This window comes from Blautia sp. 1001283B150304_161114_C9 (assembly GCF_015668165.1).
Lineage (GTDB): Bacteria > Bacillota > Clostridia > Lachnospirales > Lachnospiraceae > Blautia_A > Blautia_A wexlerae.
In genome coordinates this window covers 87,113-178,379 of the sequence record NZ_JADPGO010000003.1, presented here as the reverse complement: position 1 = coordinate 178,379, position 91,267 = coordinate 87,113, and the positions used below count along the sequence as shown (strand labels likewise).

Here is a 91,267-nt window from a genome sequence, read left to right as displayed (position 1 = left end):
AAGAAAACCGATGGCTTTGACTGTTATTAGTCTACACCATCGGTTTTCTCATGTCCAGCTAACCTCTGAACAGTAACAATTTCATAATATTTTTCTTCCTGTTCACTTCGCTCCAAGCAACATAACAAAGTGACGGGAAACCCCGCCACTTTTATGTCCGTTCATTTTCGTATATTTTTTTGATTTTTTCCGCTACCTGCTGCAGTTTCTGGGCACGGTGACCAAAGATTCTCAACGCCAGATCTCCGGTTGTGAGACGGGTAACTCCGCCATCTATTTCTGAATCTTCGTCAAGGATCTGCCAGATTTTTTCCTGAAGTTCCAGATTGATTGTTGAATCTGCCGGTTTTACACTTCCGGATTCCTGACTGCAATTTTCACCATCTCTGCTGCAGATCTTAGAAAGAAACAGGTTTGCCATATGTGTGTAACCCTCGTACATTCCGATTCCTTCCATGGGCATTTTGTCCGGTTCGTAGCGGGTGTTGTCGCGATAGATGAGTTTGTTCCCTCTGTACAGCAGGACTTTTGAGGAGAATCTGCGGTACTGAAAACGTTCGTCATGAGCGTTTCGACCACAGGAGATGATCTCCAGCAGGAATAAACGGGAGGTTTCGTCTCCCAGATGGATGGTCATCTTGCTGTCAAAGGCTGACTGTGCAAAAGGAATAACCGGCTGGGGATAATAGTATAATGTGGCGTTTTTGTCTACCTGTACTTCGATGGTTCGGGTGGCTGAGCCTTCGTCCATTTTGTGGATTTTCTCAAAGGACTGGGACAGGACTTCCAGATCTGCGCCTTCCTTTACATGATAGGAAAATTCCTGGGAATCGCCTGCCATAATTCCTGCGGAAGCACAGAGCGGCATGATCTGGATCCCACCGTTTTCTTTTTCGAAAGGCATCATGATCTTGTATGGTGCTGTAAAAGACAGATCTTCCAGAATAGTCCTTCCGTCTTTTAAGGCTGCGCAGGCGCTGATGCGGGATATTTTTCCGAATTTGTTATCCATAGGCATTTTCCTTTACATTCCTTCCAGGAGTACGTTTTTCTTGATCCACTCTACTACTTTATCTACATTCTCATCTCCGCGGATATTTGTAAACTGGAATGGTCTGTCACCACGCATTTTTTGGGAGTCTCTTTCCATTACTTCCAAACTTGCACCTACATATGGAGCCAGGTCTATCTTATTAATTACAAGAAGATCAGAACGCGTGATTCCAGGACCGCCTTTACGCGGAATCTTATCTCCTTCTGCTACATCAATAACGAAGATGGTTGCATCTACCAGCTCCGGACTGAATGTTGCAGACAGGTTATCTCCGCCGCTTTCAATGAAAAGAAGTTCAATATCAGGGAAGCGTTCCATCATCTCATCTACTGCTTCCAGATTCATGGAAGCATCTTCACGGATGGCTGTGTGAGGGCATCCGCCTGTCTCTACACCAATAATTCTTTCTACAGGAAGAACGCTGTTCTTTGCAAGGAACTGGGCATCTTCTTTTGTGTAGATATCATTTGTGATGACACCAATACTGTAATCCTTTGCCATCTTTCTTGACAGTGCTTCAATAAGTGCTGTTTTTCCGGAACCTACCGGTCCGGCAACTCCGATTTTTACATATGACATAACCGATTTCCTCTTTTCTACTTTACTTGTTGATAGCTTCTTATAATCTGTTTACTGATTTTCCACATATTATTTTTGAAGATTTGATGTTATACACATGATTCTGTTTCTATCCACGCCTGAACCTGAAAAACATTCTACCAAAGTCAAACTATGACATATATAGTCTGGAATACAGCTTCTCATGCTGGATTCCTCTGATATCAAATCCGGGTGCAGAGAGACATAAGTCCTCTTCACTTCTGTTCATGATATCCTTTAATATCTCATCAAATTCTCCATAGCATCCGCTCAGAAGCTGCTGCCCGGATGTCTGGCTGAGCGGAATTGTTTTTACGCAGTTGGTAACGATTGCAGATGTCTGTGCGTATAGATAATGCGTCAGCGCTTCTTCCAGAGGAATCTGCATTTCCGCACAAAAAACTCCGTAAATACAGCAATGGTTCACTGCTTTTCCCTTTCTTGCATCCAGATATTCTCTGAAAATCCCGGTTTCACTGATAGAAAGCCCCAGCTTTTCAATGGTCTTTGCGAAACGGGAACCCATTTTTCTGGCAGCTTCTCTCTGTTCCATAGGAATTCTGGATGCTTCCAGAAGTTCTTCCAGGTACAGAAGTTCCTGCAGGTCTTTTTTCTCTGCAGCTTCGTATGCAAGTCTGGCTGCCAGAAGTTCTGTATATGCAAGATTCCATTTGATTTTGTGAGTGATGTACTCTCTGGCTGTGTCTGCATTGTGGACGATTCCACGCTGAATATAAGTCTCAAGTCCCTGGGAGTGGGAATATCCTCCGATAGGGAACAGCGCATCATTTACCTGTAGAAGATAGAACTTTTTTTTTGACATGAAGAACCTCCATAATTAACATTGATTGGAGTCAAGCGGATATTCGCAATCCGCTTCGCTACTTGCTCATAACATTCCTTATAGTCATATTTAATGATGATGATTATGAATACTTGCAGAAATTCTCTTGTCAAAGTCCAGCTTCAGCACTTCTTTCTCCGCCTGAACTCCATGGATTTTCTGAAGCATAACAAGCATTGGCTCGTTATAGATCGTGATAAACGTATCATTCTCTCCCCAGAAAAGCGGTGCGTGTCTGTTTCCGATTTCATAGCAGACCTTTGCAGACATTTTCTCATGTCCGGGAGTCAGAGAAACACGGATAACTTCGCATGGCGGTGTATTTACCACTACAATCTTCTCATTATCTGCGTAGATCACATCATCCTGATACAGACCTCTGGCGAGAATGGAATCGTCCATGCGGATTCCCACTTCTGTTCCTTTGTCTGTTATTTTTTTATGTATTTTCTTAAATGCTTCGTGCCATTCAATATCTACATATTCTATTGTTTTTCCTGTAGTATCAAAATCATGAAGCTTTCCCAAAACCTGTTCACACAGCATTATTTTCGACCTCCTGAATCTTACCAAATCTGAAGCAACATCATAACTCCAGGAACCCATGCAGTTACGATTCCTTCAAATACCTGAAGATATGGAACGAATTTTCCCAGTTTTTTTCCGCAGATATCTTCTACGAAAGCAGTTCCCCAGAGAATTGCCCACAGATACCAGATTGCTGCCCAGCGCAGATCCGGTGTGATTCCCAGTGCAGTGCTTCCTGTAAATCCCTCGATTGTACCGAAGATCACCGCATTGATGGCTACAAAAGTAGAAAACCATGCAAATGGGATCGGGCTTGCTTTCAGGAATTTACTCAGGGCTACGAAAAGATAGGTAAAGCAGAACAGCAGTCCTGTTCCTGCTGCATAATAATTGCCCTGCACCAGATTGACAAAGTTAATAAATAAAGAAAGACCACCTGTAAAGATGTTCATAATGGCGGTTGATTTTCCGTCTACATTGTATAAAGAACACATACCGTTGTTGATCAGCACGATTCCTACGAATAAAAGACAAACTCCTAACATAATATTCTCTCCTCTCCTGCTTCTTCAGTATATTTTTCTGTTAAATCTGACAGGACTGTCATTATATTGTTTGGTAAGTTCTTATAAAAGTTCTCACAAAACTCCATAAATAACAGTCCTGCGAATATCATTTTTATGATCAGATAACCAGAATGTAATGGTTTAAAGTTGTTTAGAACAGACTGTAAAGCTGTGTCAGCGGAAGTTTCTCTGCCGGTTTGGAAGTGATTTCTTCGCCGTCAACAGTAACCTTATATGTCTCCGGATCCACGGTCAGTTCCGGTGTTCTGTCGTTAAATACCATATCTTTTTTGCTGATATTTCTGCATCCCTTTACAGGTACTACAGTTTTCTCAAGACCGTATTTCTCTTTTACATTCTCATCCATGGCAGCCTGGGATACAAAGGTCAGGCAGGCTTCGTTCTTAGCTTTTCCATGAGCTGCAAACATTGGCTGATAGAGAACCGGCTGTGTAGTCGGAATGGATGCATTTGCATCGCCCATCTTAGATGCAATGATCATACCGCCTTTGATGATAATATCCGGTTTTGCACCAAAAAATACAGGATTCCAGAGAACGAGGTCTGCGAATTTACCTTCTTCCACAGAGCCCACATACTGGGAAATACCGTGTGTGATCGCCGGGTTGATGGTATATTTGGAGATATAACGTTTTACACGGAAGTTGTCATTGTCATGTCCTGCATCTTCCGGAAGTGCACCTCTCTCATCTTTCATCTTACTTGCTGTCTGCCAGGTACGTGTGATAACCTCACCTACACGTCCCATAGCCTGAGAGTCAGAGCTCATCATACTGAAGATACCCATATCATGAAGAACATCCTCTGCTGCGATTGTCTCCGGACGGATTCGGGAATCTGCAAATGCAACATCTTCCGGAATTCTCTTGTCAAGGTGATGGCAGACCATCAGCATATCCAGATGCTCATCCAGAGTGTTTACTGTATATGGCATTGTAGGGTTTGTGGAGGATGGCAGTACGTTCGGAGCTGCTGCTGCGCGGATGATATCCGGTGCATGTCCACCGCCTGCACCCTCTGTATGATAAGTATGGATAGTTCTGCCGCCGATGGCTGCAAGTGTATCTTCCACGCATCCACCTTCATTTAATGTATCTGTATGGATGGCAACCTGTACATCATATTCATCTGCCACATTCAGACAGTGATTGATAACTGCAGGTGTTGCACCCCAGTCTTCGTGGATCTTCAGTCCCATAGCTCCGGCTTTTACCTGCTCAATGAGAGGAGCTTCGTCTGAGCAGTTACCTTTTCCAAGGAAGCCTAAGTTCATCGGATATTCCTCGGCTGCCTTTAACATCATTCTCAAATTCCATGGTCCTGGTGTACAGGTAGTTGCGTTTGTACCGTCTGCAGGGCCTGTACCACCTCCGATCATAGTAGTTACACCACTGTATAATGCACAATCGATCTGCTGTGGGCTGATGAAATGGATATGGGTATCAATTCCACCTGCAGTTACAATCATTCCTTCTCCTGCAAGTGCTTCTGTAGATGCGCCGACTGTCATTCCAGGTGTAACACCATCCATGATGTCCGGGTTTCCGGCTTTACCGATTCCTGCGATCTTGCCGTCTTTGATACCGATATCTGCTTTTACGATTCCTGTAGAGTCTACGATTAATGCATTTGTAATTACCAGATCCAGATCTCCGTCTTTACTGCAGGTTTTTACAGATTGTCCCATACCGTCACGGATTGTCTTGCCGCCGCCGAACTTTACTTCGTCTCCATAAGTTGTATAATCTTTTTCTACTTCAATCACAAGGCTTGTATCTGCCAGACGTACCTTATCTCCTGTAGTCGGGCCATACATTGCCGCATATTTGCTTCCGGAAATTTTTGTACTCATTGTTGTCCCTCCTTACAGAAATCCTTTTAATTTCGCAGTTTCCATGGATGCTGCTTTTGTATCGTCAGTTGCCTGTGCGCGAGTAAGGTCATTCAGTCCGAATACTCTCTGTCTGCCACCCATTTCTGTAAGCTGAACCTCTTTTTCTTCACCCGGCTCAAATCTTACAGATGTTCCTGAAGGAATGTCCAGATGATATCCATAGGCTTTTTCCCTGTCAAAAGAAAGGCATTTATTTACTTCAAAGAAGTGAAAATGAGAACCGACCTGAACCGGTCTGTCGCCTTTGTTTGCCACTGTTACTGTCACTGTTTTCTTGCCTTCATTAAGTGTGATCTCACGATCTGCGGCCATAATTTCACCGATCTTCATGCTCATTCTCCTCCTTACTGAATTGGATTATGTACTGTTACAAGCTTGGTTCCATCCGGGAATGTTGCCTCTACCTGAACTTCACCGATCATATCAGCAACACCGTCCATTACGTCATCCTTTGTAAGAATCTTGGTTCCAAGCTGCATCAGCTCTACTACTGTTTTACCATCTCTTGCAAGCTCCAGGAGTTCAGAACTGATATACGCAAGTGCCTCCACGTAATTCAGTTTCAGACCTCTTTCCTTTCTCTCTTTTGCAAGATTTCCTGCCATATGAAGCATTAATTTTTCCTGTTCTTTGGGATTCAGCCTCATGATATTCCTCCTCTCGAATTGTGCGGATTATAATATGCAAAAATCTGTTACTGTTCACTCCGTTCTCAGTAACGTAGCCAAAACACCTCGCGGGATAGTGGTGTGTGAACAGTAACAAAAATCTTCGTAGTACGCAAAAAAGAGCAGTCAATGGGATTCTTTCTCAGACCCCATTGTCTGCTCTTTGCACGAAAATTTTTATATAGGGGATTATAACTTGTGTTTCTTTAATGGTCAAGATGTTTTTTGTGAACTTTTTGTTTCTTCTTCTATTTCCATTATTCTGCTACAAGTCTGACCAATTTTCCAGATATCTTTGTTTAATTCTCCCCTTGACGCTAAGCGCCCCCAAAGGTGTATCATAGTTTTGTGTTAAAGGAGGTAAACTATTATGTTTGAGACATTAGGAGAAAAGGCTGAAGAAAAAGCAATGGTGCAATTCCTTGAACGCTTTACGGACTATCCATTTCTTGTAAAGTTCAAGAATTCCGAATATCCGATCGGAGAGGGAGAACCCACATTTACAGTAAATTTTAAGAAAACAATTCCTCTGGCCGAGCTGCTCAAAAGCACTTCCCTGGCATTAGGCGAGGCTTATATGCGGGGAGATCTGGATATTGAAGGAAATCTTTACGAGGCACTGGATCATTTTCTGGGACAGATGAGCAAATTTTCTACCAATGAATCTGCTCTGAAAAAGATTATGTTCAGTTCTACATCCAAAAAAAATCAAGAAAAGGAAGTCACCAGCCACTATGATATCGGAAATGATTTTTATAAATTATGGCTGGACGAAACCATGAGTTATTCCTGTGGCTACTTCATTCATGACGATGACTCTTTATATCAGGCACAGGTGAATAAAGTAGATTATATTCTGAAAAAATTACACCTGGAAGAAGGTATGAGTCTTCTTGATATCGGCTGCGGATGGGGTTTTCTGCTGATTGAGGCTGCCAAAAAATACAAAGTACATGGTACAGGAATCACTTTAAGCCACGAACAATATACAGAATTCCAAAAGCGCATCAAAGATCAGGGCCTGGAAGATTATCTTACAGTGGAACTGATGGATTACCGTGATCTGCCGAAACATAACTATCAGTTTGACCGGGTAGTCAGTGTGGGAATGCTGGAACATGTTGGCCGTGACAATTATCAGCTCTTCCTTGACTGTGTAGAGAAAGTTCTGAAACCGGGCGGATTATTCCTGCTTCATTTTATCAGTGCACTGAAAGAACATCCGGGTGATCCATGGATCAAGAAATATATCTTTCCAGGCGGAACCGTTCCCAGTCTGAGAGAAATCCTGAATCATATGGCAGAGGACAATTTCCACACTCTGGACATTGAAAATCTGCGTCTGCATTACAATAAAACTCTGCTCCACTGGGAAAAGAATTTCCGTGAGAATATAGAAAAGGAAAAGACCATGTTTGATGAATCCTTCCTGCGTATGTGGGAACTTTACCTGTCAGCATGTGCTGCAACCTTCCATAACGGAATTATTGATCTGCACCAGATTCTGATGACTAAAGGAATCAATAATGATCTGCCAATGACACGCTGGTATTAAAATAACTGCCTGGATTTTTGTTTTTGAAATCCAGGCAGTATATATTATGATATTCCAGTACAGACCAGTAATCCATAGCAAGGGTTCTAAGCTGAATTTCTACCAGTTCCTTCTGTCTGCTCCTCTTCCTTTTTCCTCGGAACCGGCTTCTCACTCTGCTTATCCTGTTTTTTATTCTTTGATTTCTTTTTATTCATGATAGCCTGCACTTTCTGAAAATATTTGTATTTTTTATAATATATCATCTGCAGAGTATTTACATCAAAATCTATGTAATATGCAGGCAAAAGTTACTGGTAAATAAAGCCCGGTATTTACTCACTATTTTAAGTTTTAAGTATCAAGATTTATTCTATTTACATGATTTTTGCCAGAAATTCTTTCGTTCTCTTATTTTCGAATCCGACGTTTTCAGTGAACAGTAATGAATCATCACAAAATTCATACAAAACGACACAGGATTCCATTGCTTCGCTGCATATCTACATGCTACACTAGAGTGTATCTGAAAAATCATTCCCGCAATCTGCACGCCCCACTTTGCGGTATATTTTGTCCGAATTCGGTTGTCGTAGTCCACTACGACGCCCTCATCCGAACAAAATCTCCCACAAATTGTGACGCACATCTTGCGTAAAGCATTTTTCAGACACGCTCTAGATTACATATCTTATGGGCATTTCGCCCGCAAACAGAAGGATTCAGGCCAGAAGGCCGGGAGGTTTTTATAATGATTATTTACGTTGATGCATCCGTGATCCAGACCGGAAACGGAACAAAAGAAAATCCATTCAAAACTATTCAGGAGGCCGCTGCAAAGGCACTTCCGGGAGATGAAGTCATCGTTGCACCGGGATTATACCGTGAAGCTGTTAATCCGATTCATGCTGGAACGGCAGACAAGCGTATCACCTACCGTTCTGCAATAAAAGGACAGGCGCACATTACAGGAAGTGAATCTGTCAAAGACTGGGAAAATGTAGAAGGCACTGTATGGAAAGCAGTCATTCCGAACGGAATCTTCGGTGACTATAACCCATTTACTACCCTGGTATCCGGAGATTGGTTTATCGCTACATTTATTGCTCATACAGGAGATGTATATCTGAATGAGAAATCCATGTATGAGGTAACCACTCTGGATAAAGTTAAAAATCCACAGAAAAGTACTATCTCATGGGATCCTGATTTCTCTGTATATACATGGTACGCGGAACAGGATGAAGCCAATAATCAGACAATTATTTATGCAAACTTCCAAGAAAAAGATCCTAATAAAGAAAATGTTGAGATCAGTGTAAGAAGAAACTGCTTCTATCCGGGAAGTGAAGGAATCGGATATATCACTCTCTCCGGTTTCCGTATCAGTCAGGCTGCTACTCAGTGGGCTCCCCCTACTGCTTATCAGGAGGGAATGGTCGGTCCTCACTGGTCCAAAGGATGGATCATCGAAGACTGTGAAATCTATGAATCCAAATGCAGCGGTATTTCTCTTGGTAAATATCTGCAGCCTGAAAATGATAACAAATGGTTAAAGTGGAAATACAAAGACGGAACTCAGACAGAACGCGACTGCATCTGCCAGGCTTCCTATGAAGGATGGGATAAAGAACACATCGGTTCCCATATTGTGCGCAGATGTGAGATCCATGACTGCGGTCAGACAGGTATTGTAGGACATCTTGGAGGCGTATTCTCTGTTATTGAAGACAACCATATTCATCACATTAACAACAAGCAGAATCTGGCAGGAGCAGAGATCGGCGGTATCAAAATGCATGCTGCTATCGATGTTATTTTCCGCCGCAACCATATCCACAACTGCACCCGTGGTCTGTGGCTTGACTGGCAGGCACAGGGAACCCGCGTTACAGGAAATCTCTTCCATGACAATGCTCTTCCTAATGACTTCGAGGCAGGGGATGACGCTGTCACAAGCGTAGGAGAAGATATCTTCGTTGAGGTTTCCCATGGTCCGACATTAATCGACCACAATATCCTGCTGTCTGACCGTGCACTGAAAATTGCAACCCAGGGTGTTGCCCTTGTACATAACCTGATCTGCGGCGGCTTCGTTTCTGTTGGTATCGGTACAGACAACGGTGCACCTGATATTCCATCTCCGAGATATACTCCATATCACACCAAACACGGAACTCAGGTTGCAGGATTTATGACCATCCTTCATGGAGATGACAGATTCTACAACAACATCTTCGTTCAGAAACCGATCCGTCCTTGTATGCAGGATCTGGCTGATCTTATGGGTAACAATGGAAATATGTGGGATGACTGCAATGTGATCACAGGAACTTTCAAATTTAACGGATATCCAACCTTTGATGAATGGAACAGACAGTTCGAAGGTTACTGCGGAATGGGTTCTGAGACAACAGGCAACTGCTATTATGATCATCTTCCTGTATGGGCATCCGGCAATCTCTATTTCAATGGAGCACGTGCATGGGAAAAAGAAACAGATGCAGTCACAGATACAGAACACACTGTAGATATCTCTGTTGAAGAGAAAGAAGATGGCTGGTATCTGAAGACCAACCTGTATGATATCATCAAAGAAGAAAACGACGGTATCATCTCAACTGAAACACTTGGTATGGCATTCGAACCGGAGCAGAAATACGAAAATCCTGACGGAAGCCCGATTATCTTTAATCAGGATTTCTTTGGAAATCACAGAGATGTCAAAACTGTCGCAGGACCATTTACGGATAAAAAAGCATCTGAGCAGAAGCTCTTTTAACCTGATATCCATATAGTCAATAGCTTTACCATATATAAACCATACATAAAAACAGCTATGAAGAGTACAAATATTTTTATCTGCTGCTCTTGCATAGCTGTTTTCTTATTTTGTCATACTTTTATTAGATGCAAGCATTCTTGTAGACTTTCGGATGCACCACAGGCATGTCGGAAAAATATAGCAGGTTGCTGTGATCCAGGCAGTCTGGTCTGCAAAGCAGATGGCTGTGAAGCCAAAAGTTCCTACAAATCCAAGACAGACAACTGTTCTGGCGATCATTTCTGTTACGCCGGAGAAAACGGCTCTGCCTGAATATCCAAGTCCCTGAGTTACCATACGGGCGACATTGAGAATACCAAGACTCCAGTAGAAAAATCCCATACATCTGAGGTATTTGGCAGAGGCATCCAGAACTGCCACCGCACTCTTTCCAACAAACAGCATAGAAAGTGTACGCCCTGCAAAAATCAGTAAAATTCCTGCCGCAATACCATATCCTACTCCCACTGTAATACCACAACGCAATCCTTTCTTAATCCTATCAGACTGTCCTGCTCCAAGATTTTGGCTGCAGAATACAGAAGCAGAGGTTGCGATAGCATCAAATGGACACATGGTAAACTGCTTGATCTTCATTGCTGCAGTAAAAGCTGATACATATGTACTTCCAAGCCCGTTGTTCGCAGACTGCATAACCATACTTCCGATAGCTGTGATGGAGAACTGAAGTCCCGTAGGCATTCCCATTGCCAGAAGTTCCTTTACTGCATCCCCTTTTATTGTCCTGTTTTCTTTCTTGAGCCACAGAAGTTTCATTTTGCGGATAATAAAAATAAGGCACAAGATTCCACTGATTGCCTGTGCGGAAATGGTTGCAATGGCAGCTCCGGCACATCCAAGTTTCAGCACTACGATACAGAATAAATCCAGAAAAATGTTCAGAACAGCAGATAACGCCAGAAATATAAACGGTGTCCTGCTGTCTCCCACTGACCTCAAAATACTGGACAGATAGTTATATAAAATCGTAAAGGGAATCCCCAGGAAAATGATTAGCAGATAACTATATGCATTGTCATAAATGTCCTCCGGTACTGATAAAATATGTAATATCTGAGGACATAAAACACTGCATAATGATGTCAAGATCACTGCGATTCCTGCACATAACACAGCTCCATTAAAAATATAATCCCGCATTTTTTCTATTTTCTCTGCACCGAAATATTTAGCTACAGGAACACCAAAGCCAGTACAGCTTCCCATGCAGAATCCCAATACCAGAAACTGAATACTGCTGCTGGCTCCTACACTTGCCAGTGCTTTTGCGCCAAGAATCTGGCCTACGATCGCAGCATCAATAATATTATAAGTCTGTTGCAGCAAGTTTCCTAATAATAAAGGAAACGCGAACTGTAACATCAGTTTCAGCGGATTGCCCTTTATCATAGATGTAGTCATTTCTATTTATCCCTCATTTTCATTCTTCACATGGAGTTCTCTTGGCAAAGTCATGCTTCCATAAGCTCCCGGCTCGGAACTTGATCCAGTTCCCATAGATATGCTGCAGTTCTTTTATTTCTGTTTTGTTTTCTTTTACCTTCTTCAGGCTCACACTGCCTTTTTTTCCGGCTTCTGGTTTTACAAATAATTCCAGACATTCATAGTTTCCTGTGTACATATGTAAAAATCCCCTTTCTGAATTTTGTCTCCGATTCACTATATATCTATAGTACTGACCTTCTGCCGACATAATCTTACTATATCATAGCAAAATCACGAGGAGTTTCAATAAAATATTTTGACATTTTTTTATACTATTTTATCCTGTATGATCCCATATAAAAAGGATGCCGGGAGCAAATCCGACATCCTTTTTACTGTTAACTTATGTTTATTTATAGTAGTCCTCATAAATAATACATTTGAGAGAATCACTATAGAAATGATGCAATTTATCTGTTATCCTGCTACTATTATTCGCCTCTGTGTTTACCCTGAGACAGATCCTGTTATCATATTAAATACAACCCGTCAATTTCAGATGGAATATGTGAAAGCAGTAGATGAGATTCGACAGCAAAACAGGATTCTGAGAATACATTAAGAAAAAACATCTGGATAGAGCAATGTAAGGATTATATTTTTAAACATTTACATGAAAAAATCTGTATTAGGGATATTGCAGAATATCTGCATCTGAATGCGAACTATCTGTCTGAACTGTTTAAAAAATATAAAACATTACACTGACAGATTTTATTTTAAAAGAAAAGGTAAAGCTTGCCAGAAATCTCCTTTCCTATTCTCCATATTCCTATATTGAAATTGCAACTTATCTTGGCTTTTCATCCCAAATCCACCTTGAAAAAGTATTTAAAAAATATACAGGTATGACAATGCGTCAGTATGTAAAAAATACAAACGGAACTTTGGCTGAAAATGGATCAAGGCTATGCATGTGTGATGTGCATAGCCTCGTTATAACTATACGAGAGTATTATAAATTTTCCCAGTTCTCTTTGATTACTGTGCTTTTTTCTTTTAAAATCATGAAATTTTTTACAATTTATAATAATGCAATCAAGACAGTTCCGCAGACTGCGAAAGACAAGGAATTCCCCGAAACACATTTTCTGCAAAATCCATAACTGCTTCATTTTCTCTGCATGTATCCAGTATTATATTATCCAATGATGCCTCATCAACATGTACTGCTTCAATCGGAAGTTTAACCAGTTCATCCATACTTAACAATGCTCCAACCTGCGCATCAAAGCAGGATTGATTTTCTTCACTTTCTTTTTTATCAGTTTTTGTAGTTACCACAATATGATTGTTTGCAATGTAATTTTCTCTTCCGGAAACCAAACGAATGATTATCGGTTTTACGCCTGCCGGTTTCAGATATTGCTGTTCAATCGTCTCCGAAATGTGATTAGCAATCAGTGAATTGCTACTTCCCTGAATATGAATCAGGCCAAAATCATCCTCTAATCCATTATCATATTCCAGCATCGGAGGCCATGGTTCATGATCTCTGAGAAAATGATTGGAAGATATGAGATTTTCTCTACAATTTTCCATTATCAGCATTCCCGGATAAAAAGAATGAAATCTGTTTGCAGTTACTGATGATCTAAGAACACCCTTAAGATGTACTATACTTTTTCCTCTTGGAAAAATGTTATTGGAAGTAATCAGAAGTCCTCCAAAATTTTCGGCAAAAATTGTATAACCTCTATAACCAGCCCCCATAAGATTATCTGTTATTTTAGATGCCTGTCCGGCTCCACGAAGTTCTACACAATTTCCACATTCTGCTATAAAATTATCATGAACAGATAATGCATCAGAATTGTAAAGAGTCACTCCATGCTCCAGATAAATAATACCCATGCCTGTAATTCTGAAAGAATCCTGTGCACTGGCTACATAAATTCCTGTTTTTCCATTTAAATATGTATTCTCTGGATCTCCATTTCCGTCATCTACAAAATGGAGTCCATCAATACAGAAATTTTCAAACTCCACGGAACTGATTCTCGGATCTCCCTCTCGTTCCACCAGAAAAGCAGCACCGGATCTTTCATCCCCCTTTAATGGTTCCAAATCTACCAGAATCCTGCTACCGCCCGGCCAGATGTCATGAAGATCCTTCCACTGTTCTTTTGGCACATTATATCGGATACTTGAAGACACAAATCCATGTCCTGATCCTTGGATTTTCAAGTAACTGATGTCAATTTTCACCTGCGTTTTTAAATGATAATCTCCAGACGGAATATAAATTACTGCTCCCGGTTTTCCTCCATCATTTACATTTGTATCCTTCTGTCTGTTCTTGATGTCTGCAATGATACTGTTGATCACTTCTCCGATATCCGTATATGGGTTACCTACCGGCCAGTCAGTGACATCATAATAATTATTACGTTTCATTTCAATACTCCTCCTGCTTTCAGTTCATGTCAAGCGGATATTCGCAATCCGCTCCGCTACTTGATTCAGTTAAAACACTCCTGCAATCCATATGCTTCATAGTCTCTGATTACCGCTCTTCCACCAAACGCAGATATACTTATTGCATCCTGATCATTTCCTGCAAAAATATTATTGGAATGATTATTTCTGTATTGATCTGTAAATATCTCCAGAGAACTCTGATCTGAAAAGATATGTACATCCAGACTTTTTTCGCTGACCTTAAGTACACTTCTGGATGTTCCTACACTCCATCCATCTGCACAGCTTCTGTCTACCAGCAATTCACCATTTTTCAGATCAAAAATACAACGAGATTCTTTTTCTTTTCCGCATCTGAGCTTCAGTTCTACCCTGTCTGCATCAGTTTCTTCAAGATCCAATGTAAATTTCATCTCAAAGCTGATTCCATCTCCTGCTTTTAACTGCTGAGGTGTTTCTGTAATCTGTATTTCCCGTTGCGTAAATTTGTTTTCACGGATTTTTTCCATTTCCTCTACAGGAACAAACGCCAGCGTTCCATCCTTGCACATCCGAACTTCACGAATCACATTAAAAAATCCGCACCAGCCCTCCTGATAAGTAGGTCCCCAGTCCTTAAAGAGAGGCATCCATTCCCATTCATTCGCCCAGGCAACAATCAGACGTCTTCCATCAGGAGCAACCATGGACTGTGGCGCATAAAAATCAAATCCCCAATCCATTTCACCACTGATATGCCAGTCAAATTTTCCTGTTTTGTAATCAAAATCTCCTGTCAGGTATACTGATGTATGATCTCCTGAGCCCATTGGCGAAAAAGTGAGAACATATTTATCGCCAAGCTGATAAAAATCCGGACATTCCCACATGAATCCCCATTCTCCACGGCTTTCTGCCAGCACGTTTAAAAAATTCCAATGATAAAGATCTGCAGATTCATATATCAATGCTAATCCTCTGTTATTACGACTGGCCCCTACAACCATATAATATTTATTTTCATGCTTCCATACCTTTGGATCGCGGAATGAATCCGGCTGAATACCTTCCGGTGCATCAAAGAGAGGATTTCCGTCATACTTTTCAAAATTTATTCCATCTTCACTTATAGCAAGACACTGGCTTTGCTCACTTCCGTTTCCATGATTTGCAGTTGCCGTATAAAATACATATAACTTACCTTCGTGTTCGATTGCACTGCCGGAAAAACATCCACCTTTTTGATAATCATCATACTCTTCACTGGGTGCCAATGCCAGAGGCAAATATTCCCAATGAACTAAATCTTTGCTGACTGCATGTCCCCAATGCATACAATCCCAAAATCCATTATATGGATTAGTCTGATAAAACACATGATACTGTCCGTTAAAAAAGATCAGTCCGTTAGGATCATTCATCCACCCGCTCTGGGGCATAAAATGATAATGCTGACGCATTTTTCCATTTTGAACAATCATCTTTTTACTGTCAATTTCTTTTTGCGCGTTTTCTATTCTTTGTCTCATTAATATTTTATTCACTGGCTTTCTCCATTCTTATTATCCTTTTACAGCTCCTGCTGTCATTCCCTGAACAATGTATCTCTGTGCAAACATTGATAAAATCATTACCGGGAAGCTAAATAAAAATGCTCCTGCACACATCGGTCCAAGGTCAAGATTATACGCTGACAGGAAACCGGCAAGACCTACTGTAAATGTTTTAGCATTCATACTGGTCAGCAACAGAGAAATAAGAAAATCATTCCATGCCAAGAACAATGTAAATATAAAGGCAGTTGCAAGTCCCGGCTTACAAATCGGCAAAATAACCTTTCTGAATGTCTGAAGGCTGGAAGCGCCATCTACATATGCAGCCTCATCCAAAGTAGACGGTACTCCCTCATAAAAACTAAGCATTGTCCACATTACAAAAGGCATGTTTACTGCCGCATAAACAATAATCAATGCAATTCTGGTATCATACAATCCCATATTACAAATAATCTCATAAATAGGTACTGCAATACTGGATGTAGGAATCATTTTCAGACATAAAATCAATACCACCAGCCCTACTGACAGCTTCGCTCCAGATCTCTGAATAGCATATGCAGCCAGTGAACCCAAGATAACTGCAATAATTGTACTGCAAACTGCTGTAATCAAACTGTTCAGCAGATACCCACCCGCGTTCATTCTTACAAATAATTGAGTGAAATTTTCAACCGAAAAGCTTTTTGGAAGAAAAGATGGTGGAACAGCAATTACCTCTGATCCGGGTTTAAACGAACAACAAATTACATAAATATATGGAAGCAGCCAGAATATTGTAATAATTATAGAAATAATAACTGCTATTTTTAGTTTGATACTATTACCTTTCTTCATTTTGGTCTCCTTATTGAATCCTTTTTACTACTGTTTTTCTTTGACAGCTTTTACTTTTTCTTTGGATTCCATAAACTCTGCATAAATACTAATGTAAACACTACAAGAACTATGATAAAGATAACAGCCATTGCACTGGCATATCCTGTATTATTATACTTTACAAGTGTCTTATAAATAATAATACTAATTGTCTCCGATGAACTGTTAGGTCCACCTTCTGTCATTGCCCAGATAATGTCAAAAGTCTTTGCCGCATCTATAATTCTCACTGACAATGCTGTCAACAGAACCGGTTTAATTCCCGGTATTTTTATGTAAAAAATTTCCTGCAGCTTACTTGCTCCATCCATTCTTGCTGCTTCTGACACGCTGGTATCCAATCCCTGAAGGCCAGCCAGAATCATCAGCATCATAAACGGTGTAGTCAGCCATATATCTGCAATACAACAGGCGATCAATGACCATCGGGAATCTGCAAGCCACAAAATTTCACTTGGACTGGATAAGATCCCTATTCTGGTCAGAAACTCATTGACAATACCAAAGTTTGAACTCATCATCAATTTCCAGATAAGACCTGCAACCAGCGGTGCGATCATAAGTGGTGTCATCATTAATGAACGTACTATTTTACTGCCCTTATAATCAAGTTCAAATAATAATGCAAAAATAAATCCCAAAACTGTTTCCACAGATACCGCAATCAAAATATAAATCAATGTATTTTTCAGCTGCTTCAAAAAACCGCCAGCTGTAAATGCTTTAATATAATTATCAAATCCAATAAAAGTTCTGGCTCCTGTAATTCCAACCTTAAAGAAACTGTCAAATACCATTTTAAAAATAGGATAAATCAAAAAGGCACCCATGAAAATCGCGCCAGGAAGAAAAAACAGCAATAGTGTTTTTTTTGATATCAATTTCATAATATTTCCCGCTTTCTTATAAAAATCAAGGGCGATTTACTCCCTGCATCATACATCATAGATTAGTAAATTCATAGTTAGTGTGTTCGATGTCCAGGTAAAATCACCCTTGATTTAATTACATTTTTTATTATTTGGTAGATGTCTGCAATCTGCTTTTTCTTTATTACTTTGTCACTTTACTTCCCAATTGCCTCAATCTCTTCTTTTGCAGATTCAAGGGTTTCTTTCACATCTGCTCCACCAAGACAGGATTCTACAACACCTGTAAGAACCTCCTCTACCTGTGACCAGGTTGAAATCATAGGTCTTGGCTGAGACTGTTTTTCATTCAATGTGTCAAGAACTGCTGTTGTATGCTCATTACCAGCCTCTTTTCCAGCTTCCTCATAAACAGAAGTTCTGCCGGCAATTTTAAGGGTTCCGTTCATATAATCTGCATTATGATCGTACATATATTCTACATATTTCAGTGCCATGTCTTTATTCTCAGAATTTTTCATTACACATTCATACCATGGACCTGTGGTTGCTCCTGCTCCTGCACTGCCGGCAATCATTGGTGCACATCCCACCTTATCTGCTCCAAGTGCCTCAACAGCTGCAGGATACTGATGGCTCCAGTTTAACTGCATTGCGACTTTACCATTATTGAAAAGTTCCTGAGACTCTGTAGAAGCAGTAGCCAGAGAATCTGATGGCGTACAATCTTCATTTGCCATTTCAACCATAAAATCAAGCGCATCCACATATGGCTGATCTGTAATATTTACATTTCCATCCTTGTCATATACTAATCCATCTGCACCGGCCTGGCAGGCAAAATCAAGGAAGGAACAAACTGCGTCAGAACCACTTCCAAAAACTGTTGTTCCGTACATATCGTCTGTTTTCATTTCTTTTGCCAGTGCTTTATATTCATCCCAGGTCTTTGGCACTTTATCTTCCGGAATCAGATCTTTTCTGTAAATAAGGATCTTAGCGTTTACCCACATCGGATATCCCAGAAGATTACCATCTACTGTTCCGCTTTCTTCCAGCGTTGGAAGGAAATCACTGGTATCTGCATCTGTAATTGGTTCGATTGCATCAGCAAAAGCTGCCAGCCATACAAAATCCATGCATGAAACATCATGAGCAGCCTGTCCTGCTTTAATTTCGGTAGAAAGCTTATCATACATACCAGTATAGGCAACAGCATCAACAACAACCTTACAGCCTGTTTCTTTCTCAAAATCAGCTGCTGTATTATTGGCAAGTGCTTCTGCAGGTGAACCACTTTCTACAAGAACTGTAATACTGCTTCCATCGTCTTTTTTCTCACCTGCAAAACAGGGAACTGCCATTCCTGTAAGCATACTTCCAATCACAGTTGCTGTAATTAATGAATTAACAATCTTTTTTCTCATTTTTAATCTCCTATTCTTAAAGATTCTAAATTCCATGATATTAAATATCATGCCGTTCCATTTACATACTGCTTCAACCGCTTTAGATATTCTCCGGAGTAATCTAATTTTACGGGTTAACATTGTGAAAACAAATTTTGTTTTACAATGTGGAACGCGTTCCATATTGTTTAAAAACATCTTTGTTTTCTTCGTCTTGTTAATTTCATTATAACCTTTTTGTAATTTTTGTCAATCCGATTATGTTTTTTTTATTTTTTTCATAAATTATGCCCAAATATTTTGTGTTTATCTTTGTTTTTTATCCTTTTTTTTGTAATAAATGCACAACACATGTATGACGTCTGTTTATACTGTTGTTCCGCCTTTACGGAATTCAGGTATTAAAATACTTTTTTTATTTTTCACTTTTTTTCCATTAATTAGCTCACAAAGGCTTTTTACAGATTCCTCTGCCATTCTGTCAATGGGCTGAACAATTGTACTTATTTGCGGTTCTACCAATTCTGTAATATACGTTCCATCATAAGAAACTATTTTTACCTCTTCCGGGATTTTTTTGTGTTGCCTGAGCAATCCATTCATGCATTCAATAGCCAGTCGGTCTACACCAAACACACCATCAAATTTCAGATTTTTTTCCATAACTTCTTCTGCAACCTGATGATAATACTGAATATCCAAACGCCGCCAGTCCAGATCATAACAATAGGTTTCTATTCCCTGCTCATCCATAATTTTTTGAAATTCTGCATGACGATCATGATATAAAGACTCTTTTTCTGCTGTACTTCTGAAATGAAGTATTCTTTTGCAGCCATTACGCAGCAACACTTCTGCTGCCAGGCGTCCACCCATTTTATGGTCCACAGCTACTACCGGAATTTCTTCTCCCAGATATCTGTCAAGCGCAACAATCGGCTTATGAATTTTAGAATACTCACTTTCATCCAAAGAAGACATTCCCGCAATTATCCCATCTACAATATGTCTGTTCAGCAAATCCAGATATTCAGCTTCAGCCTTTACATCTTTCAATGTGTTGCATAACATAATTTTGAAGCCGGCTTTGCGCAGTTCCCCTTCTACACAATCAACAAACTCAGCAAAAAAAGGATTGGATACATTCGGTACAAGTACCGCAATTATACCACTTTTTTTATAATACAGATTTCTGGCAAGTTCATTCGGTGTATAATTCAATTCCTTCATAGCAGCTTCTATTTTGGCCCTCGTATCCAGAGAAACATATCCACTGTCATTAAGCATTCTTGAAACTGTTCCCACACCTACTCCTGCCATTTTTGCAACATCTTTAATCCCTGCCATTTTTTCCACACTTTCATATTATGATATTAAATTCCCAAGTTTAAAATTTGTTCGAGCGTACACGATGAGATATTTAAACTTAGAACTTGTCAAACATTAAGAAACAACGATTCAAGTAATGAATCAGCAAATTCCAAATATTTAGGATTTCATGACTTCACTTAGAAGATACCTGAAATTCATCATCTAGAGATATACCTTCTGCAAATAAATTATTTTTAATATTATCAGACCCAAAAAATCCAATACAAATACTCCAACAAATATAAATAATATACTACTAATGAGTAGTGTATTATATTTACTATATTCATTCAAGTATTTATAAAAAATTCTTATTCATTCCTGCCAAAATTCACTATTACACCTTACGTAACTAATCGGAATTCCTAGAATGTGTTTGAAAAATGCTTTCCACAAGATGTGCGTCACAATTTATGGGAGATTTTGTTCGAATAAGGGCGTCGTAGCGGGTTACGGAAACCAAATTCGGACAAAATATATCGCAAAGTGGGGCGTGCAGATTATGGGAATGATTTTTCAAACACGCTCTAGCAATTATCTTATGGCTTTTATCATGACAAATTTTACAAAATTTTTCATAAAATATCCCAACATTTATACCATCATGTTTTTTATAAAATAAGATGTACCTGGCAAGAGACAGTCAAAACCAATTGTCTCCTGTCAGGTAATTATAGCAGTCCTGGTATAGAATTTTCCCAATATGCTACTCTGCTCAATGCCTTAAGACTTCTTATGCCATTCCATTCACAGTCTTATACTTATACAGCATCTCTGCATGATTCTGCTCCTCAATCTGTATATCAGCCAACAGCTTGCGTACACCACTATCGCCAAAGGCAAATACATCATCATTGTATGTTCCTGACACCAGCTTCTCTGTACCAATACAGTCTGTTGCAAGAAACGCATCGTGTTGTTTATCTTCCGGTGAACTCATGGCTGTATAGACTGCTTTTGGCTGATAGTCTTTGCCTGATCTGTCATTGCAGTTACATTCAGGCACACTTCCGGAAAGAATCATTGACAAAGACTCATAATGCTTCTGTTCTTCCTGCTGGATATTCCGGAAAAGATTTTTAAGCTCCGGGTCCCTGGCCTGTTCTGCGTATTTTCCATACTTTTCCACACAGCTTTTCTCTTGTGTCTGAAGGTCTTCAATCACTGAACGTTCCTTTTCTTTTAAAATCATAGTCTGTTGTCTCCTTTTTTAAGAAATACTGTATTTTGTTACATGAAAATAGTATGGATAAAAAATGCTTTTTTATTCTCTGTATCATGACTTATGACAATTTCAGAGAATATTTTGTTCCAGCACCACTGTATCAGAGTGAATTTCTGTTTACTTTATGATATACTTATATGCACGATAAAACTTTTAAACTTAGAACTCGATAAACAATAAGCATAAAAATAGCGATTTGCATAGGAAATCTACTGATTTCTAAGAATACATAGGAAAATTTATAATGAAACGAATTGATTTTGAAAACGGAACTGTGACCAACAATATATTAAGCGCTGCACTTCCCATGCTGGTAGCGCAGATATTGAATCTTTTATACAACATTGTGGACCGTATCTATATCGCCAGGATCCATGATATAGGAACAACTGCACTTGGCGCTGTGGGCTTATGCTTTCCGATCATCATGATCATTACTGCTTTCAGTAATCTCTTTGGTTCCGGAGGTGCACCAATTTTCTCTATCAACCGCGGAAAAGGAGATTCCAGGACTGCTGACATGATCATGAATACTGCTTTCACCATGTTATGTGGAAGTGCTGCTGTGCTGATGCTGATCGGATTTCTTTTTGCCCGCCCCTTACTGACTCTGTTTGGTGCTTCAGATGATGCTCTGGTTTATGCGTATCCCTATCTGATGATTTACCTTCTGGGTACTCTCCCTTCCATGATAGCAACAGGAATGAATCCTTTTATCAATGCACAGGGATATGCCATTATCGGTATGCTGTCAGTAACAGTCGGTGCAGTGGCAAATATTATTCTTGATCCGATTTTTATTTTTGTTCTGGATATGGGGATTAAGGGTGCAGCGATTGCTACTGTCATCTCTCAGATTCTCTCTGCCTTGCTTGTATTTTATTTTCTTCATGGAAAATCAGAATTGAAGGTAAGATGGATTCATATAAATGAGATTTCTGAGTGCACCAGACATGCCAGGGATATCATCAGTCTGGGGTCTGCTGGATTTATCATGCAGCTGACTAACAGCCTGGTAAGTATCTGCTGCAATAATGTTCTTTCCGTGACAGGCGGTGATATTTATATCTCTGTCATGACTATTATATCCAGTGTTCGCCAGATGGTGGAGACGCCTATCCATGCGATCAATGAGGGAACCTCTCCTGTTCTCAGCTACAATTACGGAGCCAGACGTCCTGACAGGGTAAAGAAAGCAGGGGTTGTTCTGATCATTATGGTTCTGATCTATACAGGTATCATGTGGAGCGTCATTCTCATTGCCCCTGAATTTCTGATTGGAATCTTCAGTTCAGATAAATTGTTATTGAAGGATGCCGTTCCTGCGCTGAAGCTTTACTTTGCAGCCTTTATTTTTATGGATCTGCAGTATATTGGTCAGACTGTATTTAAATCATTAAATAAAAAAAAGCAGGCGATTTTTTTCTCCCTGCTTCGTAAAGTATTTATTGTGGTTCCGCTGACTTATTTCCTGCCCTATGGATTACATATGGGCACAGATGGCGTGTTTATGGCTGAACCGGTATCCAATGTGATCGGTGGTTCTCTGTGTTTTATTACCATGCTGATTACCATATTGCCTGAATTAAACAAAATGGGAACTACATATTTCCCAGAATAATATTAATCAGGTTCTTATCCAACATGATCGTGCGATTCCATGGGTTAAGGATGATTCCCTCAATCTCATTTACCTGTAATGCTGAATTGAAAAGCTGATCTATGTCTGTCAGAAAAGTGGATTGTACGCTTCCGCCGCCTTTCAGTTCTTCCTCAAAGCCGGTAAATGCTGCCCACCAGACTTTTCCATCTCCGGTTTTCACTGTGCCGATCCGGAGCTGGTTGTCTCCTGTGGGCGGTTCTACTGAAAGGATAAACTGGCCGTTTTCTCTCATTCGTCTACGGATTACAGTCAGTGTATGTGCCAGCATTTCCTGAGTGGCTTCCTGCTGCAGAGCAGCGATTGCCTGCTCTATTTTTTCATTTCCCTGAAGACCTTTATCCTGATTTACATTCTTATTATCGCTCATATTCATATTAATATCTCTTTTATGCCTTTCATCGTTTTATTTCCAGTGTATTTTCTAAATTTTTCAGCTTTTTGATGGCTTTCTCAGGATCTCATGCGGTGCCTCTATCTCATTTGCCAGCGTATGTTCTGTCAGCTCTGATAACAGTTTCAGCTTCTTATTGAGCAGAGGCCGCATACAGTTCGGAACATGTTCCTGGTGTGCTCTGTGGATTGCCACACATTCCTTGCAGTTTCCGTGATAACGACAGGCTTTCTGGCAGGAACAGTGATCCTTCTCCTTGTATTCTTCACGAAATTCTGCCGCGAATTCCTCCTGCAGACGCAGCCCCTCTGCACGGTTTCCTTTATGAAACTCAGCCATTGCGTCTAATTCCTTCTGATTTCCTTCAATCTTCATATGTTGAATTTCCTTTCCCAGCCTTCATTACGGATTTTCTGCTTTACTTAATATCTCTTTTTGCGTTCTCTGCTCTTGTTCTTAATTTTTAATCCTGTTTATATTTCACAGCAGTTCCATATGCAATAACTTCTGCTGCCCCTGACATTACCTGGGAGGAGCCGTATTTTACACCGATCACAGCATCTGCATTCATCTCTTTAGCTTCATCCACCATTCGCTTGGTGGCAATCTGTCTTGCCTCATTGAGCATTTCCGTATAGCCTGTGATCTCTCCGCCTACCAGAGTCTTCATCCCTGCCATAAAATCTTTTCCTACATTTTTTGTCTGTACAACTGTTCCCTTTACAATTCCCAGTGCCTCAAACTCTACACCCGGAATATATTCAATACTTAGAAGCTTCATCCTCTTCTCCTCCTTCAATCTCTTTCATGCGTCCTGCAAGTGCTGCCAGAATTCCTCCGATGATCACAACCGGTATGGCGATCAGAAATATCAGCAGTCCGGTCGGTATGGGATCTTGTGTATTTGCCCACAGCATAAGCCCTATGGTAAATCCCATAAGCAAGATCATAACTACTGCTCCAATGATCGCTCCTGTCCTTCTTTTCTTACGGATATCTGTTTTCTTTATATCCATAAACCTTGCACCCTCTTTCTCCATCTGCTCGATTTCTTCCAGACAGTTCTCGGCATTCAAGGTATCCAGAGACTGATGCTCTGCGATCAGGCGCTGGCACATTTCCTGCATTTTCACAAGGCCCTCCCTGCGGCGTTCCAGTTCTCCCAGGTGCTGTTCCAGACAGACCTGCAGGCTTTTCCTTTTTTCAAAAAGAGCTCTCATCTCTTCTATGGAAATATCCATCTTCCGGAATAATTTGATTTCCTGAAGTCTGGCAATGTCTGCCCTATGATATTCCCGGTATCCGTTCTCTGCACGCTCCACATTCAGGAGGCCCTGCTCTTCATAAAAACGGATATTCTTTCTGGTGATGCCTACCAGCTCTTCCACCTGTTTGATCTTCATACTGCTACCTCTTGCTTTCCTGACAGCAGATATAGCTGATCCGCTGCTCTACTGCCCTGTCTGTGCTTCCTTTATACTGCTTCCACAAGGAGGAAGGTCAAGTATTTTTTGAAAGAAATTGAAAAAAATATAGCTTCCGGCAGGGGGAATCTTTTAAGCTCCTGTACGGTCTGAACCTCTCATAATTGTGATCAGAGAGCTGAGCAGCAATAACATGGGATAAAATAATTTCGGCATGATCTGAAATGCAGAAATCTCACCACCCAGCTCATTCACTGCTGAGATTGCAACCAGCATCTGTGCACCATATGGAATCACTCCCTGAAAAACACAGGAAAAAGTATCCAGTATGGAAGCTGTCTTTCTCGGTGTAATCCCATACTCTTCTGCCATTTCCTTTGCGATAGGGTTTGCCATTACGATCGCCACTGTATTATTGGCAGTGGCAATATCCATAGTTCCTACCAGAAGTCCCATTCCAAGCTGTCCGCCTTTCTTTCCGCGGAAAATTTTATGGATCCAGCCAAGAAGTGCATCGAATCCACCATACTCACGTATCAGCGCACACATGGCAGCTACCAGAATCGCCACCATACAGGTCTCAAACATTCCGGATACACCGGATCCCATATTTTTCAGGATCTCTACAGGTGTGGTATGTCCTCCGATCAGCATAATAAATGCTCCGGATACGATTCCTGTCAGCAATACCACAAACACGTTGATTCCAACAATTCCTCCGATCAATACCAGCACATACGGTATTACCTGAGTCAGATGATAGGGCTGGATCACACGGCCCTGGATTTCTGTCTGAAATGACAGGATCAGGATTAAGATCAGTGTGGCAACGGCTGCCGGAAGAGCGATCCAGAAGTTCTCCCTGAATTTGTCTTTCATCTCACATCCCTGACCATTACATGCAGCAATCGTCGTATCTGAAATAAAAGAAAGATTGTCCCCAAACATGGCTCCTCCCATAACAGAAGCCACACAAAATGCCAGATCAAATCCTGATGCTGTGGAAACTGCTGCTGCAATCGGTGTCAGAAGGGTAATGGTTCCCACAGAGGTTCCCATAGCCACAGACACAAAACAGGCAACTATAAACAGCACAGACACTGAAAATCTGGCAGGTATCAGACTCAGCATACAATATGCAACACTCTCAGCACTGCTTCTTCCCACAACTCCTACAAAAGATCCGGCTGCAAGGAAGATCAGAAGCATAGTGATGATATTTTTGTCCCCCACTCCCTGTGCCATGATTTCCAGTTTCTTATCAAAATCCAGTGCTCTGTTCTGCAGACAGGCAACCAGGATTGCAGCAAGAAATGCTACTACAATAGGCACATTATAAAATCCCATGGGGATTTCCATCACATACTCAAACAAAATGCCCAGTCCAAGGTATAATACAAGAAATACACCAATTGGAAGCAGGGCAATTCCTTTTCCTTTTTTCATCTTTTATCCTCTTTCTACCATAATCTCTTTATGGTTAGGTTATATAATTACCTTGCTATTTTATCATACCCACAGCTTTCCTGCCATAATATTTCTCACAGTTTTGGCTGATAGCGCATATCCGATACATTGTAAACCGTCACAAAAGCCTTTGGATCTTCATGATTGATGTAAGCCATCAGCTTCTGATATTCTGTTTTGTCTACTATCGTGATGATCTCATTGCGTTTCTTCATATTATAGGCACCTGTCGCTTCATAGATCGTCGCTCCGCTGTGCAGATCTTCGATAATGAATTTACGCAGTTCTTCCTCTTTCTGAGTGATGACGCAGACACGACGTTTAATATTATGGTCAAAGATAAAGTGATCCAGAACTATTCCATTAAAGTATGTTCCCAGAATACTCAGCACCACTGTTTTCTTATCATATACAAGCGCTGCGGAAAGAGCCACACACATACCGGAAAGAGACATTGCTTTTCCCAGTTCCATGTGGAGATATTTGTTCATGATCTTTGCCACAATATCCAGTCCGCCAGAGGATGCATTTCTGTTAAAAAGAATGCTCAGTCCTACGCTGACCACCAGGATATAGCACAGCACATCCAGCTCCTGACTGTTGGTCATAGAGCCAAAATCCGGAAATACTTTCTCAAATAATCCGAGAAATAAAGGCAAAACGATGCTGGTGTAAACCGTTTTTACGCCAAATTCGCGTCCGCAGGTGATGAAGCCAATGATCAGAAGTACCACATTCAAAATCATGGTGATTGCAGACAATGATAAAGGTACAAAGTTTGATAACACGATACCAAGACCGGAGATACTGCTTACAGAGGTATGGCTCGGCACCAGGAAGAAATAAACTGCTGCCGCAATGATCGCTACCGCACCTGTCAGGATCAGCGCTTCCTTTATGATATCTGCATAATTTAGTTGTTTTTTCATAGTTAGGTTTCCTGTCTTTCTTTCCATATTCTTGTTCTATTGTAACATATGGGAAGAGAATGTCCATCAGCAATTACAAAAAGAGGCTGCCTTCCATGACAACCCCTTTGTAAATCCTTATAACCTATAGGACTGCTATAAAATTCGCTTTCATATTTTAGATCGTGTTTGAAAAATACTCTAATATTTTATCCTAACGGCTCTATATGTTCTTCAGATAAATAAGCCTTCTGTTCTTCCTCCGGAGCTTCCCAGATTGTTGTTGTAGTTCCATCCTTATCTACATATACTTCTTTTATCTCATCTTTCTTCAAAATATCATGAATATGATCATATGGATAAAAAATACAGCTTACATATTTTTCCCACAAACTCTGTTCAAAATGGATAGTCATTACGCCTGTTTCCCTGTCTAAGGATGTTCTCCAGCGATAATTTCCTTTTATATTTGTTCTATATGTTACTTCATCTTTATTATCCTCAATAATAGTTATCCCTGCATCTTTGTAGCTGATATATGTGACATGTTTATTCATGAACGTGAACACTGCCACAAAGCAAATTACGGTTGCTGCTATGGAAAGCAGGATTGTTTTTATCTTTCTTTTCTTTAAAAATTTCCTGAAGCTTTTCAAGTCATTTGCTTCATTGCTGTTTTCTTTTGTCTGTGCAGAGATTTTCATATCATTTTCAAGGTCTGCCTTTGTCTCATGATATACCCGCTGGCAGATTTCGCAGTTTTGCAGATGTTCTTCTACAAGTTCTTTTGTGTCATCACTTACCACATCATCAATGTATAATGGCAGAATATCCTGGATCACGTTGCAGTTTATTTTTTCCATATTACTTTTCCTCCTGACTTATCTGTGCTCTTATCATCTGGCGTGCACGATGGCAGGTTACTCTTGCCCACCCTGCACTTTTCTGATAGCATTTTCCGATCTGCTCAAAGGAGAGCTCACCATATATCCGCAGGTGAAATACTTCCCTGTAGGGTTCCGGTATCAGTTCTGCATAGCGTTTGAGATTCCGAACTGTCTCATCCTGCACGATCTGATCCAGTACGGCCGGGGATGTATCCTGCATGGAATCCTGCATTATTTCTGAAAATTCTTCGCCTACATAGATTTTATTTCGTCTGCAATAGCGGAAATATGTATTCTTCGCAATTACAAATAGCCATGCGCGGATATCCTTCCGGCCATCAAATTTCTCAATATTATTCATTGCCTTCAGGAATGTTTCCTGGGTGATCTCCTCTGCCAGACTTTCATTTTCGGAAAGTGCCCGGATATAGAGAAAGACATCATGGAAATACTTCCGGTAGATTGTTTCGATTTCTGATTTCTCCATTCCTGCTCCTTGTATTTTTTATTATCCTACTGCATCTTTCGGGATTTTTAATAGCCCGGTCTTCTTCCATTGAATGTCTGAACATGGTCCTGATTTTGTTTCATCTGCATTGAATATTCCAAAATATCGTTTCATGATGATCCTCCTGTCTGCTGTATCATTATTTTATCTGATGTCTTTCTATATAATTAAGTCACAGACAGAAGAAACGTTACAAAAAATAAAAAAGAATCCCCTGCAGTTTGCTTTTCGCAGTCTCTGCAAAGGACTTACCTGATTTAGTTAAAACAACAGCTCCATCTGATCCCCCACTTCAATTCTCGCAGTGACAAGTTCATCCGGTTCTTTCCCTCTTTTGTGTTCGGCTTTCAGGTACTGGGTACCGCCTCTCAGACTTGTAGCGATCAGATTCAGCACATATATATTGTCAAAACGATTATAGATGGACTCGCCACCTGAGTTTCTGGAAACCTCTTTCCATGTAATCGGATATTCCCTCTGGGCTTCGATATCATCCATGGTACAGTTCTCTTCCCGCAGAGACTGCTCCATAATATAAAGCATTACTACAAAAATAAGATTCATCTGTTCATCAAATTTCAGAAAGCCAAACTGTTTCCAAGATGTCTTCTGAATACTGTTTTGGATAAGAACACCGTACAGGCCTACATTTTTCATTCGTTTTGGAAAGTTTTTCAGAAATTCGTATTGCAAAGCTGCTTCCCTTGATTAAATATGGTTTTTACCCTATTGTTTCTATAGTATAAATTTGCGTAACTGCACAAATCCTGTATCAGAAATCTGTAGTATTTAAAATTTCCTGAGGAACATATTTATCCGCTTCTATATATCCCCTCCAAGGGATCGGCTACAGTGTATTCAGCCGATTATCTGCAGTATAGCCTTCAGAAGATCTCCCTGAAGATAATAGGTCGTCTCAAAATGAAGGTATGATAACGATACTTTATCCCACAACAGTAAGATCTTTGGCGGGAATTCTTCATCTCCATCCCAGAACTGAAGCAACACAGAGAACTCCGGAAGAACCGGCATTTCAAATGTCAGATCTGCCCCTGCCAGACGTTTCGTCTGCTTTCCTCCCAGACAGATACAGGCCTGCTTTACCTCTTCCACTTTGCCGGAAAATGCTCTTGCATACTTTTCCACAAAGGGATCTGTTGACGGACTGCTCCCGGCAGTTACAAACCTGCCCACAGGCTGCCACTGCCCGGTAAGAGGAGACAGTATCTCCTGCCCGGAACAGCAGAGAAAATCATAGATTGTCATAACAACTGTATATTCTCTGCAGTCCGTCCATTCTTCGCCTGTGGCATATTCAATAGCACCGTTTCTGCGATTGATCCGATATTCTGTTCCAATATATTTCAAATACAGATATTCTTCATCGTGTTTTAAACCATATTTCTTTATCAGCTTATCCTGATCATATTTTAAAAACAACTCTCTTCCTATATATACCTGTTTTTCATAATTATCCATAATATACTTTATTCCATTTCTTATTTTAATCGAATCAAGTAAGTCCCCTGCGGAGGTTGCGAAAAGCAATTATTCGTTATACCAGACATAAATACAGGAAATATGCAACATAACACAACAACATAACCACACCACAGGGTTTTCTTAATTCTTTATGTCTGAATGTACCAATCCAGAGTATTGCTCCACACAGAACTGCAATTACAGTATCAATAATAAATTTGCTCTCAAACGGCACAGTACAGATGAGTGCTGTTGTACCGATAACAAACAAAATATTAAAAATATTGCTTCCGACTATATTTCCAATGGCAATTCCTGTATTTCCTCTTCTGGCAGCTGTTACTGATGTGACAAGTTCCGGAAGAGATGTTCCCAGTGCAACAATTGTCAGCCCGATAAATCTCTCACTCATGCCAAAATAACGGGCAATCTCCGTTGCTCCGCTGACTGCAAAATCACTGCCCTTTACGACCAGAATTCCACCGATCACCATCAGGAGCATACATTTCCATACCGGATTATCCTTTGCTTCTGCTTCTTCCTGATTGCTCCCTTTCTTTGCCATCACAAACAGATATCCCAGATATATCAGAAACAGTATCCAGAAAATCACACCTTCAATAAAAGTCACCTCTGAACCTGTGATACCAAAGATCAGCAAAACAATTGTTATCACTGTCATAAACGGAATTTCGTAAAGAAGCGTGGATTTTTGAATCGCTACATTCGTAATTACTGCTGTGATTCCCAGGATGATCAGAATATTCAGGATATTACTTCCGACTACATTTCCAATGGTAATACCTGCATTCTTATTTATTGCAGCAGTAATACTGACTGCTGCCTCCGGCATGCTGGTTCCCATTGCTACAATGGTTAATCCAATGATCAACTGTGGAATTCCCAGCTTTTTCGCAATACTGGCTGCACCCTCTACAAACCAGTCTGCACCTTTCACCAGAAACAAAAAACCTGCCAGCAAAATAATAACCTGTAAAAACATCATTTCTACCTCTCTTTCTTTTATTACGTACTCTCAAAATCAAATATAAAAAGATTCCGGAATACATTTATTTTGCAGTAGGTATAAAAAAAGAGACTCCTACTGCATTCACAGTAAAAGTCTCGCAATTTCATCACTTTCCGAGTTATATGTTTCAATAACTGTCCTGACGAAGAAGTGAACCGAATCTACTCGGCAAGCTACTCCCTTTTTACAGATATATTCTAACAAACTGGCTCTTAAAAATCAATTATTTTTTATCATAAGATTCTCCATAATCCATAATATGTTACTGTTCACACACCACTATCCCGCGAGGTGTTTTGGCATGAATATGCCAAAATCCCGAGACATACAAGCCAAAATTCTATTGCCGCAGGCAATCTGGAATGAATTTTGGCTACGTTACTGAGAACGGAGTGAACAGTAATGTAGCCTCTCCTCTGTGTCAGAATCTGCATCAGAAATCTGCAGTATTTAAAATTTTCTGAGGGATATATCTGTCCTTATCCAGAACAGCTTCCATTTTTTTTTGACCATTATTTCATCAAAACAGGAGAAAAATTGTGTACTGATATTTCTATTCTGATGCTCCTTTGTCTCCGGAAGTTCAGTTATCTGTTCTGCTTTTCCAAGCATAGCCTGATATGCCGGCACAAAAGGAAGGATTTTCCATCTGCTGCGAAATTTTTCTGCCAGATTTTCGTATATACCGATGCCCTCATAATCCAGATCCCCGAAATAATAAATTGTATTCTTCGGATGTTTCATATAGGGTTCCGCACACAGATCAAAATCCTGAAAAGAACGGATAATGCCCTTTCCTGCACCATAAATCAGGGTTCCGATTTCTGCACCAAAAATTTCCGTATGTCCATTCAGCAGGTAATTGCGCATACTGAAAAAAGGATCTTTATTTTCCAGAATCAGGAAGCAGCTTATCTTACAGTAAGATATTCCACTGCAAAAATCGCCAGCACGCCTACCAGCACACTAAGTAATACATAACACAGAGCTATTCCCATATGTCCGTCCCGGATCAAATCCGAAGATTCCAGTGCAAAGGTTGAGAATGTGGTAAATCCACCGCAGACTCCCACCTTCAGAAACAAAATCATCCTTGGCGGAACAGACAATTTCGCCGCCAGTACTGTGATTGCTCCGATCACAATACATCCAATCACATTGATACAAAAGGTTTTTACCGGAAAAATCATGGTTTCTCCTGTGGGAATCAGCCCGATCAGGTACCGCAATACTGCTCCTGCAAAACCACCCAGCCCTACTGCCAAACAATTCATCATTTTATCTCTCCAAAATCATCCGCTTCGCTACGCGGCTCTATACCGAATAACTGCTTCGCAGTTTATTCGGTTAATATAAATTTACTTGCTTATCTACGAGTTTTTCCCCTTCATACTGCAATTTTAAAGAAAAAAATCGCTCATCTCCTGAAAGAAGCAAATCCAGAAAAACTCTGTCACCTTCCCATGTGGGAAGTGTCGGCACAACAGCTTTATCTATCCAGTAAAGTTCTCCTTCATTGCATTCTGTTAATTCACCGATATATTCGTTGGCTGTAAATACACACATAAGCTCCGGTTCACATTTATCGCTTATAAATGTAACCAGACCTCGAAGTTTATATGACGTCAGAGTTAATCCTGTTTCTTCTTTTACCTCACGCAAAAGACATTCCTCCGGGGATTCCTGGCCCTCTGCATGTCCGCCAACTCCAATCCACTTTCCCTCATTTATATCATTATGCTTTTTTACCCTGTGAAGCATCAGATATTTGCCATTATTTTCTATATAGCATAAAGTCGTTATTGTCATTCTTACACTTCCCTAAACAAAATTACCATACCAAATGTTCTGAGTACCGGGCAACGACACATCCCTGTTGCCAGACAAAACAAACTACTGCAGTGCGGCACGCTTTACCTGGGTCAGTGCCTTCGACACCGCAGGTACTGAAATGATGATTACCGTGATAATGCCCTCTGCCAGCAGATAGCTATAATTGTATAAGATCGGATATACGGCTGTCAGAGATTTCGGGAAATTGTCCGGCATATAGCTCATCCAATAAAGATAACCGCCCAGAGAATGAAAAGCTCCTCTGGCAATTACAGCTATTATGTATCCTTTCAGAAGTCCATGACTCTGTTTTGCAAATAATCCTGCCAGGCCAAGTGCTGCAAATGCAAGTATGTAATCACAGCATACCTGAAAAAATGAAAGTATATAAGGCTCCTGGATAAACTGCAGGATTCCGTAAGCAAACCCAGCCATAATACCTGTTCCAACCCCATACCAGTTTGCGATCAGAACAATAAAAAGCATACTGCAAAGAGTGACGCTTCCTCCCCACGGCAGTTTGAAGATTTTCAGATAAGACGTAATAAAAGCAAGTGCAATAGCTACGGCACAGAATACCAATTGTCTTGTGGTAAGCTTTTTCTTGTCTGAACTCTTCCCTGCAAAATAAATCGCCAGGAAAAACAAAATGATTCCGGCAATAACTGTAATCACATATCCGGCAGTTGTAAGTCCGCCATCAGCAGTTACCATAAAACCAAACATGAAATGACCTCCCTCTTGTTATTGATTTTTGTGTAATTGATTTTATCTGTTGTTCAGATACTAATTTATTATAAGGATTTTATCATTCTTCGTCAATTATTCGTCGCTTACGTTTTCAATTTATTCGCTATTCTTTACAGCCTTATTTTAATCTTCTGTTCAACAGAAAAACCCCGGAAACCTTACGGTTCCGGGGTATCTTACGTTTGGACACAATGTGCCTTGCGGTACTCAATTTATTTTATATAGACCGCAGTGCTAACCTCGATTTCGCTTCGCTACATCTCGGTCTGGGCGTTCGCCCTATAAATTCTCCGACTAATGTCCTTGTGTGAGCAAACTCCCACCGGACATTACTCTGAGAATTTGCACTGCTCATTGCTTGTCGAATATTATTCGATAACTGTAGCAACACGTCCTGATCCAACAGTACGTCCACCTTCACGTTTGTGAGGTTCTTAAAATTCCATTATTTTCTGTGATTTCCGTGTCCATATTTTCTTGTGTTGTGGATTTTCCAGGCTATATTCCTATTCTCTTCATTTTTTAGTATCAAAATGGTATCACAGCCAGATTTTCATGAGCTGTCAACTTTCCGGTTGCAGATTCCTATCCTGACTGTTATAATCAAAACATGGGTGCTATCATAACGGTAGGCGGTTAGTCCTTCAGCAGAGGGACTGTGACCCTCTGATTACATAGAAACTCGAAAGAGAATCCACTGGAAAGGAGGGCTAAGCCAATGAGTATTGTGGACTTTATTGCAGTCGTGAGCTTCGGTATCACCTGCTTTTGTGCCGGATACACATTCGGCAAAGATAATAACAAAACACAAAAATAACCGCCCCAGCCTCGCAAACTGAACGGTTATTTTTAATCAATTAAGTATGTGGACTAACCGTCTATCGGTAGCACTCTTTTTCTATAATCATATTAGCACGCATGTGTGAAAATGTCAAAAATTTTCTTCATTCTTGGTTATTAATCTCCTTGATCAACTGTACTGCCTTCTCTGCATCATCGGTTTTCACAAATATATCCACACCATATATTCCAAATCCTGGTGCCCCATGCATTGCAACATTCGCACCTGCTTCCTGAGAAAAAGCTACTATTCCATTTTGCTTTAACATTTCTACAAGTTGTTCTGTCTCTACTATATTCTGTGCATTATAAATTTTTGTCCATTCTGCCTTAGATAGAGAAGTTTCCTTTTTCTCCTGAACATTTGACGAATTCTGGTTTCTTTTTCGATTAATAAATGCCAAGAGCCTAAGAATAATAAATGCCACAATAATAATACCAATCAGAAATCCCAATGCTAATCGTGTTACCTGTGTTTCTGTAGCTCCCATTCTAAATAAACATATGCCATAGATGACTGTAAAAATTCCTGCACATATCACACTGGTGAGAAAATCTCGCCATATAGTAGCACTTTTTGGCAAACATTTATCCCATATTCCATTATACACCATAATAGAGGCGTACAGGATTCCTCCTACCAAAGCAGTTGCTGTCTCTCCTAAAACCAAGCGAATATCCACAGTTAATAACATCTGAATAATAATCGCTAACACACTAATCACAAACATTGATGCAAATGCAAGATTTCCAGCCTTTAATGCTTTTTGTTTCACCCATCCTTCATACACCGCAACTTTGTCCAGTGTTTCTTTCATCTCTTTATTCATAGTCTGGCTCCTTTCTCCATCCAGGAGCTCTCTCATCTCAACATCGTAATATTCAGCAAGTTGAACAAGTATACTGAGATCTGGCATATTTATTCCTGTTTCCCATCTGGAAACTGTTCTTGCAGATACCTCAAACTTCTCGGCAAGCTGCTCTTGCGTAAGATTCTTTTCTTTACGACATTGCTTTAAAAAAGCTCCAATCTTTTTTGTGTCCATGTCTCTACCTCTCTTCCACTTACAGCTTACCAATATGTACCCAAATTACCACGACATAAAACGAGAATCCGCTAATTTTCAACCGGACATCGTATGTCTAAAACAAATAAACGGTATTTTCACCCCAAAAGCATTCTATTCCTCTATAAATTAACCTTCTCTTTTATGTCTATCCATAAGCAGCAGAATAAACATAACAAACCATATCACCCATGCAATTAAACAACCGATTCCTATATGCCAAATATCTATAATCATCCCAGCAATAAAAGGAATTGACATAAACATCATTCTCTTCCCATATGCCTTACACATAGCATTTTCATCATATTTTTTTCGTTCTTCTGCTGATTTCATATTATAACCAGACAAGAATTTGGATGCTTGTCCTTTTGACCTATAAAACCATATTCCAAATAAAAGCATAATCACTGCCATTGCAAAGTCAAAAATAATATAGAACATATAATGCTTCCTTTCAGTCGATTCCACAAACTTGAAGTTATTGATCTTCTGAATCCAATCCAAGTTCTTTCAACTCTTTTTCGTTTTGGATATCTTCATCAGTTTTCTTTCCAGTGATAGCACTGTAGGCTTCTTTGATTCCATTCTTCACTGCCCATTTGATAACGAAATACAGTGCAATCAAAATAACAATTGCGGTTCCACCGCTTATACCTAATTCATTCCACATAATTCAATCCTCCAACTTCCGATTTTCATTTCCGCCAATTGGAAATTAGCTATTTTTTCATTCCTTGCTTTGTAAAATGTTTATGCAACAAAAATTCTGTCGGAATAATTGTAAGCACCATAATTCCTAATTGTAAAAACACCAAATAAACAGAAATCATTTCAAAGTTTGTATCATCTTTCGTTAAAATCAAAATAAAAATCGATAGTATCACCAGGATGATTCCTAAAACAAAGTTTATCCAGCCCCAACACCTGTGTGCATATCTCCATGTTTCATCATTCATCCTTGACATAGTAGTTCGATATCCCGAACTCCCCTGCCGATCTTTAGGAGGCTTATCTTTCCACGTATATCCCAATATAATCATAGATAACGGTACTAAAAGTGAACACGCAGATAAAAATATAAACATTACAGAGATCTCCTCTCAACTTCTGATTAATTTGCTCTAAAGACTAAAGTTGTCATCAAATAAACCCTACCCATATTCCAACCGCTATAAGTATCATGCCTAGTATTCTTCCAATAAATCTCGCCTTTTTATTTCCAAATAAAGCAGTTGTTTCTGAAGTAGTAAATGGAAGCAAAACAACAGTGACCCCCATTACTATAATTCCACTTCCAATCATGCAATTGCGGCTTGACACAACACCATAAAACATAGCTAAAAACCCTAAAATAATGCCCGAAATGAAATACTTAATTTTATGTCTATCTTTTTCAATTATCTTTCTATAGCTGTTTTCGCACTCACTGCTACAAAATTCCAAATTACTATCTAATTCTTTGCCACAATATCTACATTTTTTCATAGTAACTTCCTCGATAATTTTCAAAATTTTATCCAAAAGCTCTCGATTTGTCTTTACTTTATTCTACCATAGTTCATTTTAAAATACTATTCCAATACACACAAAACAGAAAAAAGCGATCCTTTTCGACCGCCTATTTCCACCTACATATATATCGTATTTTTCACTACAATTTCTTCTGCACTGGATTTTATATTAATCATTAATCTAACCCACTTCATCTGATCCTGTGCCTTTAATTCTTCCGTCGCACCCTGTTTTTTCACCATCTGTTCCATAAGTATTTCCACCTGCTTTCTGGCTTCCTGATCAATCTGATTCAGGTGTTCCGTCAGCTTTCCAGTCAATAGCAAGTATTGATATTTTGCTGATCTGTGTTCCTTCAGGAACTGTTTTCGCAACATTCCATATTTTCCATATATCGGTTCTTCTTCATTCAACAGCAAAGATTTCATCAAATATCCATATTTTAATATAGAATTATTTTTCATAATTTTTATGTTTCCAGGCAACAGAAAAACCCCGGAAACCTTGCGGTTCCGGGGTATCTTACGTTTGGACACAATGTACCTTACGGTACTCAATATATATAATTTAAGATGTTATGCTAAAATTATTCGATAACTGTAGCAACACGTCCTGATCCAACAGTACGTCCACCTTCACGATATCAGACCGATGTATTGCAGTGTGCAAATGGTGATTTTTCGTGTGATTCGTGGGGGAAAATCCGGATTTTCCGCTGTGTCCGTATGGTTTTGGGGGATTTTGTTATCATGGTGTTATCACACCTTGCTATTCGTAAGACCAAATATTTGCTATCTCATAATTTTTTATTTTCCTGGCCTTTTCAACACATTGTTTTAATTCGTCTGTTTCTCCTGTTCCAGTTGTCTTAACACTTTTATAATACTGATGTAATGCCTCCACACAATTATATAAGCCATCCAAATAATACCTCTCACCTTGATCTGCTAAATTTTCATATATATCTATACATTTATTGATAGATAAGGCAATATATCTCTGTGCTTTCTCCGTAGCGAAAAAAGGTTGCCTGAGCAAAGGTGTCAAATGAATCCATAACGTTTTTGAATACTCTATATCTAAATATTTTATTGAACTGAAAAATTTTTCAAATGATACATCTTGATTGTAATTTTCTTTCATAAATACCAAACACTGTATTCCCGTAAATACACTTGAATAAAGTTTTTTATTTTTCGTTAATATAATATTCTCAAACGTATCAACACATTCTTCAAGTTTATTTTTCTCGGTCATCTCTACTATATCAATTGCAATGGTACTAATTTTGCAATCTGATAACGCTATCTTAATTCTTTCAATCAATGGATATATTTCTGTAATCAACTGATTTTGTATGGACTCACAATAAACAAGCGCAACAAGTTCTCCAATTACTAAGAACTTATTTTCACAATCTTCTTTTTCTCCCATAAAATCATGTTCTAATAAGCTTTTTTCATGCATTATGAAATCATATGAACGAGTCAAAATAGTATTTGCAAGTTCTTTATTTAAAATCACCTTATTACATTTTCTCTGAGAAATCTCCGATGTTGAATAAAAGAAACTAAAATAATCTCTGACACTTCCATATGAATTATTTATTTCACGTCCTGTTGGTGTTACACTTTCTACATATTCTGTATTCATCAAATATGTATAATATAATTTTGAAAATTCAACTGACGCTGGATGCGGTAATTCCTCCCAAATAAATGGATAATATAATTCTGTCATCGGTAAAGTGTCTTTGTCATTCTTCCAAAAGACTGTTACGATATCGTCTCGATATTTCTCTAACGGTTTATTATTCCACAATACTAACAGACAAGCCAATCCATTATCTCTTTCAGATATATTTTCACTTGAGCTCAAGCGAAGTGCTTTTTCATAAAATACTTCTACATCTTCTTCGCATATTTCAAAAGATAAATTATTAAAATAACTAGCTAAATGATATTGTGCATCAAACTCAGAAAAAATAATATTCTGACAAGCCATTGCAATATTTCCATTAAATCTAGTGGAAATTATCTGCAGGATCTTTTTTATATCCCTAACTATAAACGAATCTTCCTTCTGACTGAATCTACTTAATATTTTCAAAAAAACAATTACATTTGCGTCTTCTGTAAACACCACTAAACGCGATAGTATACTTAAGATATTCTTCATAGACACAAAATATTGTTTTCTATCATAGCTATCTTCTTCTGAATACATTTTTACAATTTCAACCAATTTATCAAAAAGATATTGTTTTTCTGAATCATCTATATTTAAAAGCATTTTTCGTGTAAAAATCTGATTGATGATTTTTTCTTGATTAGTTCTAATAGCCAAGGACAGTTTCCAATAAACATATTCGCTTGAGTGCATTATCTCATCATATACCCGCGGAAGTAGTCTTGCTTGATCTAAAAACATCGGCAAACACAATTTATCTATTCCAAGGATAAAGACAAACGAATTTTTGTAGCAAGCAGTTTCTCCTGAATAAAACACCGTAACACTTTTATTGGAATTAAGACTAAACGGCACTATTCTTTCTTCTTTTTTTCTATCTTTTTCAAAAAAATCTTGCTTCAATTTTTCCCTTTGCTCAACAATAATCCGCCTTGTATTATATGAATTATCATAATACTTATTGTCAGAATATTTCTCCGTAATTTCCCAATTCCCAATTCTGTAACATAAGTTTAAATATCCCAAATATGAAGCATATATTTCATCTGACAATTTCATCTGTGCTAATTCTGCCGAACATTCACTTAATATCTTGTCTGCAATATCATTTTTTGACAATTGTTTATATAACGCTGCCTTTTTTACCTTATACTCAAATGATGGAGTTTCTATTTCCTCAATTAGCGTCTTTGCTTCCTCATAATCAAATAGCGAAATATAATTTTTCATTTTTTCAATAAGGAACTCATTTTTATAGTATGGAATTTTATTACAATATATTTCACATCTTTCCATACAAGCATCATATAACTCTTTTTTGCCATCAATTCTATACATTTCTGCCAAATACAATAATACTTCACATAATGTTTCTATTTGTAAATTTTTTTCAATTAATATTTCTGTTACTTTTTCTAAATATTCAGCATTTTTATCTTCTAAAACAACCAGACATTTTCTCAGTATTTTAATAATAGTTGAAATTATCTTCTCTGGTACTTTCTCCTGATTCTGAACCAACTTCAGTACTACGCCAAAATGTTCCAAAAAGTAATCTGCATATTTAACCCTTTTTTCTTCTGGTAACAAAATATATGGCTCTATCAACTTTTCAACTTTATGTGAATAGTTTTCCAACTTTTCAAAATATTCTTCTTTTTCCGCTTCTTTAGGTTGCCAAAATATATCAACATTTTGGTACGGTCTTTCCAAATAAATATCTTTTTCACTTTGATTTTTTTCTAACAAACCAACAAATTCCGAAATTGCCTGATAGTGTCGATTTTCTTCCTGTCGAGATACTAATCCAGAAATATCTACTATAGTAATCCCCTTATTTTCCAACAGTTTTCTCTCTGGTGCACTGAGTTTTTCATATATACCAATCAAATAAATCGTTGGACAGTATTCACCCATATTGTCTCGTAACCAACCAAGCCAACTTTGGAAATTAGGGTCATCCCCGGAAAATCCAAGTAAGCATAACCTAGTTTCAAGCATCGCCTGCTGTACAGTATTAACTAATGCTGAATATTTATCTGGGTATGTTCTATAATCTTCATCACTTATTATATATGGTTTTACTTGTGGAATACTTCCATGCAGCTTAATTATCCGCGGCTTTATACTCCCTGGTAAGTCATTTTGAGAATATATAATTTCATAGTTATTCTCACGATAAATCATATCTACCGTCCGCTCCAAAAGAGTATCATAATTTGTTGTAAAAATATCTGACCAATGTAATTTTAAAAGTCTTTTATGTAATTCTCCTGGAACAAACGTTTCGTCTGCAATGGACTGTTCTATCAAATTGTTTATTTTATTTCTATCAAAATTAGCAATATATTCATCTGCCAGCTTTGTGACGTTTTTCCCAGATGTCTTTATAATCCTTTGTCTATTCCATTCTTCTTTTTCTTGTGCTTCTAATGGTTCCGGATATAGTTCCTCATACATTTTCTCGGCAAGTTCACTCCAATTTGGTGGTTGCATACTTGCCATTCCTTTACTCTGTGCATTTTTTGAAAATCCCGCTCCAATCATTAGCGAAACATCCCCATATTTTCTTGGTTCTTTTAATCGCTGTGCAATATCATTTATATAAGAATAAACGGTCTTATCACTCATCTAAATACCTCTTTTGTAGAAATAACTTTTTACTCTAAAATATAGGTCAAATCATTCTTCATCAAATATATTATTCAATGTCTTCTCCATATCTGCCACCAAATTAACCACCAGTGCATTTCCCATCATAAATCTACGTTTTCTCAATGGCATCTCTACTGTTTCTCCCTTAACCAGACAATACTTTGTATGGTCTGTAGGAAAGCCCTGGATTCGTTCTGCTTCTGTTGCGGTAAGCAGTCTCACTCTTCCAGTCATCTTATCTTTCACAATATGAGTTGTTCTACTAAATCCACCTTCTGATGTCAACATTGTACGTGCCGGTTTATCTTCTTGATCAATCATAGAAATAGCACCCTCCGAGAATACATATTCATGACCTGTTGAACTTGTACGCAACAATTTTTTTGCACCTTTCAAGTACTGCCAGGTCTGTCTATCTTCCTTGGGAAGACGCTGCTCTGTTTCATCGCTGTGTGTAACCGTTGGATCTGTATAATATAATTTTTCTTCCGGAATAAAGTACTGTTCTTCTACTTGTCCGATTTCCATAACATCGCCAAGAGTTATCTGCTTTCCATGATAGTCCGGAGCAGTCTTCATTGTATATATTATTCCATTTTTCATTATCCCTGAATTTTCAAACGCACATTGAAATGTATCAGATACTTCACCTACTTCTACCGGCAGTTCCTTAATTTTCATCTTAACAGATTCTGCTTTATTTACCGGAAATGTTTCTGCAAAAAATCCTTCTTTTAAGACTACATTTTCCATGCATTCTTGCTTGCGTTCTTCTTCCAACGCATCTGTATATCCAATTGTATTTAAAATTCTTTCTGCATATTTTGTGTTATTCTTATAAGCAAAAATAAATGTTCTACGGCGTCTCTGCTGATATCCATATTCAGCAGCATTTATCACACGCCATTCCACTGTATATCCTTCATCTCGAAAACATGCAAGAATCACACCAAAATCTCTACCTCTTTGTTTTGCAGGAGATTTTAACAATCTATCAACATTTTCTAATAATACGAATGGTGGTTTCTTTGCTTCTAAGGTCTCACGTATTGACCACCATAAAATTCCCTTTTTTCCTTCAAGCCCTTTGGAAGTAGCTAACGAAGATGCTACTGAATAGTCCTGGCACGGAAACCCCCCGACAAGTAAATTAAAGTCAGGAAGCGTTGTTTTATCTACATCTTCAATATTATAATTAGTAGTATCTTCACCATTATTATCTAATCTTGTTCCAAATCGATATACATAACAGTCATGTGCGTACTGTGTACTTTTCTCTGCTGGCTCCCACTGGCTAAACCAAACTGTATCCCATTTTTCTTCTTTTCCGTAATCTTCTACTGTTCTTATATTATTAAGCCCACATCTAAAGCCACCTACTCCAGCGAACAATTCGCAAACTGTTTTCTTCACTTCTTTTACCTCTTCTTTTACTATTCGAACGATCGTTCTTTATATATAATATCTCATTTTATTGTTTTTGTAAAGATCCTTATTTAAATAATTCTAAAATAAGTTGATCTACCTCTTCTCTATTTTTTATTCCGCTAATATCAATGGCTCTCCATTTGTTTTTACTGAGTACAATTCTTTCTTTTTCATCTAATCCATCAAAAAAAGCCCACTTTTTTGATTGTACTTTAAATTTGGGGGAATATACTTCTCCATTTATTTGAATTTTACCAGTATTATACTCCATGCCAATATTAGAAAGTCTTTCTTTCAATTCAAGAATGGAATCAAAGATATCACTCTCCTTAATTTGCAACTGCCTTGCTTGATTCATAGAATATTCGTATAAACTTAAATCGTTCCATTGAGAGGTGGTATTCGGATGTAAATCTGACAAATAACTTCTTTTACACTGTTCATCCACAATTTTTTGCATCCCTTTAGGATACCCTTTTGCAATGCCAACCGCTTTTATTAAAGAATAATCCCCCGCTGCATACTCTCTACTAATCCAATCAACATATCTCATCAATTGTAAAGGAAAATCCTTCGTTGCCTTTCCTTTTTTCAACTCTATAACCATATATTTTTCTATTGGTTTTTCTGTGTCTGGGAAATTCTCCAAATATCTGTATGCAAAAATATCCATTTTATCAATATATGCTAACGGCTTAAATGGAGAAGCAATGACCTGATGTGTAACATAATCATACTTTTCACCTTCAAATCCATTTTTTGAAATGGAATCTATCATCCAAGCTTCTAACAGCATTTCAGTATTTATTTCATTTTTTTCATAATTAAACTCTTTCATTATAGTTTCTTCAGGATTGATAAGATACTTTTCCAAATCGAATTGTAAAATCCGTTCATGTTCTGAGGTACTGTATTCAAAGTACCTCTGTTTGTCTCTATTTTTTAAATAAATACATTCTTTTAAAGCTCTATTTTCTTCATCATCTATCTTTATAAAAGTAACATTTTGAAATGCTCTCAACATTCTAAATGCTGATGGTCTATATGACAGCACCTCATCCATATCAACGCCTTCTGCAAAAAACTGTTGATCTGGCTCAAAGAGACATAACCACCTATACTCTGGTCCCAATTGCATCAATGGTTGATCTGCTTCTACTACTTTTTCTTTTCTTTCAAAAATATTTGCATCCAAAGAATTTTTGTATTTACAATCTATCCCCACATTAACCAGTTTTCCAACTCCATAAATACGTCTATCAGATAAAAAATACACATTATCACCCGCTTGCATCGAACAATAATCTGCTAATACCGCTGCCATAACTTGTTTACTTTTATTACCTGAACTTTCATTTTCCTGTAATGAAAGTTTATCATTTGGTACTTTTGATGCATATACTCCTTGCCTAATGCACTTTTTTACGCCTTCAATATTCTCTTCTTTATATATAGAAAAAATAAACCCTGCCATACTATTCCTCCTTGAATCGTTCATCTAACTGCGACAAAATATAACTATTATTCAACCAGAAACATTGCTTTGGGTACTGTCTTCCGTCTGGAAGTTCGTAAGTATCTTTTGAATTCTGTGCATGTGGTCTTACATGGCACACTGGATTTTCTGATGATTTTGGAAAATTATTATAATTCTTTCCATTTCTCTTTTCTATCTGAAGTCCTTCACGAAGCACTCTCTGCGTCTTTTCCCAAACCGCCTTCACATTGCCTTCCAAATCATCATATGGAATATTCCAGAACTGACAGCCTTTTAATCTTAATTCATCTTGTTGATCAAACTTATAAACTACAAACAAAAATCTAGTTTCACGTAAATAATTTCCAAATGCAGAATCTTCCCAGTCTTCCTCTACTAACTCTTTAAATTTGAATGTAGGGAATGACATATTTTCCTTTATCTTATTATTTTTCTCAATACGTATCGTCTTGACTACTACATTTGCTTTTTCAAATTCTTCCGCATGATTCCCTTTTATGCCTAACATCCGATATGCTAACATTGCCTCCAGATTTTTCGGTTTCTTTTGATATTCTATATGGAATGTGTTGCATAAATCAGTAACCGGCCAATCACAATACGCATCTATTTTCCCTACAACATAATCTTCAAAAGATTCCTCTACAGTACCCTTGATGATTGGTTCATATGTATTTTTTCCCGGAATAATATAATTGTTCAGAACATATGTCATGTATGAATTCTTAAATGCAAACGCCCGTGGTTTTGCTAATTCATCACTAAATGGCTGCTTTCTCCGGTCCTTTGACGTTGCTGCCTTTGGTGCTGCTCCCAGATACAGAGTATCTCCTTCAGATAATTCATGTGCTTTTCCGTTTCTGATTTTCTCAACAATAACCTCAAAATCATGTGCTATGATTTTTATATCTTGCTCCGGCGGTGCAAACAACTTCACATATCCAATACGATAATCTAACCGGTTCTTTATCTCTTGTTGATACAGATAATACACCAGTAAAATCAAGCGAGCCTTTTGCCACATGTGACTATCTTCAAATGTTTCATCAACAACTGAGAAATAATCAATCATGGTCAATATCAGTCTTTCTTTGGCTACCAGTGTCCCATTCTTATTTTGTTTATACGGTGTTACTTTTAGTTCTACACCTGCTTTATCAAAATCCGGACGTGCATCATTATTCGTTTGATAGTGAAAGAATCTCTCTTCTATCAGTTCTCCTAAACCACCTTTTCGCTTCTTATTCTCGTGCTTTACTTCATAATTTGTTGTTTCTCTGACAACCATAGCTTTTGTGATGTCATCCTGCTTACACACATCTGCAAATGTTTTTCCAATCAACTTTTTTGCATATGTTTCAATCGAAATCGGATCCGTTTCATCGTATTCTTCTAAATAATTCATCATTACATTTCCTCTTCATCGTCTACTTCTTCCAGTTTCTGTTCAAATATCGTCTCTTCTATCACTCTAATGCACTGTTCTGTATCTTTCAAAATATCTTTTCCCCAGAAATGTATCACAGTCCATCCCATAAAATTTAATTGCTGGTCCTTTTCTTCATCTCTTTGGATATTCCGTTCTATTTTCTTAACCCAATAATCTGGATTTTTTCCTTTTTCTAATCGTGGCTTCAGGATTTCCCAATCTTTTCCATGAAAAAACTCACTATCACAGAAAATCGCAATACGATACTTAGTCAGGACAATATCTGGTCTCCCCGGCAATCCCTTGTAATTTTTTCGATAACGAAATCCCCTATGCCATAGTGCCTTTCTCAACACAACCTCTATATTTGTATCTTTTCCACGTATCTTGCTCATATTCTTATGGCTTTTTTCTGTAACTTCGCCATGAAAACGTGGTTCTTTTGTTGGCATACTTTTCCACCCTCAATACCGTATAATCTATTTTATTGTATCAAACTAACAGGCACTATTCAATTCCCTGTCAACAGAAAAAAGACACGTTTTTCAATCAACGTGCCATTTTTCATATCATATTTGATTTTCAATTACATGTATTCTTTATGCATAAATTATTTCCAGTAATACCGATTTACCCCATTATCCTTGCCTGCACATATTCTAGATTTCCACAGTATGGTGTCCCCACCAAATACCATTCTCTTGCTGGATTCATCTCCATTCTGGTCTGTACCCATTTATCATCCACCAGCACTTCCATTCCTTCTCCACAGTGAAATCCTGGAGCAATCCATAAGTCTGACGATAATAATCCATATCTTCCATTACTGCAGTTATATCCTAACCTTCCCTGTTTCATCATTTTCTGCTCCTTTCCAGTCTGTAAACGGAATTTGTAAACAGGGATCAAAAGACTTTAAAAGTTAACTTTTTAAATTTTTTCTCTAAGTTCCGTTTACATCGTTTACAATAATCTTTACTTAAATGGTATTTCCAACTGTTTCGGTACTTCCATGAATCCACCTTTATCTTTCTTCACAAAGTCTTCGATCCGTTTCCATGACCGCTGTATTCCATATTCCTTTCCGAACCGATGTGTACCATGTGGTTTCCAGCCTACAATCGCATTGTTCATAATATTGGCAATTTCTTTACCTTCCCACTGTTTCATTTCTCCAGTTCGATGTAACGCTTCATCGAACAGAATTCTTGTACATACATAATCGTCATCGTAGTCATCAAGAAATGCCTGTATGATTCCGGCATTGGTGTCTTCCGGCATAAATTCTTTCTGCAGACGCTTTGCCTCTTTCTCAATTTCCTTTGTAAATCCTAAGAACACATTTCCCTGTCGATACAGTACCATTGCCTCTGCCCAGGCCTGTTCGATATAGGCTTTGCTCTCTGCCTCATTGTCCAGAATATGAACTTCTGCTTTCGACATATCTGTCATCACCGGAGCAAATCGTCTGTTTCCGGTTCTGTCCAGAGGAAGGAAATTCAGATCATTTGATGTTCCGCAAAATACACACTGTCTCGGTCTGTCTTCCGGGTGAACTTCATAAGGCACTTTATAAGTTTCTTTCTGTCTGCTCAGAAACGATTTTATCTGTTCAATATTCTTTGCTGTGATAGTTGCCTTCATTTCTCCCATTTCGATAATCCAGTGGTTCTGCAGTTTTCTATAAATATTTTCATCGTCCAGATGATCCAGATTGTCACTGAACCATTCTTCTTTTATCGCCAGATATTTGAAAAACGTAGACTTTCCGGCTCCTTGACTTCCCACCAGGCACAGCATAATGTCATATTTTATTCCCGGTTCATAAATTCTTGAAATCGCTGCCAGCATGTGCATTTTCATTACTCCGATTGTGTATTTGCTCTTTTCTGCTCCCAGAAAATGCGGAAGCATATTTTCTATTCTTGGGATTCCGTCCCAAGCCAGACTCTCCAGATAATCCCTGATTGGATGATATTTATTTTCATTGGAAACAATATCTACTCCTGCTTTAATCACACGCTCACTTGTCAGTTCATAATTTTCTTCCAGATACATTTTCAGATTATTTTCATCAGTATCTGTAACCGTAGGACTGTTATTTCTCCGTTCCCATGGCACCTCTTTCACAATATCCACTCTTCCGGAAAGTTCATTTCGTTTAATTGCTTTTTTCAGTACCGGATCATTTTGAAGTACCGTTACACAATTTCTGATTGTCTGCTTTGTTCTTCCTTTATCGGTATGCTCCAGCATATTATTGACATCTTCTGCTGTAAGCATCTCCTCGTTCACAATATCTTCTAATTCCATCAAGGACTTCTCGCTGATATTCGTTAATTCTTTTCTCAATTCGCTCAACCTCCCTTCTCTTCATCTTGAAAAATTCTGCAATTTCCTCTCCTGTTCCAAACATCAGCATGTCCAGATAGTCATTTATCTTTCTTTCATTTGCCAATGCCTCCGTAAATAATTCGTGCCACTCTTCATCTGGTTCTGGTCTGTAAAACTCTTTCCAGAACTGAATCCATTTCAGATATCTAATCAGCACGTCTGTTGCATGTTTTAACCACTGCTCCAGTTTTTCTCTGATCATCACAGCTTTAGATTGCTTTTGTTTTACCCTGTTTCGGGGCGTCCTTTCGTATTTGCTTCTGTTTCCGACTTTAATATCCAGTCCAAAATCTTCTATCAGCTTTTTCGCAGCTTCATACTGTGATATTCCAAATAACCTTGCTGTAAAATCTATCGCATCACCGCCCACTCCACATGCAAAGCAATGATATATTTTATCTGCCTTCATACTTGGGTGACGGTCTTTATGAAACGGACAACACGCCATTCCATTCCTTTTTACTTTAATCCCATAATGCTCTGCAGCATGTCTCGCTGTCACACATTCTTTTACCTGTTCAAATAATGTCACTTCTACCTCCTGCCCTTCCGGGCAAGTCTCTGATGAACAGATATTCGGGAATTGTTGTATCTTTCAATTCGTGATATACTGAATCTGCCAAGATGGTATATCAGTGAATCTGATTATCAGAGAACTTGCTCAGATATTTTGTCTGGGCTTTTTCTTTTTGTCTGTCAGTAGTCATAGCTCCTCTCCTTACACAAATCTCCTTGTAGGAATAATGATGATTTCAAATTTGCTTCCGTCCTCTAATTCAAGAAGAATCACATAATCTGAATCCCGATCCGGTAAAATGGAACTTATCTTCAATTTCTTACTGTAGTTAATTGCATCAAATATTTTTCCGACTACTTTCTTTGTTTTCATTTGCTTCTTCCTCCGTGTTAACGTTTGTTGTCCAGCATCTCAGCTACTTTTTTCTGCTGTGACGGGTACAGATGCCCATAAGTGTTCAATGTCATCTGAATATCTTTGTGCCCCAGCCTTTCCTTGATAATCAGTGGTTCTACGCCCTGATAGATCAGATATGCCACATGACTGTGACGGATATCATGCACTCTGATTGGTTTTACACCGGTCAATGCTTCATATTTCTTGAGCCGTTTCTGCAGTGTTCTCGCCACAATCGGAAACAACCGCTGGTCTTCCGGAAATCCATAATGTTTCTTCGCATAGTCCTGCACCTCTTCTTTAAGAAAATTGGGAATATCAATGGTACGGACTGAATTCTCTGTTTTTGGAGTATCAATCACATCTCTTTTCCTGATCCGGTTATACGTCTTATTGATATGCAGGAGATTACCACTCATATCAAAGTCCGAAAGACTCAATGCCAGAAGCTCTCCTTCCCTGATTCCTGTCCAGAACAAAATTTCAAATATCAGATAATCCTCACTCCCCGGCTCAATCCCTGCAATAAATCTGTCATATTCTGCTTTCGTCCAGAATTCCAGCTTATTAGCATCTGATTTTCCCATCTTTTTTACTTTCTTACATGGATTTTCCTTCAGATTGTAAATTTTCTGTGCATGATTAAACAGTGCATTTAACTGATTCTGAATCATACGCTCATAAGTCTTGCTGTATCCTTTTTCCTGAATAGTATTCTGCCACTGAATAATCTCTGCCGGTGTGATCTCATTCATTTTTCTTGTTCCAAAATACGGAACAATGTGCTTGTTCATCATGTGCTGCTTGTTACGGATTGAATTTTCTTTCAGTTCATTCTTTTTATCTTCAAAATAGACTTGAATAAAACTGTTCATCTCCATTTTCATATCCGCCGCAGTCTTTCTTATGAATTCCTTTTCATAATTCAATGCTTCTTTCTTGGTCTTGAACCCTCTTTTCAGCTTCTGTGTTTTCTTTCCTGTCCAGTCAATATAACGGAAGCTTACATACCAGGTTCCCTGTGTTTTGTCCTTGTAAGCTGACATCTTAAATCCTCCTTCATACTGCTCTCTGAGAGCATCCATAAAATTTTGTTTCCCAGTAGGAACGTGGAATCTTTCCACGAACTGCCACATATCCTTCCTTTACCAGTTCAGCATTGAGCTGTTTCAGAATAGAATAAGCTTTACTGCGTTTCACACCTAATTCTTCCATGACATCATCAACAGTCATCATATAATTAGTTCTCATAGCGTCCTCCTTTTAAGTCACTTTTGTGACTCTTTTGATGTTTTCTACTATAATTCACTTTTGTGACTTTGTCAATAACCTTTTGCGAATTTTATTTTTATATTCCATTCTACATTTTCAAGCTCTGCAAAAATCACCCTCTTTCGCATCATTCACTTTTGTGCTAGAATAGAATCACAAATATTATTAAGGAGGCAGCATTATGGTTGGTAAAAAAATCCGGGCATTCCGGGAATTTAGAGGATACAGTCAGATACAGTTAGCCGAGCTGTCCGGCATTAACGTAGGTACGATCAGAAAATATGAACTTGGAATCCGAAATCCAAAACCGGATCAGTTAGAAAAGATAGCAACTGCATTGGGATTAAATGTAAGTGTTTTCCTGGATTTTAATATTGAAACGGTCGGAGATGTACTCTCTTTATTGTTTTCTATTGATGATTCAGTGAACCTCTCACTTGCCGAGATGCCTGATCAGAAAATTTCACTGACTTTCGACAATCCTACAATGCAGGACTTTTTCAGTAAATGGTGTCAATTTAAAAACGTCTATGAAAAGGAAAAAGCTGAAATATTAGCTATCGAAGATGAAGATAAAAGACAGGAAGAACTGGATAAGCTCAACGCTACCCAGGACGAATGGAAACTGCGTGCTATGGGAACTACGATAGGCTGTCACACTATCGTTAAGAAGGGTACTGAAGGTAATTCCATCAAGACATATGATCTGACATAATTTTTGCAAAAGAAAAAGAGCCCCTATGAGCTCTGAGTTTTTGGTGGTCTGGGTGGGAGTCTGCTTAGTATGTTAAACCGTGCAACCATTACACTTCACCATCGCATACTCCCAGACCAAATATTAATATGTATTCTTTTCTCATCGAATCAAGTCCTTTCTTGCAAATATGTTTGACTGCATCATAAATCAATCCAGAAACTAGGCAATTCGACAATGCTCCCAATATTGGTTTGATGGTGTTTGGAATCGAACCAAATCCTGTTACTAACTATGTTATACTTATAGTATAACATAATTTTAAAAATTGTCAATCTTAATATTTTGTTATCATTCTGTTATCACAAATGGTTGTCAGGATACTCTCCCGGCAACCGTTTTTCTATCCTGTTCGTTATTCTTTTCTGCTCTTTTATATATTTTCAGGCAACAGAAAAACCCCGGAAACCTTACGGTTCCGGGGTATCTTACGTTTGGACACAATGTACCTTGCGGTACTCTATTTATATAATTAAGATGTTATGCTAAAATTATTCGATAACTGTAGCAACACGTCCTGATCCAACAGTACGTCCACCTTCACGGATAGCGAAAGTAAGACCCTGAGCCATAGCGATTGGGTGAATCAGTTCGATTGTCATTTCGATGTTATCTCCAGGCATGCACATTTCTGTTCCTTCTGGAAGGTTGCAAACACCTGTTACGTCTGTTGTTCTGAAGTAGAACTGTGGACGATAGTTGTTGAAGAATGGAGTATGACGTCCACCTTCATCTTTTGTCAGAACGTAAACCTGAGCTGTGAATTTTGTATGGCATGTAAGTGTTCCTGGTTTAGCAAGAACCTGTCCACGCTCGATTTCGTTTCTCTGAACACCACGAAGAAGTGCACCGATGTTATCACCAGCCTGAGCTTCATCAAGGAGTTTACGGAACATTTCGATACCAGTTACAACAACTTTACGTGTTTCTTCTTTGATACCAACGATTTCAACTTCGTCAGATACATGAAGTACACCAGCCTCTACTCTACCAGTAGCAACTGTACCACGACCTGTGATAGAGAATACATCCTCTACAGGCATTACGAATGGTTTATCTGTGTCACGCTGTGGGTCTGGAATGTAGCTGTCAACAGCATCCATAAGTTCCATGATCTTGTCTCCCCACTCGCTGCTCGGATCTTCAAGAGCTTTAAGAGCTGATCCACGGATAACCGGGATGTCATCTCCTGGGAAGTCATACTCGCTTAAGAGTTCACGGATTTCCATTTCTACCAGTTCAAGAAGTTCTTCATCATCAACCATATCACATTTGTTCATGAATACAACGATGTAAGGAACACCTACCTGACGGGAAAGAAGGATGTGCTCTTTAGTCTGAGCCATAACACCATCTGTAGCAGCAACAACGAGGATAGCACCATCCATCTGAGCTGCACCTGTGATCATGTTCTTAACGTAGTCAGCATGGCCTGGGCAGTCAACGTGTGCATAGTGTCTATGCTCTGTTTCATACTCAACGTGTGCTGTAGAAATTGTGATACCACGTTCTCTTTCTTCCGGAGCTTTATCGATATTAGCGAAATCTGTAGCTGTGTTACCAGCAACTCTTTCAGACAGAACTTTTGTGATAGCTGCTGTTAAAGTTGTTTTACCATGGTCAACGTGTCCGATGGTACCAATGTTACAATGCGGTTTTGTTCTCTCAAACTTAGCTTTTGCCATTTTAAAACGTCCTCCTTAAAACATTTGGCTCTTATATTATTATAGAGCGCCTTTTTCGGTTTTAAACTTGCTATCCTTGATTATATTGCATAACCGGAATATTTGCAAGCATTTTATACAATTTGATAAGTTTCACACTATAAACAGTGTATTATTATCAATTGTTGTATCATTACAGTTCACACATTACTGAGAACATAGTGAACAGTAACTTTATATCTCCTACACCCTGCCGGCTTTAAACACCGGCAGACTGCAGATGATCAATAATTATCAGTCTTTCTTAGAAAGGATTTTTTCCTGTACAGACTTCGGAACCTGCTCATATTTCTCAAAGAACATAGAGTAGTTACCACGTCCCTGTGTTCTGGAACGAAGATCTGTAGCATATCCGAACATTTCGGAAAGCGGTACATATCCGCGGATCATCTTACCACCGCCGATATCTTCCATACCTTCGATACGTCCACGACGGGAGTTGATATCACCGATAACATCACCCATGTAATCTTCAGGTGTTGTAACCTCTACCTTCATGATCGGCTCAAGAAGTACAGGAGCTGCTTTCTGCATAGCATCCTTGAATGCAAGAGAACCTGCAATGTGGAATGCCATTTCAGAAGAGTCGACTTCATGGTAAGAACCATCATATACGTTAGCATATACGCCGACTACCGGGAATCCGCCAAGGATACCGGCTTTCATAGCCTCTTCGATACCTTCGCCAACTGCAGGGATGTATTCCTTCGGAATAGCACCACCAACAACTGTAGATTCGAACTTGTACAGTTCTTCTCCGTTGGCATCCATAGGCTGGAATTTAACTTTACAGTGACCATACTGTCCACGACCACCGGACTGTTTTGCATACTTGCTGTCTACATCAACAGGTTTGGTGATTGTTTCTTTGTAAGCAACCTGAGGAGCACCTACGTTAGCCTCTACCTTGAATTCACGAAGGAGACGGTCAACGATGATATCCAGATGAAGCTCACCCATACCAGCGATAATGGTCTGTCCTGTTTCCTGATCTGTATGTGCACGGAATGTCGGGTCTTCTTCTGCAAGTTTTGCAAGAGCTTCACCAAGTTTACCCTGTCCAGCTTTAGTCTTAGGCTCGATAGCCAGCTCGATAACTGGTTCTGGGAATTCCATGGACTCCAGGATTACCGGATGCTGCTCGTCACAGATTGTATCACCAGTTGTTGTGAATTTAAATCCGATCGCTGCAGCGATATCACCGGAATATACTTTATCAAGTTCCATACGTTTGTTAGCATGCATCTGAAGGATACGTCCAACACGTTCTTTCTTGTCCTTAGTAGCGTTAAGTACATAAGAACCGGAATTCATTGTACCGGAGTATACACGGAAATATGCAAGTTTACCAACGAATGGGTCTGTCATGATCTTAAATGCCAGAGCTGAGAATGGTTCTTCATCAGAAGAATGTCTCACTACTTCATTACCGTCCAGATCAGTTCCCTGGATTGGAGGAATGTCTGTAGGAGCCGGCATATACTCAAGGATAGCATCAAGAAGCTTCTGAACACCTTTGTTTCTGTAAGCAGAACCACAGCAAACCGGAACAGCTGTACACTCGCATGTCGCTTTTCTTAATGTTGCTTTCAGTCTCTCAACAGTTGGTTCTTCACCTTCAAGATATTCCATCATTAAGTCGTCATCAAGCTCACAAATTTTCTCAATAAGCTCTGTATGATAAAGCTCAGCATCTTCCTTCATGTCTTCAGGAATATCAACGATGGAGATGTCATCACCTTTTTCATCGTTGTAGATGTAAGCTTTCATTTCGAATAAGTCAATGATTCCTTTGAAATCATCTTCTTTTCCGATTGGCAGCTGTAAGCAGATTGCGTTTTTACCAAGACGAGTCTTGATCTGCTCTACTGCACCGTAGAAGTTTGCACCAAGGATATCCATCTTGTTGATGAATGCCATACGTGGTACATTGTAAGTGTCGGCCTGACGCCATACGTTTTCAGACTGCGGTTCAACACCACCCTTAGCACAGAAAACGCCGACAGCACCGTCAAGTACACGAAGAGAACGCTCAACTTCTACTGTGAAGTCAACGTGACCTGGGGTATCAATGATGTTGATACGATGTTCCAGAGCACCTGGCTTCGGTTTGCAGTTCTCTTCCAGAGTCCAGTGACATGTTGTAGCCGCTGAAGTGATTGTGATACCTCTCTCCTGCTCCTGTTCCATCCAGTCCATGGTAGCAGTACCTTCATGAGTATCACCAATCTTATAGTTGACACCTGTATAATACAGGATACGTTCTGTAAGAGTTGTTTTACCCGCATCGATATGAGCCATAATACCAATATTTCTGGTACGCTCTAATGGATATTCTCTTCCCTCTTTAGCCAATGGATTTTCCTCCTATATTAGAAGCGATAGTGAGCAAATGCTTTATTTGCCTCAGCCATCTTGTGCATGTCTTCTTTTCTCTTAACGGATGCACCTGTGTTGTTCATTGCATCTAAAAGCTCATTTGCAAGTCTTTCTTCCATTGTTTTCTCGCCTCTTTTACGAGAGAACATTGTTAACCAGCGAAGAGCCAGTGCCTGACGTCTGTCTGCTCTTACCTCGATCGGAACCTGATAAGTAGCACCACCGATACGTCTAGCTTTTACTTCAAGAAGTGGCATGATGTTGTTCATAGCCTCTTCGAAAACTTCAAGTGCTGGTTTACCAGCTTTTTCTTCGATTCTGGCGAATGCACCGTAAACAATTTTCTGTGCTACACCTTTCTTACCGTCTAACATGATGTTATTGATAAGTTTGGTAACCACTTTATTGTTGTACATTGGATCTGCCAGAACGTCTCTTTTCTGAGTATGTCCTTTACGTGGCACGTTACTTCCCTCCTTAATCATTGTGATTAAATCATCGGTACTCACGCAGATAACTATTGCATGTTCGCACTGGTAAGGTCCTATATTTAACCCGCAACCGGCAGGGTATATGGAATACCGTACAAATTCATAGTTCTAGTCTTCCGTGAATTTTCGATTGATTAATTCCTGCTGTCCCAAACAATAGGATCAGCTCTTAAAATTCTTATGAAACCTTTTTAAAATTATTTCTTTTTCGGTCTCTTAGCGCCGTATTTAGAACGGGCCTGTTTTCTGTTAGCAACACCTGCAGTATCAAGAGTACCTCTGATGATGTGGTATCTTGTACCAGGTAAGTCCTTAACCCTTCCACCACGGATAAGAACAACGCTATGCTCCTGAAGGTTGTGACCTTCTCCTGGGATGTAGCTTGTTACTTCGATTCCGTTGGAAAGACGAACTCTGGCGATTTTTCTAAGAGCTGAGTTAGGCTTCTTAGGAGTTGCAGTCTTAACTGCTGTACAAACGCCACGTTTCTGTGGTGCAGACTGTTCAACTGCTTTCTTTCTTAAAGAGTTGAATGTTTTCTGGAGAGCCGGAGCTGTAGATTTCTTTACAGATGTCTGGCGTCCTTTTCTTACTAACTGGTTGAATGTTGGCATTCCATTTCACCTCCCGATTTATTTCTCCATAGATTTTTCTATGGGGCCTTGCGGTTGCTATTCGTGTAATTACGCACAAAAAAATTAAACGTTCCTTTTGCACGCTTGCTCATTATATCCCGTAAAACTCACACTGTCAAGGCATTTCTCCTGAATTTTACAGTATTTTTTCATATTTTTATCATAACCAAAAAATCCTTTCTTCATACACCACATCACCACATTAAACTTATCTGACAATATGCTCCCCTCCAACCACTTTACTGCCACTTCCCCACTGCGAATCCCAGCGCCGGATAATATTTATTTTGTGTGCATTTGCAGGATGCTTAGAGATACTTAATCTGCAGAAATCTGCGTTATGAGCAGACCGTCTCACGTGTTTGAGCGAAGTTTGCAACGTAGCGAGTTTGAGAGGGCTGCTCATGCTTTTAGCAGATTTCTGCAGATTTATAGCAGTCCTAGTAAATAATGCATTTAAGACAGTTCAGCAGAGTGCGAAAGACAAGGAAGATATCTGCAGGCGTGCTAACGCACGGCAAAGATATCTGACGCAGGATTTCACACTCTGATGGGCTGGATTAAGATGCATTATTTACTAGAACTGCTATAATATCTCTTAGCGTCCGAAACCGCACACAAAATAAATATTATCCGGCGCGTCCCCTTCACTAACAATTGCATTTCCCCCTCCCTTTTATTATAATAACAACCAAAGCAGGCAAATCAACTTGCAGACACACTATAACATTCTATAAACTCAGGAAAGGACACCATAATATATGAAGAAACCCAGCATGATCAGCATCCTTCTGTTTCTGACAGGACTCCTGTGCATCATAGCCCTGATCTTCTTTAACAGGACCACACTGCACCAGATCCTCACCACTGAAAAAGAAGTCGATACAATCTCCGAACAGATCACTGCAAAACACGACGAAGTCAAACAGGCAGTAGACAAGTACACTACCGCCATAGACACAGTCCAGTCAAATATCAATCGCATGAAACAAAAACAACAGACAGCCACACAGAAGAAAACAAAAGAAAAAGCTGAAATCCCGGAAGAAGCTTCATCAAAGCCTTCTGTATTCAGCCAGAACAGCACCAGTGCCTCTTCTGATTCCAGTGCCAGCGTTTTCTCCTCCGATGCCGAAACAGACGGACATATAATAGGAATCGATCCAGGGCATCAGAGTGAGTCCGTGGATATGAGTGCCCCGGAGCCCAACGGTCCCGGTTCTTCTGAAATGAAAGCAAAATGTACCAGCGGAACTCAGGGAACCTACAGCGGTGTTCCCGAATACCAGCTCAATCTGGAGGTCTCTCTTCAACTAAAGGATGAACTGGAACAGAGAGGCTATCAGGTAGTCATGACACGAACAGACAATGAAACAGCCATCAGCAACATGGAACGCGCACAATATGCTGCTTCACAGGGTGCAGAGATCTATGTCCGCATCCATGCAAACGGCGATGATTCCCATACTGCATCAGGAGCACTGACCATGTCGCCCTCTCAGAATAACCCTTATATCCCACAACTGTTTGAACAGTCTGATCGATTATCCCGATGCATCATCAATTCCTACTGTGCTGCAACAGGTTTTCAGAACCTTGGAATCCAGTACACTGACACGATGACAGGAATTAACTGGAGCACTGTTCCTGTTACGATCCTTGAAATGGGATTTATGACAAGCCAGAATGACGATCTGAAAATGAATGACGCAGAATTCCAGAAAACAATGGTACAGGGAATCGCAAATGGCATTGACAGCTACTTTGCATCATGATGATGTAAGTGTCAAAAAGCATTTTGCCCCTGACTTGATATCTGCGGATTGCTACGCAGCTTCGCAGTTCCCGCAATCCTGATTACAATAATAATAATTACGAAAGGAAAACCTCAATGAATAAAAAGCCAAATGAAAAACCTATTTTTCTCTATATAGTGATCGGCATACTGACTGTTGCAGTGATTGCACTGGCAGCTGTTTCATTTTTATCACTGAACCATCTCGTCACACTACAGCAAAAAGTACAGACACTCTCCAAAACCGTAGAGGAGATTTCCACTGATGCAAATACCCTTATCAGTCAGGCAGATCAGTTAGATGAATTAAGAGAACAGGAAAGTTCTGTCAAGGCAGCCACCGGAGAAACATCTCCTGCACAGTCAGAATCCGCTGAACCCTCTTCAGAATCCGAACAACAGAACGGAACACTTTCCCCTTCCTCCAACAACACATTTACCGACAACACTGATTCCAGCATGGACAATCTCCTGAAACAGGTACAGTCCCTGCTGCCGGCTGATAACGGAACCTGGTCCGTCTATGTCTGCAACCTGCCGAAAGATTCTGAAGGCATGATCAACGATACTCCCATGCAGGCAGCAAGCCTGATCAAACTGTATATTATGGGAGCTGTATACGAAAACTACGATACCCTCTCCCAGTCTCACAACGGAGACGAAATTGACAGTAATATTTCAGCCATGATCACTGTCAGTGATAATGATGCTGCCAACACTCTGGTAAACTGGCTTGGAAACGGCGATGACTCTGCAGGCATGGCAAAAGTAAATGTCTTCTGCCAGGAACATGGTTTCACCAGCACCCAGATGAACCGCCTGCTTCTCGCAGGTAAAGAAAACGGCGACAACTATACATCCGTCAAAGACTGTGGAACCTTTTTAAAGCAGATATACCAGACTGTCAACGGAACCCTTCCCGCTTCTACTCTTCCAAACGCAGATGCAATGTATTATCACTTAAAAATGCAGCAGCGCAAAAACAAGATTCCTGCACAACTTCCGGAAGGCGTCGGTACTGCCAATAAGACCGGCGAACTTGACACTGTAGAAAATGATGCAGCGATCATCTATGATACAGCCAAAGGAATTGACCTTGTAGTATGCTTTATGTCACAGGATCTTACTGATACCGGTGCAGCCCAAAGCACCATTGCTGCAGATGCACGCGCTATCTACGGATATTATAATGAATAAACATAATCTTCTGAATCTACAGTCTATCCAGATAATTGTCATAAATCAGACAGATATTCGTAACCTCCACAGGGGACTTACTTGATTCGGTTAAAAGAAGGAGGCACATCCCTTAACGGGTTGTGCCTCCTTCTGCAAATTCAACAGGAAGAATCGTCAATGTCTCAATCTCTTCCCCTTTTATTTTCTTTAATAAAAGTTCCACAGCCTTTCGTGCCATATCCGGCACCGGCTGTACAATTGTTGATACCATTATGCCTCTTCAGCTTCCCCCTCTTCATAGGACTTCTCCCATATCTCCGAAAATACTGCCAGCGGACAGTCTGTGAGAAGGCACATGAGAAGGAAACATTCGTATGGATTTACTATGTATATCTCTCCCATTCCACATCGAAGCAGAATATCCTGAATCTCATCCAGAAAATGCTTGTATCTGTTAAAAGGATCATCATCCTCCATTTCCTGGGATACGATAAAGAATTCCAGTGTGATCAGGTCAAAGCGCTCCACCGGGAGTTTGTGGCTTAAAATATTTGTAATCCTCTGCCTGCTGAAACGCTTCTGGCTGAAATGCTTTGCCAGAATGGAGGCAGACATTTTCTTCAGATTGCCCATTTTGTTGATGGGGATTCCGCTGCAGATTACTTTTTCCACATCAGAAGGTGTGATTCTTTCTGCTGTCCACACCTTATCCCCACCTTTTTCCTCTTCATCATGCTGATACAGTCCGGCAATAATCTGCTTCGCATGATATAAAAGCTTTGTAAACTCCTGAAATGCCTGACTTTTCTCAGATATGGGATCTACTCTTTTTGATTTCAGTCGGGCAAGATAATCGATCAGTTTCTCCTCCGTATCAAGGCACAGGTTGCTTCCGTATAAAACCTGAGTATTTTCCACTTCTACAGGAGCGAGTATCTCATATTTTTTTTTCAATTCCTCTGCTTTATGATAACCCTGCTGCGTACTGTAACAATACCAGTAGATCACCTCGTCCGGATTGTGAAAATCAAAATCCTGTTCTTTCAGTACTCTTGTCAGGAAATCCGACACATCCTCTGTGGTCATTTTCAACCCAAACCCCAGAAGAAAAACAGTTTCTCTTTTTACAGATGCCTGATTCAGCCAGTTATTCACCAGTGCCGACAACTTGGTAGAGGTAGGATTCATGGATTTGGGCGTATAGGTTTCCTTAAAGGAATCTACTACGATCTCCTTATACACTTCCTGTGGAACCTCCGAGAAAGGTTCTTCCAGCTCTGCCCTTTCATAAATATATCTCTTCAGATGGTCGCCAAAGGACACCAGTTCCATCTCTTTATATAAATAGTGGAAAATAACATCCGCATCTTCGTCTTCAAAACTGTCCAGGCTTACCACCTGCCGAAATCTCTGTGCCGCCCTTCTGGTAAATTCATACTCCTGTACTTTATCAAACGCAACATTCTGTTCAAAATCCAGATCCTGCATACGGTTCTTCATGCTGCCCCACCTCTCATTTTTTATCTTTTAGATTTTTCATCCATTCTTTCATTCTGCGGACTGTATCCAGCTTCTGTACTTCACAGAGCACGATCGTCACATTATCTCTCCCACCTTTTTGGAGAGCATTTTTAAGAAGATGATTTACAATCTCCGGGATTTCCATATCCTGTGACAGAATCGCCTCTATCTCACTGTCCGAAAGCATATCTGTTACTCCATCTGAACACAAAAGATATCTGTATCCCTCCTTATGCTCGATTTCTGTCACAGAAGGTTCCAGTCTCTGCAGCTCTTCAGGAAGTCCAAGATACTGGGTTAACGGGGCTTTCCCAACTGCCGTACCACCAAAAACATGGTCTGTGGAAATCTGCTGAAGCTTACCGCCATCCATAAGATAAATCCTGCTGTCCCCAAGATTGCAGGCAAACATAGACTCTGGTGTAAAGAGGAGCATTGCCATTGTGCTTCCCATGCTCCAAATATGATGCTCTGTTCCATATCTGCATACTGCCTGATTCATCTTCTCACATACATCGTCTATAAAATCTTCCGGCATATCCCTCAGCATTCTTTTATTCGCATTATAAAATTTTCCAAATTCTTCTGATGCAAGAAAGGCTGCAATCTCGCCGCAGCTTTCTCCTCCCATACCGTCAAATACCGCCATTGCCGGTGCTCTGTTACCCGAAATAATCTTTGAGCAGATACCCTTTGTTCCTTCATTGTTCACCGGAAGGGATTCCCCAAAACACCAGAAATTATCTTCATTATTTGCCCGGATATTTCCTGTATGGCAGGTATATGCACATTCAATCTGATACATTGCCATTATCTGTCTTTGTTCCTTCTCCCTTCAATGCTTTCAATGAATTGTTCCAGTATTTCTCGCCACGTTTCACGAACTCCTCATTATCTTTTTCGTTATCGTGGCATTTTCCATTGGAATCGATCCATCTTATCAGTTCGCCGTCGTTATAATAATAATATTCTGAAGTTTCATCATACCAGATATATGCAAAGAATAACTTCTCTCCCCAGTAGAAATATTCTTCATAAACTCCATCTCCGGATTCTGCCGGATAGACCAGCGCTTTCATGCATTCACTCTCAATATCCAGATTTCCATCTGCCTGCTGAGTAGTCTTTACCCTTCTCAGATATCGCAGAACAGTTCCTTCTGTTCCAACCCAGTCGTAACTGTTCAGATTATCTGTGATAGTTGTTGCCTGCTCCTTGATCGTATCCAGAGCTTTGGAGAAATCTTTGGATCCGGATTTTGTGGAGCTGTATTTCTCATCATCCAGAATTGCGATCGGATTATCCTCCTGTCCTTCCTGAGCATGATCTGTACTTACTCTGTAATAGACGGCGGCCATCATAAGTATCGCTGTACCTGCCACAATTGCAAGCAATGCCCTGCGCAGCAGCTGTTTCTTCCTGCGTCTTCGCTTTCTGGCTTCCACAGCACGCGCAGATCTTATCGCAACTGTTTCTGATGGCGTTTCCTGTGGCTGTATTTTCTGTTCTGCTACAACTGACATTGTTTCTTTATCTGTAAAGCTGCTCGCCGGAACATTGTTTACAGCACGTTTTCTTTTTGCAGCATTCTGAAAATCTGATGTTTTTTTATTTCCCCGGGTATTCTGTACTGACGTATTCTGCACCGTACTTTTTCGTACATTTTCGGTATCTGATGTAACATTCTGTGCTGCTCTGCCGTTCTGTGCAATTGCACTATATGATTCTGTTTTATCCGTTCCTGCTTTCTGAACACCGTTTTGTAACTGCCGGATTCTGCCAGATCTTCCATTTTTCAGATCATCCAGCACACTATAAAGCTCCTCCGGTGTCTGATATCTCTGTGCAGGATCATAAGCACAGGCCTTCATGATAATACGGGCAAACTGTGTTCCTGCATCCACAGGTGCACTCATCTGCTCTCCTGCAACACGCTTATTTAATGCATTTTCCTTATCCCTGTAAGTGATAAACTGTTTTTCCAGACTCATAAATGGAAGTCTGTTATGATTCATCAGCCTGTACAGCACAATCCCAAGAGAATAAATATCTACCCTGCTGTCATATTTCTCACCTTTATACATCTCAGGCGCCATATAAGAGTAAGTACCTTTCTTGGAAAATCCGCTCATGGTTCGTTCAAGTTCACGTGCAATTCCGAAATCTCCAAGCTTAAAATCGCCAAATCTGGATACAAAAATATTCTCCGGCTTGATGTCCCTGTGAATGATCTTAAGTTTCCGGCAATATTCCAGTGCCTTACTCAAATCCATTCCCAGCTTTATTACCTCTTTCTCAGTAAGCTGCTTTTCCGCACAGTAATCCATAAAACTTGTCAGATATTCCATCCTTATGGAAATCTCCCATCCAATGACATCCAGATATTCCATAACCTTAAAATCTTCTACAGAGACAATGTAAGAGTTTCCTCGAAAGTATTCCATGGTACTGATTTCCTGAATACATTCCTCAACCAGATTCTGAAAATACTGTCTTGTGGACTGCTCATCCCCTGTTTCAGAACGTACGCTGTTCAACTCGCTCTGGCTTCCGGGTATATTGATGATCTTGATAGCAGAATAGAAAGATTTTCCACGTTCTGTTCTCTGTGCCTTATACACCTTTCCAAAAGAGCCTTCGCCGATTTTCTCTATGATTTTCCATTCCGGCCATGCTGAAACCGGAAGTTCTTTATCCATATTGCACCTCCATTTCTGTTCAATTTCTATTTCCTTCCCTGTCCCGGTCAATGCTTTTTACAAGCTGTTACCGGAAACAAAAATGTATATTTATCATAACTGTAAAAATATTTCACAGTTCATTACCTGCTCATAATGTACTGGTATTATAACACAAAAAGCAGTTTCTTTGTATTTTTCTCTTTTTTCGGCAATGGAATGTTCCGGAAAATAAAAGAGAACTACCTCGCCGGCAAAATCTGTCGGCACAGATAGTTCTCTTGTGAATTCATATCAAATCAGTCCGGATAAGTTATCTACTCCGTTGGATCATTCGTTGTCTTCTGCATCGTCTGAAGCCTGATCATCAGCTTCGTCTTCAGCAGCCTCTTCTTCATCAGATTCTTCAACATCGAATTCTTCGTCTTCCGGAAGTTCTTCATCCATTGTGATCATCTCATCATCTTTGATTTCTTCATCTTCCGTAAGTCCTTCGGCTATATCTTCAACCTTTACTTCCGGTTCAGGCATTGTGCTGTTGAGTCTTACATCTCTGTAGCGTTTCATACCGGTACCTGCAGGAATCAGTTTACCGATGATTACGTTCTCTTTCAGACCGATCAGCGGGTCAACTTTACCCTTGATAGCGGCTTCAGTCAGAACTTTAGTTGTTTCCTGGAAGGAAGCGGCTGACAGGAAGGAGTTTGTAGCAAGAGATGCCTTAGTAATACCAAGCATAACCTGTTTTCCATCTGCAGGCTGTTTGCCTTCTTTTTCCATCTGCTCGTTAACGTCCTCGTATTCAAGGAAGTCAACCAGTGTTCCAGGAAGGAATTCTGTATCTCCGTTATCTTCGATACGGATTTTCTTCAGCATCTGACGAACGATAACTTCGATATGCTTATCGCTGATCTCAACACCCTGGAGACGATATACACGCTGTACTTCACGGATCATATAATCCTGAACTGCACGTACACCCTTAATTCTCAGGATATCATGCGGATTTACGCTACCTTCTGTAAGTTCATCACCTGCTTCAAGAATCTGTCCGTCTGTGATCTTGATACGAGATCCGTATGGAATAAGGTAAGTCTTGGATTCACCTGTTTCCTGATCTGTAACGATAACTTCACGTTTCTTCTTAGTGTCATTGATAACAGCAACACCAGGAATCTCTGTGATGATGGCAAGACCTTTCGGCTTTCTTGCCTCAAAAAGCTCCTCGACACGAGGAAGACCCTGTGTGATATCTCCACCGGCAACACCACCACTGTGGAAAGTACGCATGGTAAGCTGTGTACCTGGCTCACCGATAGACTGAGCAGCGATGATACCGACAGATTCACCAACCTGTACCGGCTCGCCGGTTGCAAGGTTCGCACCGTAACATTTCGCACAGATACCAACTTTACATTTACATGTAAGGATTGTACGGATCTTAACTTTCTCGATAGATCCGCCTGTCTGGTTGTCCACGCCTTCTTTCATGATGCGGGCAGCACGTTTCGGTGTGATCATATGGTTGGCTTTTACGATAACTTCGCCATCTTTATTCTTAATTGTCTCACAGGAGAAACGACCTGTGATACGCTCCTGAAGTCCTTCGATCTCTTCTTTACCATCTACAAAAGATTCTACATACATACCTGAGATCTCATCTCTGTTTTCACAGCAGTCTGTCTCACGTACGATCAGATCCTGAGAAACGTCAACCATACGTCTTGTCAGGTAACCTGAATCGGCTGTACGAAGAGCTGTATCGGACATACCTTTACGTGCTCCATGTGCAGACATGAAGTATTCCAGTACGTCAAGACCTTCACGGAAGTTTGACTTGATAGGCAGCTCGATGGTGTGACCGGTTGTATCGGCCATCAGTCCTCGCATACCTGCAAGCTGTTTGATCTGTTTATCGGAACCACGGGCACCGGAGTCAGCCATCATGAAGATGTTGTTGTATTTATCAAGACCGGTCAGCAGAGCATGTGTAAGCTCATCGTCAGTCTTCTTCCATGTATCAACAACTTCTTTGTAACGCTCTTCCTCGGTGATAAGACCACGTTTATAGTTCTTTGTGATAAGGTCTACAGTATCCTGAGCCTGTTTGATCATTTCCGGTTTCTGAGGCGGAACTGTCATATCGGCAATGGCAACAGTCATGGCTGCACGTGTGGAATATTTGTAACCTGTAGCTTTGATCGCATCAAGAACCTCAGCAGTCTTTGTAGCACCGTGAGTATTGATAACTTTTTCAAGAATCTGTTTCAGCTGTTTCTTGGCTACCAGGAAGTCAACCTCAAGAAGAAGTTCATTTCCCGGAACACTTCTGTCTACGAAACCAAGATCCTGTGGAAGGATTTCGTTAAACAGGAAACGTCCAAGTGTAGATTCTACTGTACCGGTCAGAACGGATCCGTCCGGCATTGTCTTGCTGCAGCGAACATGGATTCTGGACTGCAGTGTGATTACTTTATTCTCATAAGCAAGGATTGCTTCGTTTACGCTCTTAAAGAACTTGCCTTCACCCTTGTTTCCAGGTCTTTCCTGAGTCAGATAGTAGATACCAAGTACCATATCCTGTGAAGGAACGGCTACAGGACCACCATCAGAAGGTTTCAGCAGGTTGTTCGGTGATAACAGAAGGAAACGGCACTCTGCCTGTGCTTCCTGTGAAAGCGGAAGATGTACGGCCATCTGGTCACCATCGAAGTCAGCGTTGAATGCGGTACAAACCAGCGGATGCAGTTTGATCGCTTTACCTTCTACAAGGATCGGTTCGAATGCCTGGATACCAAGACGATGCAGTGTAGGTGCTCGGTTCAGCATAACCGGATGTTCTTTGATAACATCCTCCAGAACATCCCATACAGCAGGCTCCAGCTTCTCAACCATTTTCTTAGCATTCTTAATATTGTGTGAAGTTCCGTTTGCAACAAGCTCTTTCATAACGAAAGGTTTGAACAGCTCGATCGCCATCTCTTTCGGAAGACCACACTGATAAATCTTAAGTTCCGGTCCTACGACGATAACGGAACGTCCGGAATAGTCAACTCGTTTACCGAGAAGGTTCTGACGGAAACGTCCGGATTTACCTTTCAGCATATCGGAAAGGGATTTCAGAGCTCTGTTTCCAGGACCTGTTACAGGACGTCCGCGGCGGCCGTTGTCGATCAGGGCATCTACCGCTTCCTGAAGCATACGTTTCTCATTACGAACAATAATATCCGGTGCACCTAATTCCAGAAGTCTCTTCAGACGATTGTTACGATTGATGATTCTTCTGTAAAGATCATTTAAGTCAGATGTAGCAAAACGTCCACCATCCAGCTGAACCATAGGACGAAGATCCGGCGGGATTACAGGGATAACTGTCATGATCATCCACTCAGGACGGTTTCCTGACTCACGGAAGGATTCTACAACTTCGAGACGTTTGATGATTCTGGCACGTTTCTGGCCTGTAGCATCTTTTAACTCTTTTTTCAGTTCAACAGAATCTTTCTCAAGATCAATTGCTTCGAGAAGCTCTTTGATGGATTCTGCACCCATACCTACGCGGAAATCATATCCATAAGCCTCACGTGCATCCTGATATTCTCTCTCTGTAAGTACCTGTTTGTACTGGAGTCCGGAATTAGCCGGATCCAGTACGATATAGTTAGCAAAGTAAAGGACTTTCTCCAGAGTTCTCGGAGAAATGTCAAGGATCAGTCCCATACGGGACGGAATTCCTTTAAAATACCAGATGTGGGATACCGGAGCAGCCAGCTCGATATGTCCCATACGCTCTCTACGTACAGAGGATTTGGTAACTTCTACACCACATCTGTCGCAGACAACACCTTTATAGCGAATCTTTTTGTACTTTCCACAGTGGCACTCCCAGTCCTTGCTCGGTCCAAAGATTCTTTCACAGAAAAGTCCGTCTTTCTCCGGCTTTAAGGTACGGTAGTTGATGGTCTCAGGTTTTAAAACCTCGCCTCTTGACCACTCTCTGATTTTCTCAGGGGACGCCAGTCCGATTTTGATGGCATCGAAAGTCATTGGCTGATATGTTTCATTGGCGTTAGTTGTTTCTGCCATGTATTCTTTCCCCTTTCTTACTCTTCGTCATTGTCTTCAAGAGCCTCATCCAGCTCAATGAAGTCATCCTCATCTTCATCCTCGTCAATGTCAACGAGTTCTTCTCCGTCAAACTCCTGCTTTGTATAGCCATGTTTGCCGTAGTCTTCTTCTCTGTCATGATGTCTTCTGGAATCTCCCTCGATGACAGAACGAAGGTCTGTGTCACCGTAATCTACAGATTCAAGAAGATGTACTTCTGTATTGTCATCCTTGAGTACCTTCACATCCAGACCAAGAGACTGAAGTTCTTTTAAGAGAACCTTGAAGGATTCCGGAATACCCGGCTCAGGAATATTGTCACCCTTGATGATTGCTTCGTATGTCTTAACACGTCCAACAACATCATCGGATTTTACTGTCAGGATTTCCTGCAGTGTGTAGGATGCACCGTATGCTTCCAGTGCCCAAACCTCCATCTCACCAAAACGCTGTCCACCGAACTGTGCTTTACCACCCAGTGGCTGCTGTGTTACCAGAGAGTAAGGACCTGTAGAACGTGCATGGATCTTATCATCAACCAGATGGTGCAGTTTCAGATAGTGCATGTGACCAATTGTTACAGGACTGTCGAAATACTCTCCTGTACGGCCGTCACGCAGACGCACTTTACCGTCTCTGGAAATCGGAACACCCTTCCACAGTGCTCTGTGGGCTTTGTTCTCATCCAGATACTGCATTACATCCGGTGCTAAAATGTCTTTGTATTTCTCGCGGAACTCTTCAAAGTCTTCTGTGTTTACATAATCGTTTGCAAGTTCCAGTGTATCCTGGATATCATGCTCGTTTGCACCCTGGAAAATAGGAGTTGCAACGTTGAATCCAAGTGCTTTCGCAGCAAGGCTTAAGTGAATCTCCAGGACCTGTCCGATATTCATTCGGGAAGGCACACCCAGAGGATTCAGCACGATATCAAGAGGACGTCCGTTCGGAAGGAATGGCATATCTTCAACAGGAAGTACACGGGAAACAACACCCTTGTTACCATGACGTCCGGCCATCTTATCACCAACGGAAATCTTTCTCTTCTGTGCGATGTAGATACGTACGGACTGGTTAACACCAGGTGACATCTCATCGCCGTTCTCTCTTGTAAATACCTTGGCATCTACGATAATACCGTATTCACCGTGAGGTACTTTCAGAGAAGTATCACGTACTTCACGTGCTTTCTCACCAAAGATTGCACGAAGAAGTCTCTCTTCTGCAGTAAGCTCTGTCTCTCCCTTAGGAGTAACTTTACCAACAAGGATATCGCCGGCACGTACTTCAGCACCGATACGGATAATACCACGCTCATCCAGATCCTTCAGAGCGTCATCACCCACACCAGGAACATCACGTGTGATCTCTTCCGGTCCCAGTTTGGTATCACGGGCTTCGCATTCATATTCTTCAATATGAACAGATGTATAAACATCGTCCATAACAAGTCTTTCACTGAGGAGTACCGCATCCTCGTAGTTATAACCTTCCCATGTCATGAATCCGATCAGCGGGTTCTTACCAAGAGCAAGTTCTCCGTTTGCTGTGGAAGGACCATCTGCGATAACCTGTCCTGCCTCTACGTGCTCACCCTGGAATACGATTGGTTTCTGGTTATAACAGTTACTCTGGTTACTTCTCAGATATTTAGTCAGATGGTAATCATCTTTTGTACCATCATCATTCTTAATGCTGATATCTGTAGATGTGGAACGAAGTACAGTACCGGATTTCTTTGCAACTACGCAGACACCGGAGTCAACTGCTGTCTTCACTTCCATACCAGTACCAACTACCGGAGCCTCTGTTGTCAGAAGCGGCACAGCCTGACGCTGCATGTTTGATCCCATCAGCGCACGGTTAGCATCATCGTTCTGCAAGAACGGAATCAGGGCAGTAGCAACGGAAAATACCATACGAGGAGATACGTCCATGTAATCAAACATATGACGCTCATACTCCTGAGTCTCTTCGCGGAAACGACCGGATACATTCTTATGAACGAAATGTCCTTCTTCGTCCAGAGGCTCGTTGGCCTGTGCTACATGGTAATTATCCTCTTCATCAGCGGTCATATATACAACCTCATCTGTTACACGAGGATTCTTAGGATCTGTTTTGTCGATCTTACGGTAAGGTGCCTCGATAAATCCGTACTGATTGATTCTTGCATAAGATGCAAGGGAGTTGATCAGACCGATGTTAGGACCTTCAGGGGTCTCAACAGGGCACATTCTTCCGTAATGGGAGTAATGGACATCTCGAACCTCGAATCCGGCTCTGTCTCGTGACAGACCGCCAGGTCCCAGGGCGGAAAGACGTCTCTTATGGGTCAGCTCACCAAGAGGGTTGTTCTGATCCATGAACTGTGACAGCTGGGAAGAACCGAAGAACTCCTTCACTGCTGCAGTTACAGGTTTGATATTGATCAGGGACTGCGGAGAAATATTCTCTGTGTCCTGAGTTGTCATTCTCTCACGAACCACACGTTCCAGTCTGGAAAGACCGATTCTGTACTGGTTCTGAAGCAATTCACCTACAGCACGGATACGACGGTTGCCAAGGTGGTCGATATCATCGGCATTGCCAAGGCCATATTCCAGATGCATATTGTAGTTAATAGAAGCAAAAATATCTTCTCTTGTGATATGCTTCGGAATCAGATCATGGATATCTCTGTGGATCGCTGCGATTCTGTCTTCTAATGTGTCATTTTCTTCCAGAATGTTTTCAAGAACAGGGTAGTATACTAATTCTGTAATACCTATGCTCTTAGGATCTTCAATTTCCGGAAGATAGTGGCGGATATCAACCATTAAGTTAGAGAGAACCTTAATTCTGCGGTCTTCCTCGCCAAGGATCCATACATATGGAACAGCGCTGTTCTGGATGGTATTTGCCATTTCTTTTGTCACAACAGTTCCTTCTTCTGCCAGGATTTCGCCTGTAGAAGCATCAACAACATCCTCAGCCAGTCTGTGACCAACGATTCTTCTGTTGAGGTGGAGCTTCTTGTTAAATTTATAACGTCCAACTTTCGCAAGGTCATATCTTCTCGGATCAAAGAACATTGCATTGATAAGGCTCTCCGCACTCTCAACTGCAAGCGGCTCACCCGGACGGATTTTCTTGTATAATTCAAGAAGACCTTCCTGATAGTTGGTGGATGTATCCTTTGTAAAACTTGCAAGGATCTTTGGCTCTTCACCGAAAAGATCAATAATCTCTGCATTGCTTCCTACACCAAGTGCTCGGATCAGAACAGTGATCGGAACCTTTCTTGTTCTGTCAACACGTACATAGAAAACATCATTAGAGTCTGTCTCATATTCCAGCCATGCACCTCTGTTCGGGATTACAGTACTGGAGAACAGTCTCTTACCAAGTTTATCATGCGCGATTGCGTAATAGATTCCAGGGGAACGTACTAACTGGCTGACAATTACTCGCTCTGCACCATTGATGACAAAGGTACCTGTAACAGTCATGATCGGTAAATCTCCCATGAAAATCTCGTGTTCGTTGATTTCCTCTGTTTCTTTGTTAATCAGTCTCACTCGAACCTTCAAAGGTGCGGCGTAAGTTGCGTCACGTTCTTTACACTGTTCGATAGTATATTTCGCATCCTTCTCGTCAAATGTAAAGTCGATGAATTCCAGGCTGAGCTTTCCGCTGTAGTCCGCGATCGGAGAAATATCATCAAAGACTTCCCTAAGTCCTTCATCAAGAAACCATTTATAAGAATCTCTCTGGACTTCGATCAGGTTTGGCATTTCCAGGACTTCTTCTTGTCTCTGGTAGCTCATACGCATGCTTTTTCCAGTTTTTACAGAACGAATTCTGTTTTTTTCCATTGACGTTTCACCCCTGTTTTTTCTTTAAATTTATTATAACTTGACCCTTTTTGTCAAAAGACATAAAGGCACATCTTGCCATAATATAGCATTCTTCACTATAGCACAGCAAGTTGCGCCTGTCAATCACTTTTTTGATATTTTTTTAATTTTTTCAAATAATTGCAACAGTCGCTATTTCGTTACTGTGAACGGTGCGAACAGTAACGCTATTTCTTCGGGATTTTACTGTTTCTTACATGGATACGATTTGAATATCCATTTTCTTCAAAACGATTGCCTTTATAACTGCTGATATGAGAACGGATAAATTCCGCCGCATATCCTCTGTTGCCGCGGAAGGAATTTCCGTCTGCCGAAATCCCCTTTGATCCGGCAATGCGCAGACCTGATTTTTTATTGGAACCACAGACATTTCCCTGCACAGAAGAATGATTGCTTCTTATATTGAGTTCAATTCCATTGATCGCATTTTCAGAAACAAAATTATCCGCTACCATTGCTGACTCACATCTCTGCAGAAGAATTCCTCTTGCCTTATTTTTAAAACTGTAATTGCCATCAACCACACTCTTATCAATACATTTTACAAGTATGCCATTTGCCGCACTGGTACTGACTCTGTTGTGTTCAATACGGCTTCCTGCAGCAAGCCCTGAAGCCAGAATCCCATCTTTCATAAATCCGGAGACTGTATTTCCGTAAATCCTGCAGATTTTCTGTGAAGCCTCTGTTCCGGCCGCATAAACCCCATATCCGTTTCCGCCGGAAAGATTGTTATAAGAAACTCTGATATTGCTTCCCTTGGCAACACTGATCCCCATATTGTTGTAGGTATGACTATCAGAAAGTCTGACTGTGTTCCCCCTGCATGAACAGTCTTCTGCAAGGGAAAATTTAATTCCGTCGCAATTTCCGCTGATCGTATTATTTCTGGCTGTAACTCCGCGAATAATATATCTTCCCACCGGAATTCCATTGGTCGTCGGATTCGCTGTATTCTCGGGATCATCATCTTCAGAAGGAATAGTTTCTCCTGCAGAGCCCAGTGATACCTCGCCTGTGATCCAGATTCCATATCCATTCCACTGTTTGCCATCTATTACGGTTGGCTCCAGGACTGTAATCTGATTATCAGCGATCAGAATGTTCTCTGCATATTGATTTCCCTCCGGAGATACTTCCTGACCGCTGACAGTATGTGCATTTCTGGTATAAACAGAACGCACATAAACACCACCGCCCACATTTGTCATGGTATTTCCCGTCACAACCGTATCCTGATAATTCAGGCACCATATCGCTCTCTTTTTCAGATTATTAAACCGGTTGTTACTGATCGTGATATTTTTATACGGTTTATCAAACATCATGCTGTGGCTTCCAATGCCGGCAAATACATCTTCAAAGGTATTATCCTTTATCACAATGTTCTCACAGACACTTCCGTCATATGGAAGATATCCCGGGAAAATTCTCGGCATACAGGCATCCAGCTGGATACATTCCTGTCCGCCGCCTGTAAACTCTTTCCAGTAGCCCCTGAACGTACATCCGGTAACTTCCGCATTCTTCACTCCTGCAAGTTCCAGAAAATGCGATTTAAGGTTATTAAGAAATGTAACATTCTTCACTACAACATTCGTAGCATGACCGATCCTAAAACCTACAAACCCTCCAGGTCCTTCCTTGTCTTCCACACATTCATAGTTTGAATCCCAGGTTCCGCCATCGATAGTTATATTACGGTATCCCTCGTATCCGCCTGCCGATTTCTGTGTATCGCCAAGACGAAGCAGGATTTCTTTTCTCGGTGAAGTCTTTGTTATTGTGGCGCCCTCTGCATATAAACAGATATTGCTGTACATATGCAAAGTTCCCGTAAGTGTGTAATTTCCGGGCGGCACGATAACTTTACACTGCTTTTCATCCGTTGCCCTGTCCCTGGCCTGTGCCAGCAGTGTATTTAACTTTACAGTAATATCCTCTCCATCCTGCACATTCAGCACAAGTTCCTGCATATTTTCGCAGGACTGATCCGCATCCTCCGCCGAAAAAGTTTCAACGTCTCCATCACTGAAACCGTCGTCATCCCCAAATTCATTCTCTTCAGGTTTCTCTGCCGACTGCGTATCCGGTATTGACGCATCTTCAAAAGTCTCTGTATCTTCTGATGAATCTTCAAACATCTGTCCTTCTTCCAGTTCAGCCGCCTGTACTTTTGCACCTGCGTATGGAGTCAGGCAAAGCTGGGCTGCAATGATGATACCAAATATGGCTGCCGTATTTCTTTTCATCATAGTCTGTAATCCTCCGGCTCTGTAAAAAAAGCAGGAATACCAATGGCATTCCTGCTTACAAATCTTCTATATATAATAGGAAGATAATTATTTAAGGTTAACCTTAGCACCTTCAGCTTCAAGTTTTGTTTTGATATCTTCAGCTTCTGCTTTGGATGCGCCTTCTTTAACAACCTTAGGAGCTCCGTCAACCATTTCTTTAGCTTCTTTAAGACCTAAGCCAGTTACTTCACGAACAACTTTGATAACTTTAACTTTGTTTGGTCCAACTTCTGCAAGTTCTACATCGAACTCATCTTTCTCTTCTGCTGCTTCTGCTGCTCCAGCTGCTGCTACTACAACACCTGCTGCTGCGGATACACCAAACTCTTCTTCACAAGCTTTTACTAAGTCGTTTAATTCTAATACAGATAATTCTTTGATTGCTGCAATAAATTCTTCTGTTGTTAATTTTGCCATTTTAAATTCCCTCCATATAATATTATTTAATTCGGTAACTCTTCAGCATCCTCGTGGATGGTGATTTTCGAATAGTTACTAGATTCGTTTTATGCCTCTGGCATTAAAAATTATTCAGCTGCTGCTTCAGAGCCGTTTTTCTCAGCGATCTGATTAAGCACACGAGCGAAGTTTGTAATCGGAGACTGGATGCTTCCAAGCAGTTTGCCGAGAAGTTCTTCTCTGGACGGGATTCCAGCCAGTGCCTGAATACCTGCCTGATCGTTGTAGTTTCCTTCAACGATACCTGCAACTAATTCTAAAGCCGGTGCTTTCTTTGCGAATTTATCAAGGATTCTTGCAGGAGCAGTTGCGTCTGTAGCAGAGATTGCTATAGCGTTTGTTCCATGTAAGTGCTGGATAAGTTCTTCGCACTGAGTACCTTCGAATGCACGATGCATCATTGTGTTTTTGTATACTTTGTATACAACACCAGCTTCTCTTAATTCCTTACGTAAAGCAGTATCCTGTTCAACTGTAAGACCGCTGTAGTTAACAAGTACTACAGATTCTGCATCTTTCACGTTGTTGATAATTTCGTCTACGATTGGTTGTTTAAGTTCTACTTTTGCCATGAAATGGTACACCTCCTTATAGATTTTGTATACCGCTGCAAATGAGTAAATAAAAAGCCTTACTGTCTGGCAGTAGGGCTTGCGTAATCTTACATAAAAATATAAAGAATACTTAGTCCTCGGTAGGCGTTTATAACTTATGCCTTGCGGCACCTACTGTCTTCGGCAGCGTTCTGGTATAAGATAGCATATGAGATTTGGGTTGTCAAGAGGTTTTTTCGGTTTTTATTTGATTTTTATTGAATTTTTTCATTAAGGGACGCGTAAGCAGGATTCTCTTTTGGGGTTCAGTTTCGGGAGCAGGAACTCTAAGGCCTGCAGAATCTGCTAAATGCATGAAAAAAGAAGGCAAAACTCGCCTGCGGCTCAGACAGTTGCCTTCTTTTTTCATAACGCAGATTCCGCAGGCCTAAGAGTTGCTACACTCCCTGCAAGATTCACCCCAAAAGAGAATCCTGCTTACGCTGGTAGTTGGAGAATTGTCAGTGTATCTAAAACAACTTTCTGCTATATTGATGCAGGGTGAGTTCTTCATATGCGCAGTATAGTATAGTACAGTATAGGTATAAGATGTAACGAATCACGTTATTCTTATATTGTGCCAAAGATACGATCTCCGGCATCTCCAAGGCCTGGGCAGATGTAGGCGTGGTCGTTTAATTCACGATCAAGGTGTCCACAGTAAATCTGAACATCCGGATGTGCTTCGTGGAGACGTCTGAGTCCTTCAGGGGCTGCGATGATGCACATGAATTTAATGTTTTTCCGCCCTGTTTTTTGACAAAGTCAACGGCTGCTTCTGCGGAGCCACCGGTTGCGAGCATTGGATCTACGATCACTGAAATTCGTTCATCAATTGCTTCCGGGAGTTTGCAGTAGTATTCGTGTGGTTCATGGGTTACAGGATCACGATAGAGTCCTACATGGCCTACTTTTGCAGATGGCACAAGTGTGAGAATACTGTTTACCATTCCAAGGCCTGCTCGGAGCACAGGGATAACCGCCAGTTTTTTCCCTGAAATCATTGGTGTCATGCAGGTTTCAATAGGGGTTTCTACTTCTACATTTTCTACAGGAAGATCCCGGAGAGCTTCGTATCCCATGAGGATTCCAATCTCTTCTACTAATTTACGGAATTCATTTGTTCCTGTGTTTTTGTTTCTCAGCATGGATATTTTATGCTGGATCAGCGGATGGTTCATAATATAAACGTTTTCCATTATCTTAATTCCTCGCTTAGTTGAATATTTGTTACTTTTTATAAATTCTACATCTGCTTACGTACAATGCGGTATTCGTCACCCATCTTGAAGTATGGACACTGATTGAAGTTTCCGGTGATGAACTTCACCATTTCATCTTCGTCAAGATTTATTTCACAGGTGTAGCATTCATAGTCGTCATCATAACTGTAGTTTACACAATATTCGCAGTTTACTGCATCGGACATTATTTACTCCTCTCTTTGTTTCCGGCATATTTCATTTCTATCCGGTATCTCCTTTTGGATTTTTTCTGTTGCCTTTGTACCTGTGCAAAGTTTGCTGTTTCTGATATACTATGGTGTTGGGATCAAAAGATATTTCTTCCCTGAACTATTGCTTATAGCAATTCCATAAAATAACTATGAGGTTACATTTATGACATTATATCATATATCTGCAAAAAAATTAATAACACGCTGTACTTTTTCAATGCTCGCAGCATCTCTTATATTATGTCCGGCTGTTTTTTCCGGATGTTCGGCAAAAACGGAAAATGTCAAAAATACGGATGCCGGTTCCCAAGATCCCATCTCTGCCACTGCGATCAAACTGAATACTGCAGTTACGGTCACTATCTATGATTCTCAGGACAGAGAGCTGCTTACAGAATGCATGAATCTTTGTGACAAGTATGAGAAAATATTCAGCCGCACCGCAGATGACAGTGAATTATATCAGTTAAACCATCGGGAACTTACACCTGTGAAGGGGACAGAGGATACTTATCAGGTGTCGGCTTCTCTGGCGGAGCTGGTTTCTAAGGGACTTGATTATTCTGTATTATCTGAGGGTGCATTTGATATTGCTATTGAACCGCTGACTTCTCTGTGGGATTTTACTGCTGAAAATCCAAAAGTACCCAAGGACAGTCTGATCCAGGCAGCACTGCCCAAATGTAATTATCACAATATCTCTGTTGATACAGATAAAAATGAGATTACATTAAAGACAGACGATACTGCAATCGAACTCGGTGCCATTGCCAAGGGTTATATCGCAGACCGCCTGAAGGATTATCTGGTTTCTCAGGATGTAAAAAGTGCGATCATCAATCTTGGCGGAAATGTTCTCTGTATTGGCGAAAAAACAGACAATTCTGCTTTTAAGATCGGGATCCAGAAACCATTTGCAGACCGAAGCGAAACTATTGCTGTTATGGACATCAGGGATAAGTCAGTGGTTTCCTCAGGAATTTATGAGAGATGCTTTGAACAGGATGGCACTTTGTATCATCACCTGCTCAATCCTAAAACCGGCTATCCTTATGATAACGGGCTGATTGCAGTTACCATTATTTCCGATCAGTCTGTGGATGGGGATGCGCTGAGCACGACCTGCTTTGCTCTTGGTCTGGAGGATGGCATGAAACTGGCCGAGTCTCTGGACGATGTACAGGCATTTTTCGTAACTTCTGATTATGAGATTCAATATACCAGAGATTTCCAGAAAAAAATCAAAGTTACGGAAACAGAATAAATCTGTCTCTGATGACTTAAATTGAAAAAACAGAAATATAAATCAACAATTATTAACTGGTGTTTTGACTTAATCAATAGATTTTAATTTTCAAGTCATACAATCCACACTAATTTCTTGACCTAATTTGCTATTTATAAATTTCCAGTCAAATATTTTTGCCTGTTCGCTTGACTTAATTTATTATTCTATAAAATCTCAGTCAACATACTGTTAATTATTTCATGACCTATATGAAACTTTTTTTGATTTAAGTCAACCTTGTACAGATGACAAAAGTCCCCTGCTTATTGCTTTTCGCAATCTCCGCAGGGGACTTACCCTATTCAGTTAAACTTATCACTCAGCCTGACAGTTCTTCTGACGATTATTCATTTTTAGTCTGCTATATACTGATTGCATTCAAACACTTGCAATCCATATAGGATTTCACTGATTCAGTCAGAATCTCACTCCACATCAAATTTCTCCAGGCTTTCCAGTCTTGCTCTGTATTTGGAGTCATAGGCATCTGTAAACGAAGCCTCTTTCTTCATTTTTTCGAGAGCTGCTGCTGCTTTTTTAACTGTCTGGATAGTACCGGCACCTGCTACACAGCCGCCCGGACATGCCATTCCTTCCAAAAGATATCCATTATATTTACCAATCTTGGCCATCTGGAGCATCTTCTTACAGTTCTGCAGACCTTCTGCATTCATTACCTTTACTTCCCGATCAGGATCAATACGCTTCACCGCATGGACAACCGCTTCTGCCACACCACCGCTGACTGCGAAACCTCTTCCGTCAGCACTGGCATGAAACAGTGGTTCTCCTTCCGGAATATCTTTCCAGTCCACGCCTTTGGCATCAAACATTCCTGCTACTTCCTCGAAGGTCAGCACAAAATCCACATAGCTGCGGATACTCTTACGGCTGGCTTCCAGCTTCTTGGCTGCACAGGGACCTACGAAAACGATCTTACAATCTGGTTCCTTCTGCTTGATCAGCCTTGCAGTGAGAACCATAGGTGTCAGTGCCATAGAGATACATTTCGCCTGTTCCGGGAATAATTTCTTAGCCATCATAGACCAGGACGGACAACAGGATGTAGCCATGAAAGGAAGTTTCTCAGGAACTTCTTCCAAAAAGTCCTTTGCCTCCTCCACTGTGCACAGATCTGCACCGACGGCAACCTCTCTTACATCTGTAAAGCCAAGTGCCTGAAATGCTCCCCGTATCTTATTATTCTCCATACCCGGAAACTGGCCTGCAATGGCAGGCGCCACGATTGCATACACCGGTGTTTCACTTTTTAATGCCATAATAGTCTGGAAAATCTGTCCTTTGTCTACAATAGCACTGAACGGACAACTTACCAGACATTGTCCGCAGGATACACATTTATCCTGATCAATCTCTGCTCTTCCATATTCATCAGAGCCAATAGCATTCATACCGCATGCCTTTGAACATGGACGTTCCTGTTTGATGATTGCATTATACGGACAGGCTTCCAGACACTTTCCGCATTTGATACAGGCATCTTCATCAATATGGGATCTGCCGCCTTCCATATGCACTGCTTTCTTTGGACAGACTTCCACACAGGGATGCTCCAGGCACCCCTGACAGCCCTCTGTGATCATTACCCTTTTTTCAGGGCAGGAATTACAGGCAAACTTGATCACATTGATAAGCGGCGGTTCATAATACTTTTCCTCAATAACGCTGGCCTCCACACCTTTGGAAATTGGCGCATGCTCTGTAACCTTTCTCAGTGACATCCCCATTGCAACGCGGAGTCTCTCACCAACTACCGCTCTTTCCAGAAAAATACTGTCACGATAAGTCGCAATTTCACCGGGTACGATCTTGTAGGGAAGCTCTTCCAGCATCTCCGGAGACTGGCCTTCATATGCCATCCTCGCAATTTCTGTAAAAATTTTGTGTCTGATTTCTGTTTTGGATGAATACAGTCCTCTCATTTTTTCCTCCTGATTTTCGATTCGGATAACTGTACGGCAATCCAATGCAGGGACACCGAACAATTTCCATTTATAATTTCATCACTGCTGCAATCAGCACACTCATTTTTCCTCCTGCTGAACTTTCAGCCACTTCACAGAGAAACGAAATTCCGCTCATTTCCGTTTTCTTATCTGCATATCATATCACCAAATGCTTCCAGGCTCAACACAACATCAGAATTTTCGCTGAATTGTCGCCCCCGAAGTTGCTGTTCATATGTTGTTATCCCCAGATTCCACTCCTCTGTTCCTCCAGATGATCCAGAATATAATTATAAATATCTACAGACACACTGTCCGGATAGTGGGTTCCGTCTACGGTAGAAAATCCCTCAGATACCAGATGGGAATATACATCTATGTAGGTAACCCCGCTCAGATTTGCCTGCATTGCCGCATTGAAGCTTTCAATCTCCGCATTACTGCAATAGGGATCATTCTGCACCGGACCTACAGACACAAAATAAGTCTGCGCTCCCCTGTTTCCCCATTCGGCAGCTTTGGAATTAATATAGCTGATGTAGTCATTAACATGATACAGGTCATTAACACCCATCAGAATAATAACCGCTGTATTGTCCTCAATCTGATCTTCTACCTGAGGCACTCCTGTAGATACCATCCAGTCATATCCCATAGAAGAAAGACAGGACCAAATGCTGTCATCATTTACCGCATCCCTCAATCCCTCTGTTCTGGAATCTCCGATAAATACCAGTTTATCTGCGGAGATAGTATCCGGATGATCTGGCTTGCTTAAAGTTCCCTGATCTGCCGGTTTCTGTTTATCTGTCTCAGCTTCCTGCTCCGGTGTTGGAGTAGATGCAGGTATTGGTGTTGCTTCAGGTTTTTGTGTTAGTGCCGATTTAGATTTCGGTGTTGATTTGGACTTTGATGTTGACGCAGACTTTGACTTTGCTGTTGATTTCGATTTTTCTGTCGGTGTAACTGTCAGAGTTTTCGGTGCCGGCGGACCTGCCGCTTCTGTCCCATGGGCATTTGAAAACATACAGACAGCTACAATACATGCAGTTAATACAATTTGTCCGGTTCTATATTTTTTCGTAAATATCATTCCCTTCTGCAGTAATACTTACATCCCAGGCAGCATATCCGGCCATGAGAGGATTTCTCCGGAAATAATTTCCTCGTAATCTCCCTCAATATCCTGGCTTCTGCCTGCTTCGAACACGTTTGTCTCCGCTCCCCAGACACGATCTTCATATTCCCATATATGGAATCTCAGACCGCGAAACATAAAGTCGATGCTTCCGCATCCGTTTTCCTCTGTATATTCATAATGAATTTTCTTTGTTTTTAACGCTTCCTGTACTTTTTCCAAACGCATAAAATACCTCCTGATTATCTGTACAGTACCCTCTGTAATATAATACAGATAACTTTCACTGTAAAAAAATGTTCTCGTGTACACCCATCAAAAGTCAAACAGATATTCGCAATCCGCTTCGCTACACAGCTCTACATATGCTCTTAATCCTGACGCCATTATACAAAACGAATTATATCATACTCTGCTGCATAATATGTAATCTGAATGCCACTTCACAATTGCCGTTACTGTTCACTCCGTTCACAGTAACTTAGCCAAAATTCATTCCAGATTGCCTGTGGCAATGGAATTTTGGCTTATATGTCTCGGGATTTTGGCATATTCATGCCAAAACACCTCGCGGGATAGTGGTGTGTGAACAGTAACCAATTGCCCATTCTATATTCTGATCGATATTCACTCATCTTTATTTCTGTCTTTTTTTCGTTGGTATCGCCAAAATAATGATCGTAGCAATTACAAACAAAGTTCCAAGCATCATCTCTTTTTTTGGTTTTGTTTACTTTCATTGTTCGTTTGCATATTTCTGTTATCTTTCCTGTCTGTATTATTATGGATTCTGGATATTTGAAAATAAGTATAATCCGCTGTAACGACACTTGTCAAGAAAACAAAATACCGCAGAGACTTTCTTTGTCTCTGCGGCGATTTATAGCCCTGTTATAATCAGATATAATTTCCATCATGTACACTCTGCACTGTAAATGCAGATTTCTTTTTCACGAAATCAATCGCATCTTTCACAGTGATTCCGTCAATCTGCCAGTTCGCATAGAAACCATCCAGAGTCTTTAATGTCTCGTCTTTTGCTGTATTTTCATCAAGAACAAGAAGTACGATCAGACCTGCTGCCTTAAGATGGCGGACAGTTTCTGCATAGTTTTCACTCGCTGCCGGCTGATACAGATAGGTATGTTTTCCAAGTACAGTCAGTCCCTTTTCTACCTGCTCTGCAAAATCAAGAGTGATTCCTTCTTTACCGATCGGGAATTCCACTACTACCGGTGTCTGACCTTTCAGTCCTGCACGAACCTGCTCGTCCACTTTTCCGATCTGAGATCTATCCTGAGAAACAAAGGTTTTTCTCACAACACCGCAGGCAGAAGTCATATTTGTGACACGATCTATCAGGATCAGCTCACCCAGTGTTCTGTGCCTGTCAAATTCGTCTACAACGATCTTCTCTGAGAATTCCAGAGTACAGGAAGCAATCTCATTCTTCTTTAAGGTATATGCGCTTTTCTTTTCACCTGTATTAACATCCACAGAATAATTGATCTTTGTAACTAGGCCGGGGATCATCTTTGTACCGATTTTTACAAAGAAGTTCTTGCCATCCGTAAGAGCATTGTCATCCATCCAGAGGATATCTGCTTCCACAGAGTCTGTAAGAACTGCGCCGGAATCAATGGTGAGTACACATCCACGGGAAACATCTACTTCTCTGTCAAGCTGGATGGTAACAGGCTGTCCCTGTACAGCTTCCTGAACTTCTTTATCGCCAACAAGAATACTCTTTACATGAGCTTCTTCTTTACTGGGAAGAGTAGTCACAAGGTCGCCTGCCCTGATGGCACCATTTTCAATCTGTCCCTGGAATCCGCGAAACTCATGGTTTGGTCTGCAGACTCTCTGTACAGGCATATAGAAGCCCTTCTCTGTATCTTCCTTAATGTCTACGGTTTCCAGATGGGAAAGAAGCGCCTCACCTTTATACCATGGCATGTTGTCAGATTTGGTTGTAACGTTGTCACCTTCTGTGGCAGATACCGGAATAATAGTTACATTGGCAAGTTTCAGTTCTTCTATCAGTGCTGCAATCTGATTCTCAATGCCGCGGAAACGTTTTTCATCATATTCAATAAGATCCATTTTGTTTACTGCAAATACAAAGTAACGGATTCCCATCAATGCGCAGATTCTTGCATGACGTCTTGTCTGTACCAGTACTCCCTGTGAAGCATCCACCAGGATAACTGCCAGATCTGCAAAGGACGCACCCACTGCCATGTTTCTTGTATATTCTTCATGTCCGGGTGTATCTGCAACAATGAAGCTTCTGTTATCTGTTGTAAAATAACGGTATGCAACATCAATGGTGATTCCCTGTTCACGTTCTGCCATCAGACCGTCCAGAAGAAGAGAATAATCAATGGCACCGCCTCTGCTTCCTACTTTGGAATCCAGCTCCAGAGCTTTCTCCTGATCTGTATAGAGAAGCTTTGCATCATAAAGAATATGTCCGATCAGAGTGGATTTTCCATCATCCACACTTCCGCATGTAATAAATTTCAATAATCCTTTCATTCTAGAAATACCCCTCTCTCTTTCTTCTCTCCATGCTGCCTGCTGCCTCGTGGTCGATCACCCTGCTGGTACGTTCAGAAGAAACAGCACTTAACGTCTCATCAATAATCTCATCCAGAGTATCTGCTTCAGATTCAATACCTCCAGTAAGCGGATAGCATCCAAGAGTACGGAATCTGACTTTTTTGTTTTCAATCTTTTCACCCGGACGGAGTTTTAATCTGTCATCATCCACCATAATGATATTTCCGTCTCTGTAGATGACCGGTCTTTCTTTCGCAAAATATAACGGTACAATTTCGATATTTTCACGCTGAATGTACTGCCAGATATCCTTTTCTGTCCAGTTGGAAATTGGGAATACTCGCATACTCTCTCCCTTCTGGATCTTAGTGTTATAAAGCTTCCACATCTCCGGTCTCTGGTTTTTCGGATCCCATGCCTGAGCTGAATTACGGAAAGAGAAAATTCTTTCTTTTGCTCTGGATTTCTCCTCATCACGACGGCCGCCTCCAAATGCCGCTGTAAATTCATATTTGGTCAGAGCCTGTTTTAAGGCCTGTGTTTTCATGATATCTGTATATGCAGAACCATTGTCAAATGGGTTGATTCCTGCCTTTACACCCTCTTCATTGGTGTAAACCAGCATATCAATTCCGTTTTCCTTTGCGATTCTGTCGCGGAATTCGATCATCTCATGGAATTTCCATGTAGTATCAATGTGAAGAAAGGGAAAAGGCGGTTTCTCCGGGTAAAATGCCTTCATCGCCAGATGGAGCATAACGGAGCTGTCCTTTCCTATAGAATAGAGCATAACCGGCTTTTCACACTCGGCTGCTACTTCTCGCATAATATAAATCGCCTCTGCCTCAAGCGCATCAAGATGAGATAAGTTACTCATTGCATTATCCTCCTCTGTTTGTTTATACTCGGAATCTTTTCGTACTTGAGCAAATACACTAGAGCGTGTCTGAAAAATCATTCCCGCAATCTGCACGCCCCACTTTGCGGTATATTTTGTCCGAATTCGGTTGTCGTAGCCCGCTACGACGCCCTCATCCGAACAAAATCTCCCACAAATTGTGACGCACATCTTGCGTAAAGCATTTTTCAAACACACTCTAAAGACTCTGAGAATACATACTTATGTTTAATATTTATTAGCGTCTTTCTTATTAACCTGAATAGTGATCTTAGTGCCATCCGGCTTCTCCACTGTCCATGTGGAAATATCCGGTTTCTCTGATACAACCATACTTGCACCTCTGCCCCCCACATCAGCTCCAAGGAAAAAGCGGATGGCATCATGCCTGCATTCCTTGATACAGGAAGTACATCCCCAGCAGTCTCTTACCTGACGGATAAAGGCTTTGTTCTCTTTATCCTTTTTGATCAGATTTCCGGGACAGGCTTCGATACATCTGCCGCATCCTGCACATTTACTTTTCTGAATCCGAATGCTCATCTCTCACCTGCTCCTTTCTCTGCTGTATTCAAACCTGTATTTTCCTTTGTGATCAGGTCACGATATAAGATCTTAATCTCGCCGTTTTCCATACGGGAGTTTACATATTTCATCCACTCTTCGCTCTGCTGCGGGTAGTCTGTATTCTCTCCGAAACTATGCCATCTGGTTTCCTTTCTGGCTGCCAGATGTGCGATCACTGCCTGACACACGATCAGTCGTTCGCGAAGTTCATAAATCTGCATCAGTTCATAAGTATCTGTTGCTGCCAGAGTGTCAACTACTGGCAACAATGCTGCAATCTTTTCATCTGCCTTTGCAAGACTCATCCCGCTGTATCTGTAGTCTGTACCGATTCCTCCTGCGTACTGATCCATGATCTTCTGCATGGCTTCCTCAAGCTGCTCTGCATTCATCAAAGAACGGGAAGCATTCAAATGTGATTCGTATTCTGCCTTCTTAGCTATTGCAGTTTGAGACAGCTCCTGTTCTCCGCCACGCTCTAAAGCCTCTTCCTTATTTTCCGCTGCGATCCGGTCATCATCTTTGCCATTCAGATATTCCAAAATCGCCTCTGCTGCGATCTCACCTTCTGCCAGTGCGCCGGTTACATATTTCTGCGGACATCCTCCTGCTACGTCTCCGGCTGCATATAAACCTTCAATAGTTGTAGCTCTGTTATTATCTACCCAGTAACCGCTGGCTGTATGTCCGCCTACAATATATGGCTCTGTGCCCTCAATCTCTACATTCTCTTCGGATGGTCCTTTTCCGGCTTCCATCCATTTCAGAGTCTGGGACGGTGCCATATTCAGGTAAGCTTTGTAAAGGTCCTGCTCCTGTTCTTTGGAAATACCTTCCGTTCTGAGATAACATGGACCGTTTCCTTCTCTGTTCTCCATGACTGTGCCGTAAACTCGCTGGGAAGTTGTCAGACCATATTTTGTTTCATAAATATCACCATGTGCATTGACCTGTCTAGCCCCAACACCCTGAGCAATAGTTCCTGTAGGAGCAATCGTGTCCTTACATCTCAATGCAATGAAACGCATCTCAAAGGTTGTCATCTCCGCACCGGAAAGAAGTCCCATTGCATATCCTGCACCTGTGTTAAACGGAGGATACCACATCTTATGTCTGGAAAATCCCGGATTATTCGGTCTGTAAAGTCCCGCTGCACCACCTGTGGCACAAAGAACTGCTTTCGCATCAATGTCATAGAAAATATCCTTATTAACGCTGAATCCAACTGCGCCTGTGACTTTTTTGTTTTCTGTTTTATAATCTGTAATATTTACATGATTGAGAACCGTAACATTCTCCTGTTCAGCTGCCGCCTTTGCAAGGATTGGCTTCATATTTTCGCCATTGATCTTGATGTTTCGGTTTCCTCTGGCAACATATTTTCCGTTTTCGTCCTTCAGGATGACCAGCCCCAGATCTTCCATCACCTTTGTCACATGATTCAGTCTCTCTGACATGGTAAGAAGAAGGTCTTCTCTTACGATTCCATGGGCATCCTTTTTGGCATAATCCACATAATCCTGCGGCACTCTGCCTTCTGTAATATATGCGTTCAATGCATTCACGCCCGCCGCCAGACATCCGCTTCGCTTAATATTCGCTTTCTCTGCGATCAGAACTTTTCTGCCGCTTTTTTTGCCGATCACATAGGCTGCAAAGCATCCTGCCGTACCGCCGCCGATGATCAGCACATCTGTCCTGATTCTCTCTGTTCTCATTCTCTCTTACCCTTTCCTCCATACCAGTGTGCCAACAAGTTGATTTCCCGATCAGTCTTGCCTCTGAATTTCTTATTTCTTCATTGTCGTCAGTCGCCGCAGCCACCGCTGTCAGATAATTACAAAGTCATCCCTTACAGCCTCATTTTCGATCAGCTGTACACTGTCACCTCTCAGTGCAAAAATCCTGTAAAGGAATACATTCACAGTCTCACCTTCCCGGATATCTGCTTTCTCCAGGCTTCTTTTGGCAGTTACTACGGAATTGTTGACTCTCACCTGAAGTTCCAGATTATCTCCCCTGAAAGAAACCCGTTCAACCACTCCCCGGGATACGGAAGTTTTGAACTTCTCCACCTCATCCAGTTTGGAGATTTTTACAAATTCCGGGCGGACAATGATCTTGTCTGCTCCTTCTGCCTGAGCAAAGGTATGGAAATCATCCGCATTTTTCAACACAGATGGCTGTCCGAAAAAGGAAGCTGTAAAAGCTGTCTCAGGATTTCTGTAAACCCCTATGGGAGTTCCTTTCTGTTCGATCCGTCCTGCATTAGTGATAATAATCTCATCTGCTACTTCAATAGCCTCATCCTGATCATGAGTAACGAAAATACTGGTAATTCCCAGCTTCCCGATCATCTCTTTTAACCAGCTTCGCAGTTCCTGACGGATTTTTGCATCAATGGCTGCAAAGGGCTCATCCAGAAGCAGCACCTGGGGATTTGGAGCAAGGGCTCTGGCAAATGCCACCCTTTGCCTCTGACCGCCGGATAACTGGCTTGGATATCTTTTTTCCAGTCCTTCCAGCCCCACCAGTTTGATCAGCTCTCTGACTCTGGCATCAATTTTCTTCTTATCAGCCTTCTGAACCTTCAAACCAAATGCAACGTTGTCATAAACTGTCATATAGCGAAACAACGCATAATTCTGAAATACAAATCCAATCCCACGCTGACTGGCCGGAACATCATTTACCACTTTTCCATCAATAATGACCTCTCCGCTGTCCGGGGTTTCCAGACCTGCGATCATTCGAAGAATAGTTGTTTTTCCGCTTCCGCTTGGTCCCAACAGACCAATCAGTTTACCTTTCTCAATTCCGAAATTCACATTCCTTGATGCCTGGTAAGAACCATATGTCTTATTGATATTTTTTAACTCTACATACATATCAGGCTTCCTTCTTTCCTTTATATTCAATCAGGCTTCTGACTACCAGAATGATAACCGCCATGATCACAAGCAGTGAAGATACGGCAAACGCCGGAACATACTGAAACTCATTAAACAAAATCTCTACATGAAGAGGAAGTGTATTGGTCTTTCCTCTTAAATGTCCGGAAAGTACAGATACCGCTCCAAACTCTCCCATTGCTCTTGCCGTACAGAGCACAACTCCATACAGTAATGCCCATTTGATATGAGGGAATGTGATCTTCCAGAAAATGGTCCATCCACCTGCTCCCATCAGGGCTGCCGCTTCCTCCTCATCGCTTCCTTCTGCTTCCAGAACCGGAATCAGTTCTCTGGAAATAAAAGGAAAGGTTACAAATACAGTTGCAATAATGATTCCCGGTACAGAGAATACAACTTTCATCCCTAACTTCATGAGAAAAAAGTAAACAGGACTCTGTCGTCCGAAAATCAGAAGAAAGATCAGACCTGCAATAACAGGGGAAATAGTAACCGGAAGATCGATCAGGGTAGTGAGAAGCTTTTTACCCCTGAACTGAAACTTCGTCAGTGCCCAGGCTGCAAAAACACCAAAAACAGTGTTAAAAACAACTGCAAAGAGTGTTGCCTTCACTGTAAGAAGAAGTGCTTTGATGGTGTACTCATCTGTCACTGCAGCTGCATAGACCTTCCATCCGCTCCGCAATGCTTCTGTGATCACAGTGATCAGAGGAAGAAGGAGCATGGCTGCCAGAAACAGAACGCTGATCCCGACAAGCAGCCATTTTGTAATTTTCTCCGAAGTCTTTTCATTGTTATCCATCAGGCATTTCCTCCTCTTAAAATTCTTGCATTTCTCTGCTGTATCATACTGTTAAGGAACAGAATAAAAAATGAAACTGCCAACATCACAAGTGCGATTGCCGTTGCACTGGAATAATCAAATTCCTGAAGCTCTGACATAATAACCAGCGGTGTGATTTCTGTGTAATAGGGTTTATTTCCTGCGATAAATACAACACTTCCATATTCACCCAGACATCTTCCGAACGCAAGTCCGGTTCCCGCAAAGATCGCGGGCTTCAGTTCCGGAAAAATGACTTTCCAGAAGATAGTTGTTTTCTTTGCTCCCAACACTCCTGCTGCCTCGCTGTAAGAATTATCCATCTTTTCCAGAACCGGCTGTACACTTCGCACAACGAACGGTATCCCTACAAATATCATAGCCACTGTAATACCTATTCTTGTGTATGCGATCCTGATACCGAATCCTGCAAAAAAGCTGCCGACAATTCCCGAATCTGAGGTCAGAGATGTCAGTGCAATACCTGCTACCGCTGTGGGAAGAGCAAAGGGAAGTTCGATCACCCCATCCATAAGTCTCTTGCCCGGAAAATCATATTTCACAAGCACCCACGCAAGAACAGTTCCCATAATTCCATTTATTACTGCTGCTGCAAAAGCACATACAAAACTGGTATAAAAGGATGCCAGCACTCTGGCCCTTGTGATGGTTTCGATAAAATCTTTAAAACTCAGCTTCGCTGTGTAGACCACCAGGCTTGCCAGGGGTATCAGAACTACCAGACTCAATATGGAAATGGTAATTCCCATGGAGAGCCCAAACCCTGGAATCACCGGTTTATTTCTTTTTTTCATAATCAATTACCACCTCTCCTGTCTCATATATTCTGTCTGTGCTTATGCTCTTGCTTCATCTTGTCTTCCTTTATCTCTCATAAATCTGATCGAAAATTCCGCCATCTGTGAAATGTTTCTCCTGCACTTTATCCCATCCGCCATAATCACTGATATTTGCCAGATTTATATTCAGATCAAACGTATCACTGTGCTTCTTCAGGATTTTCTCATTAGTGGGGCGGAAATAATTCTCTGCTGCGATCTCCTGTGCTTCGTCGGAATACAGATAATTCAAATACTCAGTTGCCACATCTCTTGTATCTCTGTAATCCACCACTTCATCTACCACCGCCACAGAAGGCTGTGCCAGAATGCTTACGCTTGGAGTAACAATCTCATACTCATCCGGATAATCCCGCATGGATAGATAAGCTTCATTTTCCCACGCAACCAGCACATCTCCTTGTCCGTTCTCCACGAAAGAGGTCGTTGCACCTCTTGCGCCTGAGTCAAGAACCACCACATTCCGGTAAAGTTTCTTGATAAATTCCTTCATCTGCGCTTCATCGCCACCATACTTTTTATCTGCGTAAGCCCACGCTGCCATGTAGTTCCATCTGGCACCGCCGGAGGTTTTCGGATTTGGTGTTACTACTCCCACTCCTTTTTTCGTCAGATCGTCCCAGTCTTTGATATCCCTGGGATTTCCTTTCTTCACCAGAAATACGATAGTGGATGTATAAGGAGAACTGTCATTGTCAAATTTATCTTTCCATCCTGCCTTGATCAGCCCTGCGTTTTCAATAGACTCAATATCATATTCAAGTGCCAGGGTTACCACATCTGCATCCAGACCATTGGCTACCTCCAGTGCCTGTTTCCCTGAACCGCCATGGGACTGTATCACTTCCACATCTTCCCCGGTCTTCTCCTTCCAGTGGTCTTCAAATATTTTATTATACTGTTCAAACATCTCTCTGGTAGGATCATAGGAAACATTGGTGACAGACACCGTTTTTCCAAAAGCCTGTACCGGCATCAGTGCCAGTACAACTGCAAGACCAAAGGCAAATAATTTTCTGATCATGTTTCATCTCCTTTAAGGTACCAGTAGTTTTTTGCATTCTCTACTTTTCATAGTTATTCGATATGTTTTATATGATATTACAAGAAATGACAGAATTTGTCAATAGTGTATTAAAATAAGTACAATTTACGTTGTGTAGATGTTACTGTTCACACATCACTATCCCGCGAGGTGTTTTGGCATGAATATGCCAAAATCCCGAGACATACAAGCCAAAATTCCATTGCCGCAGGCAATCTGGAATGAATTTTGGCTACGTTACTGAGAACGGAGTGAACAGTAACGTATAGATAAGAACACAAAAAAAGCAGCATCCTGAAATACAGAATGCTGCAGTCAAAATTACATATTTTTTATTCGGCAGAAGTTGCTGCCTTTTCTTTCTCCGAGAAAAGCTTTCCGAAAATAAATCTTACGAATGGTCCGGCATAAAAGATCTGCCAGAAGAATGCCATCGGAAAGTTCAT

85 protein-coding genes, 6 pseudogenes and 1 other annotated feature (1 of these 92 only partly in view) are annotated in these 91,267 nt (G+C 40.7%); of the genes and pseudogenes, 11 read left to right on the top strand and 80 right to left on the bottom strand.

What is annotated here, in order from left to right; genetic code table 11:
* Window positions 1-151 precede the first annotated feature (151 nt).
* From I4V44_RS02895 to ureA, 8 genes are all read right to left on the bottom strand, one after another.
* Window positions 152-1,012: an urease accessory protein UreD gene (locus tag I4V44_RS02895; RefSeq protein WP_243280177.1), complete on the bottom strand. Its 861-nt coding sequence runs from the start codon at window positions 1,010-1,012 to the stop codon at window positions 152-154.
* 12 nt (window positions 1,013-1,024) lie between these two features.
* The gene (gene ureG / locus I4V44_RS02890) at window positions 1,025-1,633 is read right to left on the bottom strand and encodes an urease accessory protein UreG (protein ID WP_196002294.1); all 609 of its coding nucleotides are present in this window, start codon (window positions 1,631-1,633) and stop codon (window positions 1,025-1,027) included.
* 151 nt (window positions 1,634-1,784) lie between these two features.
* Complete coding sequence (locus I4V44_RS02885; RefSeq protein ID WP_196002293.1) at window positions 1,785-2,477, bottom strand: urease accessory protein UreF; 693 nt, start codon at window positions 2,475-2,477, stop codon at window positions 1,785-1,787.
* Between the two features lie 90 nt (window positions 2,478-2,567).
* Window positions 2,568-3,044 carry an urease accessory protein UreE gene (locus I4V44_RS02880; protein WP_118247479.1) on the bottom strand — a complete coding sequence of 159 codons (477 nt, stop codon included), beginning with the start codon at window positions 3,042-3,044 and terminating at the stop codon, window positions 2,568-2,570.
* A 20-nt stretch (window positions 3,045-3,064) separates the two neighbouring features.
* Entirely contained in the window at window positions 3,065-3,571 is a 507-nt protein-coding gene (locus I4V44_RS02875; RefSeq protein ID WP_008705095.1) for an AmiS/UreI family transporter, read from the bottom strand.
* 172 nt (window positions 3,572-3,743) lie between these two features.
* Window positions 3,744-5,465 (bottom strand): urease subunit beta, encoded by a 1,722-nt coding sequence (gene ureB / locus I4V44_RS02870; protein WP_118136090.1) that lies wholly within the window; start codon window positions 5,463-5,465, stop codon window positions 3,744-3,746.
* Window positions 5,466-5,477: 12 nt separating this feature from the next.
* On the bottom strand, window positions 5,478-5,837 hold the full coding sequence (ureB, locus tag I4V44_RS02865; RefSeq protein WP_019163039.1) for an urease subunit beta: 360 nt from the start codon (window positions 5,835-5,837) through the stop codon (window positions 5,478-5,480).
* A 14-nt stretch (window positions 5,838-5,851) separates the two neighbouring features.
* Complete coding sequence (gene ureA, locus I4V44_RS02860) at window positions 5,852-6,154, bottom strand: urease subunit gamma (RefSeq protein ID WP_008705098.1); 303 nt, start codon at window positions 6,152-6,154, stop codon at window positions 5,852-5,854.
* 391 nt (window positions 6,155-6,545) lie between these two features.
* Here ureA and I4V44_RS02855 point away from each other — a divergent pair, with 391 nt between their 5' ends.
* Window positions 6,546-7,730, top strand: a complete 1,185-nt coding sequence (locus I4V44_RS02855) for an SAM-dependent methyltransferase (RefSeq protein ID WP_118633549.1) — start codon at window positions 6,546-6,548, stop codon at window positions 7,728-7,730.
* Between the two features lie 352 nt (window positions 7,731-8,082).
* On the opposite strand, the pseudogene I4V44_RS18080 reads toward I4V44_RS02855, so the two are convergent.
* Window positions 8,083-8,319 (bottom strand): annotated as a pseudogene (locus I4V44_RS18080) (DUF6783 domain-containing protein); the annotation flags it as partial.
* Here I4V44_RS18080 and I4V44_RS18075 point away from each other — a divergent pair.
* The gene (locus tag I4V44_RS18075; RefSeq protein WP_318269296.1) at window positions 8,278-8,367 is read left to right on the top strand and encodes a DUF6783 domain-containing protein; all 90 of its coding nucleotides are present in this window, start codon (window positions 8,278-8,280) and stop codon (window positions 8,365-8,367) included. The pseudogene I4V44_RS18080 and the gene I4V44_RS18075 overlap by 42 nt on opposite strands.
* 93 nt (window positions 8,368-8,460) lie before the next feature.
* Entirely contained in the window at window positions 8,461-10,491 is a 2,031-nt protein-coding gene (locus I4V44_RS02845) for a right-handed parallel beta-helix repeat-containing protein (RefSeq protein WP_196002292.1), read from the top strand.
* Window positions 10,492-10,596: 105 nt separating this feature from the next.
* Here the strand turns inward: I4V44_RS02845 and I4V44_RS02840 are convergent, their stop codons facing one another.
* Complete coding sequence (locus I4V44_RS02840; RefSeq protein WP_196002291.1) at window positions 10,597-11,955, bottom strand: MATE family efflux transporter; 1,359 nt, start codon at window positions 11,953-11,955, stop codon at window positions 10,597-10,599.
* A gap of 19 nt (window positions 11,956-11,974) precedes the next feature.
* The gene (locus I4V44_RS02835) at window positions 11,975-12,175 is read right to left on the bottom strand and encodes a hypothetical protein (RefSeq protein ID WP_055058821.1); all 201 of its coding nucleotides are present in this window, start codon (window positions 12,173-12,175) and stop codon (window positions 11,975-11,977) included.
* A gap of 562 nt (window positions 12,176-12,737) precedes the next feature.
* Between I4V44_RS02835 and I4V44_RS18465 the strand changes: the two genes are divergently transcribed.
* A complete protein-coding gene (locus tag I4V44_RS18465; RefSeq protein WP_196002299.1) occupies window positions 12,738-13,145 on the top strand; it encodes a helix-turn-helix domain-containing protein in 408 nt (135 codons plus the stop codon).
* Here the strand turns inward: I4V44_RS18465 and I4V44_RS02825 are convergent.
* The 7 genes from I4V44_RS02825 to I4V44_RS18070 form a co-directional block, all read right to left on the bottom strand.
* Window positions 13,078-14,436, bottom strand: coding sequence for a NosD domain-containing protein (locus I4V44_RS02825; protein WP_196002290.1), 1,359 nt, complete (start codon window positions 14,434-14,436; stop codon window positions 13,078-13,080). The genes I4V44_RS18465 and I4V44_RS02825 overlap by 68 nt on opposite strands.
* Window positions 14,437-14,501: 65 nt before the next feature.
* Entirely contained in the window at window positions 14,502-15,983 is a 1,482-nt protein-coding gene (locus I4V44_RS02820) for a glycoside hydrolase family 32 protein (protein ID WP_118136105.1), read from the bottom strand.
* 18 nt (window positions 15,984-16,001) lie between these two features.
* Window positions 16,002-16,832: a carbohydrate ABC transporter permease gene (locus I4V44_RS02815; RefSeq protein ID WP_118136107.1), complete on the bottom strand. Its 831-nt coding sequence runs from the start codon at window positions 16,830-16,832 to the stop codon at window positions 16,002-16,004.
* A 50-nt stretch (window positions 16,833-16,882) separates the two neighbouring features.
* Complete coding sequence (locus I4V44_RS02810) at window positions 16,883-17,761, bottom strand: carbohydrate ABC transporter permease (RefSeq protein WP_118340273.1); 879 nt, start codon at window positions 17,759-17,761, stop codon at window positions 16,883-16,885.
* Between the two features lie 179 nt (window positions 17,762-17,940).
* A complete protein-coding gene (locus tag I4V44_RS02805; protein ID WP_118610867.1) occupies window positions 17,941-19,170 on the bottom strand; it encodes an ABC transporter substrate-binding protein in 1,230 nt (409 codons plus the stop codon).
* A gap of 348 nt (window positions 19,171-19,518) precedes the next feature.
* Window positions 19,519-20,499, bottom strand: coding sequence for a LacI family DNA-binding transcriptional regulator (locus tag I4V44_RS02800; protein ID WP_118330553.1), 981 nt, complete (start codon window positions 20,497-20,499; stop codon window positions 19,519-19,521).
* 376 nt (window positions 20,500-20,875) lie between these two features.
* On the bottom strand, window positions 20,876-20,986 hold the full coding sequence (locus I4V44_RS18070; protein WP_334291942.1) for a DUF6783 domain-containing protein: 111 nt from the start codon (window positions 20,984-20,986) through the stop codon (window positions 20,876-20,878).
* Here I4V44_RS18070 and I4V44_RS18065 point away from each other — a divergent pair.
* Window positions 20,960-21,145, top strand: a pseudogene (locus tag I4V44_RS18065) (DUF6783 domain-containing protein); the annotation flags it as partial. The gene I4V44_RS18070 and the pseudogene I4V44_RS18065 sit on opposite strands and share 27 nt — an antisense overlap.
* Window positions 21,146-21,256: 111 nt before the next feature.
* Here the strand turns inward: I4V44_RS18065 and I4V44_RS02795 are convergent.
* Window positions 21,257-21,715, bottom strand: a complete 459-nt coding sequence (locus I4V44_RS02795) for a ferritin-like domain-containing protein (RefSeq protein ID WP_019163044.1) — start codon at window positions 21,713-21,715, stop codon at window positions 21,257-21,259.
* Window positions 21,716-21,992: 277 nt separating this feature from the next.
* Here I4V44_RS02795 and I4V44_RS02790 point away from each other — a divergent pair, with 277 nt between their 5' ends.
* Window positions 21,993-23,369, top strand: coding sequence for an MATE family efflux transporter (locus I4V44_RS02790; protein ID WP_154779525.1), 1,377 nt, complete (start codon window positions 21,993-21,995; stop codon window positions 23,367-23,369).
* On the opposite strand, the gene I4V44_RS02785 is transcribed toward I4V44_RS02790, so the two are convergent.
* The 32 genes and pseudogenes from I4V44_RS02785 to I4V44_RS02630 form a co-directional block, all read right to left on the bottom strand.
* Complete coding sequence (locus I4V44_RS02785) at window positions 23,350-23,778, bottom strand: SseB family protein (protein WP_118509181.1); 429 nt, start codon at window positions 23,776-23,778, stop codon at window positions 23,350-23,352. The genes I4V44_RS02790 and I4V44_RS02785 overlap by 20 nt on opposite strands.
* A 63-nt stretch (window positions 23,779-23,841) precedes the next feature.
* Window positions 23,842-24,177, bottom strand: a complete 336-nt coding sequence (locus I4V44_RS02780) for a hypothetical protein (RefSeq protein ID WP_019163047.1) — start codon at window positions 24,175-24,177, stop codon at window positions 23,842-23,844.
* Window positions 24,178-24,265: 88 nt separating this feature from the next.
* Window positions 24,266-24,583, bottom strand: coding sequence for a YbjQ family protein (locus I4V44_RS02775; RefSeq protein ID WP_019163048.1), 318 nt, complete (start codon window positions 24,581-24,583; stop codon window positions 24,266-24,268).
* Window positions 24,564-25,205, bottom strand: coding sequence for a MerR family transcriptional regulator (locus I4V44_RS02770; protein WP_008705113.1), 642 nt, complete (start codon window positions 25,203-25,205; stop codon window positions 24,564-24,566). The genes I4V44_RS02775 and I4V44_RS02770 overlap by 20 nt, the downstream gene beginning before the upstream one ends.
* A 153-nt stretch (window positions 25,206-25,358) precedes the next feature.
* Entirely contained in the window at window positions 25,359-26,672 is a 1,314-nt protein-coding gene (locus I4V44_RS02765; RefSeq protein WP_025580253.1) for a Na+/H+ antiporter NhaC family protein, read from the bottom strand.
* Window positions 26,673-26,767: 95 nt separating this feature from the next.
* Window positions 26,768-27,622 carry a YitT family protein gene (locus I4V44_RS02760; RefSeq protein WP_025580251.1) on the bottom strand — a complete coding sequence of 285 codons (855 nt, stop codon included), beginning with the start codon at window positions 27,620-27,622 and terminating at the stop codon, window positions 26,768-26,770.
* Between the two features lie 188 nt (window positions 27,623-27,810).
* Window positions 27,811-28,464 (bottom strand): zf-HC2 domain-containing protein, encoded by a 654-nt coding sequence (locus tag I4V44_RS02755; RefSeq protein WP_196002289.1) that lies wholly within the window; start codon window positions 28,462-28,464, stop codon window positions 27,811-27,813.
* A gap of 1 nt (window position 28,465) precedes the next feature.
* Window positions 28,466-28,975, bottom strand: coding sequence for an RNA polymerase sigma factor (locus I4V44_RS02750; RefSeq protein ID WP_025580248.1), 510 nt, complete (start codon window positions 28,973-28,975; stop codon window positions 28,466-28,468).
* A 501-nt stretch (window positions 28,976-29,476) separates the two neighbouring features.
* Window positions 29,477-29,689, bottom strand: a pseudogene (locus I4V44_RS18060) (hypothetical protein); the annotation flags it as partial.
* Window positions 29,690-29,854: 165 nt separating this feature from the next.
* A complete protein-coding gene (locus I4V44_RS02740) occupies window positions 29,855-30,475 on the bottom strand; it encodes a DUF3786 domain-containing protein (RefSeq protein WP_196002288.1) in 621 nt (206 codons plus the stop codon).
* Between the two features lie 76 nt (window positions 30,476-30,551).
* Window positions 30,552-31,481, bottom strand: a complete 930-nt coding sequence (locus tag I4V44_RS02735) for a calcium/sodium antiporter (protein ID WP_420314753.1) — start codon at window positions 31,479-31,481, stop codon at window positions 30,552-30,554.
* A 477-nt stretch (window positions 31,482-31,958) separates the two neighbouring features.
* Window positions 31,959-32,378 carry a hypothetical protein gene (locus tag I4V44_RS02730; protein WP_182447809.1) on the bottom strand — a complete coding sequence of 140 codons (420 nt, stop codon included), beginning with the start codon at window positions 32,376-32,378 and terminating at the stop codon, window positions 31,959-31,961.
* Between the two features lie 41 nt (window positions 32,379-32,419).
* Window positions 32,420-32,785, bottom strand: a complete 366-nt coding sequence (gene crcB, locus I4V44_RS02725) for a fluoride efflux transporter CrcB (RefSeq protein ID WP_008705128.1) — start codon at window positions 32,783-32,785, stop codon at window positions 32,420-32,422.
* Window positions 32,786-32,855: 70 nt separating this feature from the next.
* Entirely contained in the window at window positions 32,856-33,317 is a 462-nt protein-coding gene (locus tag I4V44_RS02720; protein ID WP_025580147.1) for an NUDIX hydrolase, read from the bottom strand.
* Window positions 33,318-33,401: 84 nt separating this feature from the next.
* The gene (locus I4V44_RS02715; protein ID WP_196002286.1) at window positions 33,402-34,067 is read right to left on the bottom strand and encodes an energy-coupled thiamine transporter ThiT; all 666 of its coding nucleotides are present in this window, start codon (window positions 34,065-34,067) and stop codon (window positions 33,402-33,404) included.
* 968 nt (window positions 34,068-35,035) lie between these two features.
* Window positions 35,036-35,977 carry a helix-turn-helix domain-containing protein gene (locus I4V44_RS02710; RefSeq protein ID WP_025580140.1) on the bottom strand — a complete coding sequence of 314 codons (942 nt, stop codon included), beginning with the start codon at window positions 35,975-35,977 and terminating at the stop codon, window positions 35,036-35,038.
* A 150-nt stretch (window positions 35,978-36,127) separates the two neighbouring features.
* Entirely contained in the window at window positions 36,128-36,442 is a 315-nt protein-coding gene (locus I4V44_RS02705; RefSeq protein ID WP_019163087.1) for a DUF3784 domain-containing protein, read from the bottom strand.
* Between the two features lie 37 nt (window positions 36,443-36,479).
* Entirely contained in the window at window positions 36,480-36,671 is a 192-nt protein-coding gene (locus I4V44_RS02700) for a DUF6019 family protein (protein ID WP_008705135.1), read from the bottom strand.
* A 49-nt stretch (window positions 36,672-36,720) separates the two neighbouring features.
* A complete protein-coding gene (locus I4V44_RS02695; protein WP_019163088.1) occupies window positions 36,721-37,086 on the bottom strand; it encodes an SdpI family protein in 366 nt (121 codons plus the stop codon).
* A gap of 55 nt (window positions 37,087-37,141) precedes the next feature.
* A complete protein-coding gene (locus I4V44_RS02690; RefSeq protein ID WP_019163089.1) occupies window positions 37,142-37,486 on the bottom strand; it encodes a DUF2116 family Zn-ribbon domain-containing protein in 345 nt (114 codons plus the stop codon).
* Between the two features lie 143 nt (window positions 37,487-37,629).
* Window positions 37,630-37,977: a TnpV protein gene (locus I4V44_RS02685; RefSeq protein ID WP_044951535.1), complete on the bottom strand. Its 348-nt coding sequence runs from the start codon at window positions 37,975-37,977 to the stop codon at window positions 37,630-37,632.
* Between the two features lie 304 nt (window positions 37,978-38,281).
* A complete protein-coding gene (locus tag I4V44_RS02680) occupies window positions 38,282-41,833 on the bottom strand; it encodes an SIR2 family NAD-dependent protein deacylase (protein WP_196002285.1) in 3,552 nt (1,183 codons plus the stop codon).
* Window positions 41,834-41,884: 51 nt separating this feature from the next.
* Window positions 41,885-43,270: a DNA (cytosine-5-)-methyltransferase gene (gene dcm, locus I4V44_RS02675; RefSeq protein WP_173684606.1), complete on the bottom strand. Its 1,386-nt coding sequence runs from the start codon at window positions 43,268-43,270 to the stop codon at window positions 41,885-41,887.
* 79 nt (window positions 43,271-43,349) lie between these two features.
* On the bottom strand, window positions 43,350-44,759 hold the full coding sequence (locus tag I4V44_RS02670; RefSeq protein WP_173684605.1) for a hypothetical protein: 1,410 nt from the start codon (window positions 44,757-44,759) through the stop codon (window positions 43,350-43,352).
* 1 nt (window position 44,760) lies between these two features.
* Window positions 44,761-46,191 (bottom strand): Sau3AI family type II restriction endonuclease, encoded by a 1,431-nt coding sequence (locus I4V44_RS02665; RefSeq protein WP_330593737.1) that lies wholly within the window; start codon window positions 46,189-46,191, stop codon window positions 44,761-44,763.
* On the bottom strand, window positions 46,191-46,664 hold the full coding sequence (locus tag I4V44_RS02660; protein ID WP_196002284.1) for a very short patch repair endonuclease: 474 nt from the start codon (window positions 46,662-46,664) through the stop codon (window positions 46,191-46,193). Before I4V44_RS02660 ends, I4V44_RS02665 begins: the two co-directional genes overlap by 1 nt.
* Before the next feature lie 178 nt (window positions 46,665-46,842).
* Window positions 46,843-47,070, bottom strand: coding sequence for a DUF5348 domain-containing protein (locus I4V44_RS02655; protein WP_173684609.1), 228 nt, complete (start codon window positions 47,068-47,070; stop codon window positions 46,843-46,845).
* Window positions 47,071-47,187: 117 nt separating this feature from the next.
* Window positions 47,188-48,525 (bottom strand): VapE domain-containing protein, encoded by a 1,338-nt coding sequence (locus tag I4V44_RS02650; RefSeq protein ID WP_196002298.1) that lies wholly within the window; start codon window positions 48,523-48,525, stop codon window positions 47,188-47,190.
* Window positions 48,470-49,138, bottom strand: coding sequence for a CHC2 zinc finger domain-containing protein (locus I4V44_RS02645; RefSeq protein WP_196002283.1), 669 nt, complete (start codon window positions 49,136-49,138; stop codon window positions 48,470-48,472). The genes I4V44_RS02650 and I4V44_RS02645 overlap by 56 nt, the downstream gene beginning before the upstream one ends.
* Before the next feature lie 186 nt (window positions 49,139-49,324).
* Entirely contained in the window at window positions 49,325-49,495 is a 171-nt protein-coding gene (locus tag I4V44_RS02640; RefSeq protein ID WP_009243121.1) for a hypothetical protein, read from the bottom strand.
* 17 nt (window positions 49,496-49,512) lie between these two features.
* The gene (locus I4V44_RS02635; RefSeq protein ID WP_173684602.1) at window positions 49,513-50,565 is read right to left on the bottom strand and encodes a site-specific integrase; all 1,053 of its coding nucleotides are present in this window, start codon (window positions 50,563-50,565) and stop codon (window positions 49,513-49,515) included.
* 13 nt (window positions 50,566-50,578) lie between these two features.
* Window positions 50,579-50,770 carry a helix-turn-helix domain-containing protein gene (locus I4V44_RS02630; protein WP_196002282.1) on the bottom strand — a complete coding sequence of 64 codons (192 nt, stop codon included), beginning with the start codon at window positions 50,768-50,770 and terminating at the stop codon, window positions 50,579-50,581.
* 202 nt (window positions 50,771-50,972) lie between these two features.
* Here I4V44_RS02630 and I4V44_RS02625 point away from each other — a divergent pair, with 202 nt between their 5' ends.
* Window positions 50,973-51,506 carry a helix-turn-helix domain-containing protein gene (locus I4V44_RS02625; protein ID WP_173684600.1) on the top strand — a complete coding sequence of 178 codons (534 nt, stop codon included), beginning with the start codon at window positions 50,973-50,975 and terminating at the stop codon, window positions 51,504-51,506.
* A gap of 530 nt (window positions 51,507-52,036) precedes the next feature.
* On the opposite strand, the gene tuf is transcribed toward I4V44_RS02625, so the two are convergent.
* The 4 genes from tuf to rpsL form a co-directional block, all read right to left on the bottom strand.
* Window positions 52,037-53,230, bottom strand: a complete 1,194-nt coding sequence (tuf, locus tag I4V44_RS02620; protein WP_019163091.1) for an elongation factor Tu — start codon at window positions 53,228-53,230, stop codon at window positions 52,037-52,039.
* Window positions 53,231-53,503: 273 nt separating this feature from the next.
* Window positions 53,504-55,624: an elongation factor G gene (gene fusA / locus I4V44_RS02615; protein WP_082419248.1), complete on the bottom strand. Its 2,121-nt coding sequence runs from the start codon at window positions 55,622-55,624 to the stop codon at window positions 53,504-53,506.
* Between the two features lie 17 nt (window positions 55,625-55,641).
* Window positions 55,642-56,112, bottom strand: a complete 471-nt coding sequence (rpsG, locus tag I4V44_RS02610; protein WP_020993199.1) for a 30S ribosomal protein S7 — start codon at window positions 56,110-56,112, stop codon at window positions 55,642-55,644.
* Between the two features lie 224 nt (window positions 56,113-56,336).
* The gene (gene rpsL, locus I4V44_RS02605; protein WP_008705161.1) at window positions 56,337-56,753 is read right to left on the bottom strand and encodes a 30S ribosomal protein S12; all 417 of its coding nucleotides are present in this window, start codon (window positions 56,751-56,753) and stop codon (window positions 56,337-56,339) included.
* 782 nt (window positions 56,754-57,535) lie between these two features.
* Between rpsL and I4V44_RS02600 the strand changes: the two genes are divergently transcribed.
* The gene (locus I4V44_RS02600) at window positions 57,536-58,549 is read left to right on the top strand and encodes an N-acetylmuramoyl-L-alanine amidase (RefSeq protein ID WP_196002281.1); all 1,014 of its coding nucleotides are present in this window, start codon (window positions 57,536-57,538) and stop codon (window positions 58,547-58,549) included.
* A gap of 116 nt (window positions 58,550-58,665) precedes the next feature.
* Window positions 58,666-59,766, top strand: a complete 1,101-nt coding sequence (locus I4V44_RS02595; RefSeq protein ID WP_118521386.1) for a serine hydrolase — start codon at window positions 58,666-58,668, stop codon at window positions 59,764-59,766.
* Window positions 59,767-59,878: 112 nt separating this feature from the next.
* Here I4V44_RS02595 and I4V44_RS02590 read toward each other — a convergent pair whose 3' ends face one another.
* From I4V44_RS02590 to I4V44_RS02535, 12 genes and pseudogenes are all read right to left on the bottom strand, one after another.
* The gene (locus I4V44_RS02590; protein ID WP_154108133.1) at window positions 59,879-60,019 is read right to left on the bottom strand and encodes a hypothetical protein; all 141 of its coding nucleotides are present in this window, start codon (window positions 60,017-60,019) and stop codon (window positions 59,879-59,881) included.
* The gene (locus I4V44_RS02585) at window positions 60,019-61,248 is read right to left on the bottom strand and encodes a hypothetical protein (protein WP_055058314.1); all 1,230 of its coding nucleotides are present in this window, start codon (window positions 61,246-61,248) and stop codon (window positions 60,019-60,021) included. The genes I4V44_RS02590 and I4V44_RS02585 overlap by 1 nt, the downstream gene beginning before the upstream one ends.
* Before the next feature lie 13 nt (window positions 61,249-61,261).
* Complete coding sequence (locus I4V44_RS02580) at window positions 61,262-62,080, bottom strand: PP2C family protein-serine/threonine phosphatase (protein WP_118521385.1); 819 nt, start codon at window positions 62,078-62,080, stop codon at window positions 61,262-61,264.
* On the bottom strand, window positions 62,061-63,968 hold the full coding sequence (locus tag I4V44_RS02575; RefSeq protein WP_118521384.1) for a serine/threonine-protein kinase: 1,908 nt from the start codon (window positions 63,966-63,968) through the stop codon (window positions 62,061-62,063). The genes I4V44_RS02580 and I4V44_RS02575 overlap by 20 nt, the downstream gene beginning before the upstream one ends.
* Window positions 63,969-64,277: 309 nt before the next feature.
* Entirely contained in the window at window positions 64,278-68,033 is a 3,756-nt protein-coding gene (gene rpoC / locus I4V44_RS02570) for a DNA-directed RNA polymerase subunit beta' (protein WP_118521383.1), read from the bottom strand.
* A 17-nt stretch (window positions 68,034-68,050) separates the two neighbouring features.
* Window positions 68,051-71,911: a DNA-directed RNA polymerase subunit beta gene (gene rpoB / locus I4V44_RS02565; RefSeq protein ID WP_196002280.1), complete on the bottom strand. Its 3,861-nt coding sequence runs from the start codon at window positions 71,909-71,911 to the stop codon at window positions 68,051-68,053.
* A 209-nt stretch (window positions 71,912-72,120) separates the two neighbouring features.
* Window positions 72,121-74,211, bottom strand: coding sequence for a right-handed parallel beta-helix repeat-containing protein (locus tag I4V44_RS02560; RefSeq protein ID WP_196002279.1), 2,091 nt, complete (start codon window positions 74,209-74,211; stop codon window positions 72,121-72,123).
* Window positions 74,212-74,298: 87 nt separating this feature from the next.
* A complete protein-coding gene (rplL, locus tag I4V44_RS02555) occupies window positions 74,299-74,670 on the bottom strand; it encodes a 50S ribosomal protein L7/L12 (RefSeq protein WP_008705176.1) in 372 nt (123 codons plus the stop codon).
* 110 nt (window positions 74,671-74,780) lie between these two features.
* On the bottom strand, window positions 74,781-75,284 hold the full coding sequence (gene rplJ, locus I4V44_RS02550; protein WP_025580230.1) for a 50S ribosomal protein L10: 504 nt from the start codon (window positions 75,282-75,284) through the stop codon (window positions 74,781-74,783).
* 41 nt (window positions 75,285-75,325) lie between these two features.
* Window positions 75,326-75,468 (bottom strand) — a sequence feature (ribosomal protein L10 leader region).
* A gap of 21 nt (window positions 75,469-75,489) precedes the next feature.
* On the bottom strand, window positions 75,490-75,675 hold the full coding sequence (locus I4V44_RS02545; RefSeq protein WP_196002278.1) for a hypothetical protein: 186 nt from the start codon (window positions 75,673-75,675) through the stop codon (window positions 75,490-75,492).
* A gap of 200 nt (window positions 75,676-75,875) precedes the next feature.
* Window positions 75,876-76,504, bottom strand: a pseudogene (gene upp / locus I4V44_RS02540) (uracil phosphoribosyltransferase).
* Between the two features lie 47 nt (window positions 76,505-76,551).
* A complete protein-coding gene (locus I4V44_RS02535) occupies window positions 76,552-76,734 on the bottom strand; it encodes a DUF6472 family protein (protein ID WP_008705180.1) in 183 nt (60 codons plus the stop codon).
* 190 nt (window positions 76,735-76,924) lie between these two features.
* On the opposite strand from I4V44_RS02535, the gene I4V44_RS02530 reads away from it, so the two are divergent.
* Window positions 76,925-78,025, top strand: a complete 1,101-nt coding sequence (locus I4V44_RS02530) for an FAD:protein FMN transferase (RefSeq protein WP_196002277.1) — start codon at window positions 76,925-76,927, stop codon at window positions 78,023-78,025.
* A 449-nt stretch (window positions 78,026-78,474) separates the two neighbouring features.
* On the opposite strand, the gene I4V44_RS02525 is transcribed toward I4V44_RS02530, so the two are convergent.
* The 5 genes from I4V44_RS02525 to cysD form a co-directional block, all read right to left on the bottom strand.
* Window positions 78,475-79,992 (bottom strand): 4Fe-4S dicluster domain-containing protein, encoded by a 1,518-nt coding sequence (locus I4V44_RS02525; protein ID WP_022380573.1) that lies wholly within the window; start codon window positions 79,990-79,992, stop codon window positions 78,475-78,477.
* A 265-nt stretch (window positions 79,993-80,257) separates the two neighbouring features.
* Window positions 80,258-81,109 carry an SGNH/GDSL hydrolase family protein gene (locus tag I4V44_RS02520; RefSeq protein WP_196002276.1) on the bottom strand — a complete coding sequence of 284 codons (852 nt, stop codon included), beginning with the start codon at window positions 81,107-81,109 and terminating at the stop codon, window positions 80,258-80,260.
* 18 nt (window positions 81,110-81,127) lie between these two features.
* A complete protein-coding gene (locus tag I4V44_RS02515) occupies window positions 81,128-81,382 on the bottom strand; it encodes a hypothetical protein (protein WP_008705184.1) in 255 nt (84 codons plus the stop codon).
* 669 nt (window positions 81,383-82,051) lie between these two features.
* Window positions 82,052-83,692 carry a sulfate adenylyltransferase subunit 1 gene (locus I4V44_RS02510; RefSeq protein ID WP_196002275.1) on the bottom strand — a complete coding sequence of 547 codons (1,641 nt, stop codon included), beginning with the start codon at window positions 83,690-83,692 and terminating at the stop codon, window positions 82,052-82,054.
* 1 nt (window position 83,693) lies between these two features.
* Window positions 83,694-84,593, bottom strand: coding sequence for a sulfate adenylyltransferase subunit CysD (gene cysD / locus I4V44_RS02505; protein WP_243280174.1), 900 nt, complete (start codon window positions 84,591-84,593; stop codon window positions 83,694-83,696).
* Between the two features lie 18 nt (window positions 84,594-84,611).
* On the opposite strand from cysD, the pseudogene I4V44_RS18055 reads away from it, so the two are divergent.
* Window positions 84,612-84,731 (top strand): annotated as a pseudogene (locus tag I4V44_RS18055) (DUF6783 domain-containing protein); the annotation flags it as partial.
* On the opposite strand, the pseudogene I4V44_RS18050 reads toward I4V44_RS18055, so the two are convergent.
* The 8 genes and pseudogenes from I4V44_RS18050 to I4V44_RS02470 form a co-directional block, all read right to left on the bottom strand.
* Window positions 84,699-84,785 (bottom strand): annotated as a pseudogene (locus I4V44_RS18050) (DUF6783 domain-containing protein); the annotation flags it as partial. The pseudogenes I4V44_RS18055 and I4V44_RS18050 overlap by 33 nt on opposite strands.
* A 57-nt stretch (window positions 84,786-84,842) precedes the next feature.
* The gene (locus I4V44_RS02500) at window positions 84,843-85,157 is read right to left on the bottom strand and encodes a 4Fe-4S dicluster domain-containing protein (RefSeq protein ID WP_008705189.1); all 315 of its coding nucleotides are present in this window, start codon (window positions 85,155-85,157) and stop codon (window positions 84,843-84,845) included.
* Window positions 85,154-86,899 (bottom strand): adenylyl-sulfate reductase subunit alpha, encoded by a 1,746-nt coding sequence (locus tag I4V44_RS02495; RefSeq protein ID WP_196002273.1) that lies wholly within the window; start codon window positions 86,897-86,899, stop codon window positions 85,154-85,156. The genes I4V44_RS02500 and I4V44_RS02495 overlap by 4 nt, the downstream gene beginning before the upstream one ends.
* A 111-nt stretch (window positions 86,900-87,010) precedes the next feature.
* Window positions 87,011-88,069 carry a sulfate/molybdate ABC transporter ATP-binding protein gene (locus I4V44_RS02490; protein WP_196002272.1) on the bottom strand — a complete coding sequence of 353 codons (1,059 nt, stop codon included), beginning with the start codon at window positions 88,067-88,069 and terminating at the stop codon, window positions 87,011-87,013.
* Between the two features lies 1 nt (window position 88,070).
* On the bottom strand, window positions 88,071-88,895 hold the full coding sequence (cysW, locus tag I4V44_RS02485) for a sulfate ABC transporter permease subunit CysW (RefSeq protein WP_196002271.1): 825 nt from the start codon (window positions 88,893-88,895) through the stop codon (window positions 88,071-88,073).
* Window positions 88,895-89,731 carry a sulfate ABC transporter permease subunit CysT gene (cysT, locus tag I4V44_RS02480; protein ID WP_196002270.1) on the bottom strand — a complete coding sequence of 279 codons (837 nt, stop codon included), beginning with the start codon at window positions 89,729-89,731 and terminating at the stop codon, window positions 88,895-88,897. The genes cysW and cysT overlap by 1 nt, the downstream gene beginning before the upstream one ends.
* Window positions 89,732-89,801: 70 nt before the next feature.
* Complete coding sequence (locus I4V44_RS02475) at window positions 89,802-90,800, bottom strand: sulfate ABC transporter substrate-binding protein (protein WP_173699738.1); 999 nt, start codon at window positions 90,798-90,800, stop codon at window positions 89,802-89,804.
* A 353-nt stretch (window positions 90,801-91,153) separates the two neighbouring features.
* A protein-coding gene (locus I4V44_RS02470) for a DUF2798 domain-containing protein (protein ID WP_196002269.1) crosses the window boundary here: on the bottom strand, window positions 91,154-91,267 show its final stretch. It continues 375 nt past the right edge of the window; only the last 114 of its 489 coding nucleotides appear in the window; its start codon lies off the right edge, out of view; it ends in the stop codon at window positions 91,154-91,156.

Coding starts and splice junctions, on each gene's coding strand:
- I4V44_RS02895 (WP_243280177.1), bottom strand. CDS start 1,012: ATGGATAACAAATTCGGAAAAATATCCCGCATCAGCGCCTGCGCAGCC.
- ureG (WP_196002294.1), bottom strand. CDS start 1,633: ATGTCATATGTAAAAATCGGAGTTGCCGGACCGGTAGGTTCCGGAAAA.
- I4V44_RS02885 (WP_196002293.1), bottom strand. CDS start 2,477: ATGTCAAAAAAAAAGTTCTATCTTCTACAGGTAAATGATGCGCTGTTC.
- I4V44_RS02880 (WP_118247479.1), bottom strand. CDS start 3,044: ATGCTGTGTGAACAGGTTTTGGGAAAGCTTCATGATTTTGATACTACA.
- I4V44_RS02875 (WP_008705095.1), bottom strand. CDS start 3,571: ATGTTAGGAGTTTGTCTTTTATTCGTAGGAATCGTGCTGATCAACAAC.
- ureB (WP_118136090.1), bottom strand. CDS start 5,465: ATGAGTACAAAAATTTCCGGAAGCAAATATGCGGCAATGTATGGCCCG.
- ureB (WP_019163039.1), bottom strand. CDS start 5,837: ATGAAGATCGGTGAAATTATGGCCGCAGATCGTGAGATCACACTTAAT.
- ureA (WP_008705098.1), bottom strand. CDS start 6,154: ATGAGGCTGAATCCCAAAGAACAGGAAAAATTAATGCTTCATATGGCA.
- I4V44_RS02855 (WP_118633549.1), top strand. CDS start 6,546: ATGTTTGAGACATTAGGAGAAAAGGCTGAAGAAAAAGCAATGGTGCAA.
- I4V44_RS02845 (WP_196002292.1), top strand. CDS start 8,461: ATGATTATTTACGTTGATGCATCCGTGATCCAGACCGGAAACGGAACA.
- I4V44_RS02840 (WP_196002291.1), bottom strand. CDS start 11,955: ATGACTACATCTATGATAAAGGGCAATCCGCTGAAACTGATGTTACAG.
- I4V44_RS02835 (WP_055058821.1), bottom strand. CDS start 12,175: ATGTACACAGGAAACTATGAATGTCTGGAATTATTTGTAAAACCAGAA.
- I4V44_RS02825 (WP_196002290.1), bottom strand. CDS start 14,436: ATGAAACGTAATAATTATTATGATGTCACTGACTGGCCGGTAGGTAAC.
- I4V44_RS02815 (WP_118136107.1), bottom strand. CDS start 16,832: ATGAAGAAAGGTAATAGTATCAAACTAAAAATAGCAGTTATTATTTCT.
- I4V44_RS02810 (WP_118340273.1), bottom strand. CDS start 17,761: ATGAAATTGATATCAAAAAAAACACTATTGCTGTTTTTTCTTCCTGGC.
- I4V44_RS02805 (WP_118610867.1), bottom strand. CDS start 19,170: ATGAGAAAAAAGATTGTTAATTCATTAATTACAGCAACTGTGATTGGA.
- I4V44_RS02800 (WP_118330553.1), bottom strand. CDS start 20,499: ATGGCAGGGATTAAAGATGTTGCAAAAATGGCAGGAGTAGGTGTGGGA.
- I4V44_RS02795 (WP_019163044.1), bottom strand. CDS start 21,715: ATGATTTTAAAAGAAAAGGAACGTTCAGTGATTGAAGACCTTCAGACA.
- I4V44_RS02790 (WP_154779525.1), top strand. CDS start 21,993: ATGAAACGAATTGATTTTGAAAACGGAACTGTGACCAACAATATATTA.
- I4V44_RS02785 (WP_118509181.1), bottom strand. CDS start 23,778: ATGAGCGATAATAAGAATGTAAATCAGGATAAAGGTCTTCAGGGAAAT.
- I4V44_RS02780 (WP_019163047.1), bottom strand. CDS start 24,177: ATGAAGATTGAAGGAAATCAGAAGGAATTAGACGCAATGGCTGAGTTT.
- I4V44_RS02775 (WP_019163048.1), bottom strand. CDS start 24,583: ATGAAGCTTCTAAGTATTGAATATATTCCGGGTGTAGAGTTTGAGGCA.
- I4V44_RS02770 (WP_008705113.1), bottom strand. CDS start 25,205: ATGAAGATCAAACAGGTGGAAGAGCTGGTAGGCATCACCAGAAAGAAT.
- I4V44_RS02765 (WP_025580253.1), bottom strand. CDS start 26,672: ATGAAAAAAGGAAAAGGAATTGCCCTGCTTCCAATTGGTGTATTTCTT.
- I4V44_RS02760 (WP_025580251.1), bottom strand. CDS start 27,622: ATGAAAAAACAACTAAATTATGCAGATATCATAAAGGAAGCGCTGATC.
- I4V44_RS02755 (WP_196002289.1), bottom strand. CDS start 28,464: ATGGAAAAAATAAACTGCAACGTGATCCAGGATATTCTGCCATTATAC.
- I4V44_RS02750 (WP_025580248.1), bottom strand. CDS start 28,975: ATGGAGAAATCAGAAATCGAAACAATCTACCGGAAGTATTTCCATGAT.
- I4V44_RS02740 (WP_196002288.1), bottom strand. CDS start 30,475: ATGGATAATTATGAAAAACAGGTATATATAGGAAGAGAGTTGTTTTTA.
- I4V44_RS02735 (WP_420314753.1), bottom strand. CDS start 31,481: ATGTTTTTACAGGTTATTATTTTGCTGGCAGGTTTTTTGTTTCTGGTG.
- I4V44_RS02730 (WP_182447809.1), bottom strand. CDS start 32,378: ATGCGCAATTACCTGCTGAATGGACATACGGAAATTTTTGGTGCAGAA.
- crcB (WP_008705128.1), bottom strand. CDS start 32,785: ATGATGAATTGTTTGGCAGTAGGGCTGGGTGGTTTTGCAGGAGCAGTA.
- I4V44_RS02720 (WP_025580147.1), bottom strand. CDS start 33,317: ATGACAATAACGACTTTATGCTATATAGAAAATAATGGCAAATATCTG.
- I4V44_RS02715 (WP_196002286.1), bottom strand. CDS start 34,067: ATGTTTGGTTTTATGGTAACTGCTGATGGCGGACTTACAACTGCCGGA.
- I4V44_RS02710 (WP_025580140.1), bottom strand. CDS start 35,977: ATGGACACAAAAAAGATTGGAGCTTTTTTAAAGCAATGTCGTAAAGAA.
- I4V44_RS02705 (WP_019163087.1), bottom strand. CDS start 36,442: ATGTTCTATATTATTTTTGACTTTGCAATGGCAGTGATTATGCTTTTA.
- I4V44_RS02700 (WP_008705135.1), bottom strand. CDS start 36,671: ATGTGGAATGAATTAGGTATAAGCGGTGGAACCGCAATTGTTATTTTG.
- I4V44_RS02695 (WP_019163088.1), bottom strand. CDS start 37,086: ATGTTTATATTTTTATCTGCGTGTTCACTTTTAGTACCGTTATCTATG.
- I4V44_RS02690 (WP_019163089.1), bottom strand. CDS start 37,486: ATGAAAAAATGTAGATATTGTGGCAAAGAATTAGATAGTAATTTGGAA.
- I4V44_RS02685 (WP_044951535.1), bottom strand. CDS start 37,977: ATGAAAAATAATTCTATATTAAAATATGGATATTTGATGAAATCTTTG.
- I4V44_RS02680 (WP_196002285.1), bottom strand. CDS start 41,833: ATGAGTGATAAGACCGTTTATTCTTATATAAATGATATTGCACAGCGA.
- I4V44_RS02670 (WP_173684605.1), bottom strand. CDS start 44,759: ATGGCAGGGTTTATTTTTTCTATATATAAAGAAGAGAATATTGAAGGC.
- I4V44_RS02665 (WP_330593737.1), bottom strand. CDS start 46,191: ATGATGAATTATTTAGAAGAATACGATGAAACGGATCCGATTTCGATT.
- I4V44_RS02660 (WP_196002284.1), bottom strand. CDS start 46,664: ATGCCAACAAAAGAACCACGTTTTCATGGCGAAGTTACAGAAAAAAGC.
- I4V44_RS02655 (WP_173684609.1), bottom strand. CDS start 47,070: ATGAAACAGGGAAGGTTAGGATATAACTGCAGTAATGGAAGATATGGA.
- I4V44_RS02650 (WP_196002298.1), bottom strand. CDS start 48,525: ATGGAATTAGAAGATATTGTGAACGAGGAGATGCTTACAGCAGAAGAT.
- I4V44_RS02640 (WP_009243121.1), bottom strand. CDS start 49,495: ATGAAAACAAAGAAAGTAGTCGGAAAAATATTTGATGCAATTAACTAC.
- I4V44_RS02635 (WP_173684602.1), bottom strand. CDS start 50,565: ATGTCAGCTTACAAGGACAAAACACAGGGAACCTGGTATGTAAGCTTC.
- I4V44_RS02630 (WP_196002282.1), bottom strand. CDS start 50,770: ATGAGAACTAATTATATGATGACTGTTGATGATGTCATGGAAGAATTA.
- I4V44_RS02625 (WP_173684600.1), top strand. CDS start 50,973: ATGGTTGGTAAAAAAATCCGGGCATTCCGGGAATTTAGAGGATACAGT.
- tuf (WP_019163091.1), bottom strand. CDS start 53,230: ATGGCAAAAGCTAAGTTTGAGAGAACAAAACCGCATTGTAACATTGGT.
- rpsL (WP_008705161.1), bottom strand. CDS start 56,753: ATGCCAACATTCAACCAGTTAGTAAGAAAAGGACGCCAGACATCTGTA.
- I4V44_RS02600 (WP_196002281.1), top strand. CDS start 57,536: ATGAAGAAACCCAGCATGATCAGCATCCTTCTGTTTCTGACAGGACTC.
- I4V44_RS02595 (WP_118521386.1), top strand. CDS start 58,666: ATGAATAAAAAGCCAAATGAAAAACCTATTTTTCTCTATATAGTGATC.
- I4V44_RS02590 (WP_154108133.1), bottom strand. CDS start 60,019: ATGGTATCAACAATTGTACAGCCGGTGCCGGATATGGCACGAAAGGCT.
- I4V44_RS02585 (WP_055058314.1), bottom strand. CDS start 61,248: ATGAAGAACCGTATGCAGGATCTGGATTTTGAACAGAATGTTGCGTTT.
- I4V44_RS02580 (WP_118521385.1), bottom strand. CDS start 62,080: ATGGCAATGTATCAGATTGAATGTGCATATACCTGCCATACAGGAAAT.
- I4V44_RS02575 (WP_118521384.1), bottom strand. CDS start 63,968: ATGGATAAAGAACTTCCGGTTTCAGCATGGCCGGAATGGAAAATCATA.
- rpoC (WP_118521383.1), bottom strand. CDS start 68,033: ATGGCAGAAACAACTAACGCCAATGAAACATATCAGCCAATGACTTTC.
- rpoB (WP_196002280.1), bottom strand. CDS start 71,911: ATGGAAAAAAACAGAATTCGTTCTGTAAAAACTGGAAAAAGCATGCGT.
- I4V44_RS02560 (WP_196002279.1), bottom strand. CDS start 74,211: ATGATGAAAAGAAATACGGCAGCCATATTTGGTATCATCATTGCAGCC.
- rplL (WP_008705176.1), bottom strand. CDS start 74,670: ATGGCAAAATTAACAACAGAAGAATTTATTGCAGCAATCAAAGAATTA.
- rplJ (WP_025580230.1), bottom strand. CDS start 75,284: ATGGCAAAAGTAGAACTTAAACAACCAATCGTAGACGAAATTATCAAC.
- I4V44_RS02545 (WP_196002278.1), bottom strand. CDS start 75,675: ATGAAAAAAGAAGGCAACTGTCTGAGCCGCAGGCGAGTTTTGCCTTCT.
- I4V44_RS02535 (WP_008705180.1), bottom strand. CDS start 76,734: ATGTCCGATGCAGTAAACTGCGAATATTGTGTAAACTACAGTTATGAT.
- I4V44_RS02530 (WP_196002277.1), top strand. CDS start 76,925: ATGACATTATATCATATATCTGCAAAAAAATTAATAACACGCTGTACT.
- I4V44_RS02525 (WP_022380573.1), bottom strand. CDS start 79,992: ATGAGAGGACTGTATTCATCCAAAACAGAAATCAGACACAAAATTTTT.
- I4V44_RS02520 (WP_196002276.1), bottom strand. CDS start 81,109: ATGATATTTACGAAAAAATATAGAACCGGACAAATTGTATTAACTGCA.
- I4V44_RS02515 (WP_008705184.1), bottom strand. CDS start 81,382: ATGCGTTTGGAAAAAGTACAGGAAGCGTTAAAAACAAAGAAAATTCAT.
- I4V44_RS02510 (WP_196002275.1), bottom strand. CDS start 83,692: ATGAAAGGATTATTGAAATTTATTACATGCGGAAGTGTGGATGATGGA.
- cysD (WP_243280174.1), bottom strand. CDS start 84,593: ATGAGTAACTTATCTCATCTTGATGCGCTTGAGGCAGAGGCGATTTAT.
- I4V44_RS02500 (WP_008705189.1), bottom strand. CDS start 85,157: ATGAGCATTCGGATTCAGAAAAGTAAATGTGCAGGATGCGGCAGATGT.
- I4V44_RS02495 (WP_196002273.1), bottom strand. CDS start 86,899: ATGAGAACAGAGAGAATCAGGACAGATGTGCTGATCATCGGCGGCGGT.
- I4V44_RS02490 (WP_196002272.1), bottom strand. CDS start 88,069: ATGTATGTAGAGTTAAAAAATATCAATAAGACATATGGTTCTTACCAG.
- cysW (WP_196002271.1), bottom strand. CDS start 88,895: ATGGATAACAATGAAAAGACTTCGGAGAAAATTACAAAATGGCTGCTT.
- cysT (WP_196002270.1), bottom strand. CDS start 89,731: ATGAAAAAAAGAAATAAACCGGTGATTCCAGGGTTTGGGCTCTCCATG.
- I4V44_RS02475 (WP_173699738.1), bottom strand. CDS start 90,800: ATGATCAGAAAATTATTTGCCTTTGGTCTTGCAGTTGTACTGGCACTG.